This window comes from Comamonas sp. A23 (assembly GCF_004522605.1).
Lineage (GTDB): Bacteria > Pseudomonadota > Gammaproteobacteria > Burkholderiales > Burkholderiaceae_C > Comamonas > Comamonas thiooxydans.
In genome coordinates this window covers 1-114,371 of record NZ_RSDT01000010.1, presented here as the reverse complement: position 1 = coordinate 114,371, position 114,371 = coordinate 1, and the positions used below count along the sequence as shown (strand labels likewise).

Here is a 114,371-nt window from a genome sequence, read left to right as displayed (position 1 = left end):
GGAGCCTGTGCGTCTCATGACCTCGGGCGGCTTCACCGCAGCGCACAAGCTGCTGGCGCCTCAGTTCACGGCCCAGACCGGCCTGGCGGTGGAGTCGGCCTATGGCTCCTCCATGGGGGCCTCACCCACCTCCATTCCCAATCGCCTGAGCAAGGGCGAGAAGGCCGATGTGGTGATTCTGGCGCGCGGTGCGCTCGACGATCTGGCCGCCAAGGGCCTGGTGCGCAACGGCACCCAGATCGACCTGGTGCGCTCGGCCGTGGGCGTGGCCGTGAAGAAGGGTGCCCCCATCCCCGACATCAGCAGCGAGGACAAGCTGCGTCAGGTGCTGCTCAACGCCAAGAGCATTGCCTATTCGGCCAGCGCCAGCGGCACTTACTACGAAACCCAGATGCTCAAGAAACTCGGCATTCACGACCAGGTCATGCCCAAGAGCAGGAAGATCGTGACCGAGCGCGTGGGCACCATCGTGGCGCGAGGCGAGGCCGAAATCGGCCTGCAGCAGGTCAGCGAACTGCTGCCCATCGAGGGCATCAGCTATGTCGGCACCCTGCCCGATTCGGTGCAGCACTACACCATCTTCTCGGCCGGCACGGCCAGTACCTCAACCAACCCGCAGGGGCTGGAGCAACTGCTCAAGTACTACACCTCGCCAGCCGCCGCCAAAACGATTCGTGACACCGGCCTGGAGCCTGTCGCCAAGCCCCGCTGAGCGCCGCATGACCCCGAAAAAAAGCCCGCCAGGCAGACGCCTGCGGGCTTTTTTGCCACCTGGCAGCTCAGCGCTTGCTGCCCGCGCTGGCCTTCTGCACCAAGGCCACTGTCAGCCCCTGGGCGGTGACGGTGATGGCGCCAGGCTCCATGGCCAGCGCATCGACCAGGGCCAGATCCTGGTCCTGCAACTGATAGAGCACTACCTGACCCATGGCCTGCTCGGCCAATGCCGTGGCATAGGTTCCCAGCATATCGCTGAGCGCGGGCGACAGCCCGTCCATGCTGAGCTGGTTGACCTTGATCTGGTAGGCGCGCAAGGTGCGGTCGGTGGGCTCATAGCGCAGCGCGAAATCGACATTGAGCAGGCCGCTGTACTGCTCCTTGAGCACCTTGCCACTGAGCTCGGCCGGGATCACGGCGTTGAGCATATTGCGCTCGGGCAGCATGCTCAGCTGCGGCGCCTTCAGGTCCAGCTGCAGCAAACCCGCCACGGGAAACTGCCTGGGGAAACGCCTGGCCAGCATCTCCTGCAGCTTCTGCTGGCTCACGCTCACGCTGCTGGGCACGGACTTGCCCGAGCAGCCAGTGGCAGCCATTCCCAATCCCAACACTGTCACCGCCAACCATGCGCGCCGATTCATCACGACCACCGAACTCCGTAAAACCTGATTCAAAACCCATGCAAACACTTGATAAACCAACGCTGTCAGCTATGGTTTTTGATCAATCCATTGTCTCTGAGCCTGCTATTCCACAGAGTCTCGATGGGTGTTCGCAGTTCCCTATCTGATGCAATCTGCAGGTAAAAGACTGTTATCTAACGTCCGACGCCATCCAGGGTTGACTGTCAACGCTAGCGGCAGTGCATGCACAATGATTTGCATGACTGCAAATTCCCTTCCCGTCAGCCATGAGGCGCTGACCGCCGCCGCCCAGGACACCAGCCTGCCCGACCAAGTTCTGACCCAGTGGTTCGGCAGCCCCAGGCCTGGCAATGCCGATGCCCTCAAGCACAAGGCGCAGTGGTTCACCAAATCGGCGGCCTTCGATGAGGAGCTGCGCCAGCGCTTTGGCACTGCCGTGGAAGCCGCCCTGGGCGGTGCACTGCAGCACTGGGCAACCCAGGGTCCATGGCAGCAGCTGGCATTGGTGATCCTGCTGGACCAGTTCACGCGCAATATCCATCGCAACACTCCCAAGAGCTTTGCCGGTGACGCCCAGGCCCTGGCACTGGCGCTGCAGGCAATGGACGCCGGCAGCGACCAACAACTGCCCGAGGTGGCCCGCGTCTTTATGTATCTGCCGCTGGAGCACGCCGAAGACCCGGCCATGCAGCAACGCAGCGTGGCCGCCTTCGAGGCTTTGCTGCAGAGCGCCACGGACGCCGAGCTGCGCGAATATCTGGCCGGAACGCTGGACTACGCCCATCGCCATCAGGTGGTGATAGAGCGCTTTTGCCGCTTCCCTCACCGCAACAGCATTCTGGGCCGCGCCAGCACCGCCCAAGAGGCCGAGTACCTGGCCCAGCCCGGCTCAGGCTTCTAGGGCGATCACGAGCCGCGCGTAGCCTCGCGCAGCGCGGGTTCCTGGCGTGTCTGAGGCTGGCGCTCAGGCTTCTTGCTCGCTCCCAGGTCGCGGTGGCGCATGGCCCAGCGCTCCACCGTGTAGAACGACAGTGCCGACAGCGCGGTAGAGATCAGCAGGCCTGCGACCACGGTCACGGGCCAGGAGTAATCGGCACGCAGATAGCGCACCACCGGGTAATGCCAGAGGTAGATGCCATAGGACAGCTGGCCCAGCTTGATGAGCACCGGTGCCGTCAGCATTTCATAGACCAGTCCCGCGGGCTTTTGCACGGCCAACAGCACGACCAGGGCCGCGCATTCCACCACCGTGATGCCCCAGACCATGGCGTGCTGGTTGTCCCACTCCAGCTCCATGATCAGCGGCACGGCCAGCACAAACCACATGGTGTAGGCGCGCAGCGACTGCAGACGCTCTACCCATTGCGGGCGCTCCATCATCAGCGCCGCCAGCAAGGCGCCGGCCAGCAGACCCGAGGCCCGCGTGTCGAAGCGGAAAAAGATTTCGTAGAACTGCTGGCCCTGCACCACCCAGAAGATGCGCCACAGCGTACTCAGCAGCCACAGCGCCGCAAGCGGCGCCCAGACTCGGCCAGGCGTGGCCTTGCGCAGCAGCAGAACCAGCAGCGGCGGCCAGATCAGATAGAAATGCTCCTCCACCGACAGCGACCACATGTGCAGCAGCGTGTCCGGACTGTCGAAAAAGGCAATGCCGTAATCGGCCAGATAGAGAATGGAGACCAGGGCGTCCGAATAGATGTCCGTGAGATCGGGCCAGATAAAAGGCGCGAACACACAGTAGGCTCCAAGGAACAGTGCCAGCGCAGGCATGAGACGGAAGAAGCGGCGACGGTAAAAGCGCCAGTAATCGAGCTTGCCATGCTGCCGATACTCCATCAGCAGCAAGGAGGTGATCAAAAAACCGCTGAGCACGAAGAACAGATCGACGCCGAAGAAGGCGCCATCGAACATCGGGGCATGTGCATGCGAGAGCAGCACCAGCACAATGGCTATGCCTCTCAATCCATCGAGCGCTGGGTTGTAGCGCAGCTTGAACGCCGACTCCACCAAAACCGGACACCTTTCCTTTCGCCCAGGCACGGGCCGGGCTTGCAGACAAACAATCACAGCCATGCACAAGACATGGCTGAAGCAGTATTCAGAGTTTGAGCAAAGAGGCAGTAACAGCTCTTTGCAGCGACCCGGGGGTCACTGAGCGCATGAAAACGCGCTCGGGGGGCCGGAACCTGGCAGGCGATTTGTCTGCTTCAGCTCACTAAGGGTGAGACGGCAGATTGTTATGAATGCCCACAGCCAGACGGCTTGGCGTCTGTTGACAGGTGAACAGACCGGGCCAATTTGAACAGATTTTTTCCGCCGCCCCAAACCAGGGGCAGAGCTTGCCGGGCTCTGGCAGGGTCTTGGCAAGCCGTGTTAACAATTAAGAACAAAAACAGCATGCCGAGCTCCACCCATCGGCATCATCAGCTATCAAATTCGAAGCTTCAGGATGACTTGCGGCGCCCGCAGGCGGGTGCACTCTGGTGCACATCGCGCCACAGCAGCATCTCGGCCACGCGTTCGGACTTGTCGTCATCAAATCCCAGCTTCTGCGCGCGCTCGGCGGGGTTGGTCCAGGTTCCGAACAGCATGTCCCACAGCGGCAGACCGTAGTTCTGCGCATGGTGGCCATGCTGATGGTGCACGGTATGCATTTCCGGACGCTGCAGCACATAGCCGAGCCAGCGCGGCGTGCGCATGTCAGCATGGGTGAACAGATCGAAGGCCGCCGTCAGCCCCAGGGCCACGGCCGCCGCTGCCGGGCTGGCACCCAGCACCCAATAGCTGGAGATCACGCTCAGCAGCATGGCAGCGCAGGAGTCCAGCGGATGGGCGTAGAACGAGGTCAGCACCTCGATGCGACGCGCGCTGTGATGCAGCTGGTGAAACACGCGCCACAGCAGATCGGAGGCATGGGTGGCGCGATGCCACCAGTAAAAGACAAAGCTGGTGATGAAAAAGCTCAGCAGCCCCACCAGCAGCGGGTTCCAGCGTGCGCCCACATCCAGCAGCGCATGCTGGCGAATGCGCTCCTCCAGCAACCAGCCCAGCGCCAGCGTGCAGACCAGCGTCAGCGCGCCCAGGGCGCTGCTGTAGATCAGCCAGCGCCGGTCGCAGAGATTACGCGAGGCGGGCGCAATCACCTCGCGCGTGAAGACTGCCACGAACAGCAGCGCAATCAGCGGATAGACCAGGTACTCCAGCACGGCAATCATTCCCCTTGAGGTTTGCCATGCAGTCTATCGACTGACGCCGCTCCAGTGCTTTATTGGGGCAATACGAACTGCTCCAGCGGCGTGTCGTTGGGCGTGGCCAGCTGTTTCTTGAGCACCTCGCCCATGGGCAGGTTCAGGTTCACGTTCTTGGGCGCAATGGGCTGCATGAACCATTTGTTGTAGAGCTTGTGCAGCTCGCCCGAACGGATCATCTGCAAAATGGCGCCGTCCACGGCCTTCTTGATCTGCGGGTCGTCCTTGCTGAACTGGATGGCAATCGGCTCGGCACCAATCACCTCGCCCACAATCTTGTAGCCCTTGGGATTCTTGCTCTGGCCGATCACGCCGGCCAGCATGTTGTCGTCCAGCACAAAGGCATCGACGCGACCCGACTCCAGCATCAGAAAGCTCTCGAACTGATCCTTGCTCATCAGCGTCTTGAAGTTCAGCTCGTTGTCGCTGGCGTACTTGCGCAGAATCTGCACCGCCGTCGTGCCCGTGATGGCGCCCACATTGCGCCCCTGCAGCTGCTTGAACGAGGTGATGCCCGAGTCGACACGCACGGCCATGCGCACCTCGCTGACATAGGTGGTCAAACCAAACGCCACCTGCTTCTGGCGCGTGAGGTTGTTGGTCATGCTGGCGCAATTGAAATCGGCCGTGCCGTTATTGATCAGCGGCATGGTGTTCTGCGGCGTCAGCACCATGTATTTGAGCTGGGCCCGAGGTGCAATCGCATGCACCACGCGCTCGCAGAGGTCCATGTGATAGCCGACGAACTTCTCGTTGGCACCGATCGCGTAGGACATGGGAACTGCTGCCTCCCGCACCCCCAGCACCACGGTGCCGCCGGCCTGCCAGCGCTGCAACGTGGGCGATGCGGACAGATCCACGGCCGTGTCGATACCAGAGCCGATATTGGAACTCGCCGCCTCAGTCTTGCCCGCAGCCATGGCCGAGCCCGCGCATACCAGCGCTGCTGCCAGACCAACCCATTTCAAGGACATGCCCATCACCCACTCCCAAAAACAAAAGCGCCGAGACCTCTGGTCATCGGCGCTTATCACCCACCCGATCCGGCACACACCTCATGCACTCATGAGGCCCTGGACCGATTGTCCGTGTTCGCTTATTGCTTTGAGTGGAATGCTTATGCCTGCACGGCGCTTCATGCGTCGCGTTTGGCGGGGGCTGCCCCCATCAGTTCACGCAGGCGCTGGTGGGCGCTACTGGCCTCATCGACCGGCTGCTGGTGCTTGGCCTGTAGATAGCGTTCGGTGAACACGCCCAGATAGCTCTCCAGCACGCGGCCGGCCTGCACATCGCCGGCATCGCCCACCAGCTCCAGGCACAGGGCCGCCACCTCGCTGGTGCAGAAATGATCGTCGCGCTTGGATCTGCGCAATTGATAGCGAGAGATCAGATCCGGGTGCAGACTGAGCACGGGGAAGCCATCGAGATACGGGCTTTTGCGAAACATCTTGCGCGCCTCCGACCAGGTCGCGTCCAGCAGTATGAACAGCGGGCGCCTGCCGGGCTGCAGCGCACGGCTGTCGCCGCCGTCCAGCGTCTCCAGCACACGCTCGGCAGGCTCCGCATATTCGCCGGGAAACACCACATAGGGCTGCCACTGCGGATCGGCCAGCAAGGCCTCCAGCTGCGGATCCAGCTCGGTACGCGACCAGCCGAAGGCATGGGTGTCCTTCACCACATCGGCGATCAGCCAGCCGGTGTTGCTGGGCTTGAGCGGCTCGGCATCATGCATCAGCAGGCAGAAGGCCGCGCGCGTGGCCAGCTCGGGGCGCAGTGCGCACATGCAGTGGGAGGGGCGCAAGCGGCAGCCCTCGCAGCGCTCGCCCTTGGGGCCGCCGCGCGCCAGAAACGGACGCGTGCTGCGCGCCAGCCGCGCCTGGCGCAAGCGCGAGACGGCATGCGGAGACAGCGTGGAGGCAAGAGTTTTCTGCGGAGTCAGAGCGGCAGGGGACAAAGGCGTGGAAGCGGGCAAGACGGACACCAGCAGGTTCGGACAGATGCCCGGATTGTCCCGCCTTTGCCAAATCCAGTGCTGATGCTGCAGGAGCGCCGCTTAGTCGCAGTCGCCCTGCTCGAAGGTCGGACCACGACCGAAGCTGAACACCGTGGGCCTGGCATTCCTGAGTCCGGTGGAAATCACGCTCCTGAAACGATCCGGCTCGCAGTTGAAGCGCGTGTCCAGCACATAGTCCTCGGACTCTGCCTTGACCATGGCATCGCGCCAGGCGGCCGTCGCATCCAGCACCTTGCCGTCCACCATGGGGGCCTGCACCGAGTAATTGATGAAGTTGGTCAGGCGCGAACCCTTGGCCTCCAGATAGACCACGGGGTCGGCGGCATTGCCGCACAACGTCAGGCAGTCGGCGTAGTAACGGCTATCCAGCAAAGGCTCGAAGCCGCCAAAGGTCAGATCGCCGAGCTTGATGTCGGGCTGGCCCTCGGACACATTCAGCACGCTCTTGAGCGAGAGATTGCAGCTGGGCGCGATATCGATCTCGACAGACTCGATCACCTTGTCGGCCTCGTCACTGACCAGAGTGATATCGCAGCCGTCGGTGCGGAACTGGTGGCGATGGAATTCCGAGCGCATGGCCGGGCCGGCAATCTTTTCCACATAGGCCAGATTCATGCCTATGGTTTCGGTGCTGAACAACTGATCGATCACACGCCTGGCCTGGGCTGCAGGCTGTGCAGGCGCGGGGGCCAGTGCAACGGTCGGGGCCTGTGCCGAGGGCGCAGTGGCTTCGGTCTTGGAGTCCGAGCAGGCCAGAAGCAGGGCAGCGCCAGCCATGGCAGCGGTCCAGACTCCGCAGCGTTTGATCCAGCGATGAGGCATCTGCATATCCTTGTGAGTTCGCAAGCCCCGCAATATAGGTGCAGGCCCCGAAATCACCAAGAACAAGAGGCTTCAGCCCCCAACGCACTCCAGTTCGAACAGCGGCATATCGGCCTGACGACTCAGCCATACGCCGCCGCCCAGCTCCTTGAAGTGAGGCTGCAGGCCGCGGCGGTACAGCTCGGCGCGGTGGCGATACAGGCGCGGATCGGTCAGTTCCTCGTCGATGATGTCGCGCTCGTAATCCTCGCGTGCCACGGCCTCGATGTAGAGAGCGCCGCGCGACAGCCGGCCCAGATTGGCCAGCGCCTTTTTCAGGTCAGTCGGACTCAGATAGGGCAGCACGCCCTGGCAGATCACCAGATCGAAAGGCTGGCCGTCTTTGGGCTGCCAATCCACCACCGAGCCCTGCTCCCAGCCATAGCGCTCGCAGAGATAGGGACTGAACTCCACGCCCTGATACTGCACGCCCGGAAAGTGCTTTTGCACCGCCTCGCGCCACAGACCTATGCCGCAGCCCACATCAAGCACCCGCTGCACGGGCACGCGCAGATACGCAAGATACGAGCAGACAAACGCACCCAGCCGCCGCGCGTGCTCGGGATCGATCACGCTGGTCTTTTTGTCAAAGTAAAAGCGCTGGTAATACGCCTCGTCAAACCACTCGTTGCTTGCTGATTGCACGCAGCCTCCTTCAAAAAACAAACGGCGCCCGAAGACGCCGAAACTTCAAAAACCGACGCTGACTCAGGAAAGAGACAGCCAGCAAGGGCCTGGGCGGCCCCGCCGGGGCAAGGCGCGCAGCGCCTCAGGGGGTTAAATTCTGCCAACCACGGACCAGCCCTTGCGCTGGTCCTGCTTGTTGTTCTCGTAGTCCCACACCGTGCCGCAGCGCTCGCAGACATAGCGGGTCACCGTCGCCGTGCTCGAGCCGCGCTCCTCCTTGCGGTTGCCGCGCTGCATCAGTTCGGCATGGCCGGGGGCTTTGCGCCAGTTGCGCTGAATGCCGGCACAGGCGTCGCACAGATGGTCTTCGGCAGGAGTGGTGGTGTTGGTCATGAAAAAATTACTGAATGTGGTGCAGGCCCCGGACGTCCGCCCGCGCTGCAAAGCAGCCATTGTGCCGCCTGCCCCGGTTTTGCACCGGCAGCGGGCACAGCATCACCGCTTGCAGGTCGGGCATGACCGCGTTCCATGTTGCCACTCGGGGCTCAAGGCCTTGCCCGGAAAGCACAGACAGCTCCTATTTTTGATTCCCACCCCTGAAGACAAAAAAGGCCGCTTGCGCGGCCCTGGTTCAGTCAGCCTGGATCAGGCCTTCGCGGGGCGATAGGCCAGACAGATCTTGTTGCCGTCGGGGTCGCGCAGATAGGCCAGATACATGGAATCGCCACGCCAGCCCGGCGCATCCTCGATCGAGACGCCGCCCGCTGCCAGGCCCGCCGCATGGGCCGCGTTCACCTGGTCGGTGGACTGGGCCAGAAAGCCCGTGGTCGCGCCATTGCCAGAGCTTGCCGTTTCGCCGTTGATGGGCGTGGAGATGGCAAACACGCCCGTGGGGCTGCGGTAGAAGAAGCGGTTCTTGTTGGCAACGCCGGGCGCGATGCCCAGCTGACCCAGCAATGCGTCGTAAAAGCGCTTGCTGGACTCCAGATCATTTACACCCAGCATGATGTGGCTAAACATGGTTGTCTCCTGGAAAAGCCCTGTTTCGGGCGAAGATGGGAAATCAGCAAGCCATCGTAACGGGAGCTTGCCGCCCTCTTCTGTCACCCATATTCAGCCCACCATGCTGCCAGACCATTTCACCCCGGTTCCCCTGGACAAGTCCTACCGCCTGCTCAATCACGGCCCCACGGTCATCGTCTCGGCCCAGCATGCGGGCGAGCGCAATGCCATGAGCGCGGCCTGGGCCTGCGCGCTCGACTTCGCGCCGCCCAAGATCAGCGTGGTGCTCGACAAGGCCACGCGCACGCGCGCCCTGGTCGAGGGCAGCGGCCTCTTCGCCCTGCAGCTACCCACCGTGCCACAGGCCGCCCTGACGGTGGGCATCGGTACGGACAGCGCCGCGACCGAACCCCACAAGCTCGTCAAACATGGCGTGCAGCTATTCGACGCACCGGGCTTGGCTGTACCGCTGGTGGCAGGCTGCGCCGCCTGGCTGGTCTGCAAGCTGATCCCCGAGCCGCACAACCAGCAAAGCTATGACCTGTTCATCGCCGAAGTCGTCGCCGCCTGGGCCGACGAGCGCGTGTTCCGCAATGGACACTGGGAGTTCGGCTCCGCGCCTGCCGAGCTGCGCACCCTGCACTATGTGGCGGGCGGGCAGTTCTTCGCGATTGGCGAATCGGTGCTCGTGAAATAGAAGCTCTTATGGTCGCATCGCTTATTTATCAAGCGCCGGCAGCTATCAAAATAATGCGCACTTTGCCGTGACGGCCACTGACATCCTCAGGTGCCCCAGCCCGCAGCACCTGCGCACCCGGGTCTTTGTAACCGCCTTGATTTAGACTGCATCACTGACTGACATATCAAACAACCCATGACTGCAGGTGCCGTACCTCCGCACAGGGCAACGATCTCTGCTATCAATCACCTTGAAGTGACAGGCAATGGCGCAAGAGTTTTTTGATCCCGTGCTGTTCATCAAAGAAGATGCGCCGACGTCGGTCGATCTGTCGCAGACACCGTTTTTCTGCAATATCCACGGGTTCCCGCACTATTGCGCGGAGCCGCCCACAGGCTTGACGCTGCTTGAGCCTGTCGCCAGTGACCCCAAGGTCGCCATCGGCAACGCATACCGCGTCCTTTCTGCGACCACCACCCGCCCCGACCCCAAGTACGGCAATCAGACCCGGCTGGAGTTCCAGGCCGATAAGGTCGAGTACGAAGCCCTTGCCGCCACGCATCAAACTGCAGCGGCGTTCGGCATGACGCTGATAGCACCGGGCCAGGGAGTTCGCATCACCAGCCCCCAGCCGCATCTTTCGCTGGTCGACTATGAGTACGGCATGTTTGCCGGGCACCGCTCGCCCTATGAGGGCACCGGCTACCGTCTGCTGGGCAAGGTCTGTACCGACCTCGAGCATCACGATTTCCCGCATGTCTTCACCTCCATCGACCCGCACCTGCCGCTGGTGATTTCGGTGGGAAAGTACTGGCCTGAGCAGCAGAAAATCTGTCTCGCCGACCTCTGGCTGCCGCGTGGCATGGCCTTGTATGTGCCTCCCCGACCCAATCTTCCCGGACAGACTTGCCTGGATCTGCACGGCAACCGCAATTCGGCCCTGGCCTGCTGGCGCGGGATAGAGCGATCCAGCGTCAAAACCCAGACCCTGCTGCAGACCGAAGGCGGCTATTTCTACTGGTTCTGGAACGAGCTGCCCACCACCCACCCTCTTCTCGATCTGACAGGAGCGTCCCATGCTTGAAGCCCGCCCCCGCCTGCGCACCCTTGAACCCGACACGGACAACGGCCTCTACCAGACGCTGCTGGAATCCACCCTGGCGATTCCGTTCAAGATTGACTGGACCACGAAGAAATACAGCTATATCGGCCCGCAGATCGCTGATCTGCTGGGCTGGAGCCCCGAGAGCTGGGAGACCGTGAACGACTGGGCCGAACGCATCCACCCCGACGAGCGCGAGCAAACCGTCTCGCGCTGCGTGGAGCTGTGCCTGGCGGGTGTGGATCACGAGGCCGAGTACCGGGCGCTGACCAGCGACAACCGCTTTGTCTGGGTCAAGGAAGTGGTGCATGTGCTCTGCGACGAACAGGGCCAGCCCACAGCGCTGATCGGCTTCACCTTCGACATCACCGAGCAGAAAAAATCCGAGCATTTGCGCGCCGAGCTGGAAGCCCAGAAGCTCTCCAACGCGCGCCTGCAGGAGCGCCTGCGCCTGACCCACGACCTGCACGACGGCCTGGGCGGCGAGCTGGTCCATATGATTGCTTCCGTCGAGCAGGGCAGCGAAGCCATGACCCGGCCCCAGGTGCTGTCCATGCTCAAGCTCATCCGCAACGATCTGCGCCAAAGCATAGACAGCAACGCCTCGGCCCAGGTGCGCGTGCCAGCCACTCCACAGGAATGGCTGGCCCCCTTGCGCCGCCGCTTCAACGATCTGTTCGAGGCCCTGGGTGTGCGCTGCGACTGGCAGTTTCCGCAAAGCTGGAGCCAGCCGCCCAACGCGCTGCAATACCTGGCTCTGACCCGGCTGATCGAAGAAGCTCTGACCAATGTCATCAAACACAGCCAGGCCCGCCATGTGCGCCTGTCCCTGGTGCAGCCACAGGCAGAGGAGCTGCTGCTGGAGATCGAGGATGACGGCGTAGGCTTTGATGTGCAGGCCGTGGATGCATCGGGTCTGGGCGTTGGCATGCGCTCCATGGCGGTGCGCATTGCGCGGGTCGGCGGACTGCTGGGGATTGAATCGTCGCCGGGGAGGACGGCTTTGACGGCGAGGGTGGTGTTGGGTTCTGAGGATTGAGTTTTTGGGCTGTAGCGCTGGCCTAGCTTTCGGCTATAGCTATTCTTTTAGCACCTTACTTGGTTTGAGTTCTGAGGCCGGGTCTCGCCCCGGCAGGCGAGTTACCTTTCTTGCTCGCACAAGAAACGTAACCCAAAGAATGCGCCCCGACTGTCTGCGTCCCTGCGCTTCGCTACGGGCAAACCTGCGTCACGCCATTCGGTCTGCGGTGCGGCAAAACTCGCTTTGCGCTACGCGCGCCGCTCAAACAGGTTGCCGCAAATTTGTTCACGATGCTTTGGCACTCTGCGGTGCCAATGCCCGCAGCCCGAACCGCGTGCCGCAGGCGCAGACACACGGGTGGGAGCAGGCAGCCAGCAAGAGTTGTGGCGAAATTGGCTTCTATCTCAATCACAAATTGCGGTTGCAGCTATCAAATCTGATGGAAGCTATCTTTCGGTATCTCGCCCCTTGTGCCCACGCCTGCAACGGCGGCCTCTTGAGGCTGGCGTCTGCACCGCAGAGTGCAGACGCATCGTGCTCTAACTTGCGGCAACGTGTCTGAGCGGAGTGCTGCAAGCGCGCAGCGAGTTTTGCCGCACAGCCACAAGAGGTTGACGGCGCAGGTCGCCCCGTAGCGCAGCGAAGGGGTCGTGGGCAGCAGGGGCGGGCTCTTTGCCTACTTTCTTGCGAAGAAAGTAGGTCGGCTAGCGGGCCGAGACCCGCCTTCTGCCAAAAAATCAGGCATGCCGCCGAATAAACCAGACCAAGAGCCTAATCTGTCTCTAACCCAATAAGAGCAAGCGTGGAAAGCTATCAAAACAAGAAGGGCATGTGACCCAACAAGAACCACATACCCAATCAGCCTCAAGCCCAGGCACACAAAGCCCCATCAGCTATCAATATTCGAGGCAGATCTTGCCGAAATGCCTGCCCGCTGCCTGATGCTCAAAGGCCGCCACCATCTGCTCCAGCGGATAGCGGCTGTCGATCACGGGCTTCCAGCCGAAGTTTTCCAGCGCGCGCACCATGTCCTGCTGCTGCTCGCGGCTGCCGACGATCAGGCCCTTGAGGGTTTGCTGCTTACGCATCATCTCCACCGTGGGCACGGCACCCGCAAAGCCGGTCAGCACGCCGATCAGCGCGATATGGCCGCCCACGGCGCAGGCGCGAATGGACTGGGGCAAGGTGCCGGGGCCGCCGACCTCGACCACGATGTCGGCACCGCGACCGCCGGTGGCGGCCAGCACGGCGTCGCCCCATTCGGGCTGGTCCTTGTAATTGATCACCAGATCGGCCCCCAATGCCTTGAGCTGCTCGGCCTTGGCCGCGCTGGAGGTGGTGGCGATGACGGTGGCGCCCATGCTCTTGGCCATCTGCAGTGCAAAGATGGAGACGCCGCCCGTGCCCAGCACCAGCACGGTGTCGCCGGCCTTGAGATGGCCGTCCACCACCAGCGCGCGCCAGGCCGTGAGGCCGGCCGTGGTCAGCGTGGCGGCCTCGGCATGGCTCCAGCCCTCGGGGGCATGGGTAAAGCTGGTGGCGGGCAGGTTCACGAATTCGCGTGCAAAGCCGTCCACGCCGTCGCCGGGCACGAGCTGGAAGTCGGAGGGCACATGGCGGCCCGACAGCCATTGCGGAAAGAAGGTGGAGACGACGGCATCGTCCACGGAAAATTCCGTCACGCCAGCGCCCACGGCCGTGACCAGGCCTGCGCCGTCGGCCATGGGGATGCGGCCGTCGGCCGCCGCGCCGGGACGGCGCACCACGCCCAGGTCGTGGTAGTTGAGCGAGCTGGCGTGAATGCGCACCTGGATCTCGCCCGCAGCAGGCGCCGCAGGTGCGGGCAGCTCGACAAGCTTCAGGTTTTCGAAACCGCCGGGCGCGGCCAGTTGCATGACTTTCATGGAGTGCTCCTCAAGAGGTGAAACAGATGCTTTGCATGGTGCCGTCAATGCGCATCCACCACCAGTACCAACATATTTGTTGGGTAGTATTAAAAATGTAAGTAATGCATGGGCGCTGGCTGGCGCTACGATGCTTGCAGTCCGGAACTGCAGCGAGGTGATCATGAAACGATTGAACAGCAAGAGCGGCTGCGCCGTGGAGGTGACGCTGTCGGTGATGGGCGGCACCTGGAAGCCCGTCATCCTGTTCCATCTGCTGCCCGGCAAAAAGCGCTTTGGCGAGCTGGGCCGTGCCATCCCCGGCATTACCCAGCGCATGCTGACGCTGCAGTTGCGCGAGCTGGAAGAGGCCGGCATTGTCGAGCGCACGGTGTATGCCGAAGTGCCGCCGCGTGTGGACTATGCGCTGACCGAGCTGGGCCGCAGCCTGCAGCCGGTGCTGATCGCCATGCGCAACTGGGGCATCGCCTACAGCAAGAACTTTGCTCAGGCCGAGCCCATGCATGACGCAGATCAGAGCAGCGCAAGCTGCCTGCCAGACTTGAAGCAAAAACAGGCTTGAGCACTTACCCATCAAACGTCAGCAGCTATCAATTCCAATAAATCAACAGCAAAAAGCCCGCAGGCTGCAAAAGCTTGCGGGCTTTGTTCTAAAACTGCATGGCTTACTTGCCTGCGGTCAGCGTGGTGTAGCTGTTGATCAGGTTGCGATAGTCGGGGATATGGTTGGAGAACAGCGTCCCCAAGCCCTCGATATCGTTGCGCCAGTCGCGGTGCAGCTCGCAGGCCGCGCCGAACCAGGTCATGAGCTGGGCGCCGGCCTGCTCCATGCGGCTCCAGGCAGCCTGCTGGGTCATGCTGTTGAAGGTGCCCGAGGCATCGGCAATGACGAACACCTCGAAACCTTCAGCCAGGGCCGACAACACAGGGAAGGCCACGCAGACCTCGGTCACCACGCCGGCGACGATGAGCTGCTTCTTGCCCGTGGCCTTGACGGCCTTGACGAAGTCCTCGTTGTCCCAGGCATTGATCTGGCCGGGGCGGGCGATATAGGGGGCAGTGGGGAATTTTTCCTTGAGTTCGGGCACCAGCGGGCCATTGGGGCCGGTCTCGAAGCTGGTGGTCAAAATCGTGGGCAACTTGAAGTATTCGGCCATATCGGCCAGAGCCAGCACATTGTTCTTGAACTTGTCGGGGTCGATATCGCGCACCAGGGACAGCAGACCGGTCTGGTGGTCCACCAGCAGCACGGCGGCATTGTCCTTGTCGAGGCGGATATAGGGCTTGTTGCTCATGACGATCTCCTTCAGAGGTAGTGGAGGGGTGAGGAAAATCAAACGCGCTGGGAATCCAGCACTTCGTGGTTCTGTACCACTTCCTGCGCCTTGGCGTAGCTTTCGATCAGCAGCTGGTAGTTGGGGAAGATGCCGGTATAGGCCTGTGCCCATTCGGCCGCGTCTTCGCGGTTCCAGGTCTTTTGCAGCTCCGAGGCCACGGCCGCGGTGTCTATGGGCACCACACCGGCCTGCAGCATGCGGGCCAGAGTGATTTCCTCGGCCATCTTGGAGTAGGTGCCCGACGCATCGATGACAGCAAACACCTGGTAACCATCGGCCACGGCAGCGATGGAGGGAAAGGCCATGCAGACGCTGGTGATGGTGCCGGCGATGATGAGCTGCTTCTTGCCCGTGGCCTTGACGGCCTTGACAAAGTCTTCGTTGTCCCAGGCATTGATCTCGCCCTTGCGCGCCACGTAGGTGGCGTGAGGTGCGTTCTGGTGGATTTCGGGAATCAGCGGACCGTTGGGGCCCTGAGGCACGGAGGCCGTGGTGATCACGGGAATCTTGGCCAGCGAAGCGATCTTGGCCAGCGTGCTGGCCAGACGGCGCAGCGTGGTGAACGGCATGTCCTGCACGGTCTGGAACAGGCCGCTCTGGTGGTCGATCAGCAGCATGGCCACGTTGTCCGGATCGATCACGGGCTTGGCGCCGTTGAAATTGGCGGGGATGGCTGCGGTCTGGATGCTCATGGAAGTCTCCTTGGAGTTGGGAACGAAGGGGGGTTTCGCTCCCCGGCCGCGTCGCTGCAGGGCCGGGGATACGGTGGCACTGAGGGCTCAGTGGTTCGGCACGACCGTGGGCGCATGGCGCTCGGCTGCCGGAATGCGGCCGAACTGGCCGCGGCGGAAGTCCTCCAGCGCCTGCTGGATTTCCTCGTCGCTGTTCATGACGAAGGGGCCGTAGCCGACCACGGGCTCGTCAATCGGTTCGCCTGACAGCCACAGCAGCGTGACGTCGCTGTTGGCTTCCAGATGCACGCTGTCCGCAGCGCGATCCATATGCACCAGCTGTCCGGCGCGGGCAATCTCCTGTCCGTTGACCAGCAGCGTGCCGTGCAGCACCACCAGCGCCAGCGTGCGGCCGGCCCGGGCCTGCAGCTCGGTGGCTGCTCCGGCGCTCAGCCTCACATCCCAGACATCGATAGGCGTGAAGGTCTTCGCCGGGCCGCGATAGGCGGTCCCCTTGCTGCCAAGGTAGTCACCGGCAATGACACGCAGATGACCCGCACCGCCCGGCAGTGCGACCTGCGGGATGTCGGCATTCAACAGGGTCTGGTAGCCGGGGGCGGACATCTTGTCCCTGGCCGGCAGGTTGACCCACAGCTGCACCATCTCCAGCGGGCCGCCGCTCTTGGCAAAGGCTTCGGAGTGGTACTCCTCGTGCAGGATGCCCGAGGCCGCCGTCATCCACTGCACGTCGCCGGGGCCGATGGTGCCACCGGCACCGGTGGAGTCGCGGTGGGCCACTTCACCCTCGTAGACGATGGTCACGGTCTCGAAGCCGCGGTGCGGATGCGTGCCCACGCCGCGCCGTGCCGTGGTGGGCGTGAAGTTCTGAGGGCCTGCATGATCCAGCAGCAGAAAGGGGCTCAGGGCCTTGCCGTGGTCGCCATAGCTGAACAGCGAGCGCACGGGAAAGCCATCGCCCACCCAGTGGGGACGGGGAGCTTCGTAGACACCCAGGATTTTCTTGAGCATGACATTTCTCCTTGCGGCTGGCCTGCGGTCCCTGTGGATGTCGCAGGCGTTGAACATGGAGAAAGTATGAATTTGGAACGATGACTTGAGTAGTCCACAATATTCAGTCTCAGAGTTCTATTTTTAAAACGATGAAACTGCCCGATCTCAACGAGCTCTACTACTTCGCCCAGGTGGTGGAGCACGGCGGATTCGCACCCGCAGGCCGCGCACTGGGCCTGCCCAAGTCCAAGCTCAGCCGCCGCGTGGCCCTGCTCGAAGAGCGCCTGGGCGCGCAGTTGCTGCTGCGTTCCACGCGCAGCTTTGCCGTGACCGAGGTGGGCAAGCGCTACTACCAGCACTGCCGCGCCATGCTGACCGAGGCAGAGGCTGCCGAAGAGTCCGTGGCGCTGGTGCATTCCGAGCCCTGCGGCAAGGTGCGCATGAGCTGCCCCGTGGCCTTGCTGGCCTCGCGCGTGGGGCGCATGCTGGGCGAATTCATGCGCCAGTACCCGCGTGTGGAGCTGCAGGTGGACGAGACCAACCGGCGCGTGGACGTGATTGGCGAGGGGTTGGATCTGGCCCTGCGCGTGCGCCCGCCGCCGCTGCAGGACAGCGACCTGGTGCTGCGCACGCTGGCCGAGCGCCGGCAATGCCTGGTGGCCGCCCCCGAGCTGCTGCAGCGACTGGGTCAGCCCGGCGGACCCATGGATCTGTCGGCCTGGCCCAGCCTGGATATGGGCGGCCTGCAGGAAACCCACCGCTGGGTGCTGCACGGACCCGAGGCCGTGCGCGCCGAGGTCAGGCACCAGCCGCGGCTGGTGACGCAGTCCATGCTGGCCCTGCGCGATGCGGCTCTGCTGGGCGCCGGGGTGGTCCAGCTGCCCAGCATGTTCGTGCGCGAAGACCTGCGCAGCGGCACGCTGGTGCAGGTGCTGCCGGGCTGGGAACCGCGCCCCGAAATCATCCACGCCGTCTACGCCTCGCGTCGCGGTCAGCTGCCCGCCGTACGCGCGCTGCTCGACCATCTGGCCCAGTCCTTCAAGACCTTGTCGGAAGACTGAACACCAAAACCGCCTCCAGCACTTACTGGGTAATCGCCGTCAGCTATCGAAACGATAACTGCAGCATCAGCCCAGAGCAGCCTGGATCTCGTCCGCCAGCTTCTCGGGCTTGTCCTGGGGCGCGTAGCGGCGTATCACCTGCCCGTCACGGCCCACGAGGAATTTGGTGAAATTCCATTTGATGGACTTGGTGCCCAGCACGCCTGGCGCTTCGGAGGTGAGCCAGCGGTACAGCGGATGCGCACCGTCGCCGTTGACCTCGATCTTGTGCATGAGCGGGAAGCTGACGCCGAAGTTCAGCTCGCAAAAGCTCGCGATCTCGTCATCCGAGCCTTTCTCCTGCGCTCCGAACTGGTTGCAGGGAAAGCCCAGCACCACCAGGCCCCGGTCCGCATACTGTTCGTGCAGTGCCTGCAGTCCCTTGTACTGGGGCGTGAAGCCGCAGGCACTGGCGGTATTCACGATCAGCAATACCTTGCCCTGATACTGCGACAGAGGAGTGCTGCGCCCCTGGATATCGGTGGCCTCAAAGTCATAAACACTGTTTGCCATGCTGCTCTCCCGCCAAAGTGAAGCCCCAAGCTTAAGGCAGTCGGCAAAACATCTCACCATTGGAAACAAGCCCGCGCAGCCACGCCACGGAGACAATACCGGGGCTGCGACCATAGAAAAAACTATCCCCGCAAGCAGAGCGCCTGTTTTTTGGGCATTCTTCGCAGTCTTGCCTTCTTGCGGCCCTTGGCGGGCTGCCTTGCAACGTGCGTTTGTCCTTGAACGAATTGAAAGAAAAATGGGTAGCTCAGGCCACAGCTTTGTGGATGCGCGCTCGCGCCAGCACTCTGGGCCAGCGCATTGCAGCCCTGCCCTGGTGGCGTCGCTGGCCGACGCAGCGTGAATGGCTGTGGTTTGCCGCGGCCTTGCCGGTGCTGTTTGTCGTCTATGTGCTGCTGCTGATTCCGTTCACGCCCAGCATCAGCGACATCCGCAAGGCCAAGCTCGAGCAGCCGGCGCAGATCCTGAGCGCCGACGGCAAGCTGATCGGCGAGTTCAAGCGCAGCAACCGCCAGTGGGTGCCGCTGGAGCAGATTTCGCCCGCCGTGGTCAAGGCCCTCGTGGCCACCGAAGACCATCGTTTCTACGAGCACCACGGCATGGACTTCACGCGCACCGTGGGGTCGGTCATCCACACCCTTGGCGGCAATCCCCAGGGCGGCTCCACCATCACCCAGCAGCTGGCGCGCAATCTCTACCCCACGGAAATCGGCCGCGCCCGCAATGTGAACCGCAAGCTCAAGGAGGCGATCACGGCCTTCAAGATCGAAGCGCTCTACACCAAGGACGAGATTCTCGAGACCTATCTGAACACCGTGCCCTTTCTCTACAACGCCTATGGCATAGAGATGGCTGCGCGCACCTATTTCGACAAACCGGCCGCCAGGCTCACGGTGCTGGAAAGCGCCACGCTGGTGGGCATGCTCAAGGGCAATGCCTATTACAACCCGGTGATCAACCCCGACCGCGCGATTGCCCGGCGCAACACCGTGCTGAGCCAGATGGTCAAGCGCGGCGAGCTCAAGGACGATGAGTTCGAGCGCCTCAGGAAACGCCCCATGCGTCTGGACTTCGAGCGCCAGGAGGAGCCCACGGGCATGGCGCCGCATTTTTCCCAGCAATTGCGCAAATGGCTGATCGCCTGGGCCGACAAACACGACTACAACATCTATACGGACGGCCTGATCGTCCGCACCACGCTGGACTCGCGCCTGCAGAACTGGGCGCAGCAAGCCGTGAACCGCCAGATGCAAACGCTGCAGGGCATTGCCAACAACAACTGGGGCCACCGGGACGGCTGGAGCGCCGAGAACGCGCTGGTACTGCAGCTGGTGCGCGAGACGGAGGCCTTTCGCAGGCTTGCCAGAAGCGGCAGGCCTTCCGATATCAGCGAAGAAGAGGCGCTCAAGAAGCTGCTGGCCGACAAGACCTTCATGAGGCAGCTGCGCGAGGACAAGACCCGCGTGCAGGCCGGCTTTCTGGCCATAGACCCGCGTACCTCGGCCGTGCTGGCCTGGGTGGGCAGCCGCGACTACGCACAGGATGCGTTCGACCATGTGGCCCAGGCGCGCCGTCAGCCCGGCTCCACCTTCAAGCCCTTTGTCTATGGCGCAGCTCTGCAGCGTGGCGCCAGGCCCGAGGACACACGCAAGGACGAAGCCGTGGAAATCCAGCTGCCCGGCGGCGAGGTATGGCGTCCCAGCGACGCCGTCGAGCCCACGGGTGTGCCCATGAAGCTCGCCGATGCGCTGGCCTATTCCAAGAACACCATCACGGCCGAGCTGGGCCAGGAAGTGGGCATGGACCGCGTCATCAAGCTGGCCCGCGGCCTGGGCGTGCGCCAGAGCCCGCTGGAGCCCGTGCCTTCGCTGGCCCTGGGCTCCAGCCCCGTCACGCTGCTGGAGATGGTCAACGCCTACGGCAGCATTGCCAACTCCGGCCGCTACATTCCGCCCCAGTTGGTCACCCGTATCGAGAATGCCGACGGCGAGCTGCTGGCCGAATTCGCCCCGCCCAAGCCCGATCAGGTCTGGGACGAGGAAGAGAACTACGGTCTGCTGGAGATGATGCGCGCCGTGATCGACAAGGGCACGGGCCGCGCGATTCGCAAGCAATACGGCATTCGCGCAGATGTGGCCGGCAAGACCGGCACCACCCAGGGCAATGCCGACGGCTGGTTCATCCTCATGCACCCGCAGATCGTGGCAGGTGCCTGGGCCGGCTTCAACGATGCGCGCATCACGCTCAAAAGCGACCAATGGGGCCAGGGTTCGCGCAGCGCCCTGCCCATGGTGGGTGACTTCATGTCGCGCGCCATGCGCAGCCCGCTACTCAATGCCAAGGCCCGGTTCACCGAGCCCAACACCAGCCACTGGTGGAGCGATCTGGTAGGCCGTCTGCGCGACAAGGTTCAGGAATGGAGCGGGCCCGCAGATGAGGGCAACGACCCTGATCGCACAGCGCCGACAACTCCCGCCCATCCAGCACCCAACAGAAGCAATGGCAGCGAGGTCGACATCATCGAAAGCACGCCCGCCGCACCGCCCTCGACCGGCGGCCAGCCGGCGCCAGCCGACAGCAACGCCCAGCCGCCTGACCTCGACAGCAGCCCCGGGCTGGTACCCGGCGAGATGATGCCGGCACCGGCCAGACCCCCCGCGCCTTCAAGCTGGAGCGATATAGGCACACCACTGCCGCCTGCCGCGCCACTGAATGCGCCGCAGGACAGCCAGTAACGCGGTTTTCAGCCACATGCCCCACTGGGCTGTCGAATAACTGGTCCAATTGCAGACCGATACCCGCCAGCAGGTCTCCCACCAGGAGGCCGCTGGCGGATTTGTTTTCGCCGGGCATGTAACCCACATGCCGATGGCGCTGCGCCGATCCGGAGCCGACATGACCGCCAATACGCCAACCATCGTCACCTTTGCCATCTACCTGCTGGGCATGCTGCTCATAGGCTGGGCGGGATACAAAGCCACGTCCAACCTGTCCGACTACATTCTGGGCGGGCGCAGTCTGGGCTCGGTGGTCACGGCCCTGTCCGCCGGAGCCTCGGACATGAGCGGCTGGCTGCTCATGGGCCTGCCCGGCGCGGTATTTGCCACCGGCCTGTCGGCCTCGTGGATTGCCATCGGCCTGTGCGTCGGTGCCTGGCTCAACTGGCGCTTTGTGGCGGCACGCCTGCGCGTCTATACCGAGAAGGTGGGCAATGCGCTGACCCTGCCCGACTACTTCACCAACCGCTTCGAGGATGGCAGCAGCCTGCTTCGCATCGTCACGGCGCTGGTGATTCTGGTGTTCTTCACCGTCTACTGTGCCTCCGGCGTGGTCGCGGGCGCCCGACTGTTCGAGTCCATGTTCGGCATGGACTACCAGACAGCCCTGTGGGTGGGTGCCGTGGCCACCATGGCCTATGTGTTCATCGGCGGCTTTCTGGCCGTGAGCTGGACCGACACCATCCAGGCCTCGCTGATGATCACCGCACTGATCCTCGCGCCGCTGATGGTCATCTATGCCGACGGCGGCGTGGGCGCCAGCGCGGCCATCATCGAAACTGCGCGCAGCGGTGCCTTCGACATGTTCCAGGGCCAGGGAGCGATCGCCATCGTCTCCCTGCTGGCCTGGGGTCTGGGCTACTTCGGCCAGCCTCACATTCTGGTGCGCTTCATGGCGGCCGAGTCGATCAAGACCATTCCCAACGCGCGCCGCATCGGCATGAGCTGGATGATGCTGTGCCTGGGAGGCGCCGTGGCCGTGGGCTTCTTCGGCATTGCCTTCTTTGCCAGCCGCCCCGATATTGCGACAAACGTCAACGGCAACCATGAACTCGTGTTCCTGGAAGTCGCCAAGCTGCTGTTCAACCCCTGGATCAGCGGTGTGCTGCTGGCCGCCGTGCTGGCGGCCGTGATGAGTACCCTGTCCTGCCAATTGCTGGTCTGCTCCAGCGCCCTCACGCAGGATATCTACAAGACCTTTTTGCACAGGAACGCCAGCCAGAAGCAGCTGGTCTGGTTCGGCCGTGCCATGGTGTTCGCGATTGCCGTGATCGCCATCCTGATTGCGCAGGACCCCCAGGCCAAGGTGCTGGGCATGGTCAGCAATGCCTGGGCCGGCTTCGGCGCCGCCTTCGGCCCGCTGGTGCTGATCTCGCTGCTCTGGGCCCGCATGACACGCAACGGCGCGCTGGCCGGCATGGTCGTGGGCGCGGTCACGGTTCTGGTCTGGCAGCATTACCAGTGGTTCAAGCTCTATGAGATCGTTCCCGGATTTGCGTTGTCTGCTATCGCAATCATAGTTGTCAGCCTGCTGGACCAAGCTCCTTCTGCCACGATCACGGCCAAGCACCGCGAGGTGGAGGCTGAAATCGCTGCCCACGGCGAATAAGCACTTTGGCCTCCGAGAAAGCCCTGTACGGCACTGCTGGCAGGGCTTTTTTGTCGCCAAGGCGATCAGGACGCAACCTCTAGGGGCCGTGAGCGGCCTCTCGCAGAGTGCACAAAAAATAGGCGCAACTTGCATTTTCAGGGCCTATCCGTCACACTTACGGGTCGAAATTTCAGGCATTACCTGAGATTCTGAAAGGTTTAGTGAATGCTCAAGGCCGCTGCAGCCAAGGTATATCAGACGGGTTTAGCGTTGATGCTGGGTGCCGCTTTTGCGCTGGCATCCCCTGCGGCTTTGGCGCGCAAAGCGCCGGAAGTCGGTGCCACCGTTCCCGGCTTTGAGACCGTGAGCCTGGCCGAACTGCCGCGCGAAGGCCGCACCACCTATGGTCGTATCCTCCAGGGCGGCCCGTTCTCCAGCGACAAGGACGGCACGGTATTCGGAAACCGTGAGCGCATACTTCCGCGCCAGGCCAGAGGCTATTACCGCGAATACACCGTGCGCACGCCAGGCGCGAAAAACCGGGGTGCGCGACGCATAGTCTGTGGCGGCTTGCAGCCCCAGGTGCCCGATGCCTGCTTCTACACGGGCGACCACTACAACAGCTTTCAGCAAATCGTCCAATGAAGTTAAAAGACGCCCTCCAGGCCCGCCACACAGCGGCTTTTGACCTCTTGAATTCCGCAGCGGCGGTTTGCGCAGACAGCCTACAGCGCTGTCAGTACCGACTCTGCCACCAGTTTTGATGTTTTTAGAAAGAATCACGGAGATGGACACGCCACTTCGTAAGCCCTCGGAAACACCGTTGCGCAATGTTCGCCCGAACATCGTGCAATCCATTCGCGCCTATCGCATTCCTGATCTTCAGGCAGCAGCAGAGGCGCTGGGCTCCCATTTCCTTTATGCCAATCTGGCCCATGCCCAGACCAAGGCCGATGTTTTCGAGCTGCTGTCCACCCAGTTCTACCTGCCGGCACACTTTGGCAAGAACTGGGATGCGCTGTATGACTGCATGACCGACCCGATCAACAAATCCGGCCCGCAACCCGGTTTTGTGGTGGTGCTCGACCAGATTCCGACCACTCCCAAGTTCGACAAGGAAGTGCGCGAGCAGTTGCTGGACGTGTTCCGCGATACTGCGGACTTCTGGGCAGAGCGCAAGATTCCCTTCCGCTGCTTTTACTCATTCCTATAGGTCGGCTGCTGCGGCGCACACGACACCAAATGCCCGCCTTGAATGCGGGCGTTTTTGCTTTCAGAACCAAAGGCTCAGGCTGTGCCGCCCTGAGCGGCGGCCTTGAGCTGCATCCACTTGCCCATTGCAATCACCAGCACGGCGCCGCAAGCGGCCGCTGCGTAATGCGCCCAGGGATTGATCCGTACAAAACCTTCGAGCATATGGTCGCTGGTGATGGTTTCGCCGGCCACCCAGCCAATCAGTGCCGCGCCCAAAGTGACGATGACCGGAAAACGCTCCATCAGCTTGATCATCAGCGTGGAGCCAAAGATGACCAGCGGAATGCTGATGGCCAGGCCCAGAATCAGCAGCAGCATATCGCCGCCTGCTGCAGCAGCCACGGCGATCACATTGTCCAGACTCATGACCAGATCGGCGAGCAAAATGGTGCGAACGGCAGCCATCATGCCCTGCCTGGCCACGCTGCCGGAATCCTCTTCTTCATCTTCGCCCTTGAGCAGGCCCACGCCAATCCACAGCAGCAACAGGCCACCGATCACCTCGACGAATGGCAGCTGCATCAGCTTGGCTGCCACCACCGTCAAGGCAATACGCAACACCACGGCGGCACCGGAGCCGAGCAGCACCGCTTTTTTCTGCTGCTGCGGCGGCAGGCCACGTGCGGCCAGAGCGATGACCACCGCGTTGTCACCCGAGAGAATGATGTTGATCCAGACGATCTTGAACAAGCCGATCCAGAAATCGGCACCGAGCATGGCATCCATGGAAAATATTCCTGAGTTCTCTGTCCGTTGCACCTTGAACGGACAAACGCCCGGCATTGCAAAGCCAGGCGTGATCAATGCAGGGAAGTTTAGCCAACTGCCTCTTGGAGCCGCTATCGGCGTATTGCTTCTGACGTCATGGGAATTGCGGGCCACGGAGTTCGCTTTCGTTTTGGGACAGACTCCGCAGGCACCTCAAATTACCAGTTTTCAGTGATAGCCAAGCGACTTGATCTCGGTAACAGTGGGATACGAAAACCAGCGGCACCTCACACAATATGGCAGAGACTTTTTCCCTCCCTACAGAGTCCATTCTCCCCAGCCCCTTGATCGTGGTGGAGGATGAGCCGTTGATCCGCAATCGGCTGGAAAGCATTTTGCATGGCCTCGGATATGCGGATGATGCTCTCATCTTTGCTGCAACCCTGGGGCAGGCACGCGCCCGGCTGGCGGAGCATCCGGTCGCCATGGCACTGGTGGACCTGGGCTTGCCCGACGGCAGCGGCATAGAGCTGATCAGCCAGTTGCGCGCCGCCGATCCCGGCATGGGAATTCTGGTCATCTCCGCCTGGAGCACCGAGGATGCCATTCTGTCGGCGCTGCGTGCCGGGGCCAACGGCTATGTGCTCAAGGAGCGCGACGACCTGGAGGTCACCCTGTCCATACGCAGTGTGCTGCGCGGTGGCGCCCCCATCGACCCTTTCATTGCACGGCGCATCATTGCCGAGTTGCAGCCTTCCCAGCCCACGGAAGCACACAAGGAGATGCCGCCCGAAGCCATACTCAGCGCCCGCGAAATCCAGATCCTCAAGCTGGTCGCAGACGGCATGACCAACCGGGAGATCGCAGAGTCGCTCTTTCTCTCGCGCTACACCGTGGAATGCCATGTGAAGAATATTTACCGCAAGCTGGCCGTGCCTTCGCGCACCAAGGCGGTCAGCGAGGCCCGGGCACGCGGTTTGCTGAGCTGAATGTTCAAGCGGTCGGCTCTCATGCTCCGCCTGATATTTGCGCTCGTCATGGGCTGGAATTGCGGCGTGGTCTGGGCACAGGAGCTCAGGCCTCAGGACCTGCTCTGTGAACCGCGCATTGTGGCCCGCCAATCGGCCAAGGCACTACCCGAGGGGCCTCCACCCGATGCGGCCTTGCTGCAATGGGTGGATGTGCCGGGGCTGGATGACTGGAGTCAACGCTGGCCCGGCTATGACGGTGCAGCCTGGTACCGCATCGATTGGGAGAGCCCCTGCGGGCGCGATCAGCCCGTGGCGCTGGCCGTCGTCAATATCGTGATGGCGGGCGAGGTGTTCGTGAATTCAGAACTGATCTGGCGCGATCAATCGCTGGTGGAGCCGCTGAGCCGCAGCTGGAATATGCCACGCTACTGGCTGCTGCCCAAGGCGCTGCTCAAGGAGCAGGGCAACAGCATCTGGGTGCGCGTCCACGGGCTCAGCAGCCAGACGCCAGGCCTGGGGCGGCTGCGCATAGGCCATCCAGCCGAGCTCAAGCAATGGACGGCGCAGGCCACCTGGAACCTGCGCACCATTTATATGGTCTGCATCACGGTCAGCCTGGTGCTGTGTCTGCTGTTTTCGTTTGCCTGGCTCCACAACCGCAATCAAAAACTCTATGGCTGGTACGCACTCAATCTGATGTGTTGGGCATTGATGCTCTGCTTTATGGTCATGACTGATCCCTGGCCCTTCAGCAGTACGCCGGCCTTTGCCAAGGGCAATTTGCTGGTTTTCATTGCCTTTACCTACACTTTCTGCATTTTTACGCTGCGCTTTGCGGAATTACGCCTCATGCGTCTGGAACGTACGCTGGCCGGCATATGCAGCCTCTGTGCTGTATTCGCCCTGTCTGTGCCCGATGCACAGATGGCGCTGAGCCAGGCCGTCTGGCTGCTGATGTTCTGTCTTTGCGCTCTGGTCTGCCTGCTGTTTCCACTGCGCGCGCTGCAGACACGCACGCCAGCCCACATCGCTTTCAGCCTCTGCTTCGTGCTCTACCTGGCCATCGGCGTGCACGATCTGCTGCTGCTGACCAAGACCCTGGATCACAATCTGACGCTGACTCCCTACACCACCTTGCTGAGCATGCTGGTGATCGCGTGGTTGCTGGGGCGGCAGGTCGTGTGGAATATGCGCCGCATCGAGCACTTCAACCACGAACTCAGTCTCACCGTCACACAGGCCTGCGACGACCTGAGCCAGACCCTGGAGAGGGAACACCATCTGGCTCTGAGCCACTCGCGCCTGCAGGAGCGTCTGCGCATTTCCCAGGATCTGCACGATGGCCTGGGTGGCTCTCTGGTGCGTTCCATTGCGCTGGTCGAGCAGAGCAGCGCCCCTTTGCCCAATGCCCAGGTGTTGTCCATGCTCAAGCTCATGCGTGACGACCTGCGTCAGATGATTGATACCGGCACCAGCACCGCCATCCAGGTTCCCGAGACACCCATGCAGTGGCTTGCTCCGCTGCGCCACCGCTTTGCACGGCTGTTCGAGGAGCTGGACATTCAGGTGAAGTGGTGTCTGCCCGAATACTGGACCCACGCGCCCAGCCCCATTCAGTGCCTGACGCTGACCCGCGTGCTGGAAGAGGCATTGACCAATGTCATCAAGCACAGCCACGCCGGCCAAGTCCAGGTTCGGCTGGAGACTCCCGATTCCGGGGAGTTGCAGCTGCAGATCGAGGACAACGGCACAGGCTTTGATTTGGACAGCACACAGATCAACAGCATGGGCGTGGGCATGCGCAGCATGCTGGCGCGACTGGAGCGCCTGCAAGGCACTCTGGTCATACAGTCCAGCCCCGGCCGCACCGAGCTGCGAGCCAGCCTGCCGCTGTTCGGCAAGGTGCAACGTCACACCGAAGTACAGAGCGCCGTGCCGTCTCCCCAGAGCATCTGGTAACTGCGCTAAGCTTTCTGCATGCCCCTGCTTATCGACGGAACACCGCATGAAGACGGCGTCTTCACCCTTGAGCTGACGCCTGACGCGCCGCACAGGCTCAAAACCAGCCCCGGCCAGGGCAGCCTGACCCTTGGCCCCAGGACGCTGTTGAAAACAGCGGACCTGTGGCTGCCTGTCGACGCCTGCGTGCTCTGGTCCTGCTTTGACCCCTTTGCCACGCCCGCCGGCTCGCCCTGGCCACGCAGCTTCTACTACACGGGCAATGACAGCGGCTTCTTCACATGGGCGCAGTTGCGTACTATCGAAAACTTCAGCTGGTACCCACAGCTACAGCAAGATGTACATATCGACGCCAGCCAGTCACAGATTCGCGAACTGAGCATTCATCTGCAAGCGGGCAATCAGGGCCACATCCACCTGAAGCTGCCGCAGCAGGGCATGCGCCTTCATCTGCAGGGCAATCTGGAGCAAATCACCGTCACCGCAGGCCTGCCTGAAAGCCTGAGTTTGAGCCCGGCCACCAGCAAGAACCCGGCCGATGAAGCCTTTCAGCTGCCCGACATGGGCAGCCTGAAACAGGTCGCCACGCTGGAGCTGCGCAATGGAGCGGGAAAGCAACCCATTTCGCTGCAAAACCTGCTGCAGTTTTCGAAGCTGGAATCGCTTTCCCTGTGGGGTAACCACAGCGATTTGGCTCAGCTTTCATCATGTACGCAGCTCAAGGCGCTATCACTGCGTTTTATGCGCCATCTGTCGGGACTGCCTGCGCTGCCGACCTGGCCGGAGCTGGACTTCTTCATCGCCTACAACGTGGAAGAAGCCACTGGCAAACACCTGCGCCAGCAACTCAAGGACCGGGCCAAGGCTCGACCCTGGGCTGACTACACATCCGTCAGCCAGTTGCGCAAGCCCGAATGGTGGGCCAAGGAATATGGGCGGCCATTTGCGGGCTGGCCCACAGCCCGTGCCAGGATTGCGCATGCAGCCTATGAGCTGGCTGAACAAGAAATTGGCACAGCCAGCAACCTTGGCCATGTGCAAGCTGCACTGACAGCCTTTACCGCCCGCTTCAACACAGTCAAAGGCATTGAAACCAGCGAACGTGAAGACCTGGGGCTGGCCGTGCAGCAACTGGCACAACTGCCTGCGGCGCTGTCACTGAAGCTGACGGATGAGCAGGCCCAGCAGTGGTTTGATGAAAACCGCGACTACTAGCGCCTACCTATCGATTACCGAGCGGCCGCAGGATCGACCTGCGCAATGATGCCGCCTCCCAGGCAGACATCGCCGTCATAGAGCACGGCGGACTGACCAGGGGTGACAGCCCATTGCGCTTCGGGAAAGTCCAGACGGAAGCCGGCCTCCGTGGCCTGGGAAATCAGCGCAGGCGAATCGGGCTGACGGTAGCGGGTCTTGGAGCCGTAGGCCTTGCCCTCGGCCGGAGCTTGGCCCGCCACCCAGCTGACCTGATCGGCCAGCAGGGCATGCGACTGAAGCAGCGGATGGTCATGGCCCTGTACCACGCGCAGAATATTCTTGTCCATTTCCTTGCGTGCCACGAACCAGGGCGCATGGTCGCCCGCACCACGGGCAGCGCCCTTTTCCTTGACGCCGCCAATGCCCAGACCCGAACGCTGGCCCAGCGTGTAGAAGGACAGACCCACATGCTTGCCCAGCTTGCGGTTGCGGTCGTCCAGGATGAGACCCGGCTCCTTGCTGATATAGCGGTTCAGGAAGTCGCGGAAAGGGCGCTCTCCGATGAAGCAGATGCCCGTCGAGTCTTTCTTCCTGGCATTGGGCAGGCCGATCTCTTCGGCAATGCGACGCACCTCGGTCTTGTGCAGCTCGCCCACGGGGAACATGGCCTTGGACAGCTGGGCCTGGTTCAGGCGGTGCAGGAAATAGCTCTGGTCCTTGCTGTTATCCAGGCCCTTGAGCAGCTCGAACAGCTGGGTGGACGGATTCTGGCGCACGCGTGCATAGTGGCCGGTGGCGATCTTTTCTGCTCCCAGGCGCATGGCGTGGTCCAGAAAGGCCTTGAACTTGATCTCCGCATTGCACAGCACGTCCGGATTGGGCGTGCGACCGGCCTGGTACTCGCGCAGGAACTCGGCAAACACGCGGTCCTTGTAGTCTGCGGCAAAGTTCACATGCTCGATCTCGATGCCGATCACGTCGGCCACGGCCGCCGCATCGACAAAGTCGATATTCGACGAGCAGTACTCGCTGTCGTCGTCATCTTCCCAGTTCTTCATGAAGATGCCGACGACCTCGTGGCCCTGCTTTTTGAGAAGATAGGCGGTGACGGCGGAATCCACACCGCCCGACAAACCCACCACGACACGCTGCTTGTTGCTCATAGGTATGCGATTATCCCAGCGCCCGTCAACTGCTGCGGGCGTGAGGATTTGCCATGGAACTGCGCCAGCTGCGCTACTTTGTACGAATTGTTGAACTGGGCTCCATGAGCCGGGCAGCGCTGGATCTGGACATGGTGCAGTCGGCGCTGAGCCAGCAGATCAGCCGCCTGGAGTCGGAACTCTCGACCCGGCTGCTGCAGCGCACACCACGCGGAGTCATCCCCACCGAGGCCGGCCAGGCTTTTTTCCACCAGGCCCAGCTGACCCTGCGCCATGCCCAGCAGGCCATTCACGCAGCCCAGCAGGCCCGGCTGTCGGGTGCCGTCAGCATGGGCCTGTCCCCCACGATTGCGAATGTGCTGGGCCTGCCGCTGATGCGTGCCATGCGCGAGCGCTACCCCGAGGTGCGTCTGCACATGGTGTCAGCCCTCTCGGGGCATCTGACGAGTCTTCTCAACGCCAGACAGCTGGATCTGGCCATCCTTTTCGATACTCAGAGCGCCCGGCGATGGAGCGTGATGCCTCTGCTGGAAGAGCAACTGTTTCTGATCCAGTCGCGCCAGCAACCGGTGGCGCCGCAGATTCAGCATGAAGTGCCCATCAGCTTGGAGCAGCTGCAGCAGGTGCCGCTGATCCTGCCCTCGGGCAGCCACGGCCTGCGCAGCTCCATCATGGCTTCGTTCACCAGTGCCGGCTTTCAGTCGCAGATGGCCATGGAGATCGACTCGCTCACCCTGCTGATGGAAGCGGTCGATGCCGGCATGGGCGCCACAGTCCAGCCCTGGTCAGCCGTGGGCATGTACCGTGATGCTGCCGAGCGTTTTCAGTGGTCCCAGATCGCCGATGACTCGGTGCGGCGCAAGGCCGCGCTGTGCAGCCTGTCGGACGACGAGCTCTCGCCAGCAGCTCTTGCCGCCCGCGTAGTGCTGATGGATTGCGCACGCCAGCTGGTGCAGTCCGGAGTCTGGCGCGGCGCCTCCCTGACGGATTGAGCGCGCTCTCCAACAGCCGGCATGCGACGGGGCAGCCGGAAATCAGAATCCGGGCCCTGACAGCGCTTACGTAATTTCCACAGCAACTTTGTTGCCATGTGAAGCTCATACCTGGTGGCAAACCTAGATCTTCATTACAACATTGCTGTTGCGCCCCCTGGGCCGCATCTCGACATCCATCTTGCACCCCGCCGACGGCGCCAGCCTACAGCGGGTGCGAGTGCGCTTTTTTAATATGAGCCTTGCCTCGTGCTGGATGTGAAGTGCGCTTCAGGACAGCCAGCCAAAACCAAGGTTCATTTATGACATCTCTCGATATTCAGCTGCTGCTGACCGCCCTGGTCAGCGTGCTGGTGCTGGTTGCATTAATCGTTTCACGCATCAAGCTGCACCCGCTGCTGGCCCTGCTCATAGTCTCGGTCGGCGTCGGCTTTGCCACCGGCATGGATCCGGAAACCATCGTCAAGCAGCTGACCAATGGCGCGGGCAAAACGCTGGGCGCCGTAGGCGTCGTGATCGCGCTGGGCGCCATGCTGGGCAAGATCCTGGCCGATGCAGGCATCACCGAGCAGATCGCCGAAGCCATTCTCAGGCACTCCTCCGATCGCATGATCCCCTGGGCCATGACCCTGGTGGCCTTCATCGTCGGCATCCCCATGTTCTTCGAGGTCGGCCTGGTGGTCATGCTGCCGCTGATCTTCAGCGTGGCGCGCAAGCTGGAAGGCCAGGCCCGTTTCAAGGGCTCGGCCTATGTCTACGTCGGCGTGCCCGTGATCTCGGCACTGGCGGCCATGCACGGCATGGTGCCGCCCCACCCCGGCCCCCTGACCGCCATCGCCACCCTCAAGACCACGGTCGGCCCGACCATGCTGTACGGCTTTCTGGCCGCCATCCCGGCCATGGTTCTCGGCGGCCCGCTCTACGGCGCCTTCATCGCCCCGCGCATGAGCACCAAGCCCGACCAGGCCTTGCTCGACCAATTCACCATCACCGAGAAAGCCACTGCCGGCCAGCAGCCCAGCATTGCCCTGGGCGTGCTGGCGGCCCTGCTGCCCGCCATTCTGATGCTGATCCACGCCGTCGCCGAGATGCTGCTGCCCAAGGATGCGGCAGCCATGCATGTGGCCAGCTTCCTGGGCAATCCCCTGATCGCCATGCTGCTGGGCGTGCTGTTCGCCATCGTGGCCCTGGTGATGGCCCGTGGCGGCAATACCGAAAAGCTGCGCGACGCGCTGGGCAAGAGCCTCAAGCCGATTGCCTCCATCATCATGATCATTGCCGGTGGCGGCGCCTTCCAGCAGATGCTGACCAGCGCCAAGGTCGGTGATGCCATCGTCCATCTGACCCAGCAGTTCGCCTTCCCGCCCCTGATCCTGGGCTGGCTGATCGCCATGCTGCTGTCCGTCTCCACCGGCTCGGCCACCGTGGGCATCGTGGGCGCCGCCGGCCTGCTGGCGCCGCTGGCGGGGGCCGACCCCAGCCTGAACCTGCCTCTGCTGGCCCTGTCCATCGGCTGCGGCTCGCTGTTCTTCAACTATGCCAACCATGCCGGTTTCTGGATGGTCAAGGAGTCCTTCGGCATGACCATGGGCGAAGCCACCAAGACCATCTCGGTCGTGCAGTCCATCGTAGCCGTGGTGGGCCTGATCATGGTGCTGCTCTTCAACGCGCTCGTCACCGTGCATTGAGGCTGGCTGTCTAGGCCACACCGGGGCTGCAGCGCAGCGGCCCCGGTACCTGCTGCCGGGCCACCGCCTGTGGCACATGGCCGCATCGCGCCGGCTTCCGCCTGCGGCACAACCAATCCATCACGATTGGTGATACCCCCATCCCCTAGCCCCGCTGCACGGGTGAGGCGGTGCTCACTACAGTGGCGTTCAACTCCAATCTGCCCCCGTCAACCGCGCTCCGGCAGCGGAAATGACAGAGGACATCCACCCACGTTGAACCGCTGCAGGCATCGCCCCGTGGCAGCCCATCATGAAAACTGAAGCCTTTGACACCGATGTACTCGTCATCGGTGGTGGCAATGCCGCCCTGTGCGCCGCGCTGATGGCGCGCGAAGCCGGCAGCCGCGTGCTGCTGCTTGAATCCGCTCCGCGCGAATGGCGTGGCGGCAACTCCGGCCACACCCGCAATCTGCGCTGCATGCACGACGCTCCCCAGGACGTGCTGGTCGAGGCCTATCCCGAAGAAGAGTACTGGCAGGACTTGCTCAAGGTCACGGGCGGCATCACCAACGAGCATCTGGCGCGCATGGTGATCCGGGCCTCCTCGACCTGCCGCAACTGGATGCGCAGGCATGGCGTGCACTTCCAGCCGCCGCTGTCGGGCGCGCTGCATGTGGCTCGCACCAATGCCTTCTTCATGGGCGGCGGCAAGGCGCTGGTGAACGCCTATTTCCGCAGCGCCGAAAAGCTGGGCGTGGAAATCCGCTACGAGTCGCCCGTGGACAAGCTCGAAATCGAGAACGGCCGGTTCCAGGCTGCCTGGGTCAAGACCAAGGATGGCAGCCAGCGCATCACGGCCAAAAGCTGCGTGCTGGCGGCCGGCGGCTTCGAGTCCAACCGCGAATGGCTGCGCGAGGCCTGGGGCCAGAACGAGCGCGGCGAATGGCCGGCCGACAACTTCATCATCCGCGGCACGGCCTTCAACCAGGGCGTGCTGCTCAAGCATATGCTGCAAGAGCAGCAGGCCGACGGCCTGGGCGATCCCACGCAGGCTCACATGGTGGCCATCGATGCCCGCGCTCCGCTGTACGACGGCGGCATCTGCACGCGTATCGACTGCGTCTCGCTGGGCGTGGTGGTGAACCGCGATGCCCAGCGCTTTTATGACGAGGGCGAGGACTTCTGGCCCAAGCGCTATGCGATCTGGGGCCGTCTGGTGGCCCAGCAGCCCGGCCAGATCGCCTACTCCATCATCGACAGCAAGGCCATAGGCCGCTTCATGCCACCGGTGTTCCCTGGCGTGAAGGCCGACTCCCTGCCCGAGCTGGCACAGAAGCTGGGTCTGGACGTGGACCGCTTCATGGCCACCCTCGACGCCTACAACAGCAGCTGCAAGGTCGGCCATTTCGACCATACCGCGCTGGACGACTGCCACACCGAAGGCCTGGCTCCGGCCAAGACGCACTGGGCTCGCCCGCTCGATACCGGCCCCTACTACGGCTACGCGCTGCGCCCGGGCGTGACCTTCACCTATCTGGGCCTGAAGGTGGACGACACATCCGCCGTGCGCTTCAGGGATCAACCCAGCCAGAACCTGTTCGTGGCCGGCGAAATGATGGCCGGCAATGTGCTGGGCAAGGGCTACACGGCCGGTGTGGGCATGTCGATCGGCACAGCCTTTGGCCGCATTGCCGGGCGCAACGCCGCCCTGGCAGCACAAGGCAAAGACGCCGTGCACGGCGCTGTGAAAGATGAGGTCTGAGTCATGAGCATCCAATCCCTGCAAGAACTGGGCAAGGAAGCCCAGACCCTGGTCACCGGCAAGGTGATTCCCATCCTCCCCGCCCCAACGGAAACCGCTGCCGAAGACGAGGTGGCGCGCGTGATGCAGATCTGCAATGCCTGCCGCTATTGCGAAGGTTTCTGCGCCGTATTCCCGGCCATGACGCGTCGTCTGGAGTTCGGCAAGGCCGATGTGCATTACCTGGCCAATCTCTGCCACAACTGCGGCGCCTGCCTGCACGCCTGCCAGTACGCGCCGCCGCACGAATTCGGCATCAACATTCCCAAGGCCATGGCCGAAGTGCGCGGCCAGACCTATGCCGACTATGCCTGGCCGCCCGCCATGGGCAAGCTGTACCAGAAGAACGGTCTGACCTTGTCCCTGGCACTGGTCGCCGGCCTCTTCCTGTTCCTTGCGCTGGCCGTCGCCGCGCAAGGCGGTGTTGGCCAGCTGTGGAACGGCAATCTGGGCAACAACTTCTACAACCTGTTCCCGCACAATCTGCTGGTCGGCATTTTTGCGCCGGTGTTCCTGTTCGTGGTGTTTGCGCTGTCCATGGGCGTGCGCCGCTTCTGGAAGGATGTGAAGCCCGCCACCAGCAATGTGGATGTCAGCGGCCCCGCCGCTGCCGAAGCCACACACGACGTGCTGCGCCTGAAATACCTGGACGGCGGCCATGGCGACGGCTGCCACAACGAGGACGACGAGTACACCTTGAAGCGTCGCCGCTTCCACCACCTGACCTTCTACGGCTTCATGCTGTGCTTTGCAGCCACTGGTCTGGCCACGGTCTATCACTATGTCTTCGATCTGCCCGCTCCCTACGAGCTGCCCAGCCTGCCCAAGATTCTGGGCGCCCTGGGCGGCGTGAGCCTGATGATCGGCACGGCCGGCCTCTGGATGCTGAATCGCGCGCGCCATCCGCTGCATGGCGACGCCAAGCAAAAGCCCATGGACCTCGGCTTCATCGCCCTGCTGTTCCTGGTGGCCGCAAGCGGCCTCGCGCTATGGCTGGGCCGCGCCACGCCGGCGCTGGCACTGCTGCTGTGCCTGCACCTGGGCGCCGTGATTGCGCTGTTTGCCACCCTGCCCTACGGCAAGTTTGCCCACGGCGTGTTCCGCACGGCTGCCCTGCTGCGCCACAACACCGAAAAGCGCGAACCCAGCCCCATCGGTCTGGGTGCCGACTGAAGGTCTGAAAAAACCACGGGCCGGCATGGCTTCTCATGCCGGTCACTTCAAAAAATCAGCCGGAATACCGGCATTCCTTTCCGACCAAGGAGACATCCCATGATGAACAAACGCCATTTCCTGCGCGCCACGGCCGTGGCCGCCTCTCTGCTGAGCCTGGGCTCGGCGGCACAGGCCGCTCCCGACTGGCTGCCCAACAAGCCCGTGACCCTGGTCGTGGGCTTTGCCGCAGGTGGCGCCGCCGACGCGGCGGCGCGCATGATTGCCAAGAAGCTGGGCGAAAACATCGGCCAGACCGTGGTGGTGGACAACAAGGGCGGCGCGGGCGGCAATATCGCCCACCAGTTCGTGACCAAGGCGCCGACCGACGGCTCGGTGCTGCTGTTCGGCTCCATCGGCCCGCTGACGATTGCCCCCCACATCATGAAGGTGGGCTACAACCCCTTCACCGATCTGGCGCCCATCTCTGGCGGCGTGAACTTCCCCAATGTGCTGGTGGTGCACAGGGGCGCCGGCGTGAAGAACCTGGCCGAGTTCGTGGCCAAGGCCAAGAAGAACCCCGGCAGCGTGGACTATGCCTCCACCGGCGCGGGCTCGGCCTCGCATCTGGCAGGCGAGCTGTTCAACCAGCGCGCTGGCGTGGAGATGGTTCACGTGCCCTACAAGGGCGGTGCACCGGCCCTGCAGGACTTGCTGGGCGAGCGCGTCACATCCTACTTTGCCGCGCCCCCGACGGCCCTGCCGCATGTCGAGACCGGCAAGCTGATTCCGCTGGCCACAACGGGCCTGACGCGCCCGGCCTACATGCCCAATATTCCCACCGTGGCCGAAGCCGGCTTCCCCGGCTTCGAGGCGCTGAACTGGTATGCCTTCGTCGCCCCCGGCAAGACCCCCACGCCCGTGCTGGACCGCTGGAACCTGGAAATCGTCAAGGTGCTCAAGGACCCCGGCGTGGCCGAGGCGCTCAAGGTCCACGGCCTGACGCCCCAGCCCACGACGCGGGCCGAGTTCGCGGCCTTCATGAAGAAGGAATACGAGCAATGGGGCAAGGTGGTCAAGGAACGCAAGATCACCCAGAACTGAGAGCGTGTTCACGATCTGAGAGCACAAACCCGCTCGCGCCGATGGCATAACGCATGAATTGGGCGCAATCCAAGTCAGGGCGGCGACGGCCGCGCCGCTCCCGCAGCGAGAGAGGCGCCGTGCCACGGGCGCCGTGCAACGGGGGAAGCCGTACAGCCGCTCAGACTGTGATGGGCTTTTTCTCCACGGGAGCCGCAAAGCCCACGCAAAGACGGTTCCAGACATTGATGCAGCCGATGGCGTAGCTGAGCTCCACGATTTCGCGCTCGCTGAAGTAGGGGCGCAGGGCCTCGAAGTCCTGCTGCCCGGGATGGGCCTGGCTCAGCTGGGTGCAGCGCTCGGCCCAGTTCAGCGCGGCGCGCTCGCGCATCTCGAACAAGTCCACCTCGCGCCAGACCACCACGCTGTTGATGCGCTGCAGGTCCTCGCCGCGCGACAGCAGCTCACGCACATGCATGTCCACGCAGAAGGCGCAGCCGTTGATCTGCGAGACGCGCAGATAGACCAGCTCCAGCAGCTGCACACCGAGGCTGGAGCGCGCGATCTGGGCGTTGAGGCCGGCCTGAGCCTTGTAGAGCTCGGGAGCCAGCGCACGGAAGTCCAGGCGCGGCGTGGGGATGGCAATAGGGCTGGCGGTGGGGTTGGCGATGTCGGCCATGTGAATACTCCTTGAGGGACATTGCAGGCCCGCCCCTGCGGCCGGCCCATACCTCTTAGACGCGGCAGCGCTGCGGTTTGTGACAGGCCTCGTCATCCATCGCCTGGCTATCAATAAACATAGCTGCTATCGCTCTGCATGAAACAAACTCAGCGATAAAACAATCTGAATGTATTGACTGACTGTCGGTAACAGCTATTGTTTTTCGCCTTCTGCGACAGGCCCAGCTCCTCAGGCAGCCGGCACCAGCACGCGGGTCAGCTTGTCCGGATTGCGCAGCGTGTAGATGCGCCGGATCAGTCCGTCCTCGACCAGCAGCGTCTGCACCGACTCCACCTGGCCGTCCACGCATCGCACCAGACCCGGCAGGCCGTTGACCCGCGCCAGATGCAGGGTCTGCTCCTGCCCGTCGCGGCGCAGACGCCGGGCCGTGGCGAAGTACAGCAGCGCCAGGCGACGCCCGGTTTCCAGCACACGGCCAAAGGATGCCACCTTGCCGCCACCGTCGCTGATCAGCGCGGCATCGGGCGCGAAGAGCGCCTGGATCTGCGCCAGATCGCCGCCCCGCGCAGCCTGGGCAAAGCGGCGCAGCAGCTCGGCATGGGCTTGTGCGGGTGCCTCGAAGCGCGGCCGTCCGGCCTTCACATGGGCACGCGCACGGTGCACCAGCTGACGGCAGGCGGCCTCGCTGCGGCCCAGCGCCTGGGCCACTTCGGCGTAGTCGGCATCGAAGACCTCACGCAGCAAAAAGGCCGCGCGCTCCTCGGGCGTCAGCTGCTCCAGCACGAACAGCAGCGCCGTGGAAACATCATGGGCCTGCTCCAGCAGCTCCTCGGCAGAGGGAGCGGCCTCGGTCCAGGGCTGGACCAGCGGCTCGGGCAGCCAGAAACCCGCATAGTGCTCGCGCTCCACGCGCAGGCGTCGCAGCCGGTCTATGGCCAGCCGCGTGGCCGTGGTCACCAGCCAGGCCTCGGGCTGGGCAATGGAGGTGCGCTCGCTGTCCTGCCAGCGCAGCCAGACATCCTGCACCAGATCCTCGGCCTCGGCGCGCTGGCCCAGCATGCGATAGGCCAGCCCGAACAGGCGCGGACGATGGCGCTCGAAATCCTGCAGTCCCGCATCGGCGGGCGGCGCAGTGTGGGAATTGGGGCTCACGTGATGTCTCCTGCAAATAGGCCGGGCCAGCCACCCAGTGTGACAGGCACCAAGCCTTAGACGCAGAACGCACAGCTTTTGTGACAACGCAGCCAAAAACTGGCGCACTTCGAGCCAGGGACGCCGAGCAAGAGCCGCCTCGCGGCGAAGGCGTCGTCCCCCTTCCGGGGGAAGCCGCGCAGCGGCTCAGGGGGGGACCTCAATACCCCACCGCGCACCCGTCCTTGCGCGGATCGGAACCCGCGATGTAGTGCTCGCCATCGCGCAGCACCAGTTGCGCGCCGCCGAAAGCGAACACGCCATGGCCGGCCTCGATGCTGACCTCATGGCCGCGTGCGCGCAACTGCTCAACCACGGTGGCATCGAAGGACGGCTCCACGGCCACGCCCTTGCCGCCGGTCACGCGCCAGCGCGGCGCATCGGCCGCAGCCTGCGGGTTCTGGCCGTAGCGCAGCACGCGCAGGGCCATCTGCAGATGGCCCTGGCTCTGCATGGGTCCGCCCATGACGCCGAACGCCATTTGCGGCCTGCCGTCGGCATGCATGGCAAAGGCCGGAATGATGGTGTGCGAGGGGCGCTTGCGCGGGCCGACCTGGTTGGCATGACCGGCCTCGGTGGTAAAGCCGTGGCCGCGGTTCTGCAGGCTGATGCCCGTGCCCGGCACGACCACGCCCGAGCCGAAGCCCATGTAGTTGGACTGGATGAAGGAGACCATCATGCCGCTGGCATCGGCCGCCGCCAGGTAAACCGTGCCGCCGGGCCGGGGCGCGCCGCAGCGAGGGTCGCTGGCCTTTTCGCGATCGATCAGCTGCGCGCGTTCGCGCAGGTAGTCGCGGTCCAGCAGCTGCGCTGGGGTGACCCGCATATGGTCAAGGTCGGCGTTGTACTGGTGCAGGTCGGCAAAGGCCAGCTTCATGGCCTCGATCTGCAGATGTACGCTGTCCACGCCGTCCAGCGGCTGCGATCCGATCGGATCGCCACCCGCACCCAGCTCGTCGAGCATGCCCAGCGCCATCAGCGCCGCAATGCCCTGGCCGTTGGGCGGAATCTCGTGGATCACCGAATCGCCAAACTTCTGCGACACCGTTCCCACCCAGTCGGCCTGATGCTCGGCCAGGTCTTCCTCGCTCATCACGCCGCCGCAGGCCCGCGAATGCTCGACCATCTTCCTGGCCAGCGCGCCGCGGTAGAAGGACTCGCCCAGGGTCTCGGCAATCTCTTCCAGCGTGCGCGCATGGGCTTCGCTCCTGAACACTTCACCGGCCCGGGGAGCGCGGCCACCGGGCAGAAAGCACTCGGCAAAGCCGGGCTGGTCGCCCAGTTTCTTGCCGCCCAGCTCCCACAGCGTGGCAATCGTGGGCGAGACCGGGAAACCGTTGCGCGCATAGGCTATGGCGGGCTGGGCCACCTGCGCGAAGGGCAGCTTGCCGAAGCGCTTGGACAGCGCCACCCAGGCCGACACGGCGCCGGGCACGGTCACGGCATTCCAGCCCTTTTCCGGAATGCCGCCGAGCTGGGCAAAGTAGTCGGGCGTCCAGCCCGCAGGCGAGCGGCCCGAGGCGTTGAGGCCGTGCAGCTCCTTGCCGTCCCAGACGATGGCAAAGCCGTCGCTGCCAATGCCACAGCCCGTGGGCTCGACCACCGTGAGCGTCATCGCCGCGGCCAGTGCCGCATCCACGGCGTTGCCGCCAGCCAGCAGCATGGAGAGGCCGGCCTGCGCGGCCAGCGGCTGCGAAGTGCTGACCACATTGCGCCCCAGCACCGGCGAGCGGTGCGAAGCATAGGGAAGCGTCCAGTCCTTGATGAGGTTTGTCATATCTAAGTCCGATCAGTGATTCATGGGCGCCGCGCTTAAAACTGGCACGCCCCAGGCCATAGGCATCGAGCAAGAGCCGCCTCACGACGGGAGGCGCCTAGCCGGGGGCGCCTAGCCGGGGGCGCCGAGCCGAGGATGCCGTCCCCCGGCGCAGCCGCACAGGGGGTTGCATATGTCATTCCAAAGTAATGTGGTTGTCCCTGATGACCTTGGCCCAGCGCGCGCTGTCGGCCTGCACCATGGCAGCGAACTGCGCGGGCGTCTGCGGCTTGGCGGGCTCCACGCCCTGCTTGGCCAGGCTGGCGATCACCTCGGGATTCTGGATGGCGCGGTTGAAGGCCTGGTTGATCCTGCCGACCAGCTCGGGCTTCATGCCGGCCGGGCCGTAGAGGCCGAACCAGGTGACCGAGGAATAGCCTGGCAGGCCGGATTCGGCCACCGTGGGCAGATTCGGCGCCAGCGTGCTGCGCCTGTCGCCGGTCACGGCCAGGGCACGCAGGCGGCCGCTGGCCACATGGGGCATACCCGTGGGAATGGAGTCGAACAGCAGATGCACCTGGCCTGCCGCCAGATCGGTGATCGACTGCGCCGTGCCCTTGTAGGGCACATGGGCGAGCTGTATGCCGGCCTGCGCGGCAAAGGCGGCGGTGTTCAGGTGCACGATGGTGCCATTGCCGCTGGTGGCGTAGTTGAGCTTGCCGGGGTTGGCCCTGGCATAGGCAATCAGCTCCTGCACGCTCTTGACCGGCAGCGAGGGCGTGACCAGCAGCACGCTGGCCGCATCCGCCGTATGCGCAATGGGACTGAAATCCTTGTCCGCCTTGTAGGCCAGCCTGGGCATCAGATGCGGCGAAATCGCATGCGTGCTGCTGGTGGTGAACAGCAGGGTGTAGCCGTCGGCCGCCGCCTTGGCGGCCTCGGCCGTGCCTATGGTTCCGCCGGCGCCGGGCCGGTTGTCTATGACCAGTTGCTGGCCCAGCTCCTGCGATACGCGCTGCGCAATCACGCGTGCCACCAGATCGGTGGCGCCGCTGGCCGGAAACGGCACGATCACGCGCACCGGTCGGCCGGGCCAAGCGGCCTCGCCCTGGGCCAGGGCCGGAAAGGCCAGCAAACCACCGGCCACGGCCACAGCGGCCTGAAGCCACTGGCGGCGCGTCGTTGAAACAGTAAACCGTGCCCGCATGGCAACTCCTGCAGAAATGGAGGGCTGGCCGCTGCCTGGCGACCATCGAACGGGAGATCTTAGAAAACCGGGGCATTTGCCGCTATCGGCAAATTTGCAAGCCATCGTTGCCAAAACAGCAAACCGGGCACAATGGCGCTTTGCCGCCACCGCCTGCCATGCCCGAGTCCCGCCATTTGCTGCTGCAAGACACCGCGCTGCGCTACTTCCACGAAGTCGCGCAATGCGGATCGCTGAGCGAGGCTTCGGCAAGACTGCATGTGGCGGCCTCGGCCATCAGCCGCCAGATCGCTGCATTGGAGGAGCGGCTGGGCACGCCGCTGTTCGAGCGCCACCCGCGCGGCATGGTGCTCAACGCCGCCGGCGAGATCCTGGCCGATCATGCGCGCCGAGCAGGGCTGGACGCCGAGCGCGCGCTCGACGAGATCAAGGCCTTGCAGGGCCTGCGCAGCGGCAAGGTGCGCATCGCCAGCTCCGATGCCTTCGCCAGTGAATTCCTGCCGCGCCTGTGCGCGGCCTTCCAGCGCGAGCACGGCGGCATCGTCTTCGAAGTGACGGTGCTTCCCACGCACGAGGTTTCCGGTGCCGTGCGTACTGGCACGGCCGACATAGGCCTGTGTTTCAGCCGGGCCCCCGAGCCCGGCATCGCCGTCGCCTGCCGCGTGGCCGCGCCCGTGCTGGCGCTGGTGGCATCCGGCCATGAGCTGGCGCAGGAGCGCAGCGTGGCACTGGCAAGGCTGGTGCGCTATCCGCTGGCATTGACGCCACCCAGCACGGCCGTGCGCCAGTTGCTGGATGCAGCCTGCAGCCGCCAGGGACTGATGCTGGCGCCGGCCCTGGAGAGCAATCACGGCAAGACGCTGCTGAACTTTGCGGCCCAGGGCGCAGCGGTCGCCGTGGCCAGCGAAATCGCCGCCCGCGACATGGTGGCCACAGGCGCGCTCGTGGCCGTGGCGCTCAGCGACCGCGGCATGGATTTGCGCGATATCGAGGTTCAGACCCTGGCCGGCCGCACGCTGCCGCATGCGGCGCAGTCCTTTCTGGAGCTGCTGCAACTGCGCCTGCCCGCAGCCTGGTGATACGGCAGCCGCTCGCGCCGACTCAATCCGCTTTGGGGCGCAGCACCAGCCATAGCGACAGCGCAATCAGCCCGCCACCCATGGCATGAGCGATGGTCAAGGACTCATCGAGCAGGGCCCAGCCCCAGAGCACGGCAAACACGGGCACGATAAAGGTCACGGTCAGCGCCTTTTGCGGCCCCTCGTCGGCAATCAGCCGGAAATACAGCACATAGGCCAGAGCCGTGCTCAACAGGCCCAGCAGCGCCACATTGCCCCATGCCAGCAGCGGCGCGGCCTGCAGCCTGGCCAGCATGCCGGGCTCCAGCGCGATGTCGATGAGCAGCGCCGGTATCAGCACCATCAGCGCGCCGAGCTGGCTGATGAAAACGGCAGCGCGCGTGTCCACGCACGCATTGGCACCCGCAATCCTGAGGGTCAGATAGCTGGAAAACGCATAGCAGACGGTGGCCACAAAACAGGCCGCCATGCCGCCCAACACGGCGCTGCCGAGATCCAGCGGCCCGGCCTGGGCCAGCACCGCCACACCGCCAATCCCCAGCAGCACCGCCACCACACGCGCGGGCGTGATCGCCTCGGCAAACACCAGCGCTCCCACCACGGTAGCAACCAGAGGCGTGGTGGCATTGAAGATGGCGCTATAGCCCGATGGCAGCACCTGGGCCGCCAGCGCGTACATGAGAAAGGGGATGCCGGAATTGATGACACCCAGCCCCAGCAAGGGCCAAAGATAGCGTCCTGGCCTGGGCCGGTAGCCCATGGCAAACAACGCCGCGCCAAGGCCCAGCGCCGAAAACAGGCCGCGTCCCACGGCCGTGGGCACGGCCCCCAGATGGGGTACGGCCACGCGCATGAATAAAAAACTGCCGCCCCAGAGGGCGGCCAGTGTCATGAGTCGAATCAGGCTGGCTACAGACATACAGGGCATTGTGCACAGCCCCGGCCTGCACGCCTGTCACAACTGCCGAATGCCAATATCAGTGAATCTGCACCAGCACATCGTCCAGCGTCGCACCGGCCTCTTCGGGCACCGGGCGCGTCAGCTGCGGCACCTTGTAGATGCTGGCATCGGCATGAATCAGGCCTATGTCATAGCGCTGGCCGGCCAGATAATCGCCCACCGACTCCAGCACGATGGGGCTGCGATGCAGATGCTCGGTGGCCTTGAGCTCATCGAGCGAGAGCCAGACGCTGCGCACGATGCCGTCGTCCAGATGACGCTGGGCATGGTGCATGCCCAGATCGCCCGTGAAGGCGAAGCGCAGATAGGTGATGTCCGAGCCCGTGCGCGTGCGCACAAAGCGGTTCATGTAGATGCCGACCAGAGCCGTGGGCGTGAAGCTGTAGGCCGTCTCTTCCATGACTTCGCGCACACAGGCATCGACAGGGCTTTCGGAAGGGTCGAGATGACCGGCCGGCGTGTTCAGACGCAGTCCATCCGCCGTTTGTTCTTCCACCAGCAAAAAACGGCCATCGCGTTCGATGATGGCCGAGACAGTCACATTGGGTTTCCAGCGATTGGGCATGGCCGGCATTATCCTTGTCCCAACCCGACGATGTGTCAGATAAATCCCACCATATAGAGCGCTCCTTCGCCGTAACTGGCCAAATGTTGCTGCTGCGCAGCATTTGTCACGGATTCGACCACATAGCCTTGACGCTCCCAGTAAAGCCGCGAACCCTGCACCGAAACCAGTGCCGTGCGCTGCACGCCGTGCGCTCTGGCCTGCGCCTTCAGGACCTGGACCATGCGCCGCGCCAAGCCCTGGCCGGCTGCAGCCTCGGACACGGCCATATCGTGCAGATAGAGCACGCTGGCGTCGTCATATTCGGCAAAGTCGCCGTTGAGCGGTGTGATGGCTCCGGGGCGCGACCAATAGGCTGCCAGATAGGCCACCAGTTCCCCGCCCTGCTCGGCCGCCCAGGAACAATGCCCGGCCGTCCGCAAACGGCGCACAAACACCTCGCGCGGCTCGGCAAAGTCCGCACCATAGCAATGCTGCTGTATGCGCATCACGGCATCCACATCGTCCGCGCCCAGCGCGCGCAGCTGGATTGGCATCGACTCCGTCATCAAAAACTCTCAAATTAATAGCTATCAACGCTTATCAGTCAAAGGCTGACAGCCAATTTCAATCAAAATCCGGCACATAGCTTAGCAAGCCGTTCATCTCGCAGCAGTCTGTAGGCGCTATCGCAATGGTAATGATTCTCAATTGGAAATGCATCGCCATCCTCCCTAACATTCATTCATCGCACAGGGAGAAACAGATGACACGCTTGATCAAGACATTGCGCCAAAACCAGCTCACGCTGACCAAGACCGCCAGCTACTACGTGATACACATCACCGTGGCCGCCTGCGTCGCCTATGCCGTGACCGGCAATCTGATTGCTTCGCTGACGCTGAGCCTGCTCGAGCCCACGGTCCAGGCCTTTGCCTTCTTCTTCCATGAAAAAGTCTGGGAGCGCCGCCTGAAGAAACGCGAGCAGCAAGCGCTTGCCGGACAGGCACTGAGCGCCTGAGAGCCGTCTATGAACACCGACCACCCCACCACTTTTGCGCAATGGCTGCTGCAGTCCCTGGCCATGCTGGGCGACTGTAACGGCCATCTTCGCGATCTGTAGAAATCATGTGTGTAAACCTTTTGATAAGCCATGGATAAATCTTGAATATCCCAGGCTCTTTGTGAGCTTCTGATCATTCATGCCAGAAAATCATCCGAGCCTGACTCTCCCGCATCAAAAAATACTGTGGATAAGTCATGTTGAAGATGCCAATTCGGACTCGCGCCCATGGGTTTGCGGCTATTTGCCAAACCGGGCCCAAGGCCAACAATGACCGGGAATCCAAGGAGTTCCCATGCAGCTTGCAGACCGCCAGACATCCGCAGACCTCGCGCGCCACGACGAACAATGGCTAAGCGCCCACTGGATGCCGTTCACCGGCAACCGCAACTTCAAGGCCAGGCCCCGCATCATCACAGGCGCACAGGGCGCCTACTACAGCGATGCCGATGGCCGGCGCATTTTCGACGGCCTCTCGGGCCTGTGGTGCTCGGGGCTGGGCCATGGCCGCCGCGAGATCGCCGAGGCCATTGGCAAGGCCGCGCTGCAGCTCGATTACGCTCCCGCCTTCCAGTTCGGCCACCCGGCCTCGTTCGAGCTTGCCAACCGCATCGTGGCACTGATGCCCCAGGGGCTTGAGCATGTGTTCTTCACCGGCTCGGGCTCGGAAGCGGCCGACACCTCGCTGAAGATGGCGCGCGCCTACTGGCGCGCCAGGGGTCAGGGCTCCAAGACACGGCTGATCGGGCGCGAGAAGGGCTATCACGGCGTGAACTTTGGCGGCATCTCGGTGGGCGGCATGGGGGGCAACCGCAAGATGTTCGGCCAAGGGATTGAAGCCGACCATCTGCCGCACACCCAGCCGCCACCCGGTTCGTTCTTCAAGGGCCAGCCCCAGACAGACGGACGCGCCCTGGCAGACCGGCTGCTCGATCTGATCGCCCTGCATGACGCCAGCAATATCGCCGCCGTGATCGTGGAGCCCATGTCGGGCTCGGGCGGCGTGGTGATTCCGCCCACCGGCTATCTGCAGCGTTTGCGCGAGATCTGCACCCAGCACGACATCCTGCTGATCTTCGACGAGGTCATCACGGGCTTTGGCCGCCTCGGAGCGATGACGGCGGCCGAGGCCTTTGGCGTGACGCCGGACATCATGAATATCGCCAAGCAGGTCAGCAACGGCGCCCAGCCATTAGGAGCCTGCGTGGTCACGCCCGCCATCTATGAGCAGTTCATGGCGGCCGGCGGGCCGGAGTACATGCTGGAATTTGCCCACGGCTATACTTATTCGGCCCATCCCGTGGCCTGCGCGGCAGCCATTGCGGCACTGGATCTGCTGCAGCGCGAAGACGGCCCGGGCCGCGTGCGCGCGCTGGCCCCCTTCTTCGAGCAGGCCGTGCACAGCCTCAAGGACGCCAGGCATGTGCTGGACATCCGCAATATCGGCCTGGCGGCGGGCATCACGATTGCATCCCTGCCTGGCGAGCCCGCCAGGCGCCCTTATGAGATCGCCATGAAATGCTGGGAGGCCGGCTTCTATGTGCGCTACGGCGGCGACACGATTCAGCTGGCGCCGCCCTTCATCAGCGAGCAGGCCGAGATCGAGCGGCTGATCAACGCACTCGGCGATGCGCTGCAGGCCACCGATTGAACTACTAAATCAATAGCTTCAATTGCTTTTCCCAAAAGCGATTGAAGCCTTTTTATCCAAGTTCAGGAGAGCTGTGCCGCCAGGGCTTCGAATTCGGCGACAGGCACTTCTTCCGCGCGGCGCTGCAGATCGAACTCGCCGGCAAAGCCCTTGGCTTCCAGCCACTTGCCCAGGGTGTTGCGCAGGATCTTGCGGCGCTGGCTGAAAGCGACCTGCACCAGCTCTTCCAGAAGCTTGGGATCGAGATCCGCAGGCTGCTCGCGCGGAATCATGCGCACCACGGCACTGTCGACCTTGGGAGGCGGATTGAAGCTGCCCGGCGGCACGAACAGCACATCCTCCATGGCGTAGCGCCACTGCAGCATCACCGACAGACGGCCGTAGGCCGAGGTGCCGGCGTCCGCCACCATCCGGTCTATGACCTCTTTTTGCAGCATGAAGTGCTGATCCTGCACCACATCCACCTGCTCCAGCAGATGAAAAAGAATGGGGCTGGAGATGTTGTAGGGCAGATTGCCGACCACGCGCAGCTTGGTCACGCCCAGACGCGCAGCCAGCGCACGGAAGTCCACCTTGAGCACATCGGACTCGACCACATCGAGATCGTCGCGCAGACGCAGACGGGCCGCCAGGTCCCGGTCCAGCTCGATCACGGTGAGCTTGCCCAGGCGCTCGACCAGGGGCTGCGACAGCGCCATCAGGCCGGGGCCGATCTCGACCATGGGTTCGCCCGCCTTGGGGTCAATGGCCTGGACGATGTTGTCGATGATGGCGCCGTCGGTCAGGAAATTCTGGCCGAAGCGCTTGCGGGGAATATGTTTCATGAATGCGAAAGCGGTGCCTGGGCACCGCTTGGAATGAGGTGGAGCTCCGATGCCCGGTGCGCAATGATGACATTACCGGGCACTTCAAGCGGATTGAATGGGCTTATTGGGGTGGCTCGCGGTATTCCACAAAGGCCTTGCCGCGCAGTTCCTTGAGCCAGGTTTCGTAGTCCTGCTCGGCCTTGCGCTCGCGCACCACGTTGCGCACCATTTCGCGCTGCTCGCGCTCGGTGAGCTTTTCCTGGCGGCGCTCGATCAGCTGAATCAGGTGCACGCCGAAACGCGACACCACGGGGTTGCTGATCTGGCCCGGCTGCAGGTTTTCGAGCACGCGTTCAAACTCAGGCACGAACTGGCCGGGCGAGGACCAGCCCAGATCACCGCCATTGCGCGCGCTGCCGTCCTTGGAGAACTCCTGGGCCAGTTGCTGGAAGGTGGCCTGGCCGGCTTCCACACGACGCTTGTAGTCCTCCAGACGCTTGGCCGCCTGGGCTTCGGTCATGCCATCGCCTACGGTCAGCAGAATATGGCGGGCGTGGTTCTGCGTGATGTATACAGGTGCTCCGGCCTGAGATTTTTCCAGCACCTTGAGCACGTGGAAACCTGCGCCCGAACGAAACGGACCGACGATGGCACCGACAGCCGAATTGCCCACCTGCTGAGAAAACAGCTCGGGGTAATCGCTCATGGGGCGCATGCCCATGGCGCCGCCACCCTGACCGTTGGGGACATCCGAAAACTCCCGCACGGCAGCGATGAAGTCGGGGTTCTTGCGAGCGGCTTCTGCCGCCTGCTTGGCCTTGGCCTCGCGCTCCGCCACCACGGCAGGGCTGGCGTTTTCAGGCACGGTGATCAGGATGTGGCCCAGATTGGCTGCGGCACCCGCAGCCGCATCGCCGGGGCGCTTCTGGTCCTTGAGATAGCGATCGATGTCTGCTTCCCCGACCTTGACGCGACCGTCCACATCACGCTCGCGCACACGCTGCATCAGCATCTGGTTGCGGATCTCCGAACGGAACTGCGCTTCGGAAATCCCTTCGGCCTTCAGGCGCGACACCAGGCCGGCCTTGTCGGTATTGTTCTGGCGCGCCACATTGGCCACGGCCTGATCGACCGTCATGTTGTCAATGTTGATGCCCGTGTCCTTGGCTTCCTGCAGCTGCACGCGCTCGACAATCAGGCGCTCCAGAACCTGGCGGGCCAGCTCGCTCTGGGACGGCAGCTGCCCGCCCTGCTCGGTCACATTCTGCGCAACGCGCTCCATGCGCGCACGCACTTCGTTATTGGTGATGGGTTCGGAATTGACCACGGCCACGATGTAATCGGCCGAGCGAACACCCTGTGCGGCTACCGGAGCCTGGCGCCCCGAGGGCTGGGCCGTCGCCTCCAATGCGCGCGAGATGGAGGAGTCATTGCCAGCCTTGGCCTTGCTGCCGGGGCTCTTCAGGCCCTGGGCCTGCACACCGGCAGCCATTACAGCCAGTGCCACGGCAACAGCACATGCATTGGATGTCTTGGAGAAAAAACGCATGAAAAAAGCCTTGATTAATCGTAATTGGTAAAGCGGCTGGGCGGAGTCACCGCCTCACGCAAATATTGATAGCGCGGCACATTCTGCTTGAGGCTGGAGGTGGGATCGGCACCAAAACTCAGGCGCGAGAAGCCCACGAACTCCATCTGGAACAGCAGACGCAGATTCGACTGGATGACCGAGCTTTGCAGGCGTTCCAGCACCACACGGCCAATCCAGCAGCAACCGTCGTATTCCAGGCCGACCACGGTATCCACCAGCTTGTTGTCCTTGATGGAGTAGTTGAGGCGGCCCACGGCATACCAGCGGCCACCGCCCTGGCCGCGACCAGCGCCCAGATCCTTGCCCTTGTCGCCCCAGAGGTCGTTGATGGGCCATTGCCAGCCCACGTCCACCAGTTCGCTGGAGGGTTTCTTGGTGACCGTATCCAGCTGCGTGCGGTAACCGATGTTGAAGGTGCGATAGTTGCCCGGGCTGTAACGCGCCGTGGCCGTGGTACGCACCGTGCGGTTCAAGTCCTTGTTGTACTGGGTCGTGCCTTCCAGCGACCACTTGTCGGTCCAGTTGAAGGCCGCACCCAGCAGGATATCGGACAGCTTGCTGGTAGCAGCCACCTCACCGGGCAGCAGCACGCGCTGATCGGACAGGCGAACGCGCTGGGCCACGGCGAACTTGAGCTTTTCCGCACCGCTTTCGGGGTCGATGAAGCGTGAGGTCGCGCCCAGCGTCATCAGATGGTTATCGGCAATGCGGTCCTGACCGACATAGTCGTTCTCGGAAAAAATGCTCGCGAAGTTGAAATCGCTGCGACCCGTGTCGTAGAGCGGCAGCATGCTCTGATCGCGATAGGGCGTATAGGTATAGAAGGCCCGGGGTTCGAAGGTCTGCAACAGATTCTTGCCGAACCAGGAGGTGTCGCGCTCGAAGATCAGGCCGCTGTCCAGGCTGAAGGTGGGCAGAGTGCGGTTGGCGCTCTTGCTGCCGTTGCTCATCAGCTGATCGGTCTGATACATGGAGGTATGCAGCATCAGCTTGGGCGTGATGAAGGCGCCGGGAGACAGGAATGGCCGGCTCAGTTGCGCCTGCACATAGCTGCGCTGGCCGTTGTTGCCGACCTGACCCGTGATGGGGCGAATCAGCTCGAAGCGTGTGGTGTCGGCCACCACGGAGAAATCCAGCCCATGCGGCAGGTCCAGCGGCGTGTAGCGGTACTGCAGCTGCGGCACCATGCTGTAGGGCGGCGCAATCGGCGAAGTCACATCCTGCTGCACTTGATAGCGCAGCACATTGAGGCTCAGCACCCCATCGCCCTTGGCCCAGCTCAGATTGGCCGTGCTGGGCAGCAGGCGCTGGCGCAGCGCCACGGGAGCCAGGCGGAAGTCGCGCCAGTAATCACCGTCGCTGACGCGGTTCAGATTGAGGTTTAGCCCCAGACCGCCGACCGGCGTGTCGAAGCTCGCACGATGCTGCCAGGAATAGCCCCAGCGATCGCGGTTGCGCAGATTGTCTCCCAGCATGTAGCTGGCATAGGTCTCGCCCGAGTAGCTGGGCTCCAGATAGCGGAACTGTCCTGTCAGGTTCACGCCGCGCTTGGTCATCAGCGAGGGCGTGATGGTCATATCGCGATTGGGTGCGATATTCCAGTAATAGGGCTGCGAGTACTCGATGCCGCCAAGCTTGTCCATGCCTATCATGGGCGGCAGCAGGCCCGATTTGCGCTTGTCCGAGAGCGGAAAGCTCATGCGCGGCACCGGCAGGACGGTCACACCCTTGAACTTCAGGGACGCACCCTCGGCCACCCCCACCTCTTCGGCCATGTCCAGATGAATGGTCTTGGCCTCGAGCACCCAGCTCGGCTCCCAGCTGGCTTCGTCATCGCGCTGGCAGGTGGTGTAGGTGGCGTCATGGACGACCGAACGATCCTTGTCGATGAAATCCACTCGCGAGGACTCGCCATGGCCACCCGTGGCCAGAAAGCGATAGTTGGCGTTGTCGAACTGGCCCTTGAAGGCATCCATCTGCAGATCCAGCGCCGTACCCTCGTAGACATTGCCGGCCTGGTTGATGTGGACCGAGCCCACGGCGTTGATCCTGTCGTCCGGAACCGCATAGTCGAGCTTGTCCGCGCGAATCATGGTGTCGCCGCGGCGCAACTCTGCCTCGCCATGAACCGAGGCCTTGAGATCGGGCTGACCGGACAGGCTGTCACCTTTGATATAGATGGGCTGCTGGTCACGCACTTCCTGAGGATAGCTCTCCTGCAGCGCGCTGCTGGACTTGAGTTCCAAGGCTGGCAGCTCGCCCGCGACGCTGGAGGAGGACGATCCGCTCGCTTCGGCCGACTGGGCATAGGCCTGCATGCCAGCACCCGCCCATGCCAGTGCCACAGCCCATGCCAGAGGACGAATCACCAGCCGAGCAGCCCCCGCACGCGTCGAACGGGCAGGGCAGGCAGGTAGGAAATCTCGCGGATGGGATGGGGATTGCACGATGATCTTGAACGTCAAAAGCGCGCGTGCCCTGGCACACGTCAACAGAAAACCGAGAGCCTAGCACCACTGTCCACAGATGCGGCGGCATCGGTTTGTAAAATCCGATTATCCATGACCGCTCCTATCACCCCCACAGTTGGCGTTGCCTGGGCAGATTCTGCCCGCCACGCTGCATTCGACGCCTGGCTGGCACCGCTGGCTCAAAAGCACCAGCTGCTTCCCGCAACCCTGCGCCCCGCTTCGGCCGATGCGAGCTTTCGCCGCTATCTGCGCCTGGATCGCAGCGATGGAAGCAGCCTGATCGTCATGGACGCGCCGCCAGACAAGGAAGATTGCGCGCCTTTTGCCAAGGTTCAGGGCCTGATGAACCAGGCCGGCCTGTGCGTGCCGCAGATCCTGGACTGGGATGCCGTTCATGGCTTCATGCTGCTCAGCGACCTGGGCGACCAGACCGTCATCGAGGCTCTGAACCCCGAAAAACCCCAGGATGCCGAAGCCTGGTACCGCTCGGCCATCGAGGTGCTGCTGGACTGGCAACTGGCCTCCAAGGCCGGCAATACCGGCAGCTTGCCTCGCTATGACGAGGCCCTGCTGCGCCGCGAGCTGCAGCTGTTTCCCGACTGGTACATCGCCAAGCACCGCCAGTTCACGCTGGACGACAAGCAGCAGGCCCTGCTCGGCAAGACCTTCGATCAGATCGTCGCCCACAATCTGCAGGCTCCCAGCGTCTATGTGCACCGTGACTTCATGATGCGCAACCTGATGCAACCTGTGGCAAGCGGCGCGCCGCTGGGCGTGCTGGACTTCCAGGATGCCGTCTACGGCCCCATCACCTATGACATCGCCAGCCTGCTGCGAGATGCCTTCATCAGCTGGGAAGAGGACTTCATCATCGACATCACCATCCGTTACTGGGAAAAGGCCCGCAAGGCCGGCCTGGTGGGAGCCAACAGCGCCAGCGGCTGGGGTGATGACTTCGGCGAGTTCTACCGTGGGGTTGAATGGATGGGTCTGCAGCGCCACCTCAAGGTTGCGGGTATCTTTGCGCGCCTGACGCTGCGCGACGGCAAGCCCAAGTATCTGGCCGATACGCCTCGTTTCATCCACTACATCCGATCCACCTGCAACCGCTACCGCGCGCTGGGCCCGTTCCTCAAATTGATCGACGAGATCGAGGGTATCCAGACGCAGGTGGGTTACGCCTACGGAAGAATGTAAATACCCCCTGAGCGGCTTTGCCGCTTCCCCCTCTCTCGCCTTGCTTCGCAATGCGGGAGGGGGACGACGCCCTCGCTGCGGGGCGGCCCTTGCTTGGCGTCCCTGAGGTGATTCAGCGCCAGTTTTGCGAGCTACGGACTCTGCGTGGCACCATGAATCACGAACCCCGAATTTTTCCCTATGCCGCGCTATCACTGCCCTATTCCACTGCACATCGGCAACGAGCTGGACCTGCCTGCAGGTGCCGCCCGCCATGTGCAGGTGCTGCGCCACCAGCCCGGCGATGTCATCACCCTGTTTGAGGGCCAGACCGGCAACGGTTTTACCGGCGGCGAGTTCCAGGCGACCATCACCCACATGGGCCGCAGCGATGTGGGCGTGCGCGTGGACAGCCACAGCCCCGCCGAGCGCGAAGCCGAACGTGTCGTGCACCTGGTCGTCGGCATGCCCGCCAACGAGCGCATGGACTGGCTGGTGGAAAAAGCCACCGAGCTGGGTGTCGCCAGCATCCAGCCCGTGATGGCGGCGCGCAGCGTGCTCAAGCTCAAGGGCGACCGCGCCGACAAGAAGATCGAGCGCTGGCAGTCGATTGCCGTCTCGGCCTGCGAGCAATGCGGTCGCAACCAGGTACCCGTGATTCACGCTCCCCTGCCGCTGGCCGACTGGCTGCGCAGCAAGGATGCCCCTGCCACCGATACGACGCGTCTGGTGCTGTCGCTGCGCGAAGGCAATCAACCGCTGCGTACCGCCGCCGGCGATGCCCAGACAGTCTGGGTGCTGCATGGCCCCGAAGGGGGTCTGACCGCCCAGGAAGAAGACTGGGCACTGGAGCAGGGCTGGAAGCCTGCCAGCCTCGGCTCCCGCGTGCTGCGCGCTGAAACGGCATCTGTTGCCGCCCTGTCCCTGCTGGCCCTGGAGTAAATCAATGAGCAGCTGTCATCTCTCTCTGGCCAAGCCCGAGTTTTATCTGCAGAACTTTCGCGTGGAGGCTCCCGAGCCCAGGCCCGAAAGCATCATCACCCCGCGCCGCCTCGGCTGCATCATCATCAATGCTGCCACAGAGTCCTCTGCAACGCTCTTGGGGCGTACGTTTACAGCTCCCGAAGAAGGAGCACCCGCACTGCCGGTGGAACGGCTGCTGGTGCCGGCCAGCTTCGGTCTGGTGCCGCACTGGGTCAAATCGGCCTCGGACGGCCGCCTGCGCGCGCTCAAGCTGGTGAATGCAAAAATCGACAATCTGACCACGGGAACGGCCTTTCGCGATGCCTGGCTGGCAGGCCAGCGCTGCATCGTGCCGCTGCAGGCCTTTCAGGTCGACGACCTGCGCCCCGGCAAGCCCCTGCCGACCCGTATCACCCGCGTGGACAACCAGCCCATGGGCGCCGCCGGCGTCTGGGCGCGCTGGGTGGGCGAGGACGGCGAGGTCATCGTCAGCTACGCCCTCATCACCATCAATGCCAATGCCCATGCGCTGATGAACCGCTACGGCCAGCCCGGCAACGACAAGGCCATGCCGGCCATCCTCAACGAAGGCGCATACGACGCCTGGCTCAATGCCAAGGTGAACAAGGCCAAGGAGTTTCTGCGCCCCTACCCTGCGGAAAAACTGCGTGCCAACCCCGTGGAAAAAGGCCGCAAGCAGCCGCCACAGCAGTGGTAATCAGGGGGCTGGAAACTGCTGTTCCAGCCACTGCTTGAGCCGCGCAAAAACCGGCGCGGCAAGTTCGGGGCTCTCGTTGAAGATCTCGTGATAGGCCTCCTCAAAGCACTGGGACTGCACCAGATCGCGTGGCGCCTGGGCGGCAAAGGCGGCGCTGCCGGCCGGGTTGACCAGCTTGTCCTCGCCCGCCCATAGCAGCAGCGTGGGCACGCACCAGGCCGTGGCCTTGGACAGCACATGGCGGCCACCCTCGGCCATATAGCGCGCCAGCCGAGCGCTGATGCGCCGGTGCTGCAGTGCATCGGCGTCATAGGCCAGAGCCACATCCGAATCATGCGAGAGATGCGCGGACTGCACGCCATTGGCCACGCGCAGATTGGGCAGCAGCCTGGGCAGGCTCGCCACCAGCGCCTTCTGCACACCCGACAGATGCAGGGCCAGCGCCGGCGAGGACAGCACCAGCCCGTCCACATGACGCAGGCCGGACGCGACAAAATCCGCAGCTACCAGTCCACCCAGGCTGTGCCCCAACAGCACCAGGGGCTGATGCCTGGGCATGGCAGCACGCGTGGCATCGAGCACCACGGCCAGATCGTCGAGCAAGCGCATATCGCTGGTCAGGCCACCCTGCGGCCCGCCCGACAAGCCGTGGCCATACTGGTCATAGGCCCGCACCGCAAAGCCGAGCTCGTTGAGCCGCTGCGCCAGCGCGGCATAGCGGCCGCTGTGCTCGCCCAGGCCATGCACCAGCAGCACCTGAGCACGGGGCTTGACGCCCGGCGCCAGCGGCCAGTCGCGCAGCGCGAGCTGGGTGGCGTCCGATGCGGCCATATGCAGCAGCCGGGGCGTCGTCTGGGTACGGGTATCGGTAGGCGTCATGCACGGTCTCTTCAGCTGGCAAGAGCTTGCAGAATGCAGCCGCCCCCCGCCCGCGTCAACCGTGGCAATCCTCGGCCCGTCCCTGGGAATTCAACACTATCGCCACCAAAAGATAGCTGCCGGCGCTTTCTGGAAAAGCGTCAGCAGCTATTTTCAATGCCGCGATCAGGCCTGATCCGGCTCCGTCTGATGGCGGGCCATGGCGGCAATCACCTCGGCCACCGACGCCGTGAGCTTCTTGGCATAGGGCACATGGAGGAACTCGTTGGGGCCGTGGGCATTGCTCTTGGGGCCCAGCACGCCGCAGACCATCATCTGCGCCTTGGGAAAGCCCTTGCTCAGCATATTCATCAGCGGAATCGTGCCACCCTGGCCGATATAGCCGCAGCCGGCGCCGAAATGGGCCTGGCTGGCGGCATTGAGCGCATTCTCGAACCAGCCGTCCATGCCCGGCGCATTCCAGCCGCTGGAGCTGGAAAGGCCTTCCCAGGTCACCCTGGCCTCATAGGGCGCGTTGTCCTCCAGCAGGGCCTTCATCTCCTGCACGCAGGCTGCGGCATCGACCAGCGGCGGCAGGCGCAGGCTGAGCTTGAAGGCCGTGTAGGGGCGCAGCACATTGCCGGCGTTTTGCAGATTGGGCATGCCCTCCACACCGGTCACGCTCAGCGTGGGCTCCCAGGTGCGGCGCACCAGAGCCTGGACGGGATCGGTGGTCGTGGGCAGGGACACACGGGCCGAGCCGCCGCAGTCGTAATGCGCCCAGGGAAAGCGCGCATAAGCGTCCTCGCCGAGGATCTCCGCCGTGGCGCGGATCTGCGCCATGCGCTCGGCCGGCACCTCGCAGTGAAAGCTCTGCGGCAGCACGCGGCCATTCTTGCTGTCCTCGAGACGATCCAGCACCTGGCGCATGATGCGAAAGGACGAGGGCACCACACCCGAGGCATCGCCCGAGTGCACGCCCTCGGTGAGTATCTGCACCTTGAGCGTGCCGCTGGCCATGCCGCGCAGGCTGGTGGTCAGCCACAGCTGGTCGTAGTTGCCGGCGCCGCTGTCGAGACAGATCACCAGGCCCACATCGCCCAGACGCGGGCGCAAGGCATCCACATAGGGCAGCAGATCGGCCGAGCCGCTTTCCTCGCAGGTCTCGATGATGGCCACGATGCGGGGGTGAGGCACGTTCTGGCGCTTGAGCTCCTGAATCGCCGCCACGCTGGCATAGACCGCATAGCCGTCGTCGGCGCCGCCACGCCCGTAGAGCTTGCCGTCCTCGTACTTGGGCGTCCAGGGGCCCAGATCGCTGCGCCAGCCTTCGAACTCGGGCTGCTTGTCGAGGTGGCCGTACATCAGCACCGTGGGGCTGCTCGAGGCCTTCTCGGCCGTGCCTTCCACCTCGAAGAAGATGACCGGCGTGCGACCCGGCTGCTGAATCACTTCCAGTGTCAGCCCGGCCACTTTTTGCGCTTCCACCCAGGTCGCAGCGTTGCGCAACACGGTGGCGATATGGCCTTGCTGCTCCCAGTCGGGGGCAAACATAGGCGACTTGGCAGGGATGGTGATGTAGTTGGTCAGCTCGGGGACGATGCTCTGGTCCCACTGCTCGGTGATGTGCTGCAGCGCATCCTCTGGCTGCAGCAGATTGGTGGGAGTACGTGCGTTCATGGTCGGCTCCTTCAGTGACGGGGCTACGAGCCATGACGGGCTCGCGCCATGCCCGTGATTGTGCGCCAATGCAGGTGCCTGCGCCTCAGGCATTGACATGGTGGATCAGGGTTTAGTGCAATGCCGGCGCCCCACGCTACAACTGGAAGCGGGAAACCTCTCTCAACAGGCTTTCGGCCTGTTGGCGCAGCCCCTCGGCAGCGGCTGCGCTTTCCTCCACCAGGGCAGCGTTTTGCTGCGTGGCCTGGTCCATCTGCATGACAGCCTCGCCGACCTGGGCCACACCTGCACTCTGCTCGCTACTCGCTGCGCTGATCTCGCCCATGATGTCCGTCACACGGTGAATGGCACTGACGATCTCGTCCATGGTGCGACCTGCCTGGTCGGCCAGCGCACTGCCGTCTGCCACGCGTTCCACGCTGGCAGTGATCAACGTCTTGATTTCCTTGGCCGCATCGGCGCTGCGCCCCGCCAGGGCGCGCACCTCGCTGGCCACCACGGCAAATCCTCGGCCCTGTTCACCGGCGCGTGCAGCCTCCACAGCCGCGTTCAGTGCCAGGATATTGGTCTGGAAGGCGATGGCGTCTATGACGCCGATGATGTCGGCAATGCGCGAGCTGCTGGTGTTGATGTCCTGCATGGTCTGTACAACGCGCGCCACCACGGCACCGCCCTGCCGGGCCACTTGCGAGGCGTTCTGTGCCAACTGATTGGCCGTCTGGGCGCTATCGGCGTTCTGGCGCACGGTGGCGTTGAGCTGCTCCATGCTGGCCGCCGTTTCCTCCAGCGCACTGGCCTGGCTTTCGGTACGCGCAGACAGGTCGGCATTGCCCTGGGCAATCTCGCTGGATGCATGTTGCATCTGCACCGATGCGCCATGCACGCGCTGGACCAGTTCGCGCAGCGCGCCGCGCATGGTTTGCAGATCGGACATCAGCCCCCGGGCCATGCCGCCCGAGCTCCCATCGGTCAGATCGCCATCGGCCACACGGCGCAACGCCTTGCGCGCATCGGCCGGGTCTCCGCCCAACTCGCTGCGCAGCGTGCGCACCATCACCCAGAGCAGCGCGGCCGAGATGGCCACGGCCAGCAGAGCCAGCAGACCCGACCACAGCTGCATGCGCTGGGCGCTGGCACGGGTGGCCGCATGCGATGCTTCGGCCGCATCGCGGGCCGCCTTGAGCTGTTGCAGCACGGCTTCGCGCAGCTTGCGCCAGGCCGGGGTTTCCCGAGTCTTGAGCGCGGCTGCGGCGGTGTCATAATCCTCGGCCGCCAGAGTCACGATCTGGTCCTGCGCTTCGGACTGGGCCTGGCGCAAGGCCTGCAGGCTCTTGACGGCGACTTCCATGGCCGTTCCCTGCACGCGCCGGCTCAGATCGTCATAGGCGGCGTCATAGGCCCGACGGGCATTGCCAAGATTTTCCACGGCCTGCCCGTCCGACGGATCCATCACGATATTGCGCAGTGCCTGGCCCGATTGCAGACCCTGGGCATACAGCTCCTGCAACTGCGCCACCACGGCTTGGTTGTTCCTCAGGTAGTCGTTGAAATCGGACTGTGTGCGGGTCAGCCCCCACTGGCTGCTGAGCAGCGCCAAAACAAACAAGGCTGCAGGTGCAGCCGAGCAAAAAATGAGACGGGAACTAAAACGCATGGCAAGGCGCGCACCAGCCGAGGCTTCGACGCATTGATTCAGATCAAAAAGAAATAAGCAGTTGATTATGAATCAACTGCTTACATTTTTTGCATTGCGGCGGCAGCAGCACCGCTTTGTCGCAGGAGTGCTGCCCTCTCAGATTTAAGAGCTTCCGGCTCGTGTCAGACAAGGAATTCGATGTGAATCAATACCCGATTCATTGCCAATGAATCGTAATTAGCTACTGTTTCAAGAGCAGCAATCAGGCATGCTCGAAGTGGAACACCGCCGTTGTCGCCAACAGATTGGGCAGGCTCCTCACCACCTGACCGTTTTGCAGACCGAAGGAGTCGCGAATGCGCAGGCGGTTCTTGGTGGCCAGCACCTCGAAGTCCTTGTAGGTGCCCACCCGGATATTCGGCGTGTCATACCACTGGTAAGGCAGGCGACGCGTGACCGGCATGCGCCCGCGCAGCACGGAAAAGCGATTTTGCCAATGTGCAAAGTTGGGAAAGGCAACCACGCCTTGCTTGCCGATGCGGGCCGTCTCCTGCAACATCACCTCGGCATTGCGCAAATGCTGCAGCGTGTCGATCTGCAGCACCACATCGAAGCTGTTGTCGCCGAAGATGGCCAGGCCGTCCTCCAGATTGAGCTGCAGCACGTTCACGCCGCGGCGCGTGCAGGCCAGCACATTGGCGTCGTCCAGTTCCACACCATAGCCCGTACATCCGCGCTCTCGCACCAGATGCTCGAGCAGCGCGCCGTCGCCACAACCCAGGTCCAGCACGCGTGCGCCCTCGGGCACCAACTGGGCAATGGCTTTCATGGTGGTCAACTCGGTCATGCGGCTTCTCCTGCGCGTTCGGCGGTGTTCAGTTCTTTGGCAATGCCTTCAAAATAGGAGCGCATCACGCTCATGTAGCGCGGGTCGTCGAGCAGGAATGCATCATGACCATGGGGTGCGTCGATCTCGGCATAGCTGACGTCGCGGTTGTTCTCCAGCAGCGACTTGACGATCTCGCGGCTGCGCGCCGGCGCAAAGCGCCAGTCCGTCGTGAAGCTCACCAGCAGGAAGCGGGCCTTGGCCACGGCCAGTGCCCGGGTCAGATCGCCGTCATGGGAGCGCGCCGGATCGAAATAGTCCAGGGCGCGCGTGATGAGCAGATAGGTGTTGGCATCGAAGTAGCCGCTGAACTTCTCGCCCTGGTAGCGCAGATAGCTCTCGATCTGGAACTCCACATCCTGGGTGCTGTACAGGTAATCGCGCCGATCCGACGCTGGGCCGCCCCGAGTCGGATCAGCCCCCTCAGGGGGCAGCGAACCACGTGCAGCGGGGAGAGTGGGGGCCCTGAGACTACGGCCGAACTTCTGGTTCATCACGTCATCGCTGAGATAGGTGATGTGACCGACCATGCGCGCGATGCGCAGGCCGCGCGCGGGCACCACGCCATGCTCGTAGAAATGGCCGCCGTTGAAATCCGGGTCGGTGACGATGGCGCGACGCGCCACCTCGTTGAAGGCAATGTTCTCGGCGTTCAGATTCGGCGCGCTGGCCACCACCACGGCATGGCGCATGCGCTCGGGATAGCGCAGCGACCAGGACAGGGCCTGCATGCCGCCCAGGCTGCCGCCCAGCACGGCGGCCAGCGTCTGAATCCCCAGCCGGTCCAGCAGACGCGCCTGCGCATCCACCCAGTCTTCCACTGTCACCACTGGGAAATCCGCGCCATAGGGCTTGCCCGTAGCCGGGTTGGTGTGCATGGGGCCGGTGGAGCCGAAGCAGGAGCCCAAATTGTTGATGCCGATGACAAAGAATTTGTCGGTATCGACAGGCTTGCCCGGACCGATCATGTTGTCCCACCAGCCTTCGCTCTTGGGCTGGCCCTCATAGCTGCCGGCTACATGGTGGGAGGCATTGAGCGCATGACAGACCACGATGGCATTGCTCTTGTCGGCATTGAGCTGGCCATAGGTCTCGAAGGCAAGGTCGTAATCGGCGATGGAACCACCGCTTTGCAAGGGCAGCGGTTCATCAAAATGCATGAACTGAGGTGTCGCGATGAAGGACATATGAAAAAACCCGGCATCGCTAAAAACGAGGCCGGGTCGGTGTACTGTCACTTCGCGGACGGGTCTTTAGCTGGATTTATAAAGCGCCCGCAAGCTTTGGCAAATCGGCGCGTGAAAGTGCAGTGTACTGCATTCATTGCACCGAACTCAAAAGCAGACTGTCAAAGCTGTCCAAGCCTTTTGAGCCTTGTGCAAATAGCTATGCTTTCGGTAGTTTCACACTTTGGTCAGGAGCGCCGCCACACCCAGCACCAGGAAGATCACGGCGCACACACGGTGAATCGTCTTGATCGGCAGCTTCTTGGTGATCTTCTCGCCAAACCACACCACCGGTGCATTGGCCAGCATCATGCCCAGCGTGGTGCCAGCCACCACCCAGTAATACGACAGAGGGTACTTGGCGGCCAGGCCCACCGTGGCCAGTTGGGTCTTGTCCCCCATCTCGGCCAGGAAGAACAGCATCAGCGTCGTACCGAAGACACCCCAACGCCCGGCGCCATTGCCGGTATCGTCATCGTCTAACTTGTCGGGAATCAGCATCCAGCCCGCCATGAGGATGAATGAAACCCCCAAGATCCAGCGCAGCACGTCGGGACCTAGCATCGTGGTGATCCAGTTGCCCACGGCGCCGGCCAGAGCATGGTTGACCAGCGTCGCGGCAAAAATGCCGGCCACGATGGGCAGTGGTTTGCGGAACTTGGCTGCCAGTACCAATGACAGCAGTTGGGTCTTGTCCCCCATTTCGGCCAGGGCGACGATGGAGGTGGATATGAGAAAGGCTTCCATGATGGGGATAGACGGCCGGAGTTGCCAGAACGCATTGACCACGCACCGACTCCGGCCTATCTCTTCATAGGTTTTCTCGGTACGTAATCAATGGTCTCGACCGGTCGCACCACGCATTGCACGCGGTACCGCATGCGCCATAGGTCACGAGGACCCAAGTCTGTTGACGCATGCATCCGGCAGACGGCTGCCGAACGGCCTACTCCCCAAAGAAAGTAGCAGTCATTCTACATGCTTAACCCTGTAAGACATCTGCGTATTTGGATATTCAAAATTTTGTATTTCAGGGTAACTCCCATCAGGACAATGTTGTTACAAGCACGAAATTTGATCTTTTCGTAATACTACGGCTTCTCTTGTGACTCATAATGCTTGAGTCTTTGTCTGGAAAGCAATTTCTGGATGGGGCAAGTGCGTTAGCGTCTCTAATGTTGTCATCCAAGGCTGACTCCCTAGGGCTCCATCGCGTTTTCAAGTTTTTTCAGGAGTCCAGCATGGGCAACAAGCTTTACGTAGGCAATCTGCCTTATTCCTTCCGCGACCAAGATCTGCAAGACAGCTTCAGCGAATTCGGCACTGTGAACAGCGCCAAGGTGATGATGGAGCGCGACACCGGCCGCTCCAAGGGCTTTGGCTTTGTGGAAATGGGCAGCGATGCCGAAGCACAAGCCGCTATCCAAGGCCTGCACGGCCAAAACCGTGGCGGCCGTGATCTGGTCGTGAACGAAGCACGCCCCATGGAGCCTCGTCCTCCCCGCTCCGGCGGCTTCGGCGGCGGCTTCGGCGGCGGTCGTGAAGGTGGTTTTGGCGGTGGCCGTGGTGACGGCGGCTTCGGCGGTGGCCGTGGCGACGGCGGCTACGGCCGTCGCAATAGCTACTAATCAGTTATTGCCAATAACAAAAAAAGGATCTTCGGGTCCTTTTTTTGTTGCTAAACGTTAGCAATGCGGTTTTCGAGCATTTATTTTTTTCATTGTTCTCCGTCATAATTCCTTTCTCGGGCATTTCCCGTTCACAAGCGAATAGGTGTTCAGGATTTTTTGCATGTTTTCCCATGGATATGCAGTGGACGTCCTGAATTCGATCGCGCCATTGAAGCATTGAGGAGCTAGGAGTTATTAATGGGCAATAAGCTGTATGTCGGCAACCTTCCTTATGGTGTGCGTGACAACGATCTTGAGCAGGCGTTCAGCCAGTTTGGAGCCGTAGCAAGTGCACGCGTCATGATGGAACGAGACACCGGCCGCTCCAAAGGCTTTGGTTTTGTGGAAATGGCCAGCGAAGCAGAAGCACAAGCCGCCATTCAAGGCATGAATGGTCAGCCCCTCGGGGGTCGCAGCCTCGTCGTGAATGAGGCACGCCCTATGGAACCCCGCCCCCCTCGCTCCGGCGGTTATGGAGGCGGCTTCCGCAGTGAAGGCGGTTTTGGCGGCGGTAATCGCGATGGCGGTTACGGTGGCCGCAGTGAAGGTGGTGGCTATGGTCGCGGTGATGGCGGCGGCTATGGCGGTGGTGGTCGCGGCGAAGGCGGCTTCCGCAGCCCCTATGGCTCAGGCCCACGCCACGGTGGTCGCGGCGGCTACGGTGGAGGCAATAACCACGGCGAATGAGCTTCTTTTAACAGCTCAGCAATAAAGGCACGATAGCGTGCCTTTATTTATTTTTGAAGACATTCAAATGCATAGTCATTTCCCAATGTCTTCCACTCAATCCTTTTTTAGATGCCTGGGCTTTCTGGTTTTTCCCAGAGTCAATCTATCCCACAGATAAGCGGGCAGCACCCGCATTACGCCGCCGACAATCCTCATCTGCCAGGGAATAATCGCATATCTGGCTTTGCGCTCTATAACCCGAAAGGCACGCCTTGCGAACTCCTCGGGCGAGAGCAGAAAAGGCATGGAATACGGATTATTTTTCGTCAACGGAGTGTCCACATAGCCAGGCAATAAACTGGTCACAGAGACCCCGGATTTCTGCAACTCAACACGCAGACTCTCACAGTAAGCAATGGCGGCCGCTTTACTGGCCGAATATGCGGCATGGCCGGGCAGGCCGCGAATACCAGCCACACTGCAAATACCCACCAGACGCCCGGAGCCGCGTCGCACCATGGGTGCAATAAACGGCTGAAAGCTTGCAGCCAACCCCATGGTGTTGCTGGCCAGCACCTGCTGCATGACCTCAAGATCCTCGCGCAAGGAGGTATCCACACCCCAGCTGACTCCCGCGTTGGCAATAACAACATCAGGCAGGCCCTGGCGCTCCAGACAGGCATTCGCAGCACTGCAAGCACTTGCTATGTTCGTGACATCCGCGCCATAAACGGCGTAGCGGGATGCATCCATTCGCATGGACTGCGCCCATTGCTCCATGAGCACGGTGCGTCTTGCCACCAGTGCGATCGACCAGCCACGCTGATAGTAATACCAGGCCAGGGCCTGCCCAATGCCGCTGGAGGCACCGGTGATATAGACGAGTCCGGCCCCATGCCCTGCCATGATTTACGGCTTCTGGCTGGGCTGGATGACGCCCTTGACCCGCCCCTGCATCTGCAGAATCTGATCAAGGTGCGCGTACTGCATGCTGTCACCGGTAAATCTGTCGTTGCCACGGGTCATGACCACAGCTTTGTTGGTGCTGACGCGTTCGTCATTGGGCCAGATTTGCAGGAACTCGCTCTCCAGCCGCATGGCAGGCAAGGCCTTCTGGGTTGCAGTTGCAGGCACCGGCTCGCGCTGAATGACGGCCTGGCCGAACATCTGGATTTCCGAGCCGTCGCCATTGCTCAATGCCCGGTTGGAGCTGCCCACGGTCCTGCGTCCATCAGGCGTGAAGCTCAGCATGCGTGCGTCGTAGACTTCCAGCGTATCGGTATCGGGAAAGTGCTCACCTGTCGCGCCATTCAGGCGATTTTTGAGGCGGCCCGATGCTTCGAAATTCTTGATGACGAAGTCTTTGAGGAAATAGTCCGGGTCGTGCCGCACGGCCTTCTCCGCGCCACTAACAATCGGCTTGGGAGCATTGCGCACCAGCCACCAGGTGCCCAGCGCCAGCAGACCCATGATGAGCACGGGGAGGTACATCGAGGCCTTGTCGCCCACACGGCGCCATTGCCCGCTCATGAGCCATACCCCGAAAGCAGCGCCGCATAAGCACCATTGGCGGCCAGCAGCAGATCGCAGAACTGCCGCACCGCCCCCTCTCCGCCATTCTTGGCACTGACCCAGTCCGCCACATGTGATACCTCGTCATGGGCATTGGCGGGTGCGCAGGAAAAGTGGCTGCGACGCATGACGGGAAGATCGGGCCAGTCGTCCCCCATGGCGGCGGCCTGCGGCCATTGCAGACCCAGTTCAGCCAGGATGGACTCGGCAGCCGGCACTTTGTCCTCCGTGCCAAAGCGCGCATGTTCAATGCCCAGTTGCTTCAAGCGCAAGCGCAGCGGCGCAGAGTCTCGCCCCGTCACCACGGCCGGCGTGATGCCGGCCTTTTGCAACATTTTCAGGCCATGACCATCCAGCGTATGGAAGCGCTTGAGGACCTCACCCTCACCCGAGAAATAAAGGCCGCCATCGGTCAGCACGCCATCCACATCGAAGAAGGCCACACGAATTCCCTGGGCCTTGAGCAGCAACTGTGGGTCCCATTGCTGGCGGGGTGTCAGAGCAGGTCGGTTCATCAAATCACCTTGGCACGCATCAGATCGCGAATATGCACCACACCCTGCAGGCGCTGGTTGTCATCGGCCACCAGCACTGCGGTAATGCCATGCTCTTCCATCATGCGTGCCGCAGCCACCGCCAGCAGATCGGGCTTGATCGTCAGAGGCCTGGCATGCATGACGTCCTGCGCCGTGCGGCTGCGCAGATCCACGCCAGCTTCCACGCAGCGGCGCAAATCACCATCGGTAAAGATCCCCACCAGCTCACCGGATGCGTTGACCACGGCGGAGCAGCCCAGGCCCTTGGCACTCATTTCGCGCATCAGGTCCACGCTGCTCACATCCTGGGCAACCTGGGGCACATCGACACCACGGCGCATTACATCGCGCACATGGGTCAGCAGGCGTCGCCCCAATGCTCCTCCGGGGTGTGAGCGCGCAAAATCCTCAGCACCAAAGCCCCGGGCATCGAGCAAGGCCACGGCCAGCGCATCTCCCATGGCCAGCTGAGCCGTGGTGCTGGCAGTGGGTGCCAGGTTCAAGGGACAAGCTTCCTTGTCGACATGGGTGTCCAGCACCCAGTCTGCATGCTTGGCCAGTGTCGATTGCAGACCGCCGGTCACGGCCACCAGGGGCACGCCCATGCGCTTGATGGCAGGCAACACGCCCGTCAGCTCATCGGTCTCGCCGCTATTGGACAGCGCCAGCACCAGATCATCCTGTGTCAGCATGCCCAGGTCGCCATGACTGGCTTCTGCGGGGTGCACGAAAAAGGAGGGAGTCCCTGTGGACGCGAGCGTCGCGGCCACCTTCCGGCCCACATGCCCGCTTTTGCCCATGCCCATGACCACCACACGGCCCGGCAGCTGCAGAATGCGCTGAACCACCGCCGTGAATGCGCCATTGAGGCGCACCGACATCGCACGCAAGGCAGCGGCCTCTATATCCAGGGCCTCGCGGGCCAGGTTCAAAGCTCGCGGTGCGTCGATCAGACGCGAATTGGCAGCATCAGAATTCATGCCCGGATTTTAGCCAGCCCATGCTTGCCGGGCAGCGGGCAACATCCCTTTGGCCCGCATTTCAAGCCCGAGCCCATACACTGGCGAGCATTCAAGAACTCAGGCGGACACATGCAAACTTCCACCAGCGTCAACGACTATCTGCGTGACCATATCCGCACCGTGCCGGACTGGCCTGCGCCGGGCGTGCAATTCCGTGACATCACGCCCCTGCTGCAGGACCCCAAGGTCTTTCGCATCATGACCGATGCCTTTGTTCACCGTTACATGGACCCCAAGCTGCGCCCCGACGTGGTTGCCGGCCTGGATGCACGCGGATTTATTCTGGGTGCCGTGATCGCCCACGAGCTCAACGTCGGCTTTGTGCCCATCCGCAAAAAAGGCAAACTGCCCTTCACCACGGTGGAGGAAACCTATGAGCTCGAATACGGTAGCGCTACCGTGGAGCTGCACACCGATGCCGTCAAGTCCGGCGACCGTGTGCTGCTGATTGACGATTTGATCGCCACCGGCGGCACCATGATGGCCGGCAAGAAACTGCTGGAAAAGCTGGGGGCTACCGTGGTGGAAGGCGCAGCGATTGTGGATCTGCCGGAACTGGGCGGCTCCAAGCACCTCAAGGACAGCGGCCTGCCCCTGTTCACTCTGGTGGACTTTGCCGGGCACTGAGCAGCCCCGCAACAGCCCTGGATCAGCGCAGCTCTCCGTACTGCGTCGTGCCCAGAGAGCCCAGTCCGGAGACGGCAAATTCGCCGCCTTCCTCATGGCCAGAGCCAGGGCCCAGCAATGGCGCCTGGCGTGATGGACGAACACTCGCAGGCGATGCAGCAGCCATGGCCACCGCCTGCTTGAACGCATCCATTTCCTGCGCGTCAATGGGCTCGAAAGAGCGGCCTGAATGTGCCGCAACCGGAGCATGGCGTGGCGCCTTCATCGGGGGTACGGCCCCGTCAAACTGCGTCTGCGCAAAATCAGGGCTAGCAGCGCTTTGAAGCTGCCCGTTCACGCGCCAGTAAACGGCGTGAACCCCAGCATCCATGCGGGTTCTGGCGAGCTCGGCAATCAATGCCTCGATACGTCTTTGCTGCGGAGCATCCGCAGCGTATGCAGGAGCCAGATCCACCATCACGACAAAGCGCTGGCCGACGTTGTCCAGCGAGAGCACCTTGAACTTGTAGCCGGCCGAAAGAATGCCGACCCTGACCATGGCTTCGCGCACGATGACGTACAGCTGCTCGCGTCTGGCGGAGCGCTCCCGGCGCTGCGACTGACGCGCTACTGCATCATCCTCGTGGCGCGGTGCTTGCGTGCTACCTTCTCGGCGAGGCCCGCGAGAAAACCATCGAAACAGGGACATGAGCACACTCGAACAAGCAGGATTTACAACGAGACACATTCTGCCTCCAGGTCTGGAGCAGCTCGTGACATTTACCAAAATATTAGCCTTTGTCCGACGTGGATCAAGCCGCCAAACCGGCCGGCACACAAAAAATCTTCACTCAGGTGCTGGCCACCCGGCGACGACTGTCCCCTGCGCGGCGGGCCAGCACCTGACCTGCCATGGTCAGTAGCGCCAGGGCCAGAGCAGGCTGACGGTTGGCAATTTCGGAATAACGCAGCGCTGTCAGACACCATAGACGGCTGGGCGCTGCGGCCTGCACCGTGGCCTTGCGTGGTCTATGGGCGAAGAAGGCCCCTTCCCCCACAATCGCTCCCGGCCCCACCAAAGCCAGGCGGATTCTTTCCTTCGAATCCTGGTAATGCACGCTCAGCGAGCCGTACTCCACCAGATACAGATTGCGATCCAGCGCCCCTTCGGCAAACAACACCTCGCTGGCCGCCAGATTGATCGGCTGCAGATACGGCGCCAGCAACTCCCATTGAGCGGCACTGAGCACGTTTTGAGCGGTATCGGTGGCAACCGAGGTCGTCATCGCCTGGATCAGCGCCGACAAATCCTGAGGTGTTGAAGCGAACATAAGCAGTGGATGGAACGCGAACGCCGCATGCCATCCGGTGGACAAATCCGGATACGCATCCCGGCCGCTCAGGGTAAAAGAAATTCATAGCGCGCCATGGCTCACCATCAACGCAGGCTGAATGCTAAGCGACTCTGACAGTCCCGCCAATCACTTGCGGTGCGGAGTTGCTTTTACTTCCCCAAAGTGTCTGCATCTTCATCCGCGTCAAAGCAAAAAAGGATCGATGGTTCGATCCTTTTTTAATAGCTTACATCGCTCTTCCCATTTGGGTTAGCGCCATTTCTCAAGGAAATCAGCCATGGGCGCGCTTTTCCAGGATCTCGAAGGCCGGCAGCTTCTTGCCCTCCAGCACTTCCAGAAAGGCGCCGCCGCCGGTGGAGATGTAGCCCACATCCTTTTCGATGCCGTACTTGGCAATGGCGGCCAGGGTGTCGCCACCGCCGGCAATGCTGAAGGCGGGTGACTCGGCAATCGCCTGGGCGATGACCTTGGTGCCATTGGCAAACTGGTCGAACTCGAACACGCCCACGGGGCCGTTCCAGACGATGGTGCCGGCCTTTTTGAGCTGCTCGGCCAGCAGGGCTGCGGTTTCCGGGCCGATGTCCAGAATCATGTCGTCGTCGGCCACTTCGGAGGCCTTCTTGACGGTGGCCACGGCGTCGGCAGCAAAGGTCTTGGCGGTGACCACATCGGTGGGCACGGGAACATTGGCACCACGGGCAGCCATGGCGTCGATCACGGCCTTGGCATCGGCCACCAGATCGGGCTCGGCCAGGCTCTTGCCGATCTTCAGACCGGCAGCCAGCATGAAGGTGTTGGCAATGCCGCCGCCCACGATGAGCTGGTCCACCTTGTCGGCCAGGCTCTTGAGGATGGTCAGCTTGGTGGACACCTTGGAGCCAGCGACGATGGCGGCCAGGGGGCGCGCAGGCGCGGCCAGGGCCTTGTTCAGCGCGTCGATCTCGGCCGACAGCAGCGGGCCGGCACAGGCAATGGGGGCGTATTCGGCGATGCCGTAGGTCGTGCCTTCGGCACGGTGAGCGGTGCCGAAGGCATCGTTCACAAAGATGTCGCAGAGCTTGGCCAGCTTCTGGGCCAGCTCGGGCTTGTTCTTCTTTTCACCCACGTTGACACGGCAGTTCTCCAGCAGCACGACCTGGCCGGGAGCAATCTGCACGCCGTCCACCCAGTTGGCGACCAGGGGCACATCGCGGCCCAGCAGCTCGGACAGGCGCTTGGCCACGGGAGCCAGCGAGTCCTCGGGCTTGAATTCACCTTCGGTGGGGCGACCCAGGTGGCTGGTGACCATCACGGCAGCGCCGGCCTTCAAAGCCATTTCAATCGCAGGCACGGAAGCGCGCACACGCGTGTCTTCGGTGATTTCACCAGCGTCGTTCAGGGGTACGTTCAGGTCGGCACGGATGAAAACACGTTGACCCTGGGCCTTGCCCTGGGCGCACAGATCGGAGAAGCGGATGATGTTCATGCAGCAAAAAAGCGACTCCGAAAGTCGCCCATACAAAGGTTGGAAAACACAAAATCTGCCTGCATTCTAGGGCGATCGCCACTTTCAGGCATCGCTTTTACACGCTTACTCGACTCAAAAACAGGAGCATCCTGCGCGCTCTGTAACTTGGTTTCAAGCCTTTTTATAGACAGCCCATATGAAAACAGGAGCACGCAGCTCCTGTTTTCTCTGGTCTTGGAGCTACCAGCCCAGACCGATATGCAGAGGCAGATAAATCGCCATGCCCAGAGCAATGGTGCCAAGAATGCTGCGCTTGTAAAAAAAATACACCACCGAAGCGGCCAGCGCAGGCAGCCGAGCATCAGCCAGACTGTTGATCAGCTGACCATTGCTCATCACGATCTCGGGCGCAATCACCGCCGCCAGGGCCGCCAGCGGTGCGTATTTGAGCCCGCGCTTGAGCCAGTCGGGCAGCGGCAGTTCACGCTCGGGGATCATGAAGAAAGCACGCGTGATCAGCGTGATGAGGGCCAGACCGATGCAGGCAACGATGACCCAGAAACTGCTCATCATGACCGGTCCTCCTCATTCTTCACCGCAGGCAGCCGGCCGGCCTGCTTTTGCAGTTGCTCGGCCGTCAGGCCTGCAGCCACCGCAGCTGCGATCGCCACCAGGATATTGAGCTTGAGCGGCAGCGCAAAAGCCGCCACGGCTGCCGTACAGGCCACGATGGAGGCCACCCAGGTTGCACGGTCCTTGAGCATGGACAGCAGCACGCCCAACAACGCCAGCACGCCGGCAAAGCCCAGCCCCCAGGACAGAGGAATCTGGTCGGCCAGGAAAATGCCCAGCGTGGACGGGATCTGCCAGGCCAGCCAGTTGGTCAGTGCTGCGCCCCAGAAATAGGGCAGTTGCTCGGGCTGCGGCCTGGCCTCTGGGTAGCGACGCATGAAGTTCACGAAAATCACATCGCCGCTGAAATAGGCGACCGCCAGACGGTGACGCAGACTCAGCTTGGCGAAATAGCTGCGCCACATGCTGGACAGAATCACAAAACGCAGGTTCACGCAAATGGCGGTGAACCAGACCACCCACAGCGGAGCCCCCACGGCCATCAGCGGCAGCACGGCCAGCTGGGCACTGCCCGCATAGACAGTCAAACCCATGAGCAGCGCCAGGGGAACGGACAGACCGCTTTTGACCATGGCCACACCGGTTACCAGGCCCCAGGCGGCGATGCCCAGGGCGGTGCCGCCCATCTCCTTGGAGCCGACCCAGAAGAACGGATCCCTGACTATCGATTTCGCACGCTGACTCAGCGTGAACGCCATATCCGTCATACCTCGCCAGCACCCTCGCCCAGTTGCGCGCCTGCGGGCAGCTCGAAACCGCGCAGAAAATCGCCAGCGGCCAGACGCTTGCCACCCGCGCGCTGCAACAGCGTCATATTGAGCACGCCACTGCCACAGGCCACGCGCACGCCGCGGACGTCGGCCGACAGCACGGAGCCGGGCGCGCCGCTGCCTTGCTGGGCCTCTGCTTCCCAGACCTTGATGGCCTCGCCGCCCAGGCTGGTGGCGCCGCCGGGGAAGGGGTTGAAGGCACGCAAGCGGCGCGCAATGACTTCGGCGCTTTCGTTCCAGTCGATCAGGCTCTCGGCCTTCTCGATCTTGTGTGCATAGCTCACTCCATCGGCAGGCTGTGGCGTGCGACTGAGACCTCCGCAGGCCGCCATTTCCAGCGCTTCCACGATCAGGCGGCCACCCAACGCGGCCAGCTTGTCCTGCAGGCTGGCCGTGGTGTCGCCTGCGGCTATCGGCAGGCGCTCGATCACACACATATCGCCGGTATCCAGGCCGGCATCCATCTGCATGATGGTGACGCCGGTTTCGGCGTCACCGGCCTCGATGGCGCGATGAATCGGCGCTGCACCGCGCCAGCGCGGCAGCAGGCTGGCATGGATGTTCAGGCAGCCCAGGCGAGGCGTATCAAGCACCCATTGCGGCAGGATCAGGCCATAGGCCGCAACCACCATCACATCGGCCTGAGCGGCATCGATCGCGGCCTTGGCGGCAGCGGCGTCTTCGGGATATTTGCCGTCCAGACGCAGACTCAGCGGCTGAGCCACTGCAATGCCATGCTCCAGGGCGCACTGCTTGACGGGAGAGGCTTGCAGCTTCATGCCACGCCCGGCCGGACGGTCCGGCTGGGTCAGCACCAGCGGAACTTCAAAACCTGCAGCCAGCAGACTCTCCAGGGCCACGCGCGCAAATTCGGGCGTGCCGGCAAAAATGACTTTCATGGGACTCACAAATTAAAAAGGCAGCCGCCGGCTGCCAGATGTTCAAAGATGCGGCTCTTTGAAGTAAATGCTCTCATCGGTGAACATGACCTTCTGCACCACACCTTGCGGGTCTATGTGCACATGGGCACGCCGAGCAACGGTATTGTCCAGAAAACGGTAGGTCCAGATGTCACCTTTGAAGCTGTAGACCCTCTCGACCTTGGCGGGCGGGCCGAACATGCGGTAGACATCGTCACGGGTATCCACACCATTGCGCAACGCGAAAAAATGCGCGGTATCCAGCACCTGCTCCACACGCACCAGCTTGTGCCGGGCATCGAAGTCCATGTGATAGACCTGCTGACCGGCGGGCTGCTGGCTATAGACCAGGCGCTGGCCGCCCTCGGGCAGAGGCACGACCAGAGTGGGTTTGCCCATGCCTTTTTCCACCTCGGCCTGAGGCATGCCAGGCTTTTGCCACTGGGGCACCATGCAACCCGCCAGCCCCAATGCCAGCAGACTGGCAGTCAACAGTGTTTGCAGGCGAGGCAGGGACATGGACACTCCGATCAGGCCCTCAGGGCCTGCTTCTGGGCTTTGACCAGCTTGGTCTTGATGCGATTGCGCTTCAGCGGCGAGAGGTATTCGACAAACACCTTGCCCAGCAGGTGATCCATCTCGTGCTGGATGCAGATGGCCAGCATGCCTTCGGCGTCGATCTCACGGCTGTTGCCGCTCTCATCCAGGGCCTTGACCTTGACGGCAATGGAGCGCTCCACGCCGTCGTAGATGCCGGGCACGGATAGGCAGCCTTCCTCGCCCAGCTGCTTTTCCTCGCTGGCCCAGAGAATCTCGGGGTTGATCAAGGCCATGGGCTCGTTGCGCTTCTCGGACACGTCGATCACGATAACGCGCTCATGCACATCGATCTGTGTCGCGGCCAAGCCGATGCCCTGGGCGTCATACATGGTCTCGAGCATGTCTTTCACCAGAGTCTGGATGCGCTCATCCACCTGCGCCACGGGCTTGGCGACCTTGTGAAGACGGGGATCGGGGTAGCAGAGGATGGGAAGAATGGCCATGGTGTCTCGGTAAATCTGTCGTTATTGTCCCAACATTTGACGCCAAACGCTTGTCACGTCCTCAATAAACATTGATCTATCGAGGCCTTGCATCGAGAATTTCGACACATTTGTAAGACTTGTTGGCTGGCTATGCCAAGATCGGCCACAGTGCGGCGACGCGAGGGACGCTGCAGCAAACGAATCCCGCCAGAAGGAACTTCATGACCGCATTTGCCACTGCACGCGCCTTGAGCATTGGAGCCACATTGCTTGCAGCCCTGACTTCGGTCCACGCCCAAAGCTATCCTGTGACCGCCACCCAGCGCTCCACCGCACAGCAAGTCGCTCAGCAAGGCATCCCCGAGAACGAACTGGCGCCCAACGCTCCCACACAGTACACCGTCAAGCGCGGCGACACGCTCTGGGGCATCTCTGGCATGTATCTGCGCCAGCCCTGGCGCTGGCCTGAACTCTGGGGCATGAACCTCTCCAGCATCGCCAACCCTCATCAGATCTACCCCGGCCAGGTGCTGTATCTGGTGCGCAGCAACGGTTATGCCCGTCTATCGACCACGGCCCCCAACGGCGATTCCGGGGTAGTGCGCCTGTCGCCGCAAACGCGTGAATCGTCACTGAACGACCTGGCCCTGCCCACGCTGCCGCCGCATCTGATCGAGCCCTTCCTGGCCGAGCCGCTGGTGGTGGACAGCCAGGCACTTACACAAGCCCCGCGCATCATCGCCACCCAGGACAAGCGCGTGCTCATGGCCAATGGCGATCGCGCCTATGTACGCAACTCCGGTGGCGCGCTGGTCACCACCGGCAAGGGCAGGCCCGCGAGCTATCGCATCTTCCGCGATGCCACGCCGCTCAAGGACCCCATCACCGGGGAAATCCTTGGCTACGAAGCCAAGTACCTGGGCAGTGCCACCGTGGCGCGTAGTGAAACATTGCTTGAATCCGCGCCAGGCCAGCCTGTACAGACCACGCCTGGAACAGTGGACATCATCCGCTCCAAGAATGAAATCCGCGCAGGTGACCGTCTGCTGCCCTCGCCCGAGCAGCAGTATCTGAGCTATGTGCCCCATGCCCCGCGCCATGCGGTAGATGCCGCCGTGGTCTCCATCTATGGTGACTCGGTGGGCTATAACGCAGCTCAGAATCAGGTCATTGCCATCAACAAGGGAGCCCAGGACGGCATGGACATCGGCGCAGTGCTGGAACTCGTCAGCAAGGGCAATGTCATCGTGGACAAGACCAGCCCCAGCCGTGACCGGGTGAAGCTGCCCGATGAGGCCAATGGCTATGCCATGGTCTTCAAGGTGTTTGACCGGGTTTCCTACGCGCTCATCACCACGGCCCAGCGTGGCGTGAATGTGGGCGATGGCCTGCAGTCGCCCCAGCCCTGAATGGAGCGTGAGCATGGTGTCGCCCCCTTCACAAGATGCGCTCCATGCCTCACCCGATGCCGAAATTCTGGCCTGGCTGCGCCTGCTGCTGACACCGGGTCTCGGACGCACCACGGCACGCCGCCTGCTGGCCAGCGCCGGTAGTGCAGACGCGGTCTGGCGGCTGCCGCTGTCCACATGGGCGGAATGCGCCACTCAGGCGCAGATCAAGGCTCTGACAGAGCTCCCGGCAGACTGGGAGCAGCATTGCAGCGCACTGGCCCGCTGGCTGAGCTCCCCCGCGCCGGGTATCTTGCACACCGTGATTCATCTGGGCAACTCTCAGTATCCGGACTGCCTGCTGCAGACCGAAGATCCGCCCCTGCTGCTGTTTGTCCAAGGTCCAGCGGTACTGCTGGCATCTGCCGGGCCCTGGTTTCCCTACCCGGCCACCCTGGCCATGGTGGGCAGCCGCAATCCATCCGCCCAGGGAGTCATCAATGCGCGCAGCATGGCGCAGGCACTGGCCGAGCAAGGGCTGTGCATAGTCTCAGGTCTGGCACGCGGCATCGATGCAGCTGCCCATGAGGGAGCACTTCAGGCCCGCTCAGGCCCTACCCCCCGCACGATTGCCGTCGTCGGCACCGGACTCGATCAGGTCTATCCGCGTGCGCACACCAAGCTGGCACAGCAAATTGCGCGCAATGGGCTGGTCATCAGCGAATACCCGCTGGGCAGCGAGCCCCTGCCTCGGCATTTCCCTCAGCGCAACCGCATCATTTCGGGCCTGTCGCAAGGCACCCTGGTCGTGGAAGCCGCACTGCAGTCTGGCTCACTGATCACGGCCCGCCTGGCCAACGAGCAGGGGCGTGAAGTCTTTGCCATCCCCGGCTCCATCCACGCGCCGCAGGCCAAGGGCTGCCATGCGCTGATACGCCAGGGTGCCAAGCTGGTGGAAACCGCTGACAACGTGCTCGAAGAGCTTCAAGGACTGAAACTCGCGTCGACCAGAGCCGAACCAGCGCAGGAAGCTGCCAAAAACAAGGCATCGACACCGGATAACCCGTTGCTGCAGGCGCTGGGCCATGACCCCATGACACTGGAGTCCTTGAGCGATCGCACGGGCTGGGATGCCGCCCATTTGCAGGCGCAGCTGATGGAACTGGAGCTCGACGGCCTGGTCGCGCGCCTGCCTGGCGGCCTGTACCAGCGACTTACGCAAAGCTGAAGCCCCAAACCGGCATATCCCGACAAGGCGACGCCAAGCAAGGGCCGCGCCCTTCCCTGGTGCAGCGCGTAGAGAAAGGAGAAAGATGCAAAGCACCTCAGGGGCTTAGGCCAGTCTTTCCGGATTCGCCTGAATTTTCTGCAGTGCATCGCGCGTGGCACGCACCGTCAGGGCTTCGGCATCATGCACCGCAAGCAAGCCGGCCTGCAGATAGGTCGCCATGCGTTGCGCCTGCAGCAGATAGCAGTGTCCATCCAGCGAAGCGAACAAATGCAGATGCTTGCGACGGCTATGCCAGACATATTGCACCTGCACACGGGCACCGTTGTGGTCCAGCGTGAACCAGCGACCGCTTTCCAGCGACTGGGCCCACTCCAGCATGGCGGGCTCCACCGGACTGTCCGTGTTGGGAATAACGTTCAGATCGCCCGCATCCACGCCCAGCATCAGCTCTATGCTCTCGCTGGACAGCGGCATATCGTCGAGCTTGCCATCCTCGCTGATGTATTTCTCCAGCTCCGCCAGGCGCTTGGCCATGGCCTCGATACGCTCGGCCGGAATGGCTGCCGTCTTGGACATGAAGGCCTGGGCCAGCGTATCGGTCAACACCTTGATCGCGGCAGACTGTGCATCGCCGGTCACGCTCACCAGCTCCAGTCCTTCACGCAAGGTCTGCAGCAAGGTCGGCAGGCCCTGGATGACACGCGCGCGCTCCTGACGCAAGGGCTTGGCGCTGGCCGACCAGACCAGCTCGCTGGCCGCCTGCTTGAGGCGCATGGCCCGCGCATCCTTGGCGCCATAGCGCACGGTGGCCATGGCCAGCACATCGGCCCAGGACTTGAAGAGAAAGTCTCGCACCTCTTCGCGCACCGGCATGTCGGTGAGCATATTGCGCAGCTCTATGGTGTACTGGATGGCCAGCGTCTCCTTCTGCTCCACCTGCTGAGCCACGCTGGTGATCTTGGCCGTTGACCGGTTCTGGGCAAAGTGCCTGGTGAGGAATTCCTCGAACTCGCGCAACACCAGGGCGAAGACCTTCTGCCCGGTTTCAGGGTACTGCTCTATCACCTGAACCACACGGCGGATCTCGGTCTCCAGCGCATTGCCATTGATGCTGCTGGCATCAAAGCCCATGACGCAGGAGCCCATGCGGTCAATCAGCTTGCGCGCCGGGTGGTTGAGATCGCTGAAGAACTGCGGCTCGGCCAGGGCCACGCGCAAAACCGGGACCTGCAGGCGCGCGAACCACACGCGAATGGACGGCGGCAGCCGGTCTTCCGAAAGAATGCTCTGGAACATCAGCGCCACCACCTCGATGGTCGCCTTCTCGCTCTTGGTCTCGGCCTTTTGCTTCCAATCAGCCGAGCGCTCGCGCACCAGATTGACCAGCTGGCCGATCGCTGCCGGGCTGTAGTCCATGGCAGGCATAGCCATGGCCGAGCCGGCCGCAGACGGATACTGGGCCTGGAGCTCGGCCGCCATCAGTTGTTGCTGCTCCTGCAGCGCCTGCGCCAGAGCGGCAGACGCCGGAGGCATGGGAACGACAGGCGTGCCAGGCATCAGTCCTGGAATGCCGACTGCAGGCTGGCTCAGCACCTGGCGCAGCTGATTCATGGCATCCAGCGCGCGATGGCGCGCCCGCGCCAGCATGCCCAGGCCGGCGCTGGCGCCTGGCGGCAGGGCAATGCCCGGAGCCATCCCAGTCCCGACGCCCAGACCGGCAGCCATACCGGCCGGCATGTACTGCATGGCAGAGTTGGTCCAACCCGCATCGGATGCATTGCCATAGCCACTGCTGGCGCCCAGATGCATGGCACCGGTGGACGGGCCACCCTCGGTACGTCGCACGCGCAGCGGGGCATCCTGGGCCTTGCTGACGCCCTTGGCATCCAGCAGCTTGTGCAGGATGCTGTATTCGGACTCCATCAGCGGTGCCAGCGCATTCTGCAGAGGCTCCACAGCCCGCAGCAAATGCTTGCGCTCCATGCCGCAGCTCAGCCATTGCTCGACCAGATGCAGGCAGATGGTCTCGGCACGGAACATGTCCCGGGAAGCCAGCTCATGGCCCTCCAGTGCCTGAATGCGCAGGCGCATGGCCTCGAAGCCGGGCTGCAGCGTCTCTCCCATGGCCAGGGCCATGCGGGAGGCAAGAATCTTGTTTTCGACGACATCGTCGCTGAGCAGCTCGAAGGTCAGCGGAGCCGAGCCTGACGAGTTGCTTTCCGTACTAGCGGAGGGCGGCTTGCGCGCAGCCTGCTGCAGCGCCTGAGCGCCTGCCTGCAACCAGGCGTCCTTGTTCTGCTGAAAGCCAACCCAGGCCTCGCGCCACTCCTGCATCTCCTTGGCAGTGGAGACGGCACTGCTCTGGTTGGAGAGGAATTCATCCAGTTGCCGAGCGACCTTGGGCAGGCCCTGACAAATGCCATGGACCCAACGCAAGCGCGCCTGCCAGCCCAGCTGTTGCGGGGCCGCAGGCGCGGTGGAGGAAGACTGCGAGAGAGTCATTCCGTAAGTGTAATGGCGGCAGAAGCAGTCATGCACCCGCCGCAATGGTCAAAGCGTCAGACCACGGCTCCCGCATTGGGATCGTTGGGGTCTTGCGACCCGGACTTGGCTGGAGCCTTGACCAGATCTTCTCGCTTGACGCCCAGCCACATGGCAATGGCAGCCGCCACGAACACCGAAGAATAGATACCGAACAAGATACCGATCGTCAGTGCCAGCGCAAAGTAATGCAGGCTGGGGCCGCCGAAGAAGAACATGGACAGCACCATGGCTTCGGTCGAGGCGTGGGTGATGATGGTCCGGCTCATGGTCGAGGTGATGGCGTGGTCGATCACCTCGTGGGTGCTGAGCTTGCGGAACTTGCGGAAGGCTTCTCGGATACGGTCGAAAATCACCACGGACTCATTGACCGAGTAGCCCAGCACGGCCAGCACGCCTGCCAGCACGGAGAGCGAGAACTCCCACTGGAAGAAGGCAAAGAAGCCCAGGATGATGATCACGTCGTGCAAGTTGGCAATGATGGCCGCCACGCCGAACTTCCACTCGAAGCGAAAGGCCAGATAGATGATGATGCCCAGCACCACCATGCCCAGCGCCATCAGGCCGTTGTGCATCAGTTCATCGCCCACCTGCGGGCCGACAAACTCGGTGCGACGCAGCGTGACCTCGGCATCCTCGGCCTTCAGAGCAGTGATCACCCGCTCACTTTGCTGAGCAGTCGTCACGCCCTTTTGCACGGGCAGACGAATCATCACATCCTTGGATGTACCGAAATTCTGCACGATCACATCGGCATAGCCGAGCTTGGAAACGGTTTCACGCACCTTGCCGATGTCGGCAGGCTGGGTGTAGGCCACTTCCATGACCGTACCGCCCGTGAACTCCACGGACAGATGCAGGCCGCGCGAGAACAGGAAAAAAACGGCCAGCGCAAAGGTGATGAAGGAAATCGCGTTGAAGACCAACGCGTACTTCATGAACGGAATGTCTTTTTTGATGCGGAAGAACTCCATGATCTTCCTCCTTAATTGTTGCCGCCGCGGCCGGCCACGGAACGGTGACCTTCACCCTCAGGCTTCCAGACCTGACCGATGGCGAGGCTCTTGAGCTTCTTGCGACCGCCGTACCAGAGATTGACCAGACCACGCGAGAAGAACACGGCCGAGAACATGCTGGTCAGAATGCCGATGCAGTGCACCACGGCAAATCCACGCACCACACCAGAACCAAAGGCCAGCAGTGCCAGACCCACAATCAGCGTGGTCACGTTCGAGTCCAGAATGGTGTGCCAGGCATGCTCGTAACCGGCATGAATCGCCGCCTGGGGCGAGGCACCGGCACGCAGCTCTTCGCGAATGCGCTCGTTGATCAGCACGTTCGAATCGATGGCCACACCCAGCGCCAGCGCCATGGCGGCAATGCCGGGCAGGGTCAACGTGGCCTGCAGCATGGACAGAATGGCCAGCAGCAGCAACACGTTGATGCCCAGAGAGATCGTGGAGATCACGCCGAACAGCATGTAATAGACACACATGAAGGCAGCAACAGCCACCATGCCCCAGACCACGGAGTGGATACCGCGGTCGATGTTGTCGGCGCCCAGGCTTGGGCCGATGGTGTATTCCTCGATGATCTCCATGGGCGCGGCCAGCGAACCGGCGCGCAGCAGCAGCGAGGTGTCGTTGGCTTCAGCCGTAGTCATGCGACCCGAGATCTGCACGCGGCCGCCGCCGATTTCGCCACGAATCACGGGAGCCGTCACCACTTCGCCCTTGCCCTTTTCGAACAGGATGATGGCCATGCGCTTGCCCACGTTCTCGCGCGTCACGTCCTTGAAGATGCGCGCGCCCTTGGCATCCAGCGTCAGGTTGACGGTGGGCTCCTGGGTCTGGCTGTCAAAACCGGGCTGTGCATCCGTCAGGTTCTCGCCGGTCAGCGTCACCTGCTTTTGCACGATGATGCCCTGACCGTTGCGGTCCAGATACTTCTCGGAGCCGAAAGGCACGGGGCCGGAGCCCATCTCGGCAGCACGCGCTTCGGCGGACTCATCTACCATGCGCACTTCCAGCGTGGCGGTGCGGCCCAGAATGTCTTTGGCCTTGGCCGTGTCCTGCACGCCGGGCAGTTGCACCACGATGCGGTCCAGGCCCTGCTGCTGGATCACGGGCTCGGCCACGCCGAGTTCGTTGATACGGTTGTGCAGCGTGACGATGTTCTGCTTGAGCGCCTGCTCCTGCACCTTGCGCAGGGCTTCGGGCTTGATCGAGGCCACCAGCTTGAAGCCCGTGCCGTCAGGCGTGGAAGTGGCCGCCAGATCGGGGAACTGGTCCGCGATCAGATTGCGCGCCGCCGTCAGCGTGGCTTCGTCGCGCACGCGAATGGTGACGTTGTTGCCGTCGCGGCTGACACCGCCGTGGCGGATATTCTTGTCGCGCATCGAAGAGCGCAGATCGCCCGCATAGCTCTCGGCCTTCTTGGTCAGGGCCGCCGCCATGTCGACCTGCAGCATGAAGTGCACGCCGCCGCGCAGGTCCAGACCCAGATACATGGGCTTGGCGCCGATGGCCGTCAGCCAGTCGGGCGAGCGCGACACCAGGTTCAGCGCCACGATGTAGGAGGGGTCGGTGGGGTCGGAGATCAGCGCCTTCTGGATGACGTCCTTGGCCTTGAGCTGCTCATCGGGCGTATCGAAGCGGGCGCGCACCGAAGTGCCTTCCAGCGACATCGATGTGGCTTTGACGCTGGCCGCGCTCAAGGCGGACTCCACCTTTTGCAGCACCGCGTTGTCCACCTTGACGGTGGACTTGGCCGAGGACACCTGCACGGCAGGCGCTTCACCAAAGAAATTGGGCAGGGTGTAGAGCACCCCCACCAGCAGCGCGATCACGATGATCGCGTACTTCCAGACCGGGTATCGGTTCATGATCGCGCTCTTTTTTTTACAGCAACGCACAACGGGTACGCGCGCTCTGGTCGAGCGCCGTACCCCTCAAAATCCACAGCGGACAGGCTTACTTGGCCGTGCCCTTGGGCAGCACTTGCACCACAGCGGAGCGCTGGATCTGGACTTCCACGCCGGAAGCCACTTCGATGTAGATGAATTGCTCGGCCATGCGGGTCACGGTGCCGATGATGCCGCCGGCGGTAGCCACTTCATCACCCTTGGCCAGCGCGTCGATCATGGAGCGGTGTTCCTTCTGGCGCTTCATCTGGGGACGAATCATCACGAAGTACAGCACCACGAACATCAGCACCAGAGGCAGCATGCCGGTGAGCGAACCCATGAAGCCGCCTTCAGCAGCGGCGGCAGGAGCGGTCTGGGCGAAAGCAGAAGAAATGAACACGAAAAAGACTCCGAAAGAGTGAATTTGTCAGGAATAGGTCCCGGCAGGCGCGCACTTGCACGATCTCGCCAGGTCAGCGGGACATTGTATTCGGCTGGCTTGTACCCAAGATTGGCATGGGCAGCCGCGCAGCACAGGCATTCCCTGATGCAATGAGGACCTCCCTTTCCACATCAACGATGCCTGTAAAAAACATAGCTATCAGCGCATTACTCGTATTGTTTTGTGACTGTTTTATCTTTGAATATCACTCAATACAGGCGCTGGCAGCTATCAAATTCAGATAGCCCACTGCCAGCATCGCCTCTGACCATGAATACAAAGGCCGGGTTGCCCCGGCCTTGTTGTGATGCGCCTCGGCGCAATTAGTTCACTGCCATCAGCTTGACTGCTGGCGCAGCAGCTGCAGCCGAGCCATTCCAGCGAGTCATCAAGGACTGCCACTTGATGCGCGCAGCCGCCAGATGGTGCTCTTTGACATGGCCGTAGCCTCGAATGTCTTCGGGGATGGAGGCGATCTCCACGGCCAGCGCCAGCTTGTCGGCCGTCAAGCCCGCCAGCAGGGTTTCGATGCACTGGCGGTATTCGACGATCAGGGCGCGCTCGGTGCGGCGTTCCTCGGTGCGACCGAAGGGATCGAGCGCCGTGCCGCGCAGCCCCTTCATGCCGGCCAGCCAGCCCATGGCCTTGCGCATCCAGGGGCCATAGGATTTTTTGAGCAGATGACCCTGCTCGTCCTTCTTGGCAAAACCGGGGGGCGCCAGGTGATGGACGAGCTTGTAGTCGCCCTCGAACATCTCGCTGATCTTCTGGGTGAAGGCCGCATCGGTGTGCAGACGCGCCACCTCGTACTCGTCCTTGTACGCCATGAGCTTGAACAGATAGCGCGCCACGGCCTGGGACAGGCGCGTGCCCTGGGCCAGCGGCTCTTCCGCCGCGCGCACCTTGGCCACGAAGTCGCGGTACTGCTGGGCATAGGCCGCGTTCTGGTAGGCCGTGAGGAACTCCACACGCTTGTCCAGCATTTCCTCCAGCGACGGCTTCTTGACGAACTGGATCACCTGCGATGCCTGATACAGAGCGCGCACGGCCTCCAGATCGTGGGCGCAGCGGCGGCCCCATTCAAAGGCCTCCTGGTTGCGCGCCACCTGCACGCCGTTGAGCTCCATGGCGCGCATCAGCGAGGCATGGCTGAGCGGCACCCTGCCTTTTTGCCAGGCGTAGCCCAGCATCATGGGGTTGGCGTAGATGCTGTCGCCCAGCAAGGCCGTGGAGGCCTTCTCGGCATCGAAGCTGCCCAGGGCGCCATGTCCCACGGCCTCGGCCAGCGCCGTGGCGCAGCGTGCGGCAGGCGACTGCCAGTCGGGGTTGCCCACAAAGGTGGCCGTGGGCGCGGCATGGCTGTTGAGCGCCACATAGGTGCGCCCCGGCTGCATCACGGACAAGGTGGTGGGCGTGGCCGCCACGATGGGGTCGCAGCCTATGACCAGATCGGCCTTGGCCATGTCCACCTTGGTGGTGTAGATGGCATCGGCGCGGTTGGCGATCTGGATATGGCTCCAGGTGGAGCCGCCTTTTTGCGCCAGACCCGCCGCATCCTGCGTGACCACGCCCTTGCCCTCCAGGTGTGCGGCCATGCCCAGCAGCGAACCGATGGTGATCACGCCCGTGCCGCCGACGCCGGCCACCACGATGCCCCAGGCCTGCTCGGCCACGGGCAGGACGGGCTCGGGAATAATGGGAAAAGCCTCCAGGCTGCCCTTCTTCTCCTGCTTGGGCTTTTTGAGTTGACCGCCCTCGACGGTGACGAAGCTGGGGCAGAAGCCCTTGACGCAGGAATAGTCCTTGTTGCAGCTGTTCTGGTTGATGCGGCGCTTGCGACCGAACTCGGTCTCCACGGGCTCGACCGAGAGGCAGTTGGACTGCACCGAGCAATCGCCACAGCCCTCGCAGACCAGCTCGTTGATGACCACGGTCTTGTCGGGCGTGCTCAGCACGCCGCGTTTGCGGCGGCGGCGCTTTTCGGTGGCGCAGGTCTGGTCGTAGATGATGGCCGTGCAGCCCTTGAGCTCGCGGAACTGGCGCTGAATCGCATCCAGCTCGTCGCGATGGTGCACGGTCACGCCCTCGCCCAGCTTCACGCCATCGTATTTCTCGGGCTCATCGGTGACGATGACCAGCTTGCCCACGCCTTCGGAGAGCAGGCTGTTCATGATCTGCAGCACCGAATGGCCTTCGGGCCGCTCGCCCACGCGCTGGCCGCCCGTCATGGCCACGGCGTCGTTGTAGAGCACCTTGTAGGTGATGTTGGTGCCGGCCGCAATGCTCTGGCGGATCGCCAGCAGCCCGCTGTGGAAGTAGGTGCCGTCGCCCAGATTGGCGAAGACATGGGCTTCCTTGGTGAAAGGCGCCTGCCCCACCCAGGTCACGCCCTCGCCGCCCATCTGCGTGAAGGTGCTGGTGCGGCGGTCGGGCATCCAGGTGGTCATATAGTGGCAGCCGATGCCGGCCACGGCGCGCGAGCCTTCGGGCACGCGTGTCGAGGTGTTGTGCGGGCAGCCGCTGCAGAACCAGGGCGTGCGGTCGCCGGTCGAGACCTCCTTGGCCGCCTTGATCGCCGCTTCGCGGGCGTCGAGCACGGCCAGACGCTGCTGCATGCGCGTTTGCACATGCTCGGGCACGCCCAGCTTCTTCAGGCGCTGGGCAATGGCGCGCGCAATGATGGCGGGGGTCAGATCGGCCGTGGGGCGCAGCAGCCAGTCGGTGCTGGGGTTGGGCAGCGACCATTCGCCGCCATGCTCGTCGCTGAACTTGCCCACCACATTGGGGCGCACGTCGTCGCGCCAGTTGTAGAGCTCTTCCTTGATCTGGTATTCGATGACCTGGCGCTTTTCCTCGACCACCAGAATCTCCTGCAGGCCGCGCGCGAAATCGCGCGTGATGGTGGCCTCCAGCGGCCAGACCACGTTGACCTTGTGCAGCCTGATGCCCAGCTCGCGGCAGGTGTCCTCGTCCAGCCCCAGATCGGCCATGGCCTGGCGCGTGTCGTTATAGGCCTTGCCGCTGGCGATGATGCCGAAGCGGTCGTTGGGCCCTTCGATCACGTTGTGGTTGAGCTTGTTGGCGCGCACATAGGCCAGGGCTGCATACCACTTGTAGTTCATCAGCCGCGCTTCCTGCTCCAGCGGCGGATCAGGCCAGCGGATATGCAGGCCGCCGTCCGGCATCTGAAAGTCTTCGGGCAGGATGATGTTGACGCGATCCGGGTCCACCAGGACCGAGGAGGAGGACTCCACCACCTCCTGAATCGTCTTCATGCCCGACCACAGGCCCGAGAAACGGCTCATGGCAAAGGCATGCAGGCCCATGTCGAGGATGTCCTGCACATTGCTGGGGAAGAACACCGGCGTGCCGCAGGCCTTGAAGATGTGGTCGCTCTGGTGCGCAGCCGTGGAGGACTTGCTGATGTGGTCGTCACCCGCAATCGCAATCACGCCGCCATGCTTGGCCGTGCCCGCCATATTGGCGTGCTTGAACACGTCGGAGCAGCGGTCCACGCCCGGACCCTTGCCATACCAGATGCCGAAGACGCCGTCGAACTTCTTGGTCTCGGGATAGAGATCGAGCTGCTGCGTGCCCCAGACGGCCGTGGCGCCCAGTTCTTCGTTCACGCCGGGCTGAAAGACGATGTGATTCGCTTCCATATGCTTTTTGGCGGCCCACAGCGACTGGTCGTAGGTGCCCAGGGGCGAGCCGCGATAGCCGCTGATGAAGCCGGCGGTATTGAGCCCGGCCTGCGCATCGCGCAGCCGCTGCAGCATGGGCAGCCGGACCAGGGCCTGCACGCCGCTCATAAAGGCGCGGCCGCGGGCCAGGGAATATTTGTCGTCCAGAGTCACAGACTCCAGGGCGCGACGGACTTCATCGGGCAAAGGGGCATTCATGGCTTGTCTCCATGTGGGTGACCACCCGTGGCAGCTCTTGGCTACCAGAGCAGCATATTGCTTTGGGCATTCCTGCGCCAGAGGCACGGAACGCAAGTTGTTTGAGCAAAGTTTAAGGAAAACGCCCCGAATAGAGCTTTCTTTTTATTGCCGGGATTAACCTAGTTTTTGAAAGAATCTTGCTGTAAATTGCGAATCATGAACCAACTTGATCGCTTCGACTGGGCCATCCTGAATGAGCTGCAGATGGACGGCCGCCTCACCAATGCCGAGCTGGCCCAGCGCGTAGGTCTGTCCGCCGCGCCCTGCTGGCGGCGCGTGCGCGCGCTGGAGGAGTCGGGCTACATCACCGGCTACCACGCCACGCTGGACCGCCACAAGCTGGGCCTGGGCGTGCTGGCCTTTGTGCGCGTGGATGCCGCACAGAACACGGCCGACATCACGCTGCGCATGGAGGAAGCCATTCGCCTGCTGCCCGAGGTCACCTCCTGCCACTACATCAGCGGCGCGGGCACCTTCGAGCTGCAGGTCGTGGCCAGGGATCTGGAGAGCTTTTCCGGTTTTGTGCGCAATGTGCTGCTGCGCCTGCCCAACGTCAAAGACGTGCACACGATTTTTTCGCTGGGCGAAGTGAAGTCCAGCAGCGCGCTGCCACTGCCCAGCACGCTGACGCATGTCTGAGCCCGGCCGGCACACTTAAAAAGTGAAGCGCGTACCGCTTGACCCATGGGCAATACCTGACGTATCGGTATTGAAATCAATGACTGGCATACGCTGCAAGCTCACTGATCAATAGCACCCGTCACCGCTGCGACAGGTGGCCGCCGCCGCCTGGCACTGTGAGGAACTACGTATTTGTCAGCACAACTTTCCTGCTACAGAATCGTGTCCCATGGCCCACGATGATTCCGCAGCACGCGCTTCCCACAATCCAATAACTTCAGACTCCGGCCAGGTCCCTGCAGGCAAGCTGCTCGAAGATCCCTCGGCCATGCATGACGGAGGTGCGCCTCCTGCCGCGGCCCCGGGCGTCTGGACACCGCTGGCCACGCCCACCTTCCGCATGCTGTGGATGATCTGGATGACGGCCAATATCTGCATGTGGATGAACGATGTGGCGGCCGCCTGGCTGATGACATCGCTGACCACCTCGCCCGTGCTGGTGGCGCTGGTGCAGTCGGCCTCCACCCTGCCGGTCATGCTGCTGGCCCTTCCCAGCGGGGCGCTGGCCGATATCCTGGACCGACGCCGCTACTTCATCGTCACCCAGTTCTGGGTGGCTGCCGTGGCGCTGCTGCTGTGCCTGGCCGTGCTCTCGGGCCAGCTGACGCCCTATCTGCTGCTGGCCCTGGTGTTTGCCAACGGCATCGGCCTGGCCATGCGCTGGCCGGTGTTCTCCGCGCTGATCCCCGAGTTGGTGCCCAAGCACCACCTGCCTTTTGCGATGGCCCTCAACGGCGTGGCCATGAATGCCTCGCGCATCATCGGCCCGCTGGTCGCCGGGGCCCTGATTGCCGGCCTGGGCAGCGCCTGGGTGTTTGTGCTCAACGCCGTGCTGTCCATCGTCTCGGGCTTTGTGCTGCTGCGCTGGAAGCGCCAGCAGCCCGCCAACCCGCTGGGCCGCGAGCGCCTGGGCTCGGCCATGCGGGTGGGCCTGCAGTTCATCAAGGAGTCGCCGCGCATGCATGCCGTGCTGCTGCGCACCGTCTGCTACTTTCTGCAGGCCGCCGCCATCATGGCCCTGCTGCCGCTGACGGCCCAGCGCCTGGACCACGGCACGGCCAGCAGCGGCAGTGCCGGCACCTTCACGCTGCTGCTGGCCTCCATGGGCGCGGGCGCCATCCTGGGCGCCATGCTGCTGCCGCGCATACGCCAGATGCTGTCGGGCGAGCGCACGGTGCTGGCCGGCGTGGCCGCGCAAAGCCTGGCCACGCTGACCGTGGCCTTCGCCCCCCATATCGCCGTGGCCGTGCCGGGCATGATGCTCTCGGGCATGGCCCTGCTCGCCACGGCCAACACGCTGGGCGTGGCCGCGCAGATGGCCCTGCCCAACTGGGTGCGGGCACGCGGCATGTCCATCTACCAGATGTCCATCATGGGCAGCACGGCCATTGGCGCCGCCATCTGGGGCAAGGTCGCCAGCCTGGGCTCGGTGCAGATCAGCATGGCCGTGGCCGCCGTCAGCGGGCTCACGGCACTGCTGATCGTGCAGCGCCTGAACCCGGACCGCGACATCGAGGAAGACCTCAGCCCTTCGCGCGCCTTCACGCCGCCGACGGCAGCGCTGCCGCCCGAAGCCGGCCGCGTGGTGGTGACCATCGAGTACCTGATCGACCCGGCCAGGGCCGGCGCCTTCCGCGATCTGATGCAGCTGAGCCGGCGCAGCCGTCTGCGCCAGGGCGCGCTGTCCTGGAGCCTGCTGCACAGCATGAGCCAGCCCGAGCGCTTCGTGGAGCAGATCACCGACGAATCCTGGACCGAGCATCTGCGCCGCTTCGAGCGCGTGACGACCGCCGATGTGGCGCTGCGCGACCGCAAGCTGAGCTTTCACAAGGGCAAGGAGCCGCCCGTGGTGCAGCGCTACTTCAGCGACGCTCTTTAAAAGAGAGCTGCCAGCGCTTTCAGTTCAATGATTTCAGATAGTTATTCATCGAAATTCATTGACTGACAAGCGCTGGCAGCTCCTGTTTTTAGTATCAGCGCAGATGCGGCGCCGATCCGGCCAAGGCCTTGGGCCAGAAGGCCCAGAGCTTGAGCGGCTGCTTGATGCGGCCCGCCACATCACCGGCCTCGGCCCCCCAGCCCATGAAATAGTCGGCGCGCACGGCGCCCAGAATGGCGCTGCCCGTATCCTGCGCGAACACCAGGCGATTGAGCGAGACCGTAGGGCCGGGCGTGGACAACCAGACCGGCGTGCCATAGGGAATGCTGTTGCGGTCCACGGCAATCGAGCGGCCCGGCGTCAGCGCCACGCCCTGGGCGCCCTTGGGACCGAACTGGGCATCGAAGTCATTGAGCGCCTCCTCGCGGAAGAACACATAGCGCGGATTGCTCCAGAGCATCTCGTTGACACGCGAGGGATTGGCGGCAATCCAGGCGCTGATGCCGGGCCAGGTGGCATCGCGCACCAGGTTCTGGTCGAGCAGCCAGCGGCCCACGCTCTTGTAGGGCTGATCGTTGGTGCCGGCATAGGCCACGCGGATCATGCGCTGGCGGCCGTCGGCCTCGGTCAGCATCAGCCGGCCCGAGCCCTGGATATGCAGCACCAGCATGTCCACCGGGTCGCGCAGCCAGGCAATGGCACGGCCGGCCAGGGCGGCCTGGGCCTCGGAGTTGGTGTCGATCTGCTGGCGCGTGAACCAGGGCTTGCGCTTGCCAAAGCCCTGCGGGACCTGATAGATGGGCACGTTGAAGCCGTTGCCCTGCACACGGCGCGCCTCGTACAAGGGCTCGTAATAGGCGGTCAGCATGCCGTCGGGGCTGCCCGTGGTCGCTTCGATGCGATAGGGCTGCAGCGTGTTCATCATCCAGCTGCGCTGCTCGTCTTCCGAGGCGATGCTCAGCCTTCGCACCTCGCCGCACAGATTGGCAAACACGGTGCTGGGACGCTCGCAATTCTTGATCCAGGCATTCCAGGCCTCGTTCAGGGAATCCTGGGGCACGCCGGGCAGCTCGCCCCAGTCCACCGCCACCCAGCGGCTTTTAGTCGGTACATTGGCGGTGAACGGCGGCTTGGCTGCGGAAGCCGGCCCGCCATGCGGAGCCATCTCGGGCACCGATGCCGGGTCGTTTTGCTGCTTGGTGGTGGTGCATGCCACCAGGGTTCCTACAATCAGCGCCAGTGAAGCACGGCGCAGGAGATGGAAATTCATGGGTCTGATTTTGCTTGAAGCACTGCTGGCATTGGCCATTTTGGTCGCTATTGTGTGGTGGACCATGTTCTCAGGTCGAAAAAAGGGTGAGTTGCCGGCCCCGGTCGAGCCTACGCCACACAAAGAAGTGCTTGCAGACCCCGAACAAGATCGCTCTAATCGAGCTTAGCCCATGGCGCTGCAGCCACTGCAGCGCGGGCTGCATGTGACAATCTTTTGCATCAGAAACCGCTCGCTGGCCCGCGTCCTACTTTTTTTGCCTTCTCTTGGCAGTACGCTCGTGGCCTTGCAGCTTTTACGCAAAGCTGGTTTGCAAGACCCTCCGGGTCGTTTATCAAACTAAGGAGTTTTCTATGCGCAAGCAAATGGCTGTGACGGCCGCTCTGGCCTCTGCATTGTTGATCACCGGCTGCGCCAATACCGGCGGCATGTCGGACACCACGCGTCGTACTGCGACCGGTGCAGGCGTGGGCGCACTGGGCGGCGCTGCCATCGGCGCCATTGCTGGCGGCCATGCCGGCAAGGGTGCACTGATCGGTGCCGGTGTCGGCGCCCTGGGCTCCTATATCTGGTCGCAAAACCTCGAGAAGCAAAAGCGTGAAATGGAAGCCGCGACCCAGGGCACAGGCGTGGGCGTGACACAGACCGCGGACAACCAGCTCAAGCTGGACATCCCCAGCGACATCTCCTTTGACACCGGCCGCGCCGACATCAAGGGCAACTTCGCCCCCATCCTCGATCGCTTTGCCGAAGGTCTGCGCAACAACCCCAACGCAGAAGTGCGCATCATCGGTCACACCGACAGCACAGGCTCCGATGCCATCAACAACCCTCTGTCGCTGCAGCGCGCCGAGAGCACCCGTAACTATCTGACATCGCGTGGCGTCAACGGCGCCCGCATCCAGGTTCAGGGCATGGGCTCGCACCAGCCCGTGGCCTCCAATGCCACCAACGAAGGCCGTGCGCGCAACCGCCGCGTGGAAATCTTCGTGGGCGAGCGTGCGCCTCAATAAGCCAGCGCGAGACCAGCAAAAAGCCCCGCTTGGCGGGGCTTTTTTCATGTCGCGGAGGCTTGCGCTCAGGCGTTGCGCAGCAGATTGGCCAGCTCCACGGCCGACTTGACCTGCATCTTGTCGAAGACACGCGCGCGGTGCACTTCCACGGTGCGCACGCTGATATCGAGCTGATCGGCAATCAACTTGTTCGGCACGCCCTCGACGACCAGCTTCATCACGTCTTTTTCCCGATCGGTCAGCTCGTCCAGGCGGCTGCGCACCTCTTCGCGCGCCTGCAAGGCAGCCAGATGCTCGGCGGACAGCGCCAGAGCCTGCTCCACCCGGTCCACCAGCGCGTTGTCGGAAAACGGCTTCTCGCAGAAATCGAAGGCACCGCGCTTGACCGTATCCACGGCCGTCGGCACATCGGCATGGCCGGTCAGAAAGATCACGGGCATGGCCTCGATCTGGCCGCGCTCCAGCATGCGGTTGAACAGCGACAGCCCGCTCATGCCCGTCATGCGCATATCGAGCAGCAGGCAGCAAGGGCGACGCGTCACGGGGCTGGTCTGCAGCACGGCCTGCTCGAATTCTTCGGCGTTGCGATAGCACTCGCTCAGCAATCTGCGCGAACGCAGCAGCCATGCCAATGCCTCTCGGACATCGGCATCGTCGTCCACCACGTAGACGGTAGCGTCGGTTACAGGTTCCATGAAGCCTAGTTCTCTCTGGGTTCCCAGTGGGCCGGAAGCGTGAAGACAAACTCCGTGCCCTGCGGGAGGTGCGGGCGGTAATCAAGGTGACCACCATGTTGCTCCACCACCGTGCGGCACAGACTCAGGCCCAGGCCCATGCCTTCGGTGCGCGTGGTGAAGAAGGGGGTGAACAGCTGCTCGGCGACTTCCGCAGAAATGCCGGCGCCGCAGTCCATGATGGAAAATTCTACCCAACGCGCGTTATTACCGTCAGAACTGCGCCTGACAGCCATGGTCAACACCCTCTCCTTGAGCTCGGGCAGGTCCATGGCCTGCATGCCGTTGCGCGCCAGATTGAGCAGCACCTGCTCGACCATGGTGACATCGCAGAGCACCCCCGGCAGATCGGGCTCCAGCTCCAGCTGCACAGTTGCATTGAGCTTGTGCGCCTGCAGATAGACCAGAGGCATGACGGCATCGATCAGCTCCACGGGCTGCACCACCTCTCTGGACTTGTCTCGCCGGCGCACGAAATCGCGCACGCTCTTGATGACCTTGCCTGCGCGGTCGGCCTGAAAACCGATGCGCTCCAGAGCCATGCGCAAGTCCTTGAGATGCGGGACCTGAGGGTCGGTCGGCTCATGCTCCAGCAGATTGAGCGAGCCCGTGGCATAGCTGGAAATGGCGGCCAGCGGCTGTGTCAGCTCATGGCTGAGCATGGAGGCCATCTCGCCCACCGTCGCAAGGCGTGCCGTGGCCTGCAGGCGCTCCTGGGAGGCACGCGACATCTCCTCCATGCGGCGCTGCTCGCTGATATCGATGAAAGCGCTCATCCAGCCCGTGTGCTGGCCCTGGGCGGTGATCAGCGGCGCCTCGAAAATCAACACCGGAAAGCGCGAGCCGTCCTTGCGCATGAACACGCTCTCGTGGCCCTGGCGCGGTGTGGGCAGCAGGCCGGCAAGGCGCTGATCGCGTCGGCTCACATATTCCTGGGCCAGCTCGGGCGGCCAGTAAGGCGCCACATTGAGGCCCAGCAGCTCCTGCGCGCTGAAGCCCACCATATTGCAGAAGGCCGGGTTCACATAGGTGATGCGGCCCTGGAGATCGCGTGCACGCATGCCCGTGACCAGGGAGTCCTCCATGGCCTTGCGAAAGGCCAGCGCATCGCCCAGATCGCGCTCCGCACGCAGGCGGCGGCGGTTGTCGCGCACCAGCACCACCACCACGGTCACCAGCGCGATCGACATGCCGGTCACCAGCGCCGTCATCACATTCGGAAAAACGCTGGGCGCGTGATGCCAGCTGTCCATGCGCAGCACCAGGGTGTTGCCCGGCAAATCCAGCAACTGCTGGGCCGTGAACATGCGCGAGCCGCGCCAGGCCGCCCCCACCATGGCCAGACGCGTGCCGTCCGGCTCGGTGAACGAAACCTCCTGGGTGCGCGGCAGGGACTTGCCCACCTGGGCCATCAGAATGCCCTGCAAGCTGTAGGTGCCCAGCACATAGCCCACCACATGGCCGTTCTCCGTCAGCGGCATGCAGACCTGCATGGTCTCCGTGCCCAGGCCCTCGCCCAGCAGCTGGAAGCGGCTGGGCGAGTACGATGGCCCGTTGACGCGCCTGGCCTGGGTACAGGTCAGTGCCTCGCCCGAATGCAGCTCGGGCAAATGGCTTTCATCCTCGACCAGCAAGGTGCGATAAGGCGTCTCGGCATGCTCGATGAGGCGCATGTTTTCACCGCGCCATTCGATGCGCATCAGGTCGCGGCGCTGCTGCAGCAGCTCGGTCGCATGCTCGCGCCAGGCGGCATGCTTGCTGCTGTAGGCGCTCAGCGCCAGCAGGTCCTGCAGATTGCGGCCCAGCGCTGCACGGATATCGCCGACCGCATTGGCGGTGTCGCGCTCCAGCTTTTCCTGCACCTGCGAGGCCTCATAGCGTCCGGCCAGCCAGACCATGGTGACCAGCATGCTGACCACCAGTGCCACCAGCAAGGTCCATAGCGACCAGCGCTTCCAGGCCATGCGCCAGCGCCGCCAGGGCCAATGGGCGGGATGGTCCTCGGGCAGTGCGTCAAGAGCGGTATTCAGCGGATCAGTCACAGCACACGATGGGTCAAGGCCGGCAATTGCTGGCGCACTTGCAGCAGGCGGTCACGATTGAGCTCTCCCGCCACCACGCCGGTGCCGCTGGCCTGCAGGCCCTGCACCTCGCCCCAGGGGTCGATCAGCAGACTGTGGCCCCAGGTGCGGCGACCGTTTTCATGCACGCCGCCCTGGCCCGGTGCCAGCACATAGGCCAGGTTCTCTATCGCCCGCGCCCGCAGCAGCACCTCCCAGTGCGCCTGGCCCGTGGTGTAGGTGAAGGCACTTGGCACCAGCAGCAGGTCGGCCCCCTGTGCGCTGAGTGCGCGGTACAGCTCGGGAAAGCGAAGGTCATAGCAGACACTCAGGCCCAGGCGCCAGCTCACGCCATTTCTGGCCTGTATGTCGCAGACCACGGGCTGGCTGCCCGCCTGCACCACGGCAGCCTCGGTATAGCTCTCGCGCCCGTTGTCGAACTGAAAGAGGTGGATCTTGTCGTAGCGGGCCACGCATTCGCCCTCGGGCGAATAGACCAGACTGGTGTTGAGCACATGGCTGTCGTCAGCGGCTTGCAGCGGCAGCGTGCCGGCCACCACCCACAGTTGCAGCTGCCTGGCGGCCCCGGCCATGAAGTCCTGGATCGGCCCCTGGCCAAAGACCTCGCGGTAGGCCAGCTTGTCGGTGTCCCTGGCTCCCATGGCACAGAAATACTCGGGCAGTACCACCAGCTCCGCACCCAGGGCGGCGGCCTGCTGCATCAGGCTGCGCGCCTGTGCCAGATTGGCGGCAACATCCTGACCCGAGACCATTTGTAGAGCGGCAATCTTCATGGCTTCTCCTCTGAGCTTGGAGCGGCAGCGGGCTGCTTGCCGGCATCGTCGGCACCGGCCTTGGGCACGCTGCGCCTGGGCAACTCGGTCACTTGCGGGTCCTCCCAGCTGCCGTGGATATGGAACTCCTTGGTCGTGGCCGCAATCAGCGGGCCACGCAGAATCATCTGTGCCAGAAAGCTGCTCAGCCCCACCACGGGATTGATGGCCGTCGCAACCAGGGAGGCGGACAGGGCGTTGATCTCCGGCACCACCACCACATGCAGGTCCTGGGTTTCCTTGTCGATATCGGCAGAGCCCTCCATCAGCACGGCCGCGTTCACGCCCTTCATCTGCATGTTATTCGTCTTGGCAATGCCGCGCTCTATGGTGACATCGCCTCGCATGAAGTCGAACGAGAAGCCGTTGCGGAACACGTCGCGGAAGTCCAGCGTCAGCCGCCTCGGCAAGGACTGCAGGCTGAGCACGCCCAGCAGCTTGGCCAGTCCCGGATCGGCCTTGAGGAACTGGCCTTTTTGCACCTCCAGATGCACGGCGCCGGACATGGTCTTGAACTCCGGCGTCACGGGCGCTCCTGTCCAGCTGATTTCACCCTGCAGCTGGCCCTGTCCATTAGCAACCACGCCAGGCATGTCAAAGCGATTGAGCAGCTTGCCCACATCGCGCAGATTGAGCTGGAACTGCAGCTGGGTCTGCCCCGGGTGCTTTTTGTCACTGGAGCGCAGTCCCCAGGAGCCCTGGGCCGTCAACGTCGCCTCGGGCGTGCTGATATTGAAGCGCGACAGCTGCCATTCGCGCTGCCCCGCTCCAACGGACAGCCCATGATTGCGCGCCACCACATCCAGCTTGCCCAGCGAACGCTTGCCCAGCTGGAAGTCGTCCACGCTGACCTGCAAGGCCGGTAGCTCGCGCACATTGCCGGTCTGCTCCGCAGCGGTATCCAGCCCTTCGTCCGGGCCGTCGGGAATGCTCAGACGTGAGAGCTTGGCGATGACAAGGCCGCCCGGCTCCTGCGCAGATGGCTCTCGATACTCCACACGCCCCGCCAGCTCGCGTGACTGGATCTGGTTGGTCCATACCTTGCTGGCATGGCTGAGCTGCAGGGATACATCGTGCAGCGAACGGCCATGGAGCTTGACCTCACGCGCCTTGAGCGCCAACTGCTGCGGCACAAACTGGCGCCAGCTCTCTTCCTCGGTACCGGGGCCGTCGGCAGAGCCCCCTGCGCCATCGGGCCACAAACGACTCCAGGCATCCAGATCAAGCACCGGCAATTGCACCCTGGCCTGCAGGCCGGCAGGCGGCAATGCGGCTTCCGCCTTGCCCGACTCCACCAGCTCCAGGCTGCCGCGTGTGATGCGAGCCTGCGCCCCACTGATATCGCGCTCCAGCAAGGCTGCGGCCTGATTGCCCCATTGCACGCTGAACTGATCGGTCAGCGGCTTGGCCACGGCTGGCACTGTGCGGTTGACACGCAAGGCCAGGGAGCTGTCGGCCGCCTTGCCCAAAGGAGCTGGCAACATGACCGCCATGCCCTGCAGATCGGACTGCAGACTGATTTCCGGCACGCTGTGCAGCACCTTGATCTGCAAGCCATAACGTGCCTGGCCTTGCAGATGCTTGCCCAGAGCCACCAGTTCGCTCATCTCCTTGGCGTCACGCAGGCCCTGGGCCGTGGCAATACCGTCCACACGCACTTGCACCGGAGCCGTGGCGGCATCGGCGGCAGGCTTCATGCCGCCCTCGATGCGCACATCGCCGCCCAGCGCTTTGGCTTGCACGCCCGAGAGCTGAAAGCCGGTCTCCGAAAACTGCACATTGCCGCGCAACTGACTGAGTGTGGGCACCTCGGGCATCAGCTGCAGCGTATTGCCCGCCAGCGCCACTTCACCCTGTACCTTGCTGCGCTCCATATGCATGGTGGGCAGATGCAGCCTGAGGCTGAGCTTGGCATTGCCCGTGGCCTTGCTGCCATCCAGAGCATGGGCAGTCAGCGCAGACAGAGCCGAGCCTTGGACCAGGTTCAGCATATCGCCCAGGGCTCCATGAGCCTTGGCGTTGACCTCCACCTCGGTCAGGTTCCAGTCGGCCACTCCGGCCTGCGCTTCATCAACCACGATGGCGGTATGCCCCAGAAAGCCCTTGGCCTTGCGCACCTGCATGGAGTTGCGGTCGAACACCAGCTCGCCCGACAGCCTAGTCAGCGGCGGCCAGGGCTTTTCGCCGGGGCCCAGCAGATAGCCGGGCACAAACTGGTAGTTCACATCATGCACCTGGGCACTGATGTGGAATTCGCCCTTGCCCGGTTTTTCAAACGGCACATGCTCGAGTTCGCCCTTGACGCGGAAGTTCACTTCACTGGCCTGACCCGTGGTGATGGCCTCGCGCACATAGCGCAGCGCATCGCTGCCCAGATCCTGGGGCAGATAGCGATAAATCCGTTCACCCTTGGCGCGACTGAGCTGCCCTTGCAGATCCAGCAGTCCCGGAAAGCGCGGCTGCTCCTTGGTCCCTGCACCGGACTGCCAGCTGGCCTGGGCCTGGCCGGCCGTGTCCTCATTGGCGAAACGCAGCCGAGGCACCTGCACCTTGATGGTCTGGCCCTTGTCCAGCAGCTGCCAGCGCACCAGGCTGTCGAACTGGTCGAGCGGAATATCGGGGTCTTCAAACACTCCGGGGAAGCTCAGCATGGCCTGGTTGGCCGCCGCCGTCTTGGTCAGCGTTGCCTCGCCGCTGTCCTGGTCCAGGCTGAACTTGCCACTCAGCCCCCGCACACCGGGAATACCTATGCTGTGCGGACCCTCCTGCGAAGCCTGGGAACGCAAGCCCAACTGCTCGAAGCGCCCCGAAGCCTTGTACTGCGCCAGCTGCTGCAGAGGTCCGCGCCATGACAGCTTGAGATCACTCAGCTGTCCCGCCGGCGCAAGCGCCTTGAGCTGGGTCTGCACGGACTCCGGCAGGGGCAGACGCTGCAGCATCTGCGCCGCAATGGCCAGGTCGATGCCATCGGCCTGAACCTCGCCATGCTCGCCCTGACTGCCCTGCTCGGAGGCGCCGGTCGGCACATAGCGCAGGCTGAAATCGCCTCTGGGCCAGTTCAGCCCGTCATCGGCCGTGAACTGCAATCCCTGGACGGAAAACTGGTAACCGTTCTGATTCTTGGCCCGCAAACGCCCCCGCAAGGCCTGCAGGGCCAGGGGCTCGGGTCTGCCCCGCCATTGAAGTTGCAGCGCCTGTACCGCGACATCGGCCACCCCGCCCACAGGCTGGCCGTGATCCACATCCAGCCAGGCCCTGACCGAGCCCTTGCCCTGCTGCAGCTTCCAGTCCTGCGGCCCCAGATACTGGCCCAGATGCGACAGGTCGATATGCGTGAAGTCCAGATAAGCCTGTCCGCTCCAGCGCTCCAGACGCCCTTCATGCACCGACAGCAAGGGCTCCTTGAAGTTGCCCATGACCGTAAAGCGCTGGCCCCAGCCCTCTGGCGGCGTGGCATCCAGCCGCAGGGAGTGGTGCCAGCGCTTGTTGCGCAGCACCAGATCCACATCCTGCAGTTGCAAGGGCGCGGCATTGCGCAGCTCGTCCACCCACTGCAGCTTGCCGCTGCGGATGGCAATTTCGGGCTGGGAGAAGATCCAGTCGGAGTCGGTACCCTGCCCCGGATCGGATGACACGGCAATACCGGCCACAAAGATCTGACCATCGGCATCGCGGCGCACCGTCAGATCCGGTCCTTCCAGATATATCTGCTCGACGCCCAGGGTCATCAGCGAATGGGCAGAGACCGCCACCACCACCTTGGGCAGCAGCAAGGCCTCACTCTTGTTCGCAGGGTCATGCAGGACTACGTCGCCCAGCTCGAAGGTCGGCACCAGACCCGAGCGGTAAGCATTCAGCCGGCCAATGGAAACCGGTACACCCAGGCTGCGTGAGGCCAGGGATTCCAGCTCGGGGCGCCACTGTTCGATTCGCGGCACAATCCAGAAATGGAGCACCCCCCACACGGTGGCCAGCAGCAGCCACAGGCTAAGGACCAGTCCCAGAGACCACCGTGCCAAGCTGGCCAGCCTATGAATTTGGCGAGTTGGGAGTGGTTTCGGTTCGATCATCGGTGGCCTAGCAATGGCAGGAATTATGACCGGCGCCCCGTGCGCGTTTCGGTAACCACACGTTGCCGGGCTGATTACCTGCCTGCCTGACATCATTTTTCACGGTCCGCATGCAGTCCCCAGAGCAAGCAATGGCAGAAAACGCCCTCAATGTTCCTTCCCCGGCCCAGTACTCGCGCTTTGTGCAGCGCCTTCACCGCCGTTACGAGAACTGGTTTGACGCCTTGCCGCCGGGAGCCCCCGACCGGGCCCTGATGGAGCAGGCCCTGGGCACGCTGCAGTCGCGCGGCCTGGATCTCTCCGCTTCACTGCGCGTGCTGCGCCAGCTGGTGATGGAGCGCATCATCGTGCTGGACTGCGAACAGCAGGCACCTCTCGCCGTGGTGACCAAGGCCGTCACCGAGCTGGCCGAGCTGGCCCTGGATCGCGCCTGCACCCAGGTGCGCGCCGAACTCGACACCCGGCATGGTGCGCCTCAGGGGCCGACAGGCCAGGAAGTCCAGTTCTGGGTCATAGGCATGGGCAAGCTAGGTGCCCGCGAGCTCAATGTCTCCAGCGACATCGACCTGATCTACGTCTACGAACATGACGGCGACACCCGGGGCAAGGCCGACGGCCGCGGCGTGATCTCCAACCACGAGTACTTCGGTCGTGCCGTCAAGGGCATCTTCAGCCTGATCGGCGACACCACCGAACACGGCTTTGTCTTTCGCGTCGACCTGGCCCTGCGGCCCAACGGCAATTCAGGCGCCCCCGCCGTTTCGCTGTCCTCGCTGGAGGAGTATCTGCAGATCCACGGCCGGGAGTGGGAGCGCTTTGCCTGGCTCAAGAGCCGCATCGTGGCGCCGCTGGCCGATATCCAGACCCCCAACGTCCAGGCCCTGCGCGGCGTGGTGCTGCCCTTTGTGTTTCGCCGCTATCTGGACTATGCGGTGTTCGACTCGCTGCGCAGCCTGCATCGCCAGATCCGTGACCACGCCTCCAAGCGCAGTGCGGGCCATCCCGAGCGCGCCAACGACGTCAAGCTCTCGCGCGGCGGCATCCGCGAGATCGAATTCATCGTGCAGCTGCTGCAGGTGGTGCGCGGAGGCCAGTTCCCCGAACTGCGCCGTCGCCCCACGCTGGAAGCACTGCAGCGCCTGGTGCAGGCCAATCTGATGAGCGCCGAGATTGCCGATGCGCTGAGCCGCGCCTACATCTTCTTGCGCCAGGTGGAGCACCGCATCCAGTATCTGGACGATCAGCAGACCCATGTGCTGCCCACACGCGACGATGATCTGCTGTGGATTGCCCGCACCCTGGGCTATGCCGATGCCTGCGGCTTTCTGCACCAGCTGGACGAGCACCGCGAACTGGTGGCACAGGAGTTCGACACCTTGCTCGGCGGTGACTCCCAGCAATGCAGCAACGGCCACTGCAATGCCGCCAAGGCCGCGGCAGGCGGACCGCCCACGCCCAGAGACATCGAAGACCTGATCGAGGCCCTGCCTCCCTCGCTGGCCGGGCAGGTCGCCGACTGGCGCAGCAATACCCGCATCAACGGCCTGCGCGACGAGGCGCGGGCCCGCTTGTTCAGGCTCGTGGAGCGCACCTCGCAATGGGTGGAAAGCGGCCAGTCCAGCGAAGAAGCTGCCAAACGCTTTCTGCAGTGGCTGGAACCCCTGCTGCGCCGCGAAAGCTACCTCGCCTTGCTGCTGGAACGCCCGGCAGTTCATGAGAGGTTGCTACATCTTTTGGGAGCTGCACGCTGGCCTGCACGTTACCTGCAGCAACACCCCGGGGTGATCGATGAGCTGGCCAGCGATGCCATCCTCAAGGAGCGCTTTGTCGCAGCAGACTTCGAGCACGAGCTGGCCATGCGCCTGGCCGCCCTGCAGTCCACGGGCGAGGACGACGACGAGACCTTGCTCAATCTGCTGCGCCGCGCCCACCATGCCGAAGTCTTCCGCACGCTGGCTCGCGATATCGAAGGCCGCATTACCGTAGAGCAAGTGGCCGACGACCTCAGCGCCCTGGCCGACAGCGTGCTGCGCATCACGGCCCAATGGTGCTGGAGCCGGCTCAAGAACCGCCACCGCGATACGCCACGTTTCGGCATCGTGGGCTACGGCAAGCTGGGCGGCAAGGAACTGGGCTACGGCAGCGATCTGGACATCGTCTTCGTCTTCGATGACGACGATGACCGCGCGCCCGAGGTTTACGCAGCCTATGTGCGCAAGCTCATCAACTGGCTGACCGTCAAGACCGGTGAAGGCGATCTGTTCGAGATCGACACCGCGCTGCGCCCCAACGGCAACTCGGGTCTGCTGGTGACCAGCTTCGAGTCCTATGCCAATTACCAGCAGCAGCGCGGCAGCAACACCGCCTGGACCTGGGAACACCAGGCCATGACGCGTGCCCGCTTTGTGCTGGGCAGCCGCGACTTTCCCTCGCCTGTAGGTGAGCCTGCGACCGATCTGCACCTGCATCAGCGTTTTGATGCGGTGCGCGAAGCCGTCATCACCGCGCCGCGCGATGCCGCTGCTCTGCGCAACGAGATTGAAACCATGCGTGAGCGGGTGCGTGGCGCCCACCCGGTACGCGGCGGCCTGTTTGACGTCAAACACAGCCCCGGCGGCATGGTGGATGTGGAATTTGCCGTGCAGTACCTGGTGCTGGCCGAATCCGGCGCGCACCGCGAGCTGATCGCCAATGTGGGCAATATCGCCTTGCTGCAGCGCGCCGAAGACGCAGGCCTGCTGCCCAAGGCAGTGGGCTATGAAGCAGCCAAGGCCTACCGCGAGCTGCGCCGCCTGCAACACGTGGCAAGACTGGATGAGCGTTCCGGACAGCTGGAGCCGGAGCAGGCCCAAGCCCAGCGTGAAGCGGTACTCAAGCTCTGGACTGCGGTGTTCGGGCCTGTCGCCTCAGCGCAAAGCAGCTAGCTGCTCCAAGGGCCCGGAGATTGGTGAGCGCCTGCTTTTCGAGGCACTGGCAGCATCCATCAAGATTTGCCTACAGGCATTGCCAAACTGTTACAAAAATGAAACCCACGGGGGCTGGAACTTCTGCAACAGTGTCTTATCTGATAGTCAAGTGCAATGAACTGACAGGTCTGCATTCACCAATTTCCAGTTGCGAAGCCCTTGGGTACGCCCATTGAACAATCCCCGGAGCGCTTCTCCTCCCTCCCTCTCTTAATTCGTTTCGGGATGCTTCGCAGCTTTTTTATGCCCCAAAAAAGGCCACTTTCGAGTGGCCTTTTTTTTGACGACATGCTGCCACTCAGTGGGGCACGGTGTTCACAAAGCTGGGGCGTGCCGCCAGCTTGGCCAGCAAGGCGGCCAGATTCGGATGCTCGGCGCGCCAGTCCATCTCGGGAAAGCGGAAATCCAGCCAGGCCAGGGCACAGCCGACGCTGATATCGGCCAGCGTCAGATGAGTGCCTCCGCAGCAAAACGGCTTCTCGCCCAGACCCTGAGACATGACCTTGAGCGCGGCCTGGACCTTGCCCATCTGGCGGTCCATCCAGGCCTGGCTGCGCTGCTCTGCACTGCGGCCGGGCCAGGTGGCCTCCAACCGCACCAGAACGGCAGCGTCCAGCATGCCGTCAGCCAGGGCCTCCCAGGTCTTGACCTCGGCGCGCTCGCGGCCCGTGCCCGGAATCAGCTTGCCAACCGGCGAAAGTGTGTCCAGATATTCGACGATGACACGCGAATCGAACATGGCCTCCGTGCCGTCCATCACCAGGCGTGGCACCTTGCCCAGAGGATTGCCCGTACCCGGCGCAAGCGCTTCCTCCCAGGGATTCTCTTCGACGAATTGATAGTCCAGCTTCTTTTCGGCCAGCACGACGCGGACTTTGCGCACATAGGGGCTGGTGGTGGAGCCTATTAGTTTCATAGCAGCGGTTCCATGACACGAGTCACCGGCGACGGGCCGGTGCGATGATTCTATGCGCTGGCATGGCGGCACGGCTGCCGCCGCAAAGGGCCGGCATGCGTGCCAGTCACGGCCGCCGAGCAACCCAGCACGGCGTGCGACTGATACAGCGCACCTACAATTGCGCCACCATGAACCTGTCCTCCCTCACCGCCATCTCTCCCTTGGACGGCCGCTACGCCGCCAAGCTGTCCGCACTGCGCCCCATCATGAGCGAATACGGCTATATGCACCGCCGTGTTCAGGTCGAGGTGACCTGGTTCATCGCCCTGTCCGATGCCGGCTTTGCCGAATTCCCCGCGCTGTCGGCCGAATCGCGCGACTATCTGCACGCGCTGGTCGCCAACTTCTCCGAAGCCGATGCCGACGCCATCAAGGCCATCGAAAAGACCACCAACCACGACGTGAAGGCCGTGGAGTACTGGATCAAGTCCAAGTTCGACGGTCGCGCCGAGCTGCAAAAGGCTGCCGAGTTCGTGCACTTTGCCTGCACCAGCGAAGACATCAACAACACCAGCCACGCCCTGCAGATCCGCGTCGGCCGCGACACCGTGCTGCTGCCCGCCATCGACGGCATCATCGCCAAGCTGCGCGAGATGGCCCACCTCTACGCCGAAGTGCCCATGCTCAGCCGCACCCACGGCCAGACCGCCTCTCCCACCACCGTGGGCAAGGAACTGGCCAACGTGGTCGTACGCCTGCAAAAGGCCGCTGCCAACATCGCCGGCGTGAAGATTCTGGGCAAGATGAACGGTGCCGTGGGCAACTACAACGCCCACCTGTCGGCCTGGCCCGAGTTCGACTGGGAAGCGTTCAGCCAGAACGTGGTGGAATCCGCCGAGCCCAAGGGTCTGGGCATCAGCTTCCAGCCCTACTCCATCCAGATCGAGCCCCATGACTACATGGCCGAGCTGTTCGATGCCATGGCTCGCACCAACACCATCCTGATCGACCTGTCGCGCGACATCTGGGGCTATGTGTCCCTGGGCTTCTTCAAGCAGCGCCTGAAGGCCGGCGAGATCGGCTCGTCCACCATGCCCCACAAGGTCAACCCCATCGACTTCGAGAACTGCGAAGGCAATCTGGGCATGGCCAACGCCATGCTCAAGCATCTGGCCGAGAAGCTGCCCATCAGCCGCTGGCAGCGTGACCTGACCGACTCCACCGTGCTGCGCAACATCGGCGTCGCCTTCGGCTATACCACGCTGGCCTACGCTTCGCTGATGACCGGCCTGAACAAGCTCGAACTCAACGAAGAGCGCCTGCAGGAAGACCTGAACCACGCCTGGGAAGTGCTGGCCGAGCCCATCCAGACCGTGATGCGCCGCTATGGCGTGCAGGGCGCCTACGAAAAGCTCAAGGAAGTCACGCGCGGCAAGACCGTGCTGGCCGAAGACCTGCACCGCCTGATCAACGGTCTGGAAATCCCCCAGGCCGACAAGGACCGTCTGCTGGCCATGACGCCTGCCTCCTACATCGGCAAGGCTGCCGAGCTGGCCAAGCGCGTTTAAGCAAAGCTCCCCCCTGAGGCGCTTTGCGCCTTCCCCCTCTCTCGCTTTGCTGCGCAAGGCAGGAGGGGGACGACACCCTCGCTGCGGGGCGGCCCTTGCTCGGTGTCCCCCTGATTGCGCCGCGCCAGTTTCCAAGACTGTGCGCGTTGGGACTTGATCTAGCAGCCCAACACACACCAACAACAAGTTTTTATGGCCATCAAGTCCACCATCTTCAAAGCCAATCTGTCGATTGCCGACATCGACCACAACTACTACGCCGACCACAATCTGACGCTGGCGCGCCATCCCAGCGAAACAGATGACCGCATGATGGTGCGCCTGGTGGCCCTGGCGCTGAACGCCTGGAAGCTGCAAGACCTGTGCAATGGCGACGGCACGCTGGGCTTTGGCATTGGTTTGTCCGACCCTGACGATCCGGACGTGCACATCACCGATTACACCGGCCAGAAGCGTCTGTGGATCGAAGTCGGCCAGCCCGACGAAAAGCCCATCACCAAGGCCTGCAACAAGTCGGACCATATGCTGGTCTACCCCTTCAACCATGCCGCCCATATCTGGTGGAAGGGCCTGGAAGGCAAGCTGGCCCGCCAGAGCAAGCTGGAAGTGCACTACATCGACTCGGAAGTGGCCCAGCAGCTGGGCTCTCTGGCCGAGCGCAGCATGCAGCTGCAGGCCACGATCCAGGAAGGACAGCTCACGCTGTCCAGCAATCTGGGCACGGTGTTTGTCGAACCCACGCGCTGGAAATAAGCTTCAGAAACTCTGGCCGCGCCGCTCCGCCGCGCGCTCCGCATAGCGGGTGAAGCGCCAGGAATCGCCCTCGACCGTGATGCGGCGCCATACGGCCCGCTTCTCGGCGGGCTCCATGGCCGTCCAGTACTGCACCTCGTCGAAACTGCGGCCGCAGCCCTTGCATTTCTCGTCGCCCTGACTGGTGGAGCAGATGGCAATGCAAGGCGTATCGGGCATGGTGTCGAACCAGGCCAGCCAGGCAGCCATGGCATGTGACGGGAAACCCTCCACCGCCACCTCGGACTCGCAGGCATGAATCATCAGCGCATACACCTCGGCCAGGGCCTTGACCTCGGGTGCCAGCAGCACGCCGTCGGGCGATGGAGCGCGGCCTCGCCAGTAATTGATGGCAGCTTCGATGTCGGTGATATGAATGGCAGTCATGGAGCAGGCATCATAAGCCGCAGCCATGAGGCCTGCGCCAGCAAGGTTGCTGCATTTTTGGTAGCTGCCTGTGCTGTGTGCAAAGGCGTCGCAAGACTGCCGCTCAATATAAAACCTGTGAACTAGATGGGGTTTGAAACTTGAAATCCCATGCCTGCTGTGTTGAAATGCGCAGCTTCGAAGGGGAGTAGCTTATCGGGCGCATGCTTTGCGCCATGAGCGGATGGTCGTCAATACGAAGCGCAAGCTTCCGGCCATACGGTTTGCAGTCAGGCTGCAATCGAGCAAGACCTTTGATAGGCCGATGACGGTCAATCAAAGTGTCTGCCCCTGCACGATTCCTCGCGCGGGTTTGCGCTTCGACTTACGTCACCCTGGTCTTCACCCGCTGGCGTCAAGTGCCAAACCTATGCAGACTGCACCGGCGGCATTCCACAACGAGGAAAAATCACATGGATCTGGACTTTCTGACCCACACGCCCTTCTGGATTGCGCTGGGCCAAATCATCATCATCGACATTCTGCTCGGCGGCGACAACGCGGTCGTGATCGCACTGGCCTGTCGCAAGCTGCCACCCGAGCAGCGTCGCAAGGGCATCATCTACGGTACTGCCGGTGCCATCATCCTGCGCATCATCCTGATTGCCTTTGCCATGGTGCTGCTGCAGCTGCCGTTCCTGAAGGTCGTGGGTGCCATACTGCTGATCTGGATCGGTATCAAGCTGATTGCTCCCGATGACGAAGGTCACGACAACATCGAAGGCAGCGACAAGCTGTTTGCCGCCATCAAGACCATCATCGTGGCCGACCTGGTGATGTCCGTGGACAACGTGATCGCCATCGCCGGCGCCGCCCAGAGCTCGGGCGACCACCAGATGCTGCTGATCGTGCTGGGTCTGCTGATTTCCGTGCCCATCATCGTCTGGGGTTCTCAGCTGGTCATCAAGCTGATGGAGCGCTTCCCCATGATCATCGTGGCCGGCGGCATGCTGCTGGGCTGGATCGCGGGCGGCATGTTCGTGACCGACCCCGTGTTCGTGAACACCGACAAGTGGCTGTGGATGCCCAAGCTGGGCACGACCGATGCACAAGGTCTGGCCGAGATCTCCAAGACCCTGTACTGGGCAGCCCATATCGGCGGCGCACTGCTGGTTCTGGCCCTGGGCAAGTTCATTGCCAGCCGCCGCCCCGCGGTTGCAGCCCACTAAGTCTGGAAAACCCAGCAATTCGTGAAGGAATGCGGGAACTGACCGCAGCCTTCACGACTCACAATAGAAACAAGTCGGCACATTTCTACAGATGTGCCGCATTCTTCAACCTTCGTTCCCGTTAGGACGCACTTTGAACCCCATCATTGTTTACGTGGATGACGCCACATACGCCCAGCCTATGCTCGAGGCACTGGCGGGATCGAGCCAGGCGGCTTCCTCCCACTGGTTGCTGGTGGCCTGTGCTCCGCGCATGACCCATCGTGTGAGCAAATGGGTCAGCCATCGCGCTCGCGAGAACTGGCGCGGCAAATGGGCAGACAAGCTGTTTGCGGCGCTGATGCCCGTGATGGCGACGACAGGAGGCAAGGTCACCGCCGTGCTGGCCAAGGGCCCGCTGACCGAGCTGGTTGCCGAGCTGCAGCAGGAACATGGCGCAGCGCAGATCATCGACGCCCGTCGCCCCAAGCAGGAGGCCGTGCAAGCCGCTCCCGTCAAGGCCAATGCCAAGACAGGTGCCGCCGGCGGCCGCTGGAATCTGCCCGGAACCATGGCAGCGATTGCCGCCATGATGGGCTTTGTGATCGACGACTCGCTCTCGATTTAAGAGCTTCAAGCACTCTCGGAATAAGCCTTGCGCGGCCAACACCTCGCAAGGCTTTTTTTTTATGATGTGCTGCGATGAGCGCAGACACAGCCTGCTGCTATGCTGGTCAGCATGAAAATCCTCGTCAAATGGCTTCTTTGCGCGGCGGCTCTTCTCGCAGTCGCCTATGTCTACAGCGGCGTACAGGTACAGAGCTTCGGCTCGGCCATGATTGCGGCCCTGGTCATCGGCCTGCTCAACACCATCATTCGCCCCATCCTGGTGATACTGACGCTGCCCGTGACCATCGTCACCGTGGGTCTGTTCCTGCTGGTGGTCAACGGCCTGATGTTCTGGATGGCCTCCGGCATCCTTGGCGGCTTCCATGTCACCGGCTTCTGGGCCGCAATGCTGGGTGCGCTGATCTACTCGGTGCTGGGCCTACTTATTGACCGCCTTGTCGCGCAGCTGTTCCCGGAGTAACTCGTCCACGGCGCGCAAACGCGTGTCGATGATGGAGGCCTCGAAGTAGTCGGCACCGGCGCCGGCCTTGCGGGCCAGATCCTGCGCCGCCTTGAAGCGATCCACTGCCGCAGCGTAGTCATAGTGCGCCACCTGGGCCTCTGCTTCGGCCCGCAGGGCACGCATTTCCTGACCCTGGCTGCGCCACACGCGCGCCAGCGTCTGCCAGGCCGAGCCATCGCGGGGATGGTCAGTCACCCAAGTCTGCAGGGGGCTGGCCATGGAACCAGCCTGGTTGAGTCTGAGCAGGATTTCCGTCTTGAGCAAGAGCTGCGGCCTGCGCGGTGCAACCTTCTCCACCACGTCAATCGTGGCCAGGCTTGGCCCGGCCTCACGTGGCCCGGCCTCGCGCGGCCCGGCCAGATTGCCGCTGACCGTGACCCTGGGTGCCGCCTGGGGCGCATTGCCGGACTGCAGTGGCAAGGCAGCCAAGGCCGCCTGCGGGTTGTCGGCCTTGAATTCAAGCTCGGCATTCAGCCATCTGGCCTGAATATTCGCGGGTGCGCTGCCCGCCGTCGCCACGAGCAACCGCTGCGCCATCTCGCGCGCCAGCGGCCAGTCGCGCAGATACATGGCACTGAGCGTCGCTGCATAGAGCTGAGCAACCTGCTCCAACTGGCTCAGGCTGGAAAAACTGCCGGAACGCGGCAATCTGGCCCACTGGCGGCGCACCTCGACACCGGGGTTGGAGATCACGCGGGCGCGCGCCGCCATCATCACATGCTCCAGCGTGGGCACGGGGTCGGCCGCACGCTTGCCGGGCGGAATGCGCGAATCCATGTCCGCGATACGCTGGGTGGTCAGCGGGTGGCTGCGCAGATAGGGCCAGCTACCATTGTCATTGAGCCGGCTGGCCTGCTGCAGCTTGCCGAACATGCTCACAAAGCCCTGGGGAGCAAAACCGGCAGGAGACATCAGGCTGTAGCCCATGCGGTCCGCCTCGCTCTCCATGGCGCGCGAGAAATTCAGTTGGTTCTGCATCACCGCCGCCGGGCCACCCATCATGATGGCCATGGCTGCATCGGGGCTGCGCGTGGCCGCCAGGGCACCCAGCAGCATGGAAGCAAGCATCAGCGGCGTCTGCTTGCCTTGCTGTGCCATCATGCGGGCAATGTGGCGCTGGGTGATGTGACTGGTTTCATGGGCAATGACCGATGCCAGCTCATCGCCGCTGCTGACCACGCCGATCAGACCCAGATAGACGCCCATATAGCCGCCGGGCAGTGCAAACGCGTTGACCTGGCGGTCCTTGCCCAGGAGCAGCGTCCAGGCAAAGCGCTCCTCCAGCTCGGGCGACAGCTCGCCATTCTTGCGCGCCGCATCCTGCAGATGCAGCCAGATGCCTTCCACATACTCCTGCAGCACCGGGTCGTCCAGATAGTCCGGATCGCGGTACAGCTCGCGGGCGATGGAATCGCCCAGACGCCGCTCCTCACCCGTGGTCAGCGACGATGCGCCGTCGCCCAGGGTCGGCAAACCCGCCGCCTGCGCAGAGGAAGCCAATGGGGATACGGCCTGAATAGCTATCAAAACAGAAGCTGTCAGCGCTTTTAGAATATGAACTGTACGCAGTTTTGGCATCAAAAATGGCATGGCAATCACAGCATTGCCAGCATACGGATCTTCCATATGCCGACCGTTCAACACCCCACTATGATGCCTTGATTGATGGATGCGGCGAGATGCCCGCCTGTGATGCCCAGGTATAGCCGCCACCCACCACCCGCTCAACCCTGATTGCGCCGCAGAGCCGAACCCGTCTGCTGCCGGAAAGAACCGCCATGTCCTCTCTTACCCACTTCGACGCCCAGGGCCAGGCCCATATGGTGGACGTCGGTGCCAAGCCCAGCACCCATCGCATCGCCGTCGCCGAAGGCCGCATCACCATGAAGCCCGAGACCCTGGCCATTGTGCAGGCTGGCACGGCCAAAAAAGGCGACGTGCTGGGCGTGGCCCGCATCGCCGCCATCATGGCCGCCAAAAAGACCAGCGACCTGATTCCCCTCTGTCACCCCCTGGCCCTGACCCGTGTCGCCGTGGAGTTTGAGCTGGAGCCGGAAACCAACTCCATTCTCTGCACCGCAACCGTCGAGCTAAAAGGCCAGACCGGCGTGGAAATGGAAGCCCTGACCGCCGTGCAGGTCGGCTTGCTGACTATCTACGATATGTGCAAGGCGGTGGATAAGGGGATGGTGATGGGGGGGGTTAGGGTGCTGGAGAAGCGGGGGGGGAAGTCGGGGAACTGGGTGGTTTGAGGCCCGCCGCCTGCTGAGCATTTTTGATAGCTAGTAGCGCTTTCTAAGATTGGGCTCGAGATCATTTTGCTCGAATTTTCGGTTTGAGCAGCCTGCCTGATAAACGGGCCGAGGGCGGGACTCGACCCCCTCGCCTACCTATTTTCTGTTGTCAAAAATAAGCAAAGAGCCAGCCCTTGTTGCCTCCGTGCCTACCGGACTGTGCACAAACACGTTGCCGCAAATTGGATAATGATGCGGCTGCAGTCTCCGATGCAGACGTCGCGACCAGAAGTCGCCGTCCTAAGCGGCAGGCAAAAAGGATAATGCCGAAGCTAATAGTTTTTTATCTTTTTATAGTTACTATGGCAAGTGGATCAGGGCTATAGGTCTATTTCGTCATTAATCTGGCAGCCGAGCGCTCCCACCCGTGTTTCCGCGCCTATGACCTGGTTTTTGGACAGCGCTGCGTTATGTCCTGACTTTCTGTCAACGAAGATGGCTTTCGAATATGTTGATCAATTGAGCCGCCGCATCCTCATCATTGCTTGGCCGTCCCTCAAAAAGAGCTACCACCACATACTCATCCGCCAACTTCATGGCGAAAGAATAAAATCCTGACAATGCGCCATAGTGAGTCAACCTATGGTTCGGTTTCAGCCATGTCCTCCAAGCTTGGCCGTAGTAATACATATGCTCTAATTCCGAGGGCAGAGGTTGTAAGACCAAATCGCGCGGTGGAGTGTATCTTAATATTTTCGCCAATGTCACCGCATCGGAGAACCACCCCCCTGCAGCTCCTAAACTATACCAATCGGATTGGGAAATCTGAAAACCACTTTTAATATCGCTCGTCGGTGGACCACCTAGAACAAGGCGATTAATATTTTCTTGAGGTAGAAGGCGTTGAAGCAATGCATTTTCATAATTTAACTCTGTTACACGCTCAATCAACATTCCAAGCAAGCAGTAGCCAACATTCGAATATTTTGTAATTTTATTAGGCTCATGCTCCAAGGGTTTAGATACAGCAACTCGCACCGCAGATTCACAGCCACGCACACTTGAATCATCTTTAAACAGTGGATCTCCAGACTTGCTGCGATCAAAGCCAGCAGTGTGTTGCAAAAGATGTTGTACTGTTATTTCGCGATAGCCAGCATCATTTGCATATGGAAGCTGAGGCAACAGCGTAAATAATTTATCATTTAATTGCAGCTTTCCCTCTCCAATCAATTTTACCACAACCTGAGCAGTTAATAATTTAGATAGACTAGCAATTGGATACTGCGCATTTAAATATTTTTCATCACAATCACCCACCTGGAAATGAGAAATAATTTTGTTATGGTGAATAATGGCAATTTCTCCATGACTTAGCCGCTGCTCTTGCACAAAGTGCTCCAGCCCTCCGTGTAATGTCAAAGTCCCATGCTCATACCACCATACAGCGATAGCTACCGTCAGTAAAATCAGCAGAAAAAAAAGACGAGCCTTCTTCACATTAGCAACCAATTAACTGTCGAAATCTACCAAGAACTCCATTTTTCGCCATCCATATCGAGTAAGCCTTGTAGTCCGGATCTGAAGCCAGATGGCGCTCCTCAGTCCACGCGCGCAGTATATAAATACAGTTAATTCCAACCAAACCCAAACAATTAATAATGGCCAAGCGACCACTTTCTAGAGAAATAAATGGAATAGAAATTAACCACCATGAAATATTTTTAAAAAAATATGAAGGATGCTTAAAATACCTATAAGGCCCGGAGCTAACAAGCCCTCGATAAGAAAGATTCGAAAACCGTAGTCCAAAACTGACGGTGCTCCAAACATAACCTACCGTCAGCAGCAAGACCACCGTCCCCCACACAAAAAGCAGTAGAGGCTCATCTGTTAGCCACTCATGCCATTCATAGCCATCTTTATAAGCTAGCCATTGATGCAAAACAATCAAGTTAAAAGGCGGATAACAAACCAACGTCACACCCCACCCTGATATTGTGGAATCAGTTGAACGAATTTGTCCATTTATTCGCCGGCTGGTAGAACAATAGCCAATTGTGCCAAAAGCAGTATCTATTGCATACAGCAAATAAATGAGAAAAGCCACTATCGAAATCCAAGAGAATTCCGTAATTTCTAATGAAACCTTACTTGCCGCTGAAACAAAAAAATAGCATCCACCAAGCATCAGTGGGAAGAAGTACGCTTTAACGCACCACCCCAGAAATACTTGCGAATATTTTTTTTTTATTTTTCGCCTCTTAAATATACAGGAAATCGCTGCACTCCCAAGCATTTCCAAAGAGTCAAATTGATTCCCCCGAGCTCTACGGTATAGCATCCATAAAGACCAAGGAATACTAGCTGCAATCAATACCAGTTGCATATCACCTAAAATATCTGATTTTGATAATGCAGCCAATGAATATGTCACAAGAAAATATATCCCACAAAATAACATCCAAACAATAAGCATCCCAATAAATCGTATTTTTTTTCTCCAAACTGGAATGCTATCCAAGCATAAATGTGATGCCGGAAACCTCCTCATCTCTAGCCACCACATAGGTATTCCACATGCAAATAACAAAAGAAGTGTTCCGCACAAATAATCAACCCAGCCGATCACTATACACAAGGCGGAAAATAATGCACCCATGACACCTGAAAACACAACATATCCCGGTGTATTTGACGCAGGAGGGTTTAAATGAATATTCATGAGTTATATGAAATGACGCTTAACTTCTTTGATAAGAATATTATTTAATATATTTATCAAAAAATAAAGGGATGCATATTGCACCCCTTTATTATAACTCTGGCAATTATGAAAAATATTTAAAGCATTAAGGCTCTCATATTTTCAAAATTCGCTCACACTATCAGCCACCTGTAGAAGAGCTAGAAGAAGTGGAGGAAGAGGCCGGACGGCAGTTAGCAGGCAGATACTTTGGCAGCACACCCTTTGCAGCAGCAGGTGCGCATACCCAGTTTAATTGAGTGCCTGCCGCTGTAGTTTCCAGATTAACAGCAGTTGTGCCGTCAGCTCCAACCGGCTTGATTTCAAGCAGGCTGTTGGCGGCAGGAACTACGGACGTCTTATATGTCACCGTGATAACTCCAGAATCACTGCTGACAATGGAATCCACATTTTTATTACCCGTCAAAGCAGTAGTATCCAAAACAGTAGCACCGATTTCAGCGCAATTTGTAGCAGTTGAGCAAGTCATCTTGCGAGGGCCAGCACTTTGGAAGGTTTCAGTAATGGCAGTCTTCAAACCACTAGAAAGTGTCAAACCCTCACTAATCTTTGCACGGATTGTGTAATCCTGATAAGCAGGCAGAGCCACAGCAGCCAGAATACCGATGATCGCCACAACGATCATCAGTTCGATCAGGGTAAAACCCTTTTGAATAGAACGCTTCATTTCAAACTCCCTAGTTGGATGAGACACAAGCTACCAAGCAATCAACGTGCCAACGATTTGGCAAAGGCAGGCCTCATCCAAGATGACACGTTTGGCAACATTAACGCGAGTTTGAGTAACAATTTTGGCAATCCAATCGCAAGCGGTGACAAATTTGTCAGACGCTTCACACCCATCAGGCCGGCCTGTCACTCCACGACGAAGCGCATGGTGCTGCCCGCCAGGTCCACCGTATCGCCATTGAGCAGCGGCACGGACAGAGGGCCCACCACCTGGCCATTGAGCTTGAGGTCTTCGCTTGCGCCCTCCAGTTGGGTGAGCACAAAGCCATGGGGCTTCTGGGTGATGGAGGCGATGGCTACACCGGGCTTGCCCAAAGTGGTAACAACCTTGAAAAGAGGTATTTCCCTGCCGGCCAGGCTGCCGGTGAGCATGCGAATCACGGCATGGCGCGCAGGCAGCGCGGCAAGCGAGCCCTGGATGGTGGAACTGAAGCTGGAGATTTCACCAAACCCGGAGGGGCTGGCGACCTTGGCATAGCCGCTGTCTGCCTCTTCGGAAATATGCGCCAGCGCCTTTTTGCTGCTCTGGGCAGACGACGGAGCACTCGAATCGGCAATCACGGTATCGAGAAAGCGGATTTTGTAGCGGCCAATGTCCAGCAGGTCGCCGTTGAGCAGGTCCTGCTTCTGGATGGCACGACCGTTGACATAGGTGCCGTTGGTGCTGCGCAGGTCTTCAATGCTGACCTTGCCGCCAGAGATGGTGAGCACGGCATGCTCGCCGCTGACCGCCAGATTCTCGATCACGATGTCGTTGTAAGGACGACGACCCAAGGTCGTGCGCTCCTTGGTGAGCTGTACTTCCTTGATGACTGCGCCGTCGATTGAGATGACCAAAGTCGGCATGCTCGAAGCTCCTGAGGAAACGCCAAGTCCTGCTTGGCTGCACTGGCTAGGACCACTCCCACTTGAGTGTGTGATTCAGCGCTGAATCATCAATCGTAACTGGATGAAACGCGCTTGCATGCTGCATCTTATTGCACTAATTCGATGAAGCCAGCTATTCGATTGAAATTTTCAACCTTGCTGTCATTCGTCTGCAGCATCTTTGGAATCGCACCCGCAATCTATCAAGTCGCCATATAAGAAAAGCCCGCACTCGTTGAAAGCGCGGGCTTTTTTGCAAATCTTTGCAAAGTGGCGACAGCCACCTATCCGTGATTTAAAAGGGCAGAGGTCACCTTTTATGTAAACATCTCTCTGATAACTAGTCAGAAGGCCACTTTTTCGAAATTTTACACCAACCACTGTAAACAAGTAAGCCATTTTTAGCAGGTTGTTTACATTGTGTGAGTAGGTGCCCCGGGCAGGGTGTTCCAACGCTAGTCAAGTGACGAAATCGCACCATGCGCAGCAGGGCAGACAACAACTGAACAGCATCAGCAAGCTAGTCCAGTACTTCTACCAGTCAGCCTTGAACTTGAAGAACGCTCACGCATACTTCCTCGCTGAAGCTAGGGCGTGTCCGAATTTTTGTGTAAACGGTTCGGACTTCAATTGACGGAGATGCGGTCTCCGAACTGAATGGTAAAGCGGGTCAGCGCAGCCTTCCAATCCCGGATGGGCATGGTCCACTTCTGACTG

Annotated in this window: 103 protein-coding genes (1 of these 103 running past the window's edge); 42 read left to right on the top strand and 61 right to left on the bottom strand. The window is 62.3% G+C overall.

Annotation, left to right across the window (positions count from 1 at the left end; genetic code table 11):
* Window positions 1–712: the 3' portion of a substrate-binding domain-containing protein gene (locus tag EIC84_RS20090; protein WP_003066994.1), read on the top strand. 98 nt of this gene lie to the left of the window's left edge; the window shows 712 of its 810 coding nt (coding positions 99–810); the start codon falls outside the window, past its left edge; the stop codon is at window positions 710–712.
* 67 nt (window positions 713–779) lie between these two features.
* Here the strand turns inward: EIC84_RS20090 and EIC84_RS20085 are convergent, their stop codons facing one another.
* The gene (locus EIC84_RS20085) at window positions 780–1,310 is read right to left on the bottom strand and encodes a hypothetical protein (protein ID WP_003066992.1); all 531 of its coding nucleotides are present in this window, start codon (window positions 1,308–1,310) and stop codon (window positions 780–782) included.
* Between the two features lie 277 nt (window positions 1,311–1,587).
* On the opposite strand from EIC84_RS20085, the gene EIC84_RS20080 reads away from it, so the two are divergent.
* Window positions 1,588–2,259: a DUF924 family protein gene (locus EIC84_RS20080; RefSeq protein ID WP_192810455.1), complete on the top strand. Its 672-nt coding sequence runs from the start codon at window positions 1,588–1,590 to the stop codon at window positions 2,257–2,259.
* A gap of 5 nt (window positions 2,260–2,264) precedes the next feature.
* On the opposite strand, the gene EIC84_RS20075 is transcribed toward EIC84_RS20080, so the two are convergent.
* The 8 genes from EIC84_RS20075 to EIC84_RS20040 form a co-directional block, all read right to left on the bottom strand.
* Window positions 2,265–3,368, bottom strand: coding sequence for an acyltransferase (locus EIC84_RS20075; RefSeq protein ID WP_003066989.1), 1,104 nt, complete (start codon window positions 3,366–3,368; stop codon window positions 2,265–2,267).
* Window positions 3,369–3,802: 434 nt separating this feature from the next.
* A complete protein-coding gene (locus EIC84_RS20070) occupies window positions 3,803–4,573 on the bottom strand; it encodes a sterol desaturase family protein (RefSeq protein WP_003066987.1) in 771 nt (256 codons plus the stop codon).
* A gap of 50 nt (window positions 4,574–4,623) precedes the next feature.
* Window positions 4,624–5,586: a transporter substrate-binding domain-containing protein gene (locus EIC84_RS20065; protein ID WP_003066985.1), complete on the bottom strand. Its 963-nt coding sequence runs from the start codon at window positions 5,584–5,586 to the stop codon at window positions 4,624–4,626.
* A 155-nt stretch (window positions 5,587–5,741) separates the two neighbouring features.
* Complete coding sequence (locus EIC84_RS20060; RefSeq protein WP_003066984.1) at window positions 5,742–6,578, bottom strand: tRNA-uridine aminocarboxypropyltransferase; 837 nt, start codon at window positions 6,576–6,578, stop codon at window positions 5,742–5,744.
* Window positions 6,579–6,659: 81 nt separating this feature from the next.
* On the bottom strand, window positions 6,660–7,442 hold the full coding sequence (locus tag EIC84_RS20055; protein ID WP_003066982.1) for a hypothetical protein: 783 nt from the start codon (window positions 7,440–7,442) through the stop codon (window positions 6,660–6,662).
* A 72-nt stretch (window positions 7,443–7,514) separates the two neighbouring features.
* A complete protein-coding gene (locus tag EIC84_RS20050) occupies window positions 7,515–8,126 on the bottom strand; it encodes a class I SAM-dependent methyltransferase (RefSeq protein ID WP_034362399.1) in 612 nt (203 codons plus the stop codon).
* A gap of 132 nt (window positions 8,127–8,258) precedes the next feature.
* Entirely contained in the window at window positions 8,259–8,501 is a 243-nt protein-coding gene (locus EIC84_RS20045) for a hypothetical protein (protein WP_003066979.1), read from the bottom strand.
* Between the two features lie 252 nt (window positions 8,502–8,753).
* Window positions 8,754–9,128, bottom strand: a complete 375-nt coding sequence (locus EIC84_RS20040) for a VOC family protein (protein WP_003060301.1) — start codon at window positions 9,126–9,128, stop codon at window positions 8,754–8,756.
* A 103-nt stretch (window positions 9,129–9,231) separates the two neighbouring features.
* Between EIC84_RS20040 and EIC84_RS20035 the strand changes: the two genes are divergently transcribed.
* The 3 genes from EIC84_RS20035 to EIC84_RS20025 all read left to right on the top strand — a co-directional run bounded on the left by EIC84_RS20035 (window position 9,232) and on the right by EIC84_RS20025 (window position 11,930).
* Window positions 9,232–9,807: a flavin reductase family protein gene (locus EIC84_RS20035; RefSeq protein ID WP_003066975.1), complete on the top strand. Its 576-nt coding sequence runs from the start codon at window positions 9,232–9,234 to the stop codon at window positions 9,805–9,807.
* A gap of 247 nt (window positions 9,808–10,054) precedes the next feature.
* Window positions 10,055–10,873 (top strand): hypothetical protein, encoded by an 819-nt coding sequence (locus EIC84_RS20030; protein WP_003066973.1) that lies wholly within the window; start codon window positions 10,055–10,057, stop codon window positions 10,871–10,873.
* Window positions 10,866–11,930, top strand: coding sequence for a PAS domain-containing protein (locus EIC84_RS20025; protein ID WP_003066972.1), 1,065 nt, complete (start codon window positions 10,866–10,868; stop codon window positions 11,928–11,930). The genes EIC84_RS20030 and EIC84_RS20025 overlap by 8 nt, the downstream gene beginning before the upstream one ends.
* Window positions 11,931–12,808: 878 nt before the next feature.
* Here the strand turns inward: EIC84_RS20025 and EIC84_RS20020 are convergent.
* Entirely contained in the window at window positions 12,809–13,816 is a 1,008-nt protein-coding gene (locus tag EIC84_RS20020; RefSeq protein WP_003066970.1) for an NAD(P)-dependent alcohol dehydrogenase, read from the bottom strand.
* Between the two features lie 163 nt (window positions 13,817–13,979).
* Between EIC84_RS20020 and EIC84_RS20015 the strand changes: the two genes are divergently transcribed.
* A complete protein-coding gene (locus EIC84_RS20015) occupies window positions 13,980–14,378 on the top strand; it encodes a helix-turn-helix domain-containing protein (protein ID WP_034362398.1) in 399 nt (132 codons plus the stop codon).
* Between the two features lie 103 nt (window positions 14,379–14,481).
* Here the strand turns inward: EIC84_RS20015 and ycaC are convergent, their stop codons facing one another.
* From ycaC to EIC84_RS20000, 3 genes are all read right to left on the bottom strand, one after another.
* Window positions 14,482–15,111 (bottom strand): isochorismate family cysteine hydrolase YcaC, encoded by a 630-nt coding sequence (gene ycaC / locus EIC84_RS20010; protein ID WP_003066966.1) that lies wholly within the window; start codon window positions 15,109–15,111, stop codon window positions 14,482–14,484.
* Between the two features lie 38 nt (window positions 15,112–15,149).
* Window positions 15,150–15,845, bottom strand: coding sequence for an isochorismatase family protein (locus EIC84_RS20005; RefSeq protein ID WP_003066964.1), 696 nt, complete (start codon window positions 15,843–15,845; stop codon window positions 15,150–15,152).
* A gap of 87 nt (window positions 15,846–15,932) precedes the next feature.
* The gene (locus tag EIC84_RS20000) at window positions 15,933–16,853 is read right to left on the bottom strand and encodes a pirin family protein (protein ID WP_003066962.1); all 921 of its coding nucleotides are present in this window, start codon (window positions 16,851–16,853) and stop codon (window positions 15,933–15,935) included.
* A 131-nt stretch (window positions 16,854–16,984) separates the two neighbouring features.
* Here EIC84_RS20000 and EIC84_RS19995 point away from each other — a divergent pair, with 131 nt between their 5' ends.
* Window positions 16,985–17,896, top strand: a complete 912-nt coding sequence (locus EIC84_RS19995) for a LysR family transcriptional regulator (protein WP_003066960.1) — start codon at window positions 16,985–16,987, stop codon at window positions 17,894–17,896.
* Window positions 17,897–17,962: 66 nt separating this feature from the next.
* Here the strand turns inward: EIC84_RS19995 and EIC84_RS19990 are convergent, their stop codons facing one another.
* Complete coding sequence (locus EIC84_RS19990) at window positions 17,963–18,448, bottom strand: glutathione peroxidase (protein WP_003066958.1); 486 nt, start codon at window positions 18,446–18,448, stop codon at window positions 17,963–17,965.
* A 266-nt stretch (window positions 18,449–18,714) separates the two neighbouring features.
* On the opposite strand from EIC84_RS19990, the gene EIC84_RS19985 reads away from it, so the two are divergent.
* From EIC84_RS19985 to EIC84_RS19970, 4 genes are all read left to right on the top strand, one after another.
* On the top strand, window positions 18,715–21,183 hold the full coding sequence (locus EIC84_RS19985; RefSeq protein ID WP_003066956.1) for a penicillin-binding protein 1A: 2,469 nt from the start codon (window positions 18,715–18,717) through the stop codon (window positions 21,181–21,183).
* A gap of 160 nt (window positions 21,184–21,343) precedes the next feature.
* Window positions 21,344–22,834 (top strand): sodium/proline symporter PutP, encoded by a 1,491-nt coding sequence (putP, locus tag EIC84_RS19980; protein WP_034362391.1) that lies wholly within the window; start codon window positions 21,344–21,346, stop codon window positions 22,832–22,834.
* A gap of 207 nt (window positions 22,835–23,041) precedes the next feature.
* The gene (locus EIC84_RS19975; RefSeq protein WP_003066953.1) at window positions 23,042–23,461 is read left to right on the top strand and encodes a ribonuclease domain-containing protein; all 420 of its coding nucleotides are present in this window, start codon (window positions 23,042–23,044) and stop codon (window positions 23,459–23,461) included.
* Between the two features lie 142 nt (window positions 23,462–23,603).
* The gene (locus EIC84_RS19970) at window positions 23,604–24,029 is read left to right on the top strand and encodes a barstar family protein (protein ID WP_003072350.1); all 426 of its coding nucleotides are present in this window, start codon (window positions 23,604–23,606) and stop codon (window positions 24,027–24,029) included.
* A gap of 74 nt (window positions 24,030–24,103) precedes the next feature.
* On the opposite strand, the gene EIC84_RS19965 is transcribed toward EIC84_RS19970, so the two are convergent.
* Window positions 24,104–24,796, bottom strand: coding sequence for a TerC family protein (locus EIC84_RS19965; RefSeq protein WP_003066946.1), 693 nt, complete (start codon window positions 24,794–24,796; stop codon window positions 24,104–24,106).
* Here EIC84_RS19965 and EIC84_RS19960 point away from each other — a divergent pair.
* From EIC84_RS19960 to EIC84_RS19945, 4 genes are all read left to right on the top strand, one after another.
* On the top strand, window positions 24,795–25,013 hold the full coding sequence (locus tag EIC84_RS19960) for a hypothetical protein (RefSeq protein ID WP_003066944.1): 219 nt from the start codon (window positions 24,795–24,797) through the stop codon (window positions 25,011–25,013). The genes EIC84_RS19965 and EIC84_RS19960 overlap by 2 nt on opposite strands.
* 61 nt (window positions 25,014–25,074) lie before the next feature.
* A complete protein-coding gene (locus EIC84_RS19955; RefSeq protein ID WP_034347946.1) occupies window positions 25,075–25,767 on the top strand; it encodes a response regulator transcription factor in 693 nt (230 codons plus the stop codon).
* A 21-nt stretch (window positions 25,768–25,788) separates the two neighbouring features.
* Entirely contained in the window at window positions 25,789–27,708 is a 1,920-nt protein-coding gene (locus EIC84_RS19950; protein WP_237704465.1) for an ATP-binding protein, read from the top strand.
* An 18-nt stretch (window positions 27,709–27,726) separates the two neighbouring features.
* Window positions 27,727–28,923: a hypothetical protein gene (locus EIC84_RS19945; protein WP_003066935.1), complete on the top strand. Its 1,197-nt coding sequence runs from the start codon at window positions 27,727–27,729 to the stop codon at window positions 28,921–28,923.
* 14 nt (window positions 28,924–28,937) lie between these two features.
* Here the strand turns inward: EIC84_RS19945 and mnmA are convergent, their stop codons facing one another.
* Window positions 28,938–30,068 (bottom strand): tRNA 2-thiouridine(34) synthase MnmA, encoded by a 1,131-nt coding sequence (gene mnmA / locus EIC84_RS19940; RefSeq protein WP_003066933.1) that lies wholly within the window; start codon window positions 30,066–30,068, stop codon window positions 28,938–28,940.
* Between the two features lie 53 nt (window positions 30,069–30,121).
* On the opposite strand from mnmA, the gene EIC84_RS19935 reads away from it, so the two are divergent.
* The 5 genes from EIC84_RS19935 to EIC84_RS19915 all read left to right on the top strand — a co-directional run bounded on the left by EIC84_RS19935 (window position 30,122) and on the right by EIC84_RS19915 (window position 36,787).
* A complete protein-coding gene (locus EIC84_RS19935; RefSeq protein ID WP_003066931.1) occupies window positions 30,122–31,060 on the top strand; it encodes a LysR substrate-binding domain-containing protein in 939 nt (312 codons plus the stop codon).
* Window positions 31,061–31,362: 302 nt separating this feature from the next.
* Window positions 31,363–32,748: a GntP family permease gene (locus EIC84_RS19930; RefSeq protein ID WP_003066929.1), complete on the top strand. Its 1,386-nt coding sequence runs from the start codon at window positions 31,363–31,365 to the stop codon at window positions 32,746–32,748.
* Between the two features lie 292 nt (window positions 32,749–33,040).
* Window positions 33,041–34,492 (top strand): FAD-dependent tricarballylate dehydrogenase TcuA, encoded by a 1,452-nt coding sequence (gene tcuA, locus EIC84_RS19925; protein ID WP_003066928.1) that lies wholly within the window; start codon window positions 33,041–33,043, stop codon window positions 34,490–34,492.
* Between the two features lie 3 nt (window positions 34,493–34,495).
* Window positions 34,496–35,704 (top strand): tricarballylate utilization 4Fe-4S protein TcuB, encoded by a 1,209-nt coding sequence (tcuB, locus tag EIC84_RS19920; protein ID WP_003066926.1) that lies wholly within the window; start codon window positions 34,496–34,498, stop codon window positions 35,702–35,704.
* A gap of 99 nt (window positions 35,705–35,803) precedes the next feature.
* Window positions 35,804–36,787 carry a tripartite tricarboxylate transporter substrate binding protein gene (locus tag EIC84_RS19915; RefSeq protein WP_003066923.1) on the top strand — a complete coding sequence of 328 codons (984 nt, stop codon included), beginning with the start codon at window positions 35,804–35,806 and terminating at the stop codon, window positions 36,785–36,787.
* 160 nt (window positions 36,788–36,947) lie between these two features.
* Here the strand turns inward: EIC84_RS19915 and EIC84_RS19910 are convergent, their stop codons facing one another.
* The 4 genes from EIC84_RS19910 to EIC84_RS19895 form a co-directional block, all read right to left on the bottom strand.
* A complete protein-coding gene (locus tag EIC84_RS19910; RefSeq protein WP_003066920.1) occupies window positions 36,948–37,445 on the bottom strand; it encodes a carboxymuconolactone decarboxylase family protein in 498 nt (165 codons plus the stop codon).
* Between the two features lie 231 nt (window positions 37,446–37,676).
* A complete protein-coding gene (locus tag EIC84_RS19905; RefSeq protein WP_003066917.1) occupies window positions 37,677–38,600 on the bottom strand; it encodes an RNA polymerase sigma-70 factor in 924 nt (307 codons plus the stop codon).
* 199 nt (window positions 38,601–38,799) lie between these two features.
* A complete protein-coding gene (locus EIC84_RS19900) occupies window positions 38,800–40,416 on the bottom strand; it encodes a gamma-glutamyltransferase family protein (protein ID WP_003066914.1) in 1,617 nt (538 codons plus the stop codon).
* A 175-nt stretch (window positions 40,417–40,591) separates the two neighbouring features.
* Window positions 40,592–41,602, bottom strand: coding sequence for a tripartite tricarboxylate transporter substrate binding protein (locus EIC84_RS19895; protein WP_003066912.1), 1,011 nt, complete (start codon window positions 41,600–41,602; stop codon window positions 40,592–40,594).
* Window positions 41,603–41,760: 158 nt separating this feature from the next.
* Here EIC84_RS19895 and EIC84_RS19890 point away from each other — a divergent pair, with 158 nt between their 5' ends.
* Window positions 41,761–42,681, top strand: a complete 921-nt coding sequence (locus EIC84_RS19890; protein ID WP_034362371.1) for a LysR family transcriptional regulator — start codon at window positions 41,761–41,763, stop codon at window positions 42,679–42,681.
* 22 nt (window positions 42,682–42,703) lie between these two features.
* Here EIC84_RS19890 and EIC84_RS19885 read toward each other — a convergent pair whose 3' ends face one another.
* The 3 genes from EIC84_RS19885 to EIC84_RS19875 are packed head-to-tail and all read right to left on the bottom strand — an operon-like array spanning window position 42,704 to window position 44,755.
* Window positions 42,704–43,600 (bottom strand): DMT family transporter, encoded by an 897-nt coding sequence (locus EIC84_RS19885; protein WP_003066907.1) that lies wholly within the window; start codon window positions 43,598–43,600, stop codon window positions 42,704–42,706.
* Window positions 43,601–43,658: 58 nt separating this feature from the next.
* Complete coding sequence (locus EIC84_RS19880; protein ID WP_003066904.1) at window positions 43,659–44,216, bottom strand: NUDIX hydrolase; 558 nt, start codon at window positions 44,214–44,216, stop codon at window positions 43,659–43,661.
* Between the two features lie 26 nt (window positions 44,217–44,242).
* Window positions 44,243–44,755 (bottom strand): GNAT family N-acetyltransferase, encoded by a 513-nt coding sequence (locus EIC84_RS19875; protein WP_003066901.1) that lies wholly within the window; start codon window positions 44,753–44,755, stop codon window positions 44,243–44,245.
* Window positions 44,756–44,952: 197 nt separating this feature from the next.
* On the opposite strand from EIC84_RS19875, the gene EIC84_RS19870 reads away from it, so the two are divergent.
* Entirely contained in the window at window positions 44,953–45,207 is a 255-nt protein-coding gene (locus tag EIC84_RS19870) for a DUF2061 domain-containing protein (protein WP_003066898.1), read from the top strand.
* A 337-nt stretch (window positions 45,208–45,544) separates the two neighbouring features.
* The gene (locus EIC84_RS19865; RefSeq protein ID WP_003066892.1) at window positions 45,545–46,900 is read left to right on the top strand and encodes an aspartate aminotransferase family protein; all 1,356 of its coding nucleotides are present in this window, start codon (window positions 45,545–45,547) and stop codon (window positions 46,898–46,900) included.
* 62 nt (window positions 46,901–46,962) lie between these two features.
* On the opposite strand, the gene rsmA is transcribed toward EIC84_RS19865, so the two are convergent.
* From rsmA to EIC84_RS19850, 3 genes are all read right to left on the bottom strand, one after another.
* On the bottom strand, window positions 46,963–47,724 hold the full coding sequence (rsmA, locus tag EIC84_RS19860; RefSeq protein WP_003066889.1) for a 16S rRNA (adenine(1518)-N(6)/adenine(1519)-N(6))-dimethyltransferase RsmA: 762 nt from the start codon (window positions 47,722–47,724) through the stop codon (window positions 46,963–46,965).
* A gap of 103 nt (window positions 47,725–47,827) precedes the next feature.
* Window positions 47,828–49,255, bottom strand: coding sequence for a peptidylprolyl isomerase (locus tag EIC84_RS19855; protein WP_003066887.1), 1,428 nt, complete (start codon window positions 49,253–49,255; stop codon window positions 47,828–47,830).
* A 14-nt stretch (window positions 49,256–49,269) separates the two neighbouring features.
* The gene (locus EIC84_RS19850) at window positions 49,270–51,615 is read right to left on the bottom strand and encodes an LPS-assembly protein LptD (protein WP_237704469.1); all 2,346 of its coding nucleotides are present in this window, start codon (window positions 51,613–51,615) and stop codon (window positions 49,270–49,272) included.
* A 243-nt stretch (window positions 51,616–51,858) separates the two neighbouring features.
* On the opposite strand from EIC84_RS19850, the gene EIC84_RS19845 reads away from it, so the two are divergent.
* From EIC84_RS19845 to EIC84_RS19835, 3 genes are all read left to right on the top strand, one after another.
* Window positions 51,859–52,965: an aminoglycoside phosphotransferase family protein gene (locus EIC84_RS19845; RefSeq protein WP_003066881.1), complete on the top strand. Its 1,107-nt coding sequence runs from the start codon at window positions 51,859–51,861 to the stop codon at window positions 52,963–52,965.
* Between the two features lie 180 nt (window positions 52,966–53,145).
* Window positions 53,146–53,886: a 16S rRNA (uracil(1498)-N(3))-methyltransferase gene (locus EIC84_RS19840; RefSeq protein WP_003066878.1), complete on the top strand. Its 741-nt coding sequence runs from the start codon at window positions 53,146–53,148 to the stop codon at window positions 53,884–53,886.
* 4 nt (window positions 53,887–53,890) lie between these two features.
* Window positions 53,891–54,625 (top strand): SOS response-associated peptidase, encoded by a 735-nt coding sequence (locus EIC84_RS19835; RefSeq protein ID WP_003066875.1) that lies wholly within the window; start codon window positions 53,891–53,893, stop codon window positions 54,623–54,625.
* Here the strand turns inward: EIC84_RS19835 and EIC84_RS19830 are convergent, their stop codons facing one another.
* From EIC84_RS19830 to EIC84_RS19805, 6 genes are all read right to left on the bottom strand, one after another.
* Entirely contained in the window at window positions 54,626–55,504 is an 879-nt protein-coding gene (locus EIC84_RS19830) for an alpha/beta hydrolase (RefSeq protein ID WP_003066873.1), read from the bottom strand.
* 165 nt (window positions 55,505–55,669) lie between these two features.
* Window positions 55,670–57,163 carry a M20 family metallopeptidase gene (locus EIC84_RS19825; protein WP_003066868.1) on the bottom strand — a complete coding sequence of 498 codons (1,494 nt, stop codon included), beginning with the start codon at window positions 57,161–57,163 and terminating at the stop codon, window positions 55,670–55,672.
* A 136-nt stretch (window positions 57,164–57,299) separates the two neighbouring features.
* The gene (locus EIC84_RS19820; protein ID WP_237704463.1) at window positions 57,300–58,817 is read right to left on the bottom strand and encodes a methyl-accepting chemotaxis protein; all 1,518 of its coding nucleotides are present in this window, start codon (window positions 58,815–58,817) and stop codon (window positions 57,300–57,302) included.
* Between the two features lie 244 nt (window positions 58,818–59,061).
* Window positions 59,062–59,646, bottom strand: a complete 585-nt coding sequence (metW, locus tag EIC84_RS19815) for a methionine biosynthesis protein MetW (protein ID WP_003066861.1) — start codon at window positions 59,644–59,646, stop codon at window positions 59,062–59,064.
* Entirely contained in the window at window positions 59,643–60,872 is a 1,230-nt protein-coding gene (locus EIC84_RS19810; RefSeq protein ID WP_003066858.1) for a homoserine O-acetyltransferase, read from the bottom strand. The genes metW and EIC84_RS19810 overlap by 4 nt, the downstream gene beginning before the upstream one ends.
* Before the next feature lie 216 nt (window positions 60,873–61,088).
* The gene (locus tag EIC84_RS19805; protein ID WP_003066856.1) at window positions 61,089–61,658 is read right to left on the bottom strand and encodes a TMEM165/GDT1 family protein; all 570 of its coding nucleotides are present in this window, start codon (window positions 61,656–61,658) and stop codon (window positions 61,089–61,091) included.
* 494 nt (window positions 61,659–62,152) lie between these two features.
* On the opposite strand from EIC84_RS19805, the gene EIC84_RS19800 reads away from it, so the two are divergent.
* Both EIC84_RS19800 and EIC84_RS19795 read left to right on the top strand, forming a co-directional pair.
* Window positions 62,153–62,539, top strand: a complete 387-nt coding sequence (locus EIC84_RS19800) for an RNA-binding protein (protein WP_003066853.1) — start codon at window positions 62,153–62,155, stop codon at window positions 62,537–62,539.
* Window positions 62,540–62,779: 240 nt separating this feature from the next.
* Window positions 62,780–63,268 carry an RNA-binding protein gene (locus EIC84_RS19795; protein ID WP_003066850.1) on the top strand — a complete coding sequence of 163 codons (489 nt, stop codon included), beginning with the start codon at window positions 62,780–62,782 and terminating at the stop codon, window positions 63,266–63,268.
* Between the two features lie 96 nt (window positions 63,269–63,364).
* On the opposite strand, the gene EIC84_RS19790 is transcribed toward EIC84_RS19795, so the two are convergent.
* From EIC84_RS19790 to EIC84_RS19775, 4 genes are read right to left on the bottom strand one after another with little or no spacing between them, the layout of a single operon-like run.
* Complete coding sequence (locus tag EIC84_RS19790; protein ID WP_003066849.1) at window positions 63,365–64,156, bottom strand: SDR family oxidoreductase; 792 nt, start codon at window positions 64,154–64,156, stop codon at window positions 63,365–63,367.
* Between the two features lie 3 nt (window positions 64,157–64,159).
* Complete coding sequence (gene lptC, locus EIC84_RS19785; protein ID WP_003066847.1) at window positions 64,160–64,780, bottom strand: LPS export ABC transporter periplasmic protein LptC; 621 nt, start codon at window positions 64,778–64,780, stop codon at window positions 64,160–64,162.
* The gene (locus EIC84_RS19780) at window positions 64,777–65,337 is read right to left on the bottom strand and encodes an HAD family hydrolase (RefSeq protein WP_003066845.1); all 561 of its coding nucleotides are present in this window, start codon (window positions 65,335–65,337) and stop codon (window positions 64,777–64,779) included. The genes lptC and EIC84_RS19780 overlap by 4 nt, the downstream gene beginning before the upstream one ends.
* On the bottom strand, window positions 65,337–66,338 hold the full coding sequence (locus tag EIC84_RS19775; RefSeq protein WP_003066843.1) for an SIS domain-containing protein: 1,002 nt from the start codon (window positions 66,336–66,338) through the stop codon (window positions 65,337–65,339). Before EIC84_RS19775 ends, EIC84_RS19780 begins: the two co-directional genes overlap by 1 nt.
* 111 nt (window positions 66,339–66,449) lie before the next feature.
* Between EIC84_RS19775 and EIC84_RS19770 the strand changes: the two genes are divergently transcribed.
* Window positions 66,450–67,007: an adenine phosphoribosyltransferase gene (locus EIC84_RS19770; protein WP_003066840.1), complete on the top strand. Its 558-nt coding sequence runs from the start codon at window positions 66,450–66,452 to the stop codon at window positions 67,005–67,007.
* A 22-nt stretch (window positions 67,008–67,029) separates the two neighbouring features.
* On the opposite strand, the gene EIC84_RS19765 is transcribed toward EIC84_RS19770, so the two are convergent.
* The 8 genes from EIC84_RS19765 to def all read right to left on the bottom strand — a co-directional run bounded on the left by EIC84_RS19765 (window position 67,030) and on the right by def (window position 73,154).
* Window positions 67,030–67,695 carry a hypothetical protein gene (locus EIC84_RS19765; RefSeq protein ID WP_003066837.1) on the bottom strand — a complete coding sequence of 222 codons (666 nt, stop codon included), beginning with the start codon at window positions 67,693–67,695 and terminating at the stop codon, window positions 67,030–67,032.
* Window positions 67,696–67,837: 142 nt separating this feature from the next.
* Window positions 67,838–68,317 carry a Crp/Fnr family transcriptional regulator gene (locus tag EIC84_RS19760; protein ID WP_034347941.1) on the bottom strand — a complete coding sequence of 160 codons (480 nt, stop codon included), beginning with the start codon at window positions 68,315–68,317 and terminating at the stop codon, window positions 67,838–67,840.
* A 295-nt stretch (window positions 68,318–68,612) separates the two neighbouring features.
* Window positions 68,613–69,806, bottom strand: coding sequence for a phosphoglycerate kinase (locus EIC84_RS19755; RefSeq protein ID WP_003066833.1), 1,194 nt, complete (start codon window positions 69,804–69,806; stop codon window positions 68,613–68,615).
* A gap of 222 nt (window positions 69,807–70,028) precedes the next feature.
* Window positions 70,029–70,361, bottom strand: coding sequence for an AzlD domain-containing protein (locus EIC84_RS19750; protein WP_003066830.1), 333 nt, complete (start codon window positions 70,359–70,361; stop codon window positions 70,029–70,031).
* On the bottom strand, window positions 70,358–71,128 hold the full coding sequence (locus EIC84_RS19745) for an AzlC family ABC transporter permease (protein ID WP_003066828.1): 771 nt from the start codon (window positions 71,126–71,128) through the stop codon (window positions 70,358–70,360). The genes EIC84_RS19750 and EIC84_RS19745 overlap by 4 nt, the downstream gene beginning before the upstream one ends.
* The gene (gene fmt / locus EIC84_RS19740; protein WP_003066827.1) at window positions 71,125–72,090 is read right to left on the bottom strand and encodes a methionyl-tRNA formyltransferase; all 966 of its coding nucleotides are present in this window, start codon (window positions 72,088–72,090) and stop codon (window positions 71,125–71,127) included. The genes EIC84_RS19745 and fmt overlap by 4 nt, the downstream gene beginning before the upstream one ends.
* Before the next feature lie 42 nt (window positions 72,091–72,132).
* Window positions 72,133–72,630, bottom strand: a complete 498-nt coding sequence (locus EIC84_RS19735; RefSeq protein ID WP_003066825.1) for a membrane protein — start codon at window positions 72,628–72,630, stop codon at window positions 72,133–72,135.
* A gap of 11 nt (window positions 72,631–72,641) precedes the next feature.
* Window positions 72,642–73,154 carry a peptide deformylase gene (gene def, locus EIC84_RS19730; RefSeq protein WP_003066822.1) on the bottom strand — a complete coding sequence of 171 codons (513 nt, stop codon included), beginning with the start codon at window positions 73,152–73,154 and terminating at the stop codon, window positions 72,642–72,644.
* Window positions 73,155–73,357: 203 nt separating this feature from the next.
* Here def and EIC84_RS19725 point away from each other — a divergent pair, with 203 nt between their 5' ends.
* Both EIC84_RS19725 and dprA read left to right on the top strand, forming a co-directional pair.
* Window positions 73,358–74,545, top strand: a complete 1,188-nt coding sequence (locus EIC84_RS19725) for a LysM peptidoglycan-binding domain-containing protein (RefSeq protein WP_003066820.1) — start codon at window positions 73,358–73,360, stop codon at window positions 74,543–74,545.
* Window positions 74,546–74,558: 13 nt separating this feature from the next.
* Entirely contained in the window at window positions 74,559–75,752 is a 1,194-nt protein-coding gene (gene dprA / locus EIC84_RS19720) for a DNA-processing protein DprA (protein WP_003066818.1), read from the top strand.
* Between the two features lie 105 nt (window positions 75,753–75,857).
* Here dprA and EIC84_RS19715 read toward each other — a convergent pair whose 3' ends face one another.
* From EIC84_RS19715 to EIC84_RS19695, 5 genes are all read right to left on the bottom strand, one after another.
* Complete coding sequence (locus tag EIC84_RS19715) at window positions 75,858–78,257, bottom strand: DUF1631 domain-containing protein (protein ID WP_003066815.1); 2,400 nt, start codon at window positions 78,255–78,257, stop codon at window positions 75,858–75,860.
* Window positions 78,258–78,313: 56 nt separating this feature from the next.
* Window positions 78,314–79,270 carry a protein translocase subunit SecF gene (secF, locus tag EIC84_RS19710; RefSeq protein ID WP_003066813.1) on the bottom strand — a complete coding sequence of 319 codons (957 nt, stop codon included), beginning with the start codon at window positions 79,268–79,270 and terminating at the stop codon, window positions 78,314–78,316.
* 11 nt (window positions 79,271–79,281) lie between these two features.
* Entirely contained in the window at window positions 79,282–81,180 is a 1,899-nt protein-coding gene (gene secD, locus EIC84_RS19705; RefSeq protein ID WP_003066812.1) for a protein translocase subunit SecD, read from the bottom strand.
* Window positions 81,181–81,268: 88 nt separating this feature from the next.
* Window positions 81,269–81,601, bottom strand: coding sequence for a preprotein translocase subunit YajC (yajC, locus tag EIC84_RS19700; RefSeq protein WP_003066810.1), 333 nt, complete (start codon window positions 81,599–81,601; stop codon window positions 81,269–81,271).
* 365 nt (window positions 81,602–81,966) lie between these two features.
* A complete protein-coding gene (locus EIC84_RS19695) occupies window positions 81,967–85,545 on the bottom strand; it encodes an indolepyruvate ferredoxin oxidoreductase family protein (RefSeq protein ID WP_003066807.1) in 3,579 nt (1,192 codons plus the stop codon).
* A gap of 198 nt (window positions 85,546–85,743) precedes the next feature.
* Here EIC84_RS19695 and EIC84_RS19690 point away from each other — a divergent pair, with 198 nt between their 5' ends.
* Entirely contained in the window at window positions 85,744–86,226 is a 483-nt protein-coding gene (locus tag EIC84_RS19690) for an Lrp/AsnC family transcriptional regulator (RefSeq protein ID WP_003066805.1), read from the top strand.
* A 211-nt stretch (window positions 86,227–86,437) separates the two neighbouring features.
* Window positions 86,438–88,147, top strand: a complete 1,710-nt coding sequence (locus EIC84_RS19685; protein WP_003066803.1) for an MFS transporter — start codon at window positions 86,438–86,440, stop codon at window positions 88,145–88,147.
* Between the two features lie 94 nt (window positions 88,148–88,241).
* Here EIC84_RS19685 and EIC84_RS19680 read toward each other — a convergent pair whose 3' ends face one another.
* Window positions 88,242–89,417 carry a murein transglycosylase A gene (locus tag EIC84_RS19680; protein ID WP_003066801.1) on the bottom strand — a complete coding sequence of 392 codons (1,176 nt, stop codon included), beginning with the start codon at window positions 89,415–89,417 and terminating at the stop codon, window positions 88,242–88,244.
* On the opposite strand from EIC84_RS19680, the gene EIC84_RS26030 reads away from it, so the two are divergent.
* Both EIC84_RS26030 and EIC84_RS19675 read left to right on the top strand, forming a co-directional pair.
* The gene (locus EIC84_RS26030; protein ID WP_167599010.1) at window positions 89,416–89,586 is read left to right on the top strand and encodes a hypothetical protein; all 171 of its coding nucleotides are present in this window, start codon (window positions 89,416–89,418) and stop codon (window positions 89,584–89,586) included. The genes EIC84_RS19680 and EIC84_RS26030 overlap by 2 nt on opposite strands.
* Before the next feature lie 184 nt (window positions 89,587–89,770).
* Window positions 89,771–90,430 carry an OmpA family protein gene (locus tag EIC84_RS19675; RefSeq protein WP_003066797.1) on the top strand — a complete coding sequence of 220 codons (660 nt, stop codon included), beginning with the start codon at window positions 89,771–89,773 and terminating at the stop codon, window positions 90,428–90,430.
* Between the two features lie 65 nt (window positions 90,431–90,495).
* Here the strand turns inward: EIC84_RS19675 and EIC84_RS19670 are convergent, their stop codons facing one another.
* The 4 genes from EIC84_RS19670 to EIC84_RS19655 are packed head-to-tail and all read right to left on the bottom strand — an operon-like array spanning window position 90,496 to window position 98,076.
* A complete protein-coding gene (locus tag EIC84_RS19670; protein WP_003066795.1) occupies window positions 90,496–91,125 on the bottom strand; it encodes a response regulator transcription factor in 630 nt (209 codons plus the stop codon).
* A 5-nt stretch (window positions 91,126–91,130) separates the two neighbouring features.
* Window positions 91,131–93,206, bottom strand: coding sequence for a nitrogen regulation protein NR(II) (locus EIC84_RS19665; protein WP_003066794.1), 2,076 nt, complete (start codon window positions 93,204–93,206; stop codon window positions 91,131–91,133).
* Window positions 93,203–94,018 (bottom strand): carbon-nitrogen hydrolase family protein, encoded by an 816-nt coding sequence (locus tag EIC84_RS19660; protein ID WP_003066791.1) that lies wholly within the window; start codon window positions 94,016–94,018, stop codon window positions 93,203–93,205. The genes EIC84_RS19665 and EIC84_RS19660 overlap by 4 nt, the downstream gene beginning before the upstream one ends.
* Window positions 94,015–98,076: a YhdP family protein gene (locus EIC84_RS19655; protein WP_003066789.1), complete on the bottom strand. Its 4,062-nt coding sequence runs from the start codon at window positions 98,074–98,076 to the stop codon at window positions 94,015–94,017. Before EIC84_RS19655 ends, EIC84_RS19660 begins: the two co-directional genes overlap by 4 nt.
* A gap of 182 nt (window positions 98,077–98,258) precedes the next feature.
* Here EIC84_RS19655 and glnE point away from each other — a divergent pair, with 182 nt between their 5' ends.
* Window positions 98,259–101,051, top strand: coding sequence for a bifunctional [glutamate--ammonia ligase]-adenylyl-L-tyrosine phosphorylase/[glutamate--ammonia-ligase] adenylyltransferase (gene glnE / locus EIC84_RS19650; RefSeq protein ID WP_003066787.1), 2,793 nt, complete (start codon window positions 98,259–98,261; stop codon window positions 101,049–101,051).
* A gap of 340 nt (window positions 101,052–101,391) precedes the next feature.
* Here the strand turns inward: glnE and EIC84_RS19645 are convergent, their stop codons facing one another.
* Window positions 101,392–102,009, bottom strand: a complete 618-nt coding sequence (locus EIC84_RS19645) for a glutathione S-transferase C-terminal domain-containing protein (RefSeq protein ID WP_003066785.1) — start codon at window positions 102,007–102,009, stop codon at window positions 101,392–101,394.
* 170 nt (window positions 102,010–102,179) lie between these two features.
* Between EIC84_RS19645 and purB the strand changes: the two genes are divergently transcribed.
* Together purB and EIC84_RS19635 are read left to right on the top strand one after the other, a co-directional pair.
* Entirely contained in the window at window positions 102,180–103,559 is a 1,380-nt protein-coding gene (gene purB / locus EIC84_RS19640; RefSeq protein ID WP_003066783.1) for an adenylosuccinate lyase, read from the top strand.
* 192 nt (window positions 103,560–103,751) lie between these two features.
* Window positions 103,752–104,312 carry a YaeQ family protein gene (locus EIC84_RS19635; RefSeq protein WP_003066781.1) on the top strand — a complete coding sequence of 187 codons (561 nt, stop codon included), beginning with the start codon at window positions 103,752–103,754 and terminating at the stop codon, window positions 104,310–104,312.
* A gap of 3 nt (window positions 104,313–104,315) precedes the next feature.
* Here the strand turns inward: EIC84_RS19635 and EIC84_RS19630 are convergent, their stop codons facing one another.
* Window positions 104,316–104,765: a DUF3717 domain-containing protein gene (locus tag EIC84_RS19630; RefSeq protein WP_003066780.1), complete on the bottom strand. Its 450-nt coding sequence runs from the start codon at window positions 104,763–104,765 to the stop codon at window positions 104,316–104,318.
* 425 nt (window positions 104,766–105,190) lie between these two features.
* Between EIC84_RS19630 and EIC84_RS19625 the strand changes: the two genes are divergently transcribed.
* The 3 genes from EIC84_RS19625 (at window position 105,191) to EIC84_RS19615 (ending at window position 107,015) form a co-directional block, all read left to right on the top strand.
* Window positions 105,191–105,946: a TerC family protein gene (locus tag EIC84_RS19625; protein WP_003066777.1), complete on the top strand. Its 756-nt coding sequence runs from the start codon at window positions 105,191–105,193 to the stop codon at window positions 105,944–105,946.
* A 133-nt stretch (window positions 105,947–106,079) separates the two neighbouring features.
* Window positions 106,080–106,553, top strand: a complete 474-nt coding sequence (locus EIC84_RS19620) for a hypothetical protein (protein ID WP_003066775.1) — start codon at window positions 106,080–106,082, stop codon at window positions 106,551–106,553.
* A gap of 111 nt (window positions 106,554–106,664) precedes the next feature.
* A complete protein-coding gene (locus EIC84_RS19615; RefSeq protein ID WP_034362377.1) occupies window positions 106,665–107,015 on the top strand; it encodes a phage holin family protein in 351 nt (116 codons plus the stop codon).
* Here EIC84_RS19615 and EIC84_RS19610 read toward each other — a convergent pair.
* Entirely contained in the window at window positions 106,974–108,635 is a 1,662-nt protein-coding gene (locus tag EIC84_RS19610) for a M48 family metalloprotease (RefSeq protein WP_034362375.1), read from the bottom strand. The two genes, EIC84_RS19615 and EIC84_RS19610, sit on opposite strands and share 42 nt — an antisense overlap.
* Window positions 108,636–108,835: 200 nt before the next feature.
* Here EIC84_RS19610 and moaC point away from each other — a divergent pair, with 200 nt between their 5' ends.
* Entirely contained in the window at window positions 108,836–109,309 is a 474-nt protein-coding gene (gene moaC, locus EIC84_RS19605; RefSeq protein ID WP_003066769.1) for a cyclic pyranopterin monophosphate synthase MoaC, read from the top strand.
* A 468-nt stretch (window positions 109,310–109,777) separates the two neighbouring features.
* Here the strand turns inward: moaC and EIC84_RS19600 are convergent, their stop codons facing one another.
* The 4 genes from EIC84_RS19600 to EIC84_RS19585 all read right to left on the bottom strand — a co-directional run bounded on the left by EIC84_RS19600 (window position 109,778) and on the right by EIC84_RS19585 (window position 113,633).
* On the bottom strand, window positions 109,778–110,791 hold the full coding sequence (locus EIC84_RS19600; protein ID WP_160162815.1) for a serine hydrolase: 1,014 nt from the start codon (window positions 110,789–110,791) through the stop codon (window positions 109,778–109,780).
* Window position 110,792: 1 nt separating this feature from the next.
* A complete protein-coding gene (locus EIC84_RS19595; protein WP_080554173.1) occupies window positions 110,793–112,016 on the bottom strand; it encodes an isoprenylcysteine carboxylmethyltransferase family protein in 1,224 nt (407 codons plus the stop codon).
* A 163-nt stretch (window positions 112,017–112,179) separates the two neighbouring features.
* Window positions 112,180–112,725 carry a pilin gene (locus tag EIC84_RS19590; RefSeq protein ID WP_003066765.1) on the bottom strand — a complete coding sequence of 182 codons (546 nt, stop codon included), beginning with the start codon at window positions 112,723–112,725 and terminating at the stop codon, window positions 112,180–112,182.
* Window positions 112,726–112,913: 188 nt separating this feature from the next.
* Window positions 112,914–113,633 carry an FHA domain-containing protein gene (locus EIC84_RS19585; RefSeq protein ID WP_003066763.1) on the bottom strand — a complete coding sequence of 240 codons (720 nt, stop codon included), beginning with the start codon at window positions 113,631–113,633 and terminating at the stop codon, window positions 112,914–112,916.
* Window positions 113,634–114,371: the final 738 nt, after the last annotated feature.

Coding starts and splice junctions, on each gene's coding strand:
- EIC84_RS19805 (WP_003066856.1), bottom strand. CDS start 61,658: ATGGAAGCCTTTCTCATATCCACCTCCATCGTCGCCCTGGCCGAAATG.
- EIC84_RS19875 (WP_003066901.1), bottom strand. CDS start 44,755: ATGACGGAGTCGATGCCAATCCAGCTGCGCGCGCTGGGCGCGGACGAT.
- EIC84_RS19685 (WP_003066803.1), top strand. CDS start 86,438: ATGGCCCACGATGATTCCGCAGCACGCGCTTCCCACAATCCAATAACT.
- EIC84_RS19820 (WP_237704463.1), bottom strand. CDS start 58,817: ATGCGTTTTAGTTCCCGTCTCATTTTTTGCTCGGCTGCACCTGCAGCC.
- mnmA (WP_003066933.1), bottom strand. CDS start 30,068: ATGAGCAACAAGCAGCGTGTCGTGGTGGGTTTGTCGGGCGGTGTGGAT.
- EIC84_RS19735 (WP_003066825.1), bottom strand. CDS start 72,630: ATGTCCCTGCCTCGCCTGCAAACACTGTTGACTGCCAGTCTGCTGGCA.
- EIC84_RS20040 (WP_003060301.1), bottom strand. CDS start 9,128: ATGTTTAGCCACATCATGCTGGGTGTAAATGATCTGGAGTCCAGCAAG.
- EIC84_RS19845 (WP_003066881.1), top strand. CDS start 51,859: ATGACCGCTCCTATCACCCCCACAGTTGGCGTTGCCTGGGCAGATTCT.
- EIC84_RS19950 (WP_237704465.1), top strand. CDS start 25,789: ATGCTCCGCCTGATATTTGCGCTCGTCATGGGCTGGAATTGCGGCGTG.
- def (WP_003066822.1), bottom strand. CDS start 73,154: ATGGCCATTCTTCCCATCCTCTGCTACCCCGATCCCCGTCTTCACAAG.
- EIC84_RS19610 (WP_034362375.1), bottom strand. CDS start 108,635: ATGCCAAAACTGCGTACAGTTCATATTCTAAAAGCGCTGACAGCTTCT.
- EIC84_RS20000 (WP_003066962.1), bottom strand. CDS start 16,853: ATGCTCAAGAAAATCCTGGGTGTCTACGAAGCTCCCCGTCCCCACTGG.
- EIC84_RS19780 (WP_003066845.1), bottom strand. CDS start 65,337: ATGAACCGACCTGCTCTGACACCCCGCCAGCAATGGGACCCACAGTTG.
- metW (WP_003066861.1), bottom strand. CDS start 59,646: ATGACCGAGTTGACCACCATGAAAGCCATTGCCCAGTTGGTGCCCGAG.
- moaC (WP_003066769.1), top strand. CDS start 108,836: ATGTCCTCTCTTACCCACTTCGACGCCCAGGGCCAGGCCCATATGGTG.
- EIC84_RS19955 (WP_034347946.1), top strand. CDS start 25,075: ATGGCAGAGACTTTTTCCCTCCCTACAGAGTCCATTCTCCCCAGCCCC.
- putP (WP_034362391.1), top strand. CDS start 21,344: ATGACCGCCAATACGCCAACCATCGTCACCTTTGCCATCTACCTGCTG.
- EIC84_RS19880 (WP_003066904.1), bottom strand. CDS start 44,216: ATGCCGGCCATGCCCAATCGCTGGAAACCCAATGTGACTGTCTCGGCC.
- EIC84_RS19810 (WP_003066858.1), bottom strand. CDS start 60,872: ATGTCCTTCATCGCGACACCTCAGTTCATGCATTTTGATGAACCGCTG.
- EIC84_RS19870 (WP_003066898.1), top strand. CDS start 44,953: ATGACACGCTTGATCAAGACATTGCGCCAAAACCAGCTCACGCTGACC.
- dprA (WP_003066818.1), top strand. CDS start 74,559: ATGGTGTCGCCCCCTTCACAAGATGCGCTCCATGCCTCACCCGATGCC.
- EIC84_RS19660 (WP_003066791.1), bottom strand. CDS start 94,018: ATGAAGATTGCCGCTCTACAAATGGTCTCGGGTCAGGATGTTGCCGCC.
- EIC84_RS19975 (WP_003066953.1), top strand. CDS start 23,042: ATGCTCAAGGCCGCTGCAGCCAAGGTATATCAGACGGGTTTAGCGTTG.
- EIC84_RS19890 (WP_034362371.1), top strand. CDS start 41,761: ATGCCCGAGTCCCGCCATTTGCTGCTGCAAGACACCGCGCTGCGCTAC.
- tcuA (WP_003066928.1), top strand. CDS start 33,041: ATGAAAACTGAAGCCTTTGACACCGATGTACTCGTCATCGGTGGTGGC.
- EIC84_RS19670 (WP_003066795.1), bottom strand. CDS start 91,125: ATGGAACCTGTAACCGACGCTACCGTCTACGTGGTGGACGACGATGCC.
- EIC84_RS19855 (WP_003066887.1), bottom strand. CDS start 49,255: ATGCGTTTTTTCTCCAAGACATCCAATGCATGTGCTGTTGCCGTGGCA.
- EIC84_RS19885 (WP_003066907.1), bottom strand. CDS start 43,600: ATGTCTGTAGCCAGCCTGATTCGACTCATGACACTGGCCGCCCTCTGG.
- EIC84_RS20085 (WP_003066992.1), bottom strand. CDS start 1,310: ATGGCTGCCACTGGCTGCTCGGGCAAGTCCGTGCCCAGCAGCGTGAGC.
- EIC84_RS19850 (WP_237704469.1), bottom strand. CDS start 51,615: ATGCAGGCCTATGCCCAGTCGGCCGAAGCGAGCGGATCGTCCTCCTCC.
- EIC84_RS19695 (WP_003066807.1), bottom strand. CDS start 85,545: ATGAATGCCCCTTTGCCCGATGAAGTCCGTCGCGCCCTGGAGTCTGTG.
- EIC84_RS19915 (WP_003066923.1), top strand. CDS start 35,804: ATGATGAACAAACGCCATTTCCTGCGCGCCACGGCCGTGGCCGCCTCT.
- EIC84_RS19765 (WP_003066837.1), bottom strand. CDS start 67,695: ATGTCCCTGTTTCGATGGTTTTCTCGCGGGCCTCGCCGAGAAGGTAGC.
- EIC84_RS19840 (WP_003066878.1), top strand. CDS start 53,146: ATGCCGCGCTATCACTGCCCTATTCCACTGCACATCGGCAACGAGCTG.
- EIC84_RS19630 (WP_003066780.1), bottom strand. CDS start 104,765: ATGGCTGCGGCTTATGATGCCTGCTCCATGACTGCCATTCATATCACC.
- tcuB (WP_003066926.1), top strand. CDS start 34,496: ATGAGCATCCAATCCCTGCAAGAACTGGGCAAGGAAGCCCAGACCCTG.
- EIC84_RS20020 (WP_003066970.1), bottom strand. CDS start 13,816: ATGAAAGTCATGCAACTGGCCGCGCCCGGCGGTTTCGAAAACCTGAAG.
- EIC84_RS19935 (WP_003066931.1), top strand. CDS start 30,122: ATGGAACTGCGCCAGCTGCGCTACTTTGTACGAATTGTTGAACTGGGC.
- EIC84_RS19590 (WP_003066765.1), bottom strand. CDS start 112,725: ATGAAGCGTTCTATTCAAAAGGGTTTTACCCTGATCGAACTGATGATC.
- ycaC (WP_003066966.1), bottom strand. CDS start 15,111: ATGAGCAACAAGCCCTATATCCGCCTCGACAAGGACAATGCCGCCGTG.
- EIC84_RS19760 (WP_034347941.1), bottom strand. CDS start 68,317: ATGTTCGCTTCAACACCTCAGGATTTGTCGGCGCTGATCCAGGCGATG.
- lptC (WP_003066847.1), bottom strand. CDS start 64,780: ATGAGCGGGCAATGGCGCCGTGTGGGCGACAAGGCCTCGATGTACCTC.
- EIC84_RS19970 (WP_003072350.1), top strand. CDS start 23,604: ATGGACACGCCACTTCGTAAGCCCTCGGAAACACCGTTGCGCAATGTT.
- EIC84_RS19790 (WP_003066849.1), bottom strand. CDS start 64,156: ATGGCAGGGCATGGGGCCGGACTCGTCTATATCACCGGTGCCTCCAGC.
- EIC84_RS19800 (WP_003066853.1), top strand. CDS start 62,153: ATGGGCAACAAGCTTTACGTAGGCAATCTGCCTTATTCCTTCCGCGAC.
- EIC84_RS19715 (WP_003066815.1), bottom strand. CDS start 78,257: ATGACTCTCTCGCAGTCTTCCTCCACCGCGCCTGCGGCCCCGCAACAG.
- purB (WP_003066783.1), top strand. CDS start 102,180: ATGAACCTGTCCTCCCTCACCGCCATCTCTCCCTTGGACGGCCGCTAC.
- EIC84_RS19745 (WP_003066828.1), bottom strand. CDS start 71,128: ATGACGGATATGGCGTTCACGCTGAGTCAGCGTGCGAAATCGATAGTC.
- glnE (WP_003066787.1), top strand. CDS start 98,259: ATGGCAGAAAACGCCCTCAATGTTCCTTCCCCGGCCCAGTACTCGCGC.
- EIC84_RS19985 (WP_003066956.1), top strand. CDS start 18,715: ATGCGCGCTCGCGCCAGCACTCTGGGCCAGCGCATTGCAGCCCTGCCC.
- EIC84_RS19775 (WP_003066843.1), bottom strand. CDS start 66,338: ATGAATTCTGATGCTGCCAATTCGCGTCTGATCGACGCACCGCGAGCT.
- secF (WP_003066813.1), bottom strand. CDS start 79,270: ATGGAGTTCTTCCGCATCAAAAAAGACATTCCGTTCATGAAGTACGCG.
- EIC84_RS19830 (WP_003066873.1), bottom strand. CDS start 55,504: ATGACGCCTACCGATACCCGTACCCAGACGACGCCCCGGCTGCTGCAT.
- EIC84_RS19615 (WP_034362377.1), top strand. CDS start 106,665: ATGAAAATCCTCGTCAAATGGCTTCTTTGCGCGGCGGCTCTTCTCGCA.
- EIC84_RS20025 (WP_003066972.1), top strand. CDS start 10,866: ATGCTTGAAGCCCGCCCCCGCCTGCGCACCCTTGAACCCGACACGGAC.
- EIC84_RS20070 (WP_003066987.1), bottom strand. CDS start 4,573: ATGATTGCCGTGCTGGAGTACCTGGTCTATCCGCTGATTGCGCTGCTG.
- EIC84_RS19595 (WP_080554173.1), bottom strand. CDS start 112,016: ATGAATATTCATTTAAACCCTCCTGCGTCAAATACACCGGGATATGTT.
- EIC84_RS19995 (WP_003066960.1), top strand. CDS start 16,985: ATGAAACTGCCCGATCTCAACGAGCTCTACTACTTCGCCCAGGTGGTG.
- EIC84_RS26030 (WP_167599010.1), top strand. CDS start 89,416: ATGGGTCTGATTTTGCTTGAAGCACTGCTGGCATTGGCCATTTTGGTC.
- EIC84_RS19690 (WP_003066805.1), top strand. CDS start 85,744: ATGAACCAACTTGATCGCTTCGACTGGGCCATCCTGAATGAGCTGCAG.
- EIC84_RS19645 (WP_003066785.1), bottom strand. CDS start 102,009: ATGAAACTAATAGGCTCCACCACCAGCCCCTATGTGCGCAAAGTCCGC.
- EIC84_RS19750 (WP_003066830.1), bottom strand. CDS start 70,361: ATGATGAGCAGTTTCTGGGTCATCGTTGCCTGCATCGGTCTGGCCCTC.
- EIC84_RS20065 (WP_003066985.1), bottom strand. CDS start 5,586: ATGGGCATGTCCTTGAAATGGGTTGGTCTGGCAGCAGCGCTGGTATGC.
- EIC84_RS19675 (WP_003066797.1), top strand. CDS start 89,771: ATGCGCAAGCAAATGGCTGTGACGGCCGCTCTGGCCTCTGCATTGTTG.
- EIC84_RS19990 (WP_003066958.1), bottom strand. CDS start 18,448: ATGGCAAACAGTGTTTATGACTTTGAGGCCACCGATATCCAGGGGCGC.
- EIC84_RS19910 (WP_003066920.1), bottom strand. CDS start 37,445: ATGGCCGACATCGCCAACCCCACCGCCAGCCCTATTGCCATCCCCACG.
- EIC84_RS19960 (WP_003066944.1), top strand. CDS start 24,795: ATGGAAAATATTCCTGAGTTCTCTGTCCGTTGCACCTTGAACGGACAA.
- EIC84_RS19770 (WP_003066840.1), top strand. CDS start 66,450: ATGCAAACTTCCACCAGCGTCAACGACTATCTGCGTGACCATATCCGC.
- EIC84_RS19900 (WP_003066914.1), bottom strand. CDS start 40,416: ATGACAAACCTCATCAAGGACTGGACGCTTCCCTATGCTTCGCACCGC.
- EIC84_RS19865 (WP_003066892.1), top strand. CDS start 45,545: ATGCAGCTTGCAGACCGCCAGACATCCGCAGACCTCGCGCGCCACGAC.
- EIC84_RS19725 (WP_003066820.1), top strand. CDS start 73,358: ATGACCGCATTTGCCACTGCACGCGCCTTGAGCATTGGAGCCACATTG.
- EIC84_RS19795 (WP_003066850.1), top strand. CDS start 62,780: ATGGGCAATAAGCTGTATGTCGGCAACCTTCCTTATGGTGTGCGTGAC.
- EIC84_RS19930 (WP_003066929.1), top strand. CDS start 31,363: ATGACATCTCTCGATATTCAGCTGCTGCTGACCGCCCTGGTCAGCGTG.
- rsmA (WP_003066889.1), bottom strand. CDS start 47,724: ATGAAACATATTCCCCGCAAGCGCTTCGGCCAGAATTTCCTGACCGAC.
- EIC84_RS19635 (WP_003066781.1), top strand. CDS start 103,752: ATGGCCATCAAGTCCACCATCTTCAAAGCCAATCTGTCGATTGCCGAC.
- EIC84_RS20055 (WP_003066982.1), bottom strand. CDS start 7,442: ATGCCTCATCGCTGGATCAAACGCTGCGGAGTCTGGACCGCTGCCATG.
- EIC84_RS20030 (WP_003066973.1), top strand. CDS start 10,055: ATGGCGCAAGAGTTTTTTGATCCCGTGCTGTTCATCAAAGAAGATGCG.
- EIC84_RS19825 (WP_003066868.1), bottom strand. CDS start 57,163: ATGAACGCACGTACTCCCACCAATCTGCTGCAGCCAGAGGATGCGCTG.
- EIC84_RS19895 (WP_003066912.1), bottom strand. CDS start 41,602: ATGCGGGCACGGTTTACTGTTTCAACGACGCGCCGCCAGTGGCTTCAG.
- EIC84_RS20015 (WP_034362398.1), top strand. CDS start 13,980: ATGAAACGATTGAACAGCAAGAGCGGCTGCGCCGTGGAGGTGACGCTG.
- EIC84_RS20005 (WP_003066964.1), bottom strand. CDS start 15,845: ATGAGCATCCAGACCGCAGCCATCCCCGCCAATTTCAACGGCGCCAAG.
- EIC84_RS19835 (WP_003066875.1), top strand. CDS start 53,891: ATGAGCAGCTGTCATCTCTCTCTGGCCAAGCCCGAGTTTTATCTGCAG.
- EIC84_RS19680 (WP_003066801.1), bottom strand. CDS start 89,417: ATGAATTTCCATCTCCTGCGCCGTGCTTCACTGGCGCTGATTGTAGGA.
- secD (WP_003066812.1), bottom strand. CDS start 81,180: ATGAACCGATACCCGGTCTGGAAGTACGCGATCATCGTGATCGCGCTG.
- EIC84_RS20045 (WP_003066979.1), bottom strand. CDS start 8,501: ATGACCAACACCACCACTCCTGCCGAAGACCATCTGTGCGACGCCTGT.
- fmt (WP_003066827.1), bottom strand. CDS start 72,090: ATGAAAGTCATTTTTGCCGGCACGCCCGAATTTGCGCGCGTGGCCCTG.
- EIC84_RS19945 (WP_003066935.1), top strand. CDS start 27,727: ATGCCCCTGCTTATCGACGGAACACCGCATGAAGACGGCGTCTTCACC.
- EIC84_RS20035 (WP_003066975.1), top strand. CDS start 9,232: ATGCTGCCAGACCATTTCACCCCGGTTCCCCTGGACAAGTCCTACCGC.
- EIC84_RS19625 (WP_003066777.1), top strand. CDS start 105,191: ATGGATCTGGACTTTCTGACCCACACGCCCTTCTGGATTGCGCTGGGC.
- EIC84_RS19585 (WP_003066763.1), bottom strand. CDS start 113,633: ATGCCGACTTTGGTCATCTCAATCGACGGCGCAGTCATCAAGGAAGTA.
- EIC84_RS20080 (WP_192810455.1), top strand. CDS start 1,588: ATGATTTGCATGACTGCAAATTCCCTTCCCGTCAGCCATGAGGCGCTG.
- EIC84_RS19965 (WP_003066946.1), bottom strand. CDS start 24,796: ATGGATGCCATGCTCGGTGCCGATTTCTGGATCGGCTTGTTCAAGATC.
- EIC84_RS19755 (WP_003066833.1), bottom strand. CDS start 69,806: ATGAACATCATCCGCTTCTCCGATCTGTGCGCCCAGGGCAAGGCCCAG.